We start from the raw sequence: 113,832 nt of genomic DNA on the forward strand, positions 1-113,832 counted from the left end.
GTGGATGATGGGCTTTCGCAGGAGGAAGCACGCCGCCGTATCTTTATGGTTGACCGCTTTGGCCTGCTGACGGATGAGATGCCCAATCTGCTCGATTTTCAGCGCGACCTCGTCACGCCGCGAGCCAGTATTGCCCACTGGGATACCGAGTCCGCCCAACTGTCGCTGATGGATGTCGTACGCAACGTCCACCCTACCGTACTGATTGGCGTGTCTGGCCAGCCGGGGTTATTTAGCGAAGAGATAGTGAAGGAGATGCATCGGCACTGCCCGCGTCCGATTATTATGCCGCTCTCTAACCCCACCTCCCGGGCCGAAGCCCAGCCGAAGGATTTGCTGGAGTGGACCCGGGGAAGCGCGCTGATCGCCACCGGCAGCCCGTTCGAACCCGTCTTCTACGACGGCAAAACCTACGATATCGCTCAGTGCAACAACGCCTATATTTTTCCCGGTCTGGGGCTGGGGATCCTCGCCAGTAAAGCGCAGCGCGTCACGGAAGCGATGCTGATCACCTGCAGTAAAACCCTGGCAGCCCACTCGCCTTTGGCGAGCCGTGAAACCGGTGCTTTACTGCCGCCGGTTGAAGAGATCGAAATGATTTCCCGGGCTATTGCCGCAGAGGTCGCTCGCGCCGCGCAGCGGGACGGCGTTGCGCCGCGGATTGACGAGGCACAGCTGGCGGCGAATATCGATAAAACCTTCTGGCGAGCGCGCTACACCGCCTATAAACGATCGTCATTCTGATCGTCATTGCTCCGCTCATCTTACGGGAGGCCGGCTGGCTTCCCGCCACACCGGGGAACCACGCATGTTCAATGTGCTGATCGTCGATGATGATCCCATGGTAGCCGACCTGAACCGGCTGTTTATCAGCCGGGTGGCTGATTTTCACTGCTGCGGGGTGGCGGCGACGATCGGCGACGCCAAAGCGATGCTAAGCCATCTGGCGCAGGTCGATCTACTGCTGCTGGATGTCTATATGCAACAGGAGAATGGCCTGGACCTGCTGCCGGCGCTTCGCGCAGATGGGCGGAATATTGACGTCATCATGATGACGTCTGCCGCCGATACGCTCACGCTACAAACGGCGCTGCACTATGGCGTGGTGGATTACCTGATTAAACCGTTTCAGTTTCCGCGCTTTGAGGAGGCCCTGCAGGCATGGCGCAAAAAGCGTGAGGTGACGCAGGCGAAATCCTGTTATGCCCAGGCGGATATCGACACCCTGCTGCGCCGCGGGATCCCGCAACAGGAAAGCGCCCGCCGCCTGCCGAAAGGACTGACGCCGCAAACCCTTCGCCTGGTGTGCCAGTGGATTGACGACCATCAGGCGCGCGATTTTTCGACCAACGAGCTGGCGGCGGCGCTGCAGATATCCAGGGTGTCATGCCGTAAATACCTGATTTGGCTGGAGCAGATAAACGTGCTCTTCACGACCAATCACTACGGTATCACTGGCCGCCCGGAGTATCGCTACCGGCTTGTCGTCGAGAACCTGATGTTACTGACGCAATATAGCCAGTGAGCCAGGAACGCCCACTGGCTCTCTTTTAGACTACTTCTTTGGGAACAGCTCTTTGCGTTTGTAGGGCTCGATTTCACCCGGCTTGCGCGTTTTCAGCAGCTTCAGGATCCAGGTGTACTGCTCGGTGTGCGGCTTAACAAACACTTCCACTTCTTCGTTCATCCGCCGGGCGATCGTCGTATCGTCTGCGTCCAGCAGGTCGTCCATCGGCGGGCGGACCAGCACCGTCAGGCGATGCGTTTGGCCATCATAGACCGGAAACAGCGGTACGACGCGGGCGCGGCATACCTTCATTAAACGGCCAATCGCGGGCAGCGTCGCCTTGTAGGTGGCAAAGAAATCCACAAATTCACTGTGCTCAGCGCCGTGATCCTGATCGGGCAGATAGTAACCCCAGTAGCCCTGGCGCACCGACTGAATAAACGGTTTGATCCCGTCGTTGCGCGCGTGCATACGCCCGCCAAAACGACGGCGCACGGTATTCCACACGTAATCAAAGACCGGGTTACCCTGGTTGTGGAACATCGCCGCCATCTTCTGCCCACCGGAGGCCATCAGCATCGCCGGGATATCCACGCCCCAGGCATGCGGAACGAGGAAAATCACTTTCTCGTTATTACGCTGCATCTCGTCGATGATCTCTTTCCCCTGCCAGTCGACGCGGGCAAGGATTTTCTGCGGATCGCGCAGGCCCAGCTCGGCCATCATCACCATCGCCTGCGGCGCCGAGGCATACATGGCGTCGATGATCGCTTCCCGTTCGTGCTCGCTTTTTTCCGGAAAACAGTAGAGCAAATTAATCTGCGCCCGGCGCCGCGAGCTTTTCGCCAAACGCCCTACGAAGCGGCCGAGTTTTCCGAGGATCGGATCGCGAAAGGAAGGCGGCGTCAGCGCGATGCCTGCGAAGGCAAAGACGCCCAGCCACGCGCCCCAGTAGCGCGGCAGTAAAAAGGATTTCTCAAACTTAGGGATAAACTCAATATTATTTTTTTTCGTTTCCATGCCCAATCCGCAGGTCGACTGCTTAATCAAGATAATGGGATAGTGTAGCGAGACGTTAGGTAACCTACAAAAGAAAAAGCCGGCGCCCTGGGGCACCGGCTTTCCACTGACCGGTGGTTAGTCAAACCGCAGCTGCGGGACGACCTCTTTGACCTGCGCCAGGTAATCGGTACGGTCGGAACCGCTCAGCCCTTCGGTACGCGGCAGCTTAGCCGTCAGCGGGTTGACCGCCTGCTGGTTGATCCACACTTCATAGTGCAGGTGCGGCCCGGTAGAACGGCCGGTATTCCCCGACAGCGCGATACGATCGCCGCGCTTCACTTTCTGCCCCGGTTTCACCAGCAGCTTACGCAGGTGCATATAGCGGGTGGTATAGGTGCGACCGTGGCGGATAGCAACATAATACCCGGCAGCGCCGCTGCGCTTGGCCACTACCACTTCGCCATCACCCACTGCCAGCACCGGCGTCCCCTGCGGCATCGCGAAATCGACGCCACGATGCGGCGCGACGCGCCCGGTGACCGGATTCAGACGACGCGGGTTAAAGTTAGAGGAAACGCGGAACTGACGCGCCGTCGGGAAGCGCATAAAGCCTTTCGCCAGCCCCGTCCCGTTACGATCGTAGAATTTGCCGTCTTCGGCACGGATAGCATAGTAATCCTTACCGTCGGAGCGCAAACGCACGCCCAGCAGCTGACTTTGCTCGCGCTTGCCGTCGAGCATTTCGCGCGACATCAATACCGAGAACTCGTCGCCTTTTTTCAGCTTACGGAAATCCATCTGCCACTGCATGGCCTTGATCACCGCGCTGATTTCGGTACTGGTCAGGCCGGCATCGCGCGCGCTGGAGACAAAGCTGGCGCCGACGGTGCCCTTCAGCACATTGTTGACCCAGTCGCCTTTCTGCAGCTCGCTGCTCATTTTAAAACCGTTGTCCACACGGGTATAAGTGCGGGTTTCGCGGCGGGACATCTCCCAGGTCAGGCTCTGCAGATCGCCGTCCGCGGTCAGGGTCCAGGAGAGCTGCTGGCCAATCTTCAGATTACGCAGCTCTTTATCGGCGGAGGAAAGCTGGGCGATATCGCCCATATCGATACCGTACTGGTTCAGGATGCTGCTGAGCGTATCGCCAGTCGACACCACATATTCATGACCGCCGGCATCGGTATCGGCCTTCTCGTCGAGTTCATCCTGAGGAATGGCTTCTTCTTCCTGCGGGGCCTGGTCGATCGGCTCGGAGGCTTCCGGCAGCAGGGAACGGATCTCGCTTTTTTCCAGTTCAATGGTTCTGACGATGGGGGCGGATTCCGGGTGGTAAATGTAGGGTCGCCAGACGGCGACCGCTAAGGTAAGAACGCTAAGCGACCCCAACATGACGCGATGAGGTCGTGGCAGATTGTTGAATGCCTGAGTGACAGCGCGGGCTATCTGTTGCACGTATTCACTTCCTCGTTAATCTCCTTTCAGGCAGCTCGAATACTGATTCGCCAGCTGGGTCAGGAATTGCGGGTAACTCGCTTTACCCAACGTAATTCCAGTACCCAGCGGATCCAGGGTTCCCATGCGCACAGACGTGCCCCGGGCAACAGCTTCGATAACCGCTGGCCTGAACTGTGGCTCAGCAAAAACGCACGTGGCCTTCTGCTCAACCAGTTGTGTTCTGATTTCGTGTAAACGCTGCGCACCAGGCTGTATTTCAGGGTTGACGGTAAAGTGCCCCAGCGAGGTCAAACCGTAGTGTTTTTCAAAGTAACCGTAGGCGTCATGAAAAACGAAATAGCCCTTCCCTTTCAGCGGTGCCAGCTCATTGCTAACCTGCTTGTCAGTCGCCGCCAGCGCGGCCTCGAACTGCTGCAGGTTGCTGTCGAGTTTGGCTCGACTCTGCGGCATAAGTTCTAATAATTTATCGTGGATTGCAACCGCCGAAAGCCGCGCTATCTCTGGGGATAACCACAGATGCATATTGTAAATACCGTGATGGTGATCGCCGTCACTTTTTTCTGCTGCGCCGTGGTCATGACCATCATGATCGTCATCGTCATCCGCCCCGGTCATCAGCAGCGGCTTCACCCCTTCCAGCTCCGCGATGGTCACCTTTTTATTCGCCGCAATGCTTTGCGTCGACCTATCCATAAAGGCTTCCATTTCCGGCCCAATCCATACCACTAAGTCTGCGTTCTGTAAGCGTTTTACATCAGAAGGCCGCAGTGAATAGTCATGCTCTGAGGCGCCGTCGGGCAATAGCACCTGAGTATCTGTCACCCCATCGGCGATGGCGGCTGCGATAAAGCCCAGCGGTTTCATGGAAGTCACTACGGCGGCGCTGGCCAGCGGAACCTGCGCGAACAAAAAAACAGCGCCAAGTCCAGCGCAAAGAAGCGTATTTTTATGTAACATAATGCGTCTAGTCATCGAAACGAGTGAATGTGATGTGATATTATAACATTCACTAGCTTGTGCAACCCTAAATTACTATGACAAACCTTGTTACGCTGGAAAATGTGTCGGTGGCCTTTGGCCAACGCCGCGTGCTGTCTGACATTTCGCTGGCACTCACGCCAGGCAAAATATTAACCCTGCTGGGCCCGAACGGCGCCGGTAAATCGACCCTTGTGCGAGTGGTTCTGGGGCTGGTAGCACCAACAGAGGGTGTCATCAAGCGGGAAGACCGCCTGCGGATTGGCTACGTGCCGCAGAAGCTGCATCTTGACGCCACGCTGCCGCTGACCGTCAGCCGCTTCCTGCGTTTGCGCCCAGGTACCCGCAAAGACGACATCCTGCCGGCACTGAAACGTGTGCAGGCCGGGCATCTGATCGACGCGCCGATGCAAAAACTCTCCGGCGGCGAAACCCAGCGCGTACTGCTGGCCCGCGCCCTGCTCAACCGCCCACAGCTGCTGGTGCTGGATGAACCGACCCAGGGTGTTGACGTCAATGGCCAGGTGGCGCTTTACGATCTTATCGACCAGCTGCGCCATGAACTGGACTGCGCAGTGCTGATGGTATCGCACGACCTGCATCTGGTGATGGCCAAAACCGACGAAGTCCTGTGCCTGAACCAGCATATCTGCTGCTCCGGCGCGCCGGAGGTGGTCTCCATGCATCCGGAGTTTATCTCCATGTTCGGCCCGCGCGGCGCGGAACAGCTGGGGATTTACCGCCACCACCATAATCACCGCCACGACCTTCAGGGGCGAATTGTACTGCGTCGGGGAAACAGCCGCTAATGATTGAACTTCTGTTACCTGGCTGGCTGGCCGGGATGATGCTGGCCTGCGCCGCCGGTCCGCTGGGCTCCTTTGTGGTCTGGCGCCGCATGTCCTATTTCGGCGACACGCTGGCGCATGCGTCGCTGCTCGGCGTCGCTTTTGGCTTATTACTTAACATCAATCCGTTTTATGCGGTGATCGCCGTGACTTTGCTGCTGGCCGGCGGGCTGGTGTGGCTGGAAAAACGCCCCCATCTGGCGATCGATACCCTGCTGGGCATCATGGCGCACAGCGCACTGTCGCTGGGGCTGGTGGTGGTCAGTCTGATGTCTAACGTCCGCGTCGATCTGATGGCGTACCTGTTCGGCGATCTGCTGGCAGTGACGCCGCAGGATTTGATTGCCATCGCCATTGGCGTAGTGATTGTGATTGGTATCCTGCTCTGGCAGTGGCGACCGCTGCTGGCGATGACCATCAGTCCGGATCTGGCGTTTGTCGATGGCGTGAAGCTGCAGCGCGTGAAGTTGCTGTTGATGCTGGTCACCGCTCTGACTATCGGCGTGGCGATGAAGTTCGTCGGCGCGCTGATCATCACTTCCCTGCTGATTATCCCGGCCGCCACCGCCCGCCGTTTTGCCCGCACGCCGGAGCAGATGGCCGCCGTGGCAGTGGGCGTGGGCATGCTGGCCGTTACCGGCGGGTTAACCTTCTCGGCCTTCTACGACACCCCGGCCGGGCCGTCGGTGGTGCTGTGCGCCGCCGTGCTGTTTATTCTCAGCATGACAAAAAAAGCCGCCAGCTGAAAATGAAAAAGCCCGGTCGCGCTGCTGACCGGGCCTCATAATGAACGACACATCCGTCGCGAACTAGGGCATTTCCGGCGGCGTGATCCCGAAATGATTCCAGGCGCGCACCGTCGCCATTCTTCCCCGTGGCGTACGCTGCAGAAAACCCTGCTGAATTAAGTAGGGCTCCAGCACATCTTCAATGGTTTCCCGCTCTTCGCCGATCGCGGCGGCGAGGTTATCCAGCCCCACCGGCCCACCAAAGAATTTATCTATCACCGCCAGCAGTAGTTTACGGTCCATATAGTCGAACCCTTCCGCATCGACATTCAGCATATCCAGCGCCTGGGCAGCAATGTCGGCAGAGATGCTGCCGTCGTGGCGCACTTCCGCGAAGTCGCGCACCCGGCGCAGCAGACGGTTGGCAATACGCGGCGTGCCGCGTGAACGACGGGCCACTTCCAGCGCGCCTTCGTCGCTCATCTCCAGCCCCATATGGCGGGCGCTGCGGCTGACGATATGCTGCAGATCGGGTATTTGATAGAACTCCAGACGCTGCACGATGCCAAAGCGGTCGCGCAGCGGAGAGGTCAATGAACCGGCCCGGGTGGTGGCGCCAATCAGGGTAAACGGCGGCAGATCGATTTTGATGGAGCGCGCCGCCGGACCTTCGCCAATCATAATATCCAGCTGATAGTCTTCCATCGCCGGGTAGAGCACCTCTTCCACCACCGGCGAGAGGCGATGGATCTCATCGATAAACAGCACGTCATGCGGTTCGAGGTTGGTGAGCATCGCGGCGAGATCGCCCGCTTTCTCCAGTACCGGGCCGGAGGTGGTGCGCAGATTCACCCCCATCTCATTGGCGACAATGTTCGCCAGGGTGGTTTTCCCCAACCCAGGCGGGCCAAAAATCAGCAGGTGATCGAGGGCGTCGCCGCGCAGTTTCGCCGCCTGGATAAAGATCTCCATCTGCGAGCGCACCTGCGGCTGGCCGACATACTCTGCCAGCAATTTTGGGCGGATGGCGCGGTCAACGGCCTCTTCTGCGCCGCTGCTGTCTGCCGATACCAGCCGGTCTGCTTCAATCATCCCTTACCTCACAACGCGGCGCGCAGCGCTTCGCGGATTAGCGTTTCACTGTTGGCGTCCGGACGGGCGATCTTGCTTACCATCCGGCTGGCCTCTTGCGGTTTATAGCCCAGCGCGACCAGCGCGGCAACCGCTTCCTGTTCGGCATCATCTGCCGTCGGGCCTGCCGGCGAGGTCAGCACCAGATCGGCCGCCGGAGTGAACAGGTCGCCGTGCAGCCCTTTGAAGCGGTCTTTCATCTCGACGATCAGGCGTTCTGCGGTTTTTTTGCCAATCCCCGGCAGCTTCACCAGCGAGGCGACTTCTTCCCGCTCAACGGCATTGACGAACTGCTGCGCCGACATGCCGGAGAGGATCGCCAGCGCCAGCTTTGGCCCCACGCCGTTGGTTTTAATCAGCTCTTTAAACAGCGTACGTTCCTGTTTGTTGTTAAAACCATACAGCAGCTGGGCATCTTCACGCACCACAAAGTGGGTAAAGACTATCGCCTCCTGACCGGCCTCCGGCAGCTCATAGAAGCAGGTCATTGGCATATGCACTTCATAGCCGACGCCCGCCGTTTCCAGCAACACCAGCGGGGGTTGTTTTTCGAGAATGATGCCTCTGAGTCTGCCTATCACATGGGGCTCCTGCGTTATGGTCTAAGTATCTGGCGGTATCATAAAAAAAGGCTGGATAGATATCCAGCCTGATTTGCGATTATCGTAAGCGCCCTCGCGCCAGATTGAGCCGGGTCTCGCTGACCTGAGCAACATTCTGGCTGATATGGCAATGGGTGATGGCAATCGCCAGCGCATCCGCCGCATCCGCTTGCGGATTGGCAGGCAGTTTGAGCAAGGTGCGCACCATGTGCTGAACCTGGCTCTTTTCGGCGCTGCCGATCCCGACAACGGTCTGCTTGACCTGACGGGCGGCGTATTCAAACACCGGCAGCGACTGATTGGTCGCTGCAACGATCGCCACTCCGCGCGCCTGCCCAAGCTTTAACGCCGAATCGGCGTTCTTCGCCATAAAGACCTGCTCAATGGCGAAATAGTCGGGCTGAAACTGGGTGATGATCTCCGTCACCCCGGCGTAGATCAGCTTCAGCCGCGACGGCAGATCGTCCACTTTGGTGCGGATGCATCCGCTGCCAAGGTAGCTCAACTGCCGTCCGACCTGGCGGATCACGCCATAACCGGTGACGCGCGACCCCGGGTCAATGCCGAGAATAATAGCCATCACGCGCCTCCGGTTAACCGTGGATGCGACTGCATCACAGGGTGGCCGCGACCTCGTCGGAGATCTCGCCGTTATGGTACACTTCCTGCACGTCGTCGCAGTCTTCCAGCATATCGATCAGACGCAGCAGCTTCGGCGCCGTCTCGGCATCCATATCCGCTTTGGTGGACGGGATCATCGAGACTTCGGCAGCGTCGGCTTTCAGGCCAGCGGCTTCCAGCGCGTCGCGCACGGCGCCCATCTCTTCCCACGCGGTGTAGACGTCGATGGCGCCGTCGTCATAGGTCACCACGTCTTCTGCGCCAGCTTCCAGCGCCGCTTCCATAATGGTGTCTTCATCGCCTTTCTCGAAGGAGATGACGCCTTTCTTGCTGAACAGGTAGGACACGGAGCCGTCGGTACCGAGGTTACCACCGGTTTTGGTGAAAGCGTGACGCACTTCCGCAACGGTACGGTTACGGTTGTCGGACAGACATTCCACCATTACCGCGGTACCGCCAGGGCCATAGCCTTCGTAAATGATGGTTTCCATGTTCGCGTCTTCATCACCGCCGACGCCGCGCGCGATGGCGCGGTTCAGGGTGTCGCGCGTCATGTTGTTTGACAGCGCTTTATCAACGGCCGCACGCAGGCGCGGGTTGGAAGCCGGATCGCCGCCGCCCAGACGCGCCGCAGTCACCAGCTCGCGAATGATTTTCGTAAAGATTTTACCGCGTTTAGCATCCTGTGCCGCTTTGCGGTGTTTGGTGTTGGCCCATTTACTATGACCTGCCATAAAAAACTCTCCAAAAAGCGCGCCCTTTCAGGCGGCGTTAATTACAAATTCTTCAATCGCCTGCCGGTTGCTCCACGACTTGGTCAGCGCAGCGGCTTCCGTCGCGCTGACCCAGCGGTAGGCCAGATGTTCGGTGAAGGTAATCTCCCGCTCATGAGGCAGCGCAAGACAGAACCAGAATTCTGTATTGCGCTCTACACCCGGCGCATAGCGATGACGCAAATGAGAAAATATCTCGAACTCCACCGTGCGCTGACAGTCAATTAAGGTCAGTTGCTCGCAGGCAACATCAATGGCGACCTCTTCCTTTACTTCACGCGCGGCGGCCTGCAGCGCGGTCTCTCCTGCTTCCAGGCTGCCGGTCACCGACTGCCAGAACGCGGGATCGTCGCGCCGCTGTAACATCAGCACCCGTTTCGTATCTTCGGCGTAAATCACCACCAGCACCGAAACGGGCAGCTTAAATGACATATTACTTGTTCTCCAGAGACGCTTTCGCCTCTTTCTCCACAACCTGAATACCCAGTTCACCGAGCGCAGCCGGATTGGCGAAGCTTGGCGCTTCGGTCATCAGACAGGCCGCGGCGGTGGTTTTCGGGAAGGCGATAACGTCGCGGATGTTATCGGTACCGGTCAGCAGCATGGTCAGACGGTCAAGACCGAACGCCAGACCCGCGTGCGGCGGCGTACCGTATTTCAGCGCATCCAGCAGGAAGCCGAATTTTTCACGCTGCTCTTGTTCATTAATGCCCAGAATACCAAATACGGTCTGCTGCATGTCGCCACGGTGAATACGTACAGAACCGCCGCCGACTTCATAACCGTTAATGACCATATCATAGGCGTTCGCTACGGCCTCTTCCGGCGCAGCTTTCAGCTCGTTCGCGGTCATATCTTTTGGCGAAGTGAACGGATGGTGCATCGCCGTCAGGCCGCCTTCGCCGTCGTCTTCGAACATCGGGAAGTCGATCACCCACAGCGGCGCCCATTTGCTCTCGTCAGTCAGGCTCAGGTCTTTACCGAGCTTCAGACGCAGCGCGCCCAGCGCGTCCGCCACCACTTTCTTGTTGTCGGCGCCGAAGAAGATCATATCGCCGTCCTGCGCGCCGGTGCGTTCGAGGATCGCTTCCACGATCTCAGCGGTGAGGAATTTCGCCACCGGGCTGTTGATCCCGTCCATGCCTTTCGCACGCTCGGTCACTTTAATATAGGCCAGCCCCTTCGCGCCGTAGATCTTCACAAAGTTGCCGTATTCGTCAATCAGCTTGCGGGTCAGAGAGGCACCGCCCGGGACGCGCAGGGCCGCCACGCGCCCTTTCGGATCGTTGGCCGGGCCGGCAAAGACCGCGAATTCGACGGACTTCAGCAGATCGGCAACGTCCACCAGCTCCATCGGGTTACGCAGATCCGGTTTATCGGAGCCATAGCGACGTTCGGCTTCGGCGAAGGTCATGATCGGGAAATCACCCAGGTCGACGCCTTTAATTTCCAGCCACAGCTGACGCACCATTGCTTCCATGATCTCACGCACCTGCGGCGCGGTCATAAAGGAGGTTTCCACGTCGATCTGGGTAAATTCAGGCTGACGGTCGGCACGCAGGTCTTCATCGCGGAAACATTTAACGATCTGATAATAGCGATCGAACCCGGACATCATCAGCAGCTGTTTGAACAGCTGCGGAGACTGCGGCAGCGCGTAGAATTTGCCTTTATGCACGCGGGAAGGCACGAGGTAATCGCGAGCGCCTTCCGGGGTGGCTTTGGTCAGCATCGGAGTTTCGATGTCGAGGAAGCCATGGTCGTCCATAAAGCGGCGCACAAAGCTGGTGATTTTCGCGCGGGTTTTCAGACGCTGCGCCATTTCCGGACGACGCAGGTCGAGGTAGCGGTATTTCAGACGCGCTTCTTCGGTGTTGACGTGATTGGAGTCCAGCGGCAGCGATTCTGAACGGTTAATAATCGTCAGATCGGAGGCCAGCACTTCGATGGCGCCGGTGGCCATGTCCGCGTTGATGTTTTTCTCTTCACGCGCGCGGACGGTGCCAGTGACCTGAATGCAGAACTCATTACGCAGTTCAGAGGCTAATTTCAACGCATCCGCACGATCCGGGTCGAAAAACACCTGAACGATGCCTTCGCGGTCGCGCATATCGATAAAAATGAGGCTACCGAGATCGCGACGGCGGTTGACCCAACCACACAGAGTCACCTGCTGCCCAACGTGGGACTGTCGAAGCTGTCCGCAATATTCTGTACGCATGAGATATCCCTTAACTTAGCCGTCGGCGGATTGTCGTCTGCCCTGCAGGCGACGAGGTCGCAGCTTTAGCTGATGTCACAACTGAATGAAAAAAGGCGGCTATTATACTGGAAATTCTGTCGTTCGATAAGTCCGACGCACGATGTACGCTGCTTTGCTGCGCGCTTAACGTCTACACTCACATAAATTAACAATATTTGTTACCCTTTTGCTGAAGCCGCGCAGGTATTGTAGCCGCCTGACAACAGAAGAAGATACGGGGATACCATGTTAGAACTCAATGCAAAAAAAACGGCGCTGGTGGTGATCGATCTGCAGGAAGGTATTCTGCCTTTCGCCGGCGGACCACATCGGGCTGACGAGGTGGTGGCGCGTGCCGCTCGCCTGGCAGACAAGTGTCGACAACAGGGTTCACCGGTCATCATGGTCCGCGTCGGCTGGTCGTCCGATTTCGCCGAAGCGCTGAAACAGCCTGTCGACGCTCAGGCCGGGGCGCATACGCTGCCTGAACACTGGTGGACCTACCCGGCCACGCTGGGTAAGCAGGAGAGCGATATCGAAGTGACCAAACGCCAGTGGGGCGCGTTCTATGGCACCGACCTTGAGCTTCAGCTGCGCCGCCGCGGTATCGACACCATTATTCTCTGCGGTATCTCCACCAACATCGGCGTCGAATCCACCGCCCGCAACGCCTGGGAGCTGGGTTTTAACCTGGTCATCGCCGAAGATGCCTGCAGCGCCGCCTCCGCCGAGCAGCATCAGGGCAGCATGACGCATATTTTCCCGCGCATCGGTCGGGTGCGCAGCACCGAGGAGATCCTCGCCGCGCTATGATTTATATTGGGCTTCCCCAGTGGTCGCACCCGAAATGGGTGCGCCTTGGCATCACCAGCCTTGAAGAGTACGCCCGCCACTTCAATTGCGTGGAGGGTAACACCACCCTGTATGCGCTACCGAAGCCGGAGATTGTCACCCGCTGGTATGAACAAACCCATGATGACTTCCGCTTCTGCTTTAAATTCCCGGCCACCATCTCGCACCAGGCCGCCCTGCGTCATTGCGACGATTTAAGCAGTGAATTTTTTGCCCGCCTGGCGCCGCTGGCCTCGCGCATCGGCCAGTACTGGCTGCAGCTGCCGGCGACCTTCGGTCCTCGCGATCTCCCCGCGCTATGGCATTTTCTCGACGGGCTGCCGAAGGATTTCACCTACGGCGTCGAGGTTCGTCACCCCGAATTCTTCGCCAAAGGCGAAGCGGAACAGCAGCTCAACCGCGGGCTGCACGAGCGCAACGTTAACCGCGTGATCCTCGATAGCCGCCCGGTCCACAGCGCTGCGGCCACCAGTCCGGCGATGATCGACGCGCAGAAAAAGAAACCCAAAGTGCCGGTACATGCGGTGATGACCGCCCGGCAGCCGATGGTACGCTTTATCGGCGGTGACGACATGGCCCACAACCGGGAACTGTTTCGCGTCTGGCTGCAGACCCTGCCGAAGTGGCATCAGTCTGGCACCCCGTGGCTGTTCCTGCATACCCCAGACATTGCTTACGCGCCGACGCTGGTCGATACGCTGTGGAGCGATCTGCGCACCGCCCTGCCGGCGGCAGGAAATGCGCCGTCGATTCCGCAGCAATCCTCCCTTTTCTGATATCCTGCTATCATAATCGGAGCCATCTGCCAGAGTTAAAGGGAGTTTTCGTATGGTCAGCGCGCTGTATGCCGTTTTAGGTGCGTTATTGTTAGTGAAGTTCTCGTTCGACGTGGTGCGGTTACGCACCCAATACCATGTAGGCTACGGTGACGGCGGCTTTAGCGAGCTACAGGTCGCCATCCGCGTTCACGGTAATGCCGTCGAATATGTGCCGATTGGCCTCATTTTGCTGTTATTTATGGAGATGAACGGCGCCCAGACCTGGATGGTGCACGTTTGCGGCATTTTATTGATTGTCGGGCGACTGATGCACTCCTGGGGTTTTCATCACCGCGTCTACCACTGGCGCCGCTCCGGCATGAGCGCCACCTGGTGCGCCTTGTTGCTGATGGTGCTGGCCAACCTCTGGTATATGCCCTGGGAGTTGGTTTTCTCCCTCCGTTAGCGCACAATACGCCGTTTTCGTTTTTTCGGGTTTAACGTTATGTCTCACCGCGATACGCTTTTTTCCGCGCCGATTGCCAGCCTCGGCGACTGGACCTTTGATGAACGGGTTGCTGAAGTCTTCCCGGATATGATCCAGCGCTCAGTGCCCGGCTATTCCAATATCATCTCGATGATCGGCATGCTGGCCGAGCGCTTCGTTCAGCCCAACACCCAGGTTTACGATCTTGGCTGTTCGCTGGGCGCCGCCACCCTCTCTGTGCGCCGCAATATTAGTCATCCGGGCTGTCGCATTATCGCCATCGACAACTCTCCCGCGATGGTAGAGCGCTGCCGTCGCCATATTGACGCCTATAAAGCGCCGACGCCGGTCGAGGTCATTGAAGGGGATATCCGCGATGTGGCCATTGAAAACGCCTCGCTGGTGATCCTGAACTTTACCATTCAGTTCCTTGAGCCGGGCGATCGCCAGGCGATCCTCAATAAAGTCTATCAGGGGCTTAATCCGGGCGGCGCGCTGGTGCTCTCGGAGAAATTCAGCTTCGAAGACGCCCACGTCGGCGAGCTGCTGTTCAATATGCATCATGATTTTAAACGCGCGAACGGCTACAGCGAGCTGGAGATCAGCCAGAAACGCAGCATGCTGGAAAATGTGATGCTGACGGACTCCGTGGAAACCCATAAAGCCCGCCTGCGTCAGGCTGGGTTTGAACATGCCGAACTGTGGTTCCAGTGCTTTAACTTTGGCTCGCTGGTGGCAGTAAAATCCGGGGAGCAGGCATGATCGACTTCAGTAATTTCTATCAGCTGATCGCCAAAAGCCCGCTATCTCACTGGCTGGAAACCTTGCCAGCTCAGGTAGCCGCCTGGCAGCGCGAGGCCCTGCACGGCAAGTTTCGCGAATGGGAGCGCGCCGTTGAGTTTCTTCCGGAATTAACGCCGTGGCGTCTGGATCTCCTGCACAGCGTCACCGCCGAGAGCGAAACTCCGCTCAGCGAAGGCCATCAGCTGCGGGTAGAAAACCTGCTTAAAAACCTGATGCCGTGGCGCAAAGGGCCTTATTCGCTGTACGGCATTAATATCGATACCGAATGGCGTTCCGACTGGAAATGGGAGCGCGTCCTGCCGCACCTGTCCGATCTTACCGGGCGGACTATCCTCGACGTGGGCTGCGGCAGCGGCTATCACATGTGGCGAATGATCGGCGCCGGCGCGCATCTGGCGGTCGGCATCGATCCCACCCAGCTGTTCCTGTGCCAGTTTGAAGCGGTGCGTAAGCTGCTCGGCAACGACCAGCGGGCGCATCTCCTGCCGCTGGGCATCGAGCAGCTGCCGGCGCTGGAGGCCTTCGACACAGTGTTCTCGATGGGCGTGCTCTACCACCGCCGCTCGCCGCTGGACCATCTGTGGCAGCTGAAAGATCAGCTGGCGCCGGGAGGCGAGCTGGTGCTGGAGACGCTGGTGGTCGAAGGGGATGAAAATACGGTGCTGGTTCCGGGCGACCGCTATGCGCAGATGCGCAACGTCTATTTTATTCCCTCGGCGGCGGCCCTGAAAATGTGGCTGGAGAAGTGCGGGTTTATCGATGTGCGCATCGTCGATGCCTGCGTCACCTCGACCGATGAGCAGCGGCGCACCGAATGGATGACCAGTGAATCGCTGGCCGATTTCCTCGACCCGCAGGATCAGCGCAAAACCGTGGAGGGGTATCCGGCTCCGCTGCGCGCGGTGATTATCGCCACCAAACCGGAAACGCAGCAGTCGCTGGCAAAAAAAGCGAGATAAAAAAAGGCCCCTGTTTAATGGGCAGGGGCCTGGTACGGGCAATCATCATATTGGGCGACATGATGTGCAGCAAAAAACCGTTTAACTTCTCCAGGCGGAGATAATCCCTTTCATCTCCGCCACCGCTTCGCCATTGACGGCGTAGCGCCTGTATTCGTCCGCATCGGGATCGGCTGACATCGAAACGCCTGGATGACGAAAGCGCATCTCCGATGGCAACCACTGGCCTGCAGAGCTATGAACCTCTTTCACCCCCGCCTGCAGCAACAGCGGCAAGTTCGCGGCGCGCACTCCCGCACCGGCCATAATGATTGGAGTATCCCCTGCGGCAATAAGTTCCGTAATTAATGAAATACCTTTCTCCGCCGAGGATTGCTGACCGGAAGTCAGGATACGTTTAACCCCCAGCTCACCCAGCGTCTTCCAGGCCTGACGCGGGTCGGCACACAGATCGAACGCGCGATGAAAGGTCACCGCCAGCGGCCCGGCCGCGGCCATTATTTTTTTCATCCGCGGGATATCGACCTGGCCATCGGCATTCAGTACGCCGGTCACCACCCCGGGAAAACCGAGCTCCCGCACCATGCGGATATCGCTAAGCATCGCGGCGAACTCCTGTTCGGTGTAGCAGAAATCGCCGCCGCGCGGGCGAACGATCGGATGCACCGGGAGGGTAATCGCCTCGCGGACCGAGACCAGCACCCCATAAGAGGGTGTTAATCCCCCTTCCTGCGGCGCGGCGCAGAGTTCAATACGATCGGCGCCGCAGCGCTCAGCCTCCCGAGCGCACGCCATGCTGTAGCAACACACTTCCAGTACCGCCATTCCTCTCTCCCTGATCCAGACAACCTTTGCAGCATGTCATGATTTCACGCGGCAGACGCCGCGCGGCTTCACACTGTTACGTATCAGCTTGCTCGCTGGCGACGATTTGTTCAATCGACCACGGATGAAATTTCACCGTCACGCTGCCGTCGGTCACCGCCAGGGTGGGATTCGGCAGACGCTCATGCTGCCCTTTCGGCGAGCTGGTTTTGACGACGATCCCCGGCTGGCTGAGTCCATCATCGGCCAGCAGCGCCAGCGCGCGGGCATTTAAGGTTGCCGGATCGCCAGGCAGGACAATTTCAATATGCTCCCAGCCTTCATGGGGATAACGCTTTTCACCCGGCCACGGCAGCTCAATGATATGGAAGCGCCAGTGCGCCACGCAGACCGGCTCCGCCAGCTTGAACAGGCAAATGGGCCGGCCGTTGATCATATTCTCCGACAGCAGGGTTCCGCACTGTTCCAGACCGCGGCGCCAGCGTTCCGCAGTGGTATTCTGATGACAGCGCAGGGAGATATGGTCGGCGTCGAGCCCGGCGATCTCCAGTCCCAGTCGCGCAGTGAAGCGCTGAAGCGCATCGGAAAATCGCGGGAGATCCGCCGTAATATCGGCCAGTTGTTCAATTTGCTGCCAGTTTGCCATGGGTTTGCTCGTCAATGATGCTCGTCAGTAATGAAAAGGTAATTTACCGTGTTTCGGTCTGCGGACCAACCGCCGCCCTGCTGATGGGCAACTGAACGGCGATGGATTGCGCACGCCGCCGCGCCGCGCGCAATGCTGACGGACGGGGACAAATGCAGTATACTCCCGCCCTAATTTGTCCACATTATGGCGCTGCCTCCCTCGGGGGCAGGCGCATTACACGTAAGGTATTCCGGTGAATATTCAGGCTCTTCTCTCAGAAAAAGTCAGCCAGGCCCTGATCGCGGCAGGCGCGCCTGCCGATTGCGAACCTCAGGTCCGCCAGTCAGCAAAAGTTCAGTTCGGTGACTATCAGGCCAACGGCGTGATGGCTGTCGCCAAAAAACTGGGCATGGCGCCGCGACAACTTGCAGAGCAGGTACTGTCTCATCTTGACCTCAACGGCATTGCCAACAAGGTTGAAATCGCCGGGCCGGGCTTTATCAATATTTTCCTCGATCCTGCTTTTCTGGCGGACAACGTCAACCGCGCGCTGCAGTCTGAGCGCCTGGGCGTCACGAAACCGCAGGCGCAGACTATCGTCGTCGACTACTCGGCACCCAACGTAGCGAAAGAGATGCACGTTGGCCATCTGCGTTCGACCATCATTGGCGATGCTTCAGTCCGTACCCTGGAGTTCCTGGGTCATAAGGTGATCCGCGCCAACCACGTCGGCGACTGGGGCACCCAGTTCGGTATGCTGATCGCGTATCTGGAAAAACAGCAGCAGGAAAACGCCGGTGAGATGGCCCTGGCCGACCTCGAAGGTTTCTATCGCGAAGCGAAAAAGCACTACGATGAAGACGAAGCCTTTGCCGAGCGCGCACGTAGCTACGTGGTTAAACTGCAGGGCGGCGATCAGTACTTCCTGCAGATGTGGCGTAAGCTGGTCGACATCACCATGTCGCAAAACCAGATCACCTACGATCGCCTGAATGTGACGCTGACCCGCGATGACGTAATGGGTGAGAGCCTGTACAACCCGATGCTGCCGGGGATCGTCGCCGATCTGAAAGCCAAAGGGCTGGCCGTCGAGAGCGAAGGCGCCACCGTGGTGTTCCTTGATGAGTACAAAAACAAGGAAGGCGAACCGATGGGCGTCATCATCCAGAAAAAGGATGGCGGCTACCTTTACACCACCACCGATATCGCCTGCGCAAAGTATCGCTATGAAACGCTGCACGCCGACCGCGTGCTCTATTACATCGACTCTCGTCAGCACCAGCACCTGATGCAGGCGTGGACCATCGTGCGTAAAGCAGGCTACGTGCCGGACTCTGTGCCGCTGGAGCACCATATGTTCGGTATGATGCTGGGGAAAGACGGCAAGCCGTTTAAAACCCGCGCCGGCGGTACCGTGAAGCTGGCCGATCTGCTGGACGAAGCGCTGGAGCGCGCCCGTCGCCTGGTAGCGGAGAAGAACCCGGACATGTCGGCTGACGAGCTGGAAAATCTGGCGAAAGTGGTCGGTATCGGCGCGGTGAAATATGCCGATCTGTCGAAAAACCGCACCACCGATTACGTTTTTGACTGGGATAATATGCTGGCGTTCGAAGGCAACACCGCGCCGTATATGCAGTATGCCTATACCCGCGTGCTCTCCGTCTTCCGCAAAGCCGGCATCGACGAAAACGCGATGAACGACGCGCCGGTGGTCATCGCCGAAGATCGCGAAGCCCAGCTGGCCGCGCGCCTGCTGCAGTTTGAAGAGACCCTCTCCGTGGTCGCTCGCGAAGGGACGCCGCACGTGATGTGCGCCTACCTGTACGATCTGGCGGGGCTATTCTCCGGCTTCTACGAGCATTGCCCGATCCTCAGCGCGGAAAGCGAAGAGACCCGCAACAGCCGCCTGAAGCTGGCGCTGCTGACGGCGAAAACCCTCAAGCTGGGTCTCGATACCCTGGGTATCGAAACCGTAGAGCGTATGTAACAAACAACCCGGCGAAAGCCGGGTTAGTTTTATTCGGCGCCCCGTCAGCGGGGCCCCTGCTCAGAAATACTTGCGCAGATACTCGGTCAGACAAAGGATCGCCATCGCCTGGCCATAGGGCATCGAGGTAAGCGGGATCTGGCGATAAAAATCAAGGTCTGCCCCCATTCCGGTGCCAAACGAGGTCTGCAGCAGCTCCCCCTGCGGCGAAATATTCTGCACAATCCCGCGAATCGCTTTTTCAGCCACCCCGGCATAGTGCTGCCCGACGTAACGCTTGCGCACCGCTTTGAGAATGCCGTAGGCAAAGCCGGCGGTCGCGGAGGCCTCAGGATAAGAGTGCGGATCGTCCAGCAGGGTATGCCACAGGCCGCTGTCGTCCTGGCATTTTGCTAAGGCGGCAATCTGTGCGTCGAGTACCGTCATCAGATAACGCCGTACCGCGTTCCCCTCGGGGAGATCCACCAGCTCCAGAAAGTCCGGGATCACCATGGTGAGCCAGCTGTTGCCCCGCGCCCAGCGCGCCCGGGCAAAGTTGTGCCGCCCCTCATAACTCCAGCCGTGAAACCACAGCCCGGTCTCCCGGTCCATCAGGTTCTGCACATGGAGCAGGAACTGATAGGTCGCCTCCTCCACATACTGCGGGCGATTAAGCAGCTTGCCAATTTTGGCTAACGGCAGCACGGTCATCATCAGCGTGTCATCCCACATTTGCTGATGGTTCTCCTCCGCCAGGGTCATGTGCTGCATGCCGCCCTGCTCGGTGCGCGGCATCTCATGCATCGCCCACTCCGCCCAGCTCTCCAGCCACGGCAGATACGCCATCCGGCCGGTCTCTTCAAAGCGGTATGCCAGGGTCAGGAACGGGGCCATCGTATTGACGTTTTTGGTCGTTGCCCCCTCGGCGAAGCGGTCGGCAAACCAGCGGTCGATGATATCGCGCATCTCGATATCGCCGGTTTGCTGATAATACTGATAGATGCCGTACAGCCCAACGCCGTGGGTCCACTCCCAGCCGGCCCAGCCTTTGGTATCGATCACGCGCCCGTCATCGAGGCGCAGTAAAAATTGCCCGCTCTCATCCTTAATGTTCACCAGGTTTTGCGTCACGTTGCGGATCAGTGCCTGCAGTTCGCTGCGGGCGATAAAACGCTCAGGCTGACACAGTAATGGGCTATGTTTGACTGGCCAAACTTTCATGTTGTTAACCTCGGGTGTATGTCGAATTTAAAGCGCCGCCTTGGGTGAGCCCCGGGGCAGCAGGTTTATGACGATTCAGATAGCCAATATTGTTATTGCCCCACAGGCAGTCGTAAGGCATCCCCGCCAGCATCTCGACCACCGCGCGGTGTTCTGCAATGGTCTGTTCCGGCTGGGCACTGCCGAGATCGCGCATTCTGAGGGTTTCACTGCGCAGGATGCTGTGGGTGTGCAGGTTGAGCTTGAAGCGTAGCGAGACGAGGAAGCCGCAGGCTAACACCACCAGAGTGCCGACGCTGAGGATCAGCAAAATGGTATGACTCACCCCTGGCGGTTGTATTTTTTGCCCGGAGACAAACCCCGACAGCTGCATGATGATACCCACCAGCATCACCGCCCCGCCTGCGAGGCTTTGCGGGTCAGCGTCATGATGCCGGCAAAAATTCCTTCGCGGCGCTGGCCGGTGATCGCCTCGTCGACGTCGGCAATATAGGTATAGGTATTCCACGGTACGTAGTTAATCCCGCCGCGTCCCAGTCCGGCGACAGCAGAGATGAGCAGCAGTAAGGAATAGACGTCGCTCAGTCCGGCGTAATAGAGCAGCGCATACGAGAGCGAGCTCAGGCCAAACAGGACCACCACCATGCGGTAGGACGGCGCGGGACCAAAGCGAATGCACAACGGGATCATGGCGATCACCGCAATAAACTGGAAGATGGCCATCGTCCCGAGCAGATTCGAGGCGACAGAGGCTTCCTGCATCAGGACAAAAACCACGTAATAGGTAAACACGGCATTGAAGACGTCCTGGGCGATATAGCCCCCCAGATACATGCCGAGGTGCTGGCGGAAAATTTTTATCCGCAGCGTGGAGCTTAGCTCAATCACCAGGCGATTGAGGCTCTGAGCGAGGGTTAAGTTTTGTTTTTCCGCTTCCGCCCGCAGCGCCGCCTCTGACCACGCCTCACGCGGCCGTTCCCACGTGAAGCACCAGACGAAGGTCAGCATCACCGCGCACAGGACCGAGAACACCAGACTGGCATAAAAGAATGAGCTGGCATTGTCTTTCCCGAGCCAGGTGAGGAGGATCCCCGGCAGAAAGGAGGCTAAAATCGCCGACATTTGCGCCATCGAGATGCGCGCGCCAGAAAATTTGGTTTTCTGTTTAAAGTCATCAGTCATCTCTGGCACCAGCGTTTCGTAGGGCACCAGAATCATGGTGTAAACCATATCAAACAGCAGATAGGTGACGAGGTAGTACCAGAAGCCCATCTCGCCGACCCACATCGCTGAATAGCTGAATACGCACGGAATACCGAGCAGAATAAAGAATTTTCTGCGACCGAAGCGCTTTCCGAGCCAGGTGGTGCCGAAGTTATCGGTGAGAAAGCCCATCAGCGGGCTCACCACCGCATCCAGCACGCGGGCAGCAGCAAAAATAAGCGTGGCCTCAATCGGGGTCAGTCCGCAGAAGGTCGTGTAAAAGTAGAGTAGCCATGCGGCAGTTAGCGCTGTCGTGCCGGCGCCGAGAAAATCGCCCGCGCCGTAGGCCAGGTAGTTAGCCAGTCCAATTTTTCGTGTTTTCATCGCCGTGATCCTGTGTCTTTTATTAAAAGAACGCCGACAATCGTTCCGGATTTGCCACCGGAAGGGAGTGGGTACCTGGCTACACTAAAAGCAGTGAAACGACGTTACCTTTGTGTTTTTGCCACGGAACAACCGCCGGTGGCAAAATGACAAAGAGACGATGTCTCTACTTCACTCATTTATAAAACAGCATTTCTTTTAAATAAAAAGGCAGGTTCATTTATGTGATCTTGTGAGGAAAACACGGACTGGCGAAGAGCGTCGCAAATCACGGGAGCAACCCTTGCGCCGCTGGGGAAACAGGAGTAAAGAAAGAAGGGTTATTCCGCGTATCTCAAGGAGGCCAGATGCCTTATTCACATCTGCTGGTTGCCGTCGCGCCAACGCCGGAGAGTCAGATATTAATTAAAAAAGCGGTGTCGATTGCCCGCCCCGTTAACGCGAAAGTGAGCTTTATCACCTTCGCCACGGATCCGGAGATGTATAACCAGTTCGCCGCACCGATGATGGAAAATCTGCGTGAGCTGATGCAGGAAGAAACGCGGGAGTTTCTCAATGAGCTGGCACGTCAGGCGGACTACCCGATAGAAAAAATGACCATCGCCTGCGGCGAACTGGGTCACCATGTCAAAGACTTTTGCCTGTCGCACAAGGTTGATCTGGTGATCTGCGGCAATCACAACCACTCGCTTTTCTCGCGCGCCACCTGCTCGGCGAAAAATATCGTCGGCAGTAGCGGCGTCGATGTTCTGCTGGTTTCCCTTGAAAAGGGCTAACGCCGGTTAGCCCTTTTCCTGAACTAGGCCAGTTTAGGGAAGGTGGCTATCTTCCCCCGCAGGCGGCTCTCCTCGCTGCGCGGCGAAATATGCTGCAGATCGTCGACAAAACGCGCCTGCCAGTTATGAATATCATTCTCTCTGATCACGTCCAGCATCGCGGAATGACGGGCGATACGTTCCGCCAGCGGCATGCTGAGAGCACGATCCAGCGCGGTGGCAACCTCATCGCGATCGTAAGGGTTGACGATCAGCGCGCTGGTCAGCTCCTGCGCCGCCCCGGCAAACTGCGACAGGACCAGAACCCCGGGGTTATCCGGATCCTGCGCCGCGACGTATTCTTTCGCCACCAGGTTCATGCCATCACGCAGCGGCGTCACCAGCCCGACGTCAGAGTAGCGGAAGACCTTCATCAGCAGCTTACGGTCAAAATGCTGGTTCAGGTAGTAGAGCGGGGTCCAGCCAAGCTGGCCAAACTGGCCATTGATGCGTCCGGCTGCCGTTTCCAGCTGGTGACGAATATCCTGATAGGCCTGTACATCGCCACGGGAAGTGGGCGCGATCTGAGTATAACGGATCTTGCCATGATGTTGAGGGTACTTCTCAAGCAGCGTCTCATAGGCGAGGAATCGCTCCGGCAACCCTTTCGAGTAGTCAAGCCGCTCCACGGAGAAGATATTCTTCACATTTTTCAGCTCATTCTTCAGCTGAGCCAGCTTCGGCGGCAGCGGGCCTTTGGCGTTGCGCGTAATTTCGTCCGGATCGATCCCAATCGGATAAACCTCGGTACTGAACGCCTTACCCCATGCCTGATAGCGTTTGTCCCCGAGATCGGAGAGTCGGGTCTGCATGGCAATGCTGTCAAGAAAGGCGGTTCTGTCGCTTTCGGTCTGGAAGCCCAGCAGATCGTAATCGCACAGTTGCTCCAGCAGCTCGGCATGCGGCGGTAGCGCGTTAAAAATCTCCGGCGTCGGGAATGGAATATGCAAAAAGAAGCCGATCCGGTTGTTCACTCCGCGCTTACGCAGTTCACTGGCGAAAGGCAGCAGATGGTAATCATGGATCCACAGCGTATCGTCTGGCTCGATCAGCGGCAGAAGCTTGTCCGCCAGCATCGCGTTGACCCGCAGATATCCCTCCCAGGCTTCGCGCTGGAAGCTGACCAGGTCAAGACGATAGTGGAAGGCCGGCCACAGCACGGCGTTGGAAAACTGGTTGTAATATTCATCATGGTCCCGTTCATTCAGGTTGAACGACGCCCAGGAGATATTTCCGCGGGAGACCTGCTTCAGCGGCTGCTGGTCATCGCCAATTTCGCCGCTCCAGCCAAACCACAGACCCCCCGCCGCTTTCAGTGCCCCCAGGATGCCGACGGCCAGACCGCCAGCGCTCGATTTTTTATCGTCCGGTAAGGCGATACGGTTAGAGACTACGACTAAACGACTCATGGTCATCCCTCCTTTCGGTTTGCGCGTCATACGCCAGATGTTGCAACCACGTCCTTACAGCGGCGGCATCCGCCAACCGCCAGTGCGCCTGAGTTTCCCCGGCGCCGACTTTTACCGACATTCCCTGCAGTTGATTAACCACGCTAAATCCCGCCTCATCGGTCAAATCATCGCCGACAAAAACCGGTTCGCGGCCGGCAAACGGCGCCTCCTGCATGAAGGCGCTGATCGCCTCCCCTTTGTTCACTCCGCGGGGTTTAATCTCCACCACGCATTTACCCAGCTGCAATGCCAGCAGCGGGTAGCGCTGAACGATGCGCTGAGCCAGCTCCAGTACTGCGCTCTGCTGCTGCGGAGCCTGGCGGTAGTGCAGCGCGAAGGCCATCTCTTTACTCTCCAGCTCGCAGCCGGGGAGCCCCTGCAGCGCCGAGGTCAGCTCAGTCGCGATTTCATCGCGCAGCGCCGACGGCAGAGAAACGATATAGGTTTTACCATTGATATCACGGCGTTCTGCCCCGTGAACGCCGGCCAGCGGTAGCCGCCAGGGATGGGTTAGCGCGTCAAGTTCAGCCATTGAGCGCCCTGAAATCAATGCCACCGCCCCACCCTGCTGCTGGGCCAGCGCGTTGAGCGCCTGCAGCGTGTTGTCGGGTATCACCACCTGATCGGGGTGCGGTTGGATATCGGCAAGAGTACCGTCGAGGTCAAAGAAAAAAGCGTAGTTTCCGGTTAGCGCAGGCGGTACAGATATCTGGTTATCCACCCTGTTTCCTCCTTATCATGGCCAGCCGAAGCTGGTTGTTAATTATATGTTAGCCATGTAAGTATAGACAGTGTGACCAACCTCGCCATTTTTGATAGTTACCGCCAGCGAAACGGGCGCTGGCGGTAATTACTCTGTAGACTTAAAAGTTATGCCTGAAATCAGGCCGCGCGTTTGGCTTTTTGTTTGTAGCGGTCAAAAATCACCGCCGCCAGCAGGATCACACCGCGCACGACGTATTGTGAGAAAGGCGAGATGTTCAGCAGGTTCATCGCGTTCTCCACGGTCCCGAGGATCAGGATCCCGGCGACCACGTAGGAGATCTTGCCGATCCCGCCCTTCAGCGATACCCCGCCCAGCACGCAGGCTGAAATAACAATCAGCTCATAGCCAATCGAGGTCATCGGCTGGCCGCTGGTCATCCGCGACGCCAGAATGATCCCCGCGGCGGCCGATACCAGACCGGAGAGCACAAAGATAATAATCTTGGTGCGCACCACCGGGACCCCGGCCAGACGCGCCGCCTCTTCATTGCCGCCAATAGCCAGCGTATTACGGCCAAAGGTGGTTTTGTTTAGTAATAATCCGAAAACCACCAGGCAGGCGACCGTCAGCCAGATTGGCGCCGGCAGACCAAACCAGTTGGCGTAGCCGAGAGTGAAGAAGCGCTCATCTTCGATCCCCACCGCTTTCCCGTCGGAGATAATGTAGGCCAGGCCCCGGACGATTTGCATCGTCGCGAGGGTGGTGATCAGCGCGTTAATCTTCAGGCGCGCAATAACAAAGCCGTTGACCAGACCACTGACCGCGCCCAGCAGCAGGCCGGCGGCAATCCCCAGCCACAGGCTTTCGCTCAGGTTAATCACCACTGCGGTAGTGACCCCGGCACAGGCGATAACCGACGCCACCGACAGGTCAAAATCGCCGGAGGCCAGGCAGAAGAGCATGCCGCAGGCCACCATTCCGGACATCGAGATCGCCAGCCCCAGCCCCTTCATATTGACGAATGAGGCAAAGTTGGGCACAAAAATTACGCAGCCGATAAACAGCACAGCAAACACCACCAGCATGCCAAACTGATCCCAAATGCGGGCAAAGCTAAAGGCAGAGCGGGTAGCGCCAGACGTAGTCACAGATGACATCATTTACTCCTTACTCAGGCGACAGCCTGACTCACTTTTGGCATCGCAAGGCTTAACGCCTGCTGTTCATTGGCTTCTTCATGCAGCAGTTCGCCGGCGATTTGCCCCTCGCGCATCACCACGATGCGGTCAGCGACGCCCAGCACTTCCGGCAGGTCGCTGGAGGCAAACACCACGGCAACACCTGAGGCGGCGAGGCCATATATCACGTTGTAAATTTCATGTTTGGCGCCGACGTCGATGCCGCGGGTGGGCTCATCGAGCAGGATCACCTTCATCTCTTCCGACAGCCAGCGGCCAAGGATCGCTTTCTGCTGGTTGCCGCCCGACAGGTTCATGATCAGCTGTTCCGGGCCAGGCGTTTTAATGTTCAGCGACTGGATATGCTGATCGGCATTGTCTGCCTCCCAGGCGTTGTTGATCAGGCAGCCAGCGTGAATATGCTTGCGCCGGGCGCTGATATTGATATTGTCGCGTACGGAGTGAACCGGAATAATCCCCTCTGCTTTGCGATCTTCCGGGCACAGCATCATCCCGGCCTGGATGGCCTGGGCCGGTTTACGAATGTCGACGGGCTGGCCATCGATATACACCTGACCGCCGGTGATCCGGGTGCCGCCAAATAAGCCTTTCATCAGTTCGCTGCGCCCGGCGCCCACCAGCCCGAACAGGCCGACGATTTCGCCACTGCGTACCGAGAGGCTGACCGGCGTACGCACGCCCGGTGCTTTGACCTCCTCCAGACGCAGCCGCTCTTCGCCATAGGGGCGAGGTTTCCAGCCGTATATATCGCCCAGATTGCGCCCCACCATCGCCTGAACCAGGGCGTCATGACTGACGCTCGGCATATCGTCAAAAGTGCAGACATAGCGGCCATCCTTAAAGACGGTGATGGCATCGCTGAGGGCAAAAATTTCTTCCATCCGGTGCGAAACATAGATGATGACTCGCCCCTCCTCCCGCAGTTCGCGGATAACGCGAAACAGATTGTCTATCTCGCGGGCGGAGAGCGAACTGGTCGGTTCATCGAAAGCGATGATCTTGGCATTGCGCGCCAGCGCTTTGGCAATCTCCACCATCTGCCACTGGCCTATAGAGAGATACTTCAGCGGCGTCTCCGGATCGATATCCAGCCCCAGATGTTCCAGCTGCAGGCGGGCCTCATAGTTGAGCAACGATCGGTTGACGATACCGCCTCTGTGCGGTAGCTGGCCAAGATAGATATTTTCGGCGACGGTCATCTCCGGGATCAGATGCAGCTCCTGGTAGATAATCGCCACGCCGGCGTTCAGCGCCTCCATGGTATTGCTGAACGCCATCTGCTGGCCGCCGATCTGCAGGTGGCCAGCGGTCGGAATATAGTTGCCGCTGAGAATTTTCAGCAGCGTCGATTTGCCTGCGCCATTTTCACCCATCAGCGCGTGGATCTGTCCGGGGTAGCAGTCAAAACTGATATCGGACAAAGCCTTTACGCCAGGGAACGTCATGGTGATGCCGCGAAATGAGAGATAAGGGGTAGACTGTTGCATAACGACTCCGCTCTTCAGCACTCAGCCCCCGCCGCGGCGGGGGCCAGTTCAACCAGGCTGTTACAGCCCTTTTTTCGCCAGCTCTTCTTTGAAGTTATCGCGGGTAATCAGCACCACATCGGTCACCGCCGTGAACTTCGGCGGCTCAACGCCCTTAGTGACCCAGTTGTAGAGCATTTCGCTGGTTTTATAGCCATGAATATCCGGGCTTGGCAGCAGGGAACCATAGAAGCCGGTCGGTTGCGCCTTCGACAGTTCGTTGACCGCATCCACACCGTTGATGCCGATGCCAATCACATCCGGTGCTTTAAAGCCCTGGCCTTCAGTGGCACGCACGCCGCCGAGCACGGTGTTGTCGTTCATCCCCACGATCAGCCAGTGTTTCACCTGCGGGTGCTGGACCAGCATGGAGTTACCGGCGTCAAACGCCCCCGGGATATCGTTAGATTTTGTCGGCACGCGGTAGATTTGCGCGTCCGGGAAGCCGGCTGCCTTCAGGGCATCGATGGAGCCGGTGGTGCGACGACGGGCGGTGTCCAGCTCATCGGCGGTGATAGCCATCACCGCGGTGTCTTTAACATCCCAGCCGCGTTTTTGCATCTCTTTATAGAGTTCCTGCCCCTGGCGGGCGCCGATTTCGCTGGCCGCCATCATCACCAGCGGTACGCTCTCCATCGGTTTGCCTTTCGCATTGACGAACTGGTCATCGACGGTAATGACCTTCATGTCATAGCCGCGCGCTTTGGCGACAATCGCCGACCCGAGCTTGGGATCGGGGGTACAGATGACAAAGCCCTTCGCGCCGCTGGCTGCCAGGCTGTCGATTGCGTTGAGGGTTTTCTCACCATCCGGAACCGCAATTTTAATGACGTCAAACCCTAAATCTTTTCCTGCTTTATCAGCAAATTTCCACTCAGTCTGGAACCATGGCTCTTCCGGCTGCTTCACCAGAAAACCCAGTTTCAAATTTTCCGCCATAGCTGATTGTGACATAACCGCAGCGAGACCAATGGCCGCCAGCGCTTTAGTAAATTTGTGCATGGTAAACTCCAGCTTTAATTCGCTTTCATGTAGGGAAAAATCGGAATTAACAATTTTATCGGCATCAAAACAAGGCATTAGAAAAATCGCATTCCCCACTGCCGTTGTTAGAGTAGTAATACCCGGAAATTATTTCTCCATACGAGAGCATTATCACATCGCGGAATTACAGTAATTGCGTGCATACATTTAGCAAAAAATGACATAAAAAATGACACAATTGTCATACAATTTTACCGGGCTATAGCAGGATCATCTATACCACCAGCAGACTTATCCTTGTGATGTCAGAGGATGTTTAACAGAGGGTTACAGCGCTGTTATCCCCGGCGATTGCCGGCCTCGTAAAGGGCGTTCGCCTCTGTGCCTCTTAAGTGACAACAGCCCCGTATCGCCGGGCGACCGGGACCGCTTAATATCGCGAAAAAACGGATCTTTTCCGTAATTAATACCGAATTGAAAAAATATTCCGCTTCAAATAAAAGCCTGCAACAAAAAATAAAAATAATGATCATTAGCCAGAAACATTACGCTTGAAATAACTTATTCCGCTCTGTTCTACGACAAATTTCTTAGTCAAATACCTATAACTTATCACTAACGCGATGCCAGCAAGCCCCGGCCAACGGCGCATGATTTCAGTCCAGATACCCTCTAAAAATAATGGTGTAACAAAACGTAAATTACCGCGATTGAGAGTTTTCTTAATTCCGTTGAGCGAGTATTCTTAAATCGTCGGCAAATGGAAAAAATACCCGGCTCATACGGAATGTGTAGAGTTTTATTATTCTGCAACAGTGCCGCGTGTCACTATTTTATCTTGTGGTTATCCGCAGGATCTGTCGACACGCATCAGTAACCCCTTCCCGGTTAATAAGGATATTTTTTTATGGCAGTTCCAGGAATGGCACAAAAGCTAAACACCCAGATGAATCTTGAGTTTCACGCCTCTAACGTTTACCTGAACTTAAGCGAGTGGTGTGCCCGGCATCGCTTCGACGGCGCCGCGACATTTTTGCGCACCCGCGCGCAAAGCAGCATCACCCTCACCATGCGCGTATTTGACTATCTGAAAAAAGCCGGCAGCTGGCCGATAGTGAATCCCGACCGCGCCTGTAATCCCCAATGCACCTCGCTGGAAGATCTGTTTACCCAAACCCTGAACGATTACCAACAGCGCAGCAGTATGCTGAGCGGTCTTGCCGAAGAAGCCAGGGCGCAAAGCGACGACAACACCTGGCGATTTCTGACGCTGCTGGCGGAAGAGCAGCAACAGGATGGTCTGCTGTTGCAAAGCGTGCTTGAGGAAATCCGCAATGCCGATAAAGCTGGTCTCGGAATGGAGCAGACCGATCGGCGTCTGATGGCATTGGTCGGAGAACCACGGAAGCCGCATTAGTCAGCCATTTTCGCTCTGTCAGGGGGAGCGTGCCCACGCTGCCCCGTCTCTCGCTTTAAATCAGTTATGTCAATTTTTCCACCTCATTTATTCCCCAATAGAATAAAAAAGTTTTAACGCGATCGCATTCCCTCGTCACCGTTACCCCTTCTCAGGGATTAGTGAGCGCGGTCACTTTTTATCAAGCCACAAAGAAATATAAAAACAGTGTTTCAAAAATATAAAACACGAGGTTTATTTTTTTATGGCTAGATACACGGCTTCAGCCCCTGAAGGGCTGCAGGGAAGACCGATCTTGTTACGCCATCAGTTAGCTTACGGCGGTGGTAATCTGTTGGGGAGTGGCGCGCTGGCGATAAGCGGCGCCTGGCTGCTCTATTTTTATACGACTTTTTGCGGCCTGACGCTGATCGAGGCCTCATTTATCTTCTCCGTCGCCAGCATCATCGATGCTATCAGCAACCCGCTGATGGGCTATCTCACCGATAACTTTGGCAAAACGCGCTTAGGCAAGCGCTTTGGCCGCCGGCGTTTCTTTCTGCTGATCGGCATCCCCTTGATGATGTTCTACCCGCTGCTGTGGGTGGAAGGCCTGAGTTTCTGGTACTACCTCTGCACCTATGTGGTGTTTGAGATCATCTACACCTCTATCATGGTGCCTTATGAAACGCTGGCGACAGAGATGACCGATGATTTCTCGCTGCGCTCAAAACTGACCGGCTATAAAGCCATTTTCGGCAAGCTAGCCAACTTCCTTGCGGCGTTTATTCCCGGACAGTTCATTCTGCTGTATGGCAAAGATTCTGCCACCCCTTTCTTCCTCACCGGTCTGACCTACGGCGTTATCCTCATCGTCGCGATTTCCTGCCTGTGGCTTTGCAGCTGGGAACGAAAGCGCGAGGAAGAGATAGAAACCAGCGCCAGGAAAGGGCTGCTGAGCACCCTGCTGTCGCTGGCAAAAGACATGCGTTCCACCTTTTATCTGCGCGTATTCCGCAAACATCTTGGTATGTACCTGTGCGGGTTTGGCGCTGAATGGCTGTTTGCCTCCATCTTTACCTATTTCGTGATATTCGTTCTTCAGCACGACCCGGCGATGGTCGCCGGACTGAATAGCCTGAACTCGATTCTGCAGCTGATCTCTACGGCGCTGTTTATCGGCCTGTGCGTGAAAAAGGGCTTCAGCAAACCCTATATCCTGGCGCTGGGGATCGTGATTTTCGCGGTCCTGCTGTATACCTCGCTGTGGTTCTTCCATCTGCCGTCAGGCCTGGCGACGGTGCTGATGTTCGGCATTACCGTGCTGTTCGGCCTGGGTACCGGCGGGGTTTACTACATTCCCTGGACCGTTTACACCTTCCTGGCCGATGTCGATGAGATCTACACCGGACGCCGTCGGGAAGGGATCTATGCCGGCGCCATGACCTTCTCAGGGAAAATTCTGCGCTCGATTGTGGTGTTCTCGATGGGGGCGATCCTGAGCTTCTACGGTTTCCAGTCAAAAGCGCACAGCCAACCGGAAAGCGCGGTGACCGCTATCGCGGTGGTATTCTGCGTCGGGGTGATCGCGTTAGCGTTGGCCGCCATCGTCTTCAGCAAGCAGATGAAGCTGGATCGTAAAGCTCATCTGGTGGTGCTGCAGGAAGTCGCGCGGATCAAAGCGGGCGGAAAAATCAGCGATATCGCGCCGGATGTACGAGTTATCGTGGAGGATCTGGTCGGTCATCGCTACGAAGAGTGTTGGGGCAACAGCAAGTTGTTCAAAGATGCTGCCCCTGCGCCTGCGCAGACCGTCGTTTCCCATTAAAGAAGAAGGCCCCGCCGGTAAACGGCGAGGCCTGTTATTAATGCGTCTCTTCCTGCGGGGTAAACTTCAGCTCAATCAATGCGATCGCTTTTTGCACCGCGCGAAGGGTCACCGGATCGGCAGAGGCCGGATGGCTGGCGAAGTCGATAGCTTTCAGCTGAGTAGTCATTTTTTCACGCACTTCCACGGGCGCAATGACGTCAATGACATCGAGGATCTGTTTGATAACCAGCTGGCAAGCAACCACATCGGAAACCAGCTCATCGTGTTCGGTAAGATGTTGAGACATTAATTACTCCTTTTTTCAGGAGCGTAATAGTACCCTAAATTTTCACAGATAAAAAAACCTGCCGTCGCAGGTTTTTTTATCTACCCTACTGGCGGCGGAACTTCTCCTGCCGCTTTGCTCAGGCTCACATTCTTGATGGCAGTGACAACATGAATACCGCGATCTCTTCCAGAGACGAACGTGCTTTTTCAGCGCCTGCGCTGCTGGTGGCCGGTGCTTTTTTTATGGAGTTTCTCGACGGGACGGTGATCGCCACCGCGCTGCCCGATATGGCGAAAGATTTTGGCGTCACCGCGGTCGAGCTGAATATCGGCATCAGCGCCTATCTGATCACCCTCGCGGTACTGATCCCGGCCAGCGGTTGGATCGCCGATCGCTTCGGCGCCCGCGCTATTTTTACCCTCGCCCTGGCGATCTTTACCCTTGCCTCGGTCTTCTGCGGCCTCTCCACCGAGGTGCATACTTTTGTCGCCATGCGTATCCTGCAGGGGATCGGAGGCGCGCTGATGGTCCCCGTCGGTCGCCTGGCGGTACTGCGAACCACGCCGAAACACCTGCTGATCAAAGCCATCGCTACCCTCACCTGGCCGGCGCTGGTGGCCCCCATTATCGGCCCGCCTTTGGGCGGCTTTATCACCCGCTACGCCAGCTGGCACTGGATCTTCTTTATCAATGTCCCGCTGGGCCTCGCAGCCATCATCCTTGCGCTGCGCATTATCCCTGATATTCGCGAAACGGAACGGCGCTCCTTCGATCTCACCGGCTTTATCACCACCGCAGTCGCGATGGTCAGTCTGGTCACCGCGATGGAACGGCTCGGCGATCGCCAGCCGCAGATTTGGCCGACGCTGGCTCTCGCCGTGCTTGGCTTCGGCTGTCTGACATATGCTATACGCCACTTCCGCCGGGCGACGGCGCCCATGGTTCGTCTCGACGCCCTGCAGGTGCCAACGTTCCGGGTGACAATGTATGGCGGCTCGCTGTTCCGCTCCTCCATCAGCGCGGTCCCCTTTCTGCTGCCGCTGCTGTTTCAGGTAGGGTTCGGCATGGATCCCTTCCACTCCGGCCTGCTGGTGCTGGCAGTGTTTGTCGGCAATTTGACCATCAAACCCGCCACCACGCCGCTGATCCGCTGGCTGGGCTTTCGCCGACTGCTGTTGATCAACGGTGCACTGAACGTCTGTTCACTGCTGGCCTGTGCGCTGCTCACGCCGCAGACGCCGGTCTGGGCCATCATGTTAATCCTTTATCTCGGCGGGGTATTTCGCTCGATCCAGTTTACGGGCGTAAGCACGCTGGCCTTTGCCGATGTCCCCGCCGCGCAGATGAGTGATGCCAATACGCTGTTCAGTACCGCGTCGCAGCTGGCGGTGGGGCTGGGGATCACGCTCGGGGCGATTGGCATTCGCCTGGGCGAGCAGGTCGGCGACTGGCTGCACCTTTCCACGCTGCCGGGGATCAGCTTTCGTCTGTCGTTTGTCTTTATCGCGGTGATCTGTCTGGTAGGGATGATCGACAGCCTGCATCTGGCCAAAACGGCCGGCAGCAGCGTGTCGGAGAAGAAGAAATAATGATGGAAGGGCCAGCGGCGCTGGCCCTGATGACGGTTAACCGACGATCTGGCGAACAAAGGCTTCGATGGCTTTATCCTGACAGTTTTCGAAGAAGCACTGCTGGAAGCGTGGGCCGGATACCGCGGTTTTCACCAGCTCCGGATCGATGGCGCGCAGGGTGTCGAGATAGTTGTCTTTTACCACTGCCGCTTTAACCTGGTTGAGGATCCCGGCATTTCGCACCTGCGGCTCTTTGCGCTCCGGCGGATAGCCTTCGCCGTTGCGGCCGGTAAACGCTTTTTCAAAGATAAAGCGTACATTCAGCTCCGCGCCCCAGCCGAAACCTTTGGCAAACGGCAGCGACAGCGCATTACCATTGTTGATCTGAGCAAACAGGAACGCGTCCGCCGGATCGATACAGTAGCCGCAGACCACGCCCGGGTGAATATTCAGCGACATCAGCGCCCCCTGACCGGTACCGCAGCCGGTGACCACGAAGTCGACCGCTTTCGAATTCAGCAGGATGCTGGCCATGATCCCGAGGTGAATGTAGGTCAGATGATGATCGTGCTCATCGCTCATGCCGACGTTGAACACCGGGAATCCTTTTTCGTCAGCAACGGCGTTAAGCTCCTTAAGGATGATGGCGTTTTTGTTCGCCTGGCTGTTCTCCATCATCAGTGCAATCTTCATGGTTTACTCTCCTGAATGCTGTGCGGGCCTGCCCGCAGAATGTCATTGGCGTTGACTGCACTCTACTACCTGGAAAACAAACTTTCAAATTTTATGAAAAGTTGTTTTAAAAATTACGCAGCGCTTCACACTTTCGCCCTCTCCGCCAGTCCAGTCGCCAGGTCCCCGCCCCCACGCATGCCCCCCCTCACCTCGCGCGCGCTACCTCGCAGCCCGTTGGCCGGTCATACCATTTTCCACCACAATTAATAATAAATTAAAACCATTCTCATTTATTATTAAATTGCCAATGCGTGTTATTCCCATTAGCATTTTAAATAAAACATTTTTAAATTTACTTTTTGCAAATAATTAAATAACAAATTATAGTGGCAGCCGATAACATCTATTTTTTAATTCCAGGAGCGCGACAATGCTGAAAACGGAAATGATCGACAAACTGAATGAACAGATGAATCTTGAACTTTATTCTTCTCTTCTTTATCAGCAGATGAGCGCCTGGTGCAGTTACCACAGTTTTGAAGGGGCTGCGGCCTTCCTGCGTCGCCATGCCCAGGAAGAGATGACCCATATGCAGCGCCTGTTCGACTACCTGACCGACACCGGTAGCCTGCCGCGCATCAACGCGATCGCCTCCCCGTTTGCCGAATATGCCTCACTGGACGAGCTGTTCCGCCAGACCTATGAGCACGAGCAGCTTATCACGCAAAAAATTAATGAACTGGCGCACGCCGCCATGACCAGTCAGGATTACCCGACCTTTAATTTCCTGCAGTGGTATGTCGCTGAACAGCACGAAGAAGAGAAATTATTTAAATCGGTGATTGATAAACTGACCCTCGTTGGAAAAAGTGGCGAAGGCCTGTACTTTATCGATAAAGAACTGGCGACCCTCGACACACAGAATTAATCTTCCGCGCCGCGACACCCCCGTGTCGCGGCCATTTTAATGCCGGCAAATCTTATTTTCTGCGGTAGTAAAACCTTCCTCTCTGGCAATAAATTTGCCTTTTTTCTCTAAAAACGCCACCAGCTCTGCGGCGCTTAGATTCTCTGCTGAACAGGTGTGAAACCGCGCCTCTTCGCCAAAGCGGCGGCGAATGGCGGCCTCCAGCGAGGCGACCGTCCAGGACTCACCCGAGGCGAGCATCATCTGTAAAACTTCATGACCATGAATAGAAGACATAACCCCTCCTGAAAACCACCAGCTTAGGCCAGCCATGCCATCGGCGCCTTGCGCCAGCGCAGGCTTTCGCCCCCTTAAATGCGTAAAGATAAAATTACAGCACTTGTAACCCTCATTTGACGAACGCTGTAATATCCCCTACTCTGCGCGGCATAATTTATTGTTATTAGCAGTAGGGATAGCGAAAAGCGTGAAAAACCGCACTCTGGGCAGTATTTTAATCGTAGCTGGCACCACTATCGGTGCAGGAATGTTGGCGATGCCCTTGGCCGCCGCCGGCGTCGGGTTTGCCGTCACGCTGGGTTTACTTTTCACCTTGTGGGCGTTGATGTGCTATACCGCCCTGTTGCTGCTGGAAGTCTACCAGCACGTGCCTGCTGACATGGGGCTTGGTTCCCTGGCCGCACGCTATCTGGGCCGTTACGGGCAGTGGGTAACCGGGTTCTGCATGCTGTTTCTGCTGTATGCCCTCACGGCGGCCTATATCAGTGGCGCCGGTGAATTGCTCGCCTCCAGCCTCAACCAGTGGCTGGACTGGCAGCTGCCGCCGGCGGCCGGCGTACTGTTATTTACGGCGCTGGGCGGGGCGGTGGTGTGCATCGGTACCTCGCTGGTCGACTTATTCAATCGCTTCCTGTTCAGCGCCAAAATCATCTTTCTGGTGATTATGCTGGCGCTACTGATGCCGCATATTCATCAGGTCAATCTGTTGACGCTGCCGGTTGAGCAAGGCCTGGCCCTGTCGGCTATTCCGGTGATCTTTACCTCCTTTGGTTTTCACGGCAGTGTGCCGAGCATCGTCAGCTATCTTGGCGGCGATATCCGTAAACTGCGCCGGGTATTTATTATCGGCAGCTTTATTCCGCTGGTGGCTTATATTTTCTGGCAGCTGGCGACGCTGGGGAGTATCAACCCTCCCGCTTTTACCGCGCTGCTGGCCAAAAACGCCGGTCTGAACGGTCTGCTGGAGGCGATCCGCGAAGTGGTGGCGTCGCCGCACGTGGAGCTGGCCGTGCACCTGTTTGCCGACCTCGCGCTGGCGACCTCATTCCTCGGCGTCTCGCTCGGCTTGTTTGATTACCTGGCCGATGTGTTTCAACGCAAAAACAGCGTCAGCGGACGTCTGCAGAGCGGCGCGATCACCTTCCTGCCGCCGGTGGCGTTCGCCCTGTTCTATCCCCGCGGTTTTGTTATGGCCCTGGGCTACGCCGGGGTGGCACTCGCCGTGCTGGCCCTGATGTTGCCTGCCCTGCTGGCAATGAAGAGCCGCCGACAACATCCGCAGGCTGCCTGGCGGGTGGTCGGCGGCGCGCCGGCGCTGTGGCTGGTTCTGCTGTGCGGGATCGGTATTGTGGCGATTCAGTTCAGTATCGTCGCCGGACTGCTGCCTGCGGTGGGATAAAAAAGGGGCCGGCTGGCCCCCAGGTTTTATTTTGCTAAGCAGCACTGCTTATACTTTTTTCCGCTCCCGCACGGGCAGGGATCGTTGCGTCCGACCTTCGCCTCATTTCTGACCGGCTGCGGAACCACCACCGGCTGGGGATTCGCCATCCAGTACTGGTAAAGCGCCAGCGCCGCCGGCGTGATACGCTCGATGCTGTCGATAAACTCATCCGCCGTCAGATTATCCAGTGCGGTAAACTGCGCTTCGCTGCCGTGGAGCGCGATAGCGTCCAGCGCCGGCTGAAGTTCAGCGGGCAGCGTCGACCAGTCGCTCAGCGCTACGCCGCGCAGGTAGCCAAAGCACCACTCTTCGACGATCGTCAGCTCCTGACCTTCCGCTTCGCGGGTGCCAAACAGCGGTTCGAACTGATCGGGATAGGACTCCAGGCGTTCAGCGATGTCGCTCATATGCTGCAGCGTCAGATCGACAAAGCGATCGCGCTCGCGGTCGTTGGCCCAGCGCGGCACATTATCCGCCCCGCCCCAGATCGCCACCAGCCACTGAGCTGGTTCGATATCGGTCGGCGCAGAGAGAATAGCCGTCAGCAGGCCATCCAGTTCAGACACATCCAGAATAGCGCCTTCGGTGGCGTATTTCGCCAGCGTCTCGTCCAGCCATTCCAGTTCGTTTTCGTTTAAAGGTCCGGTATTCATTCACAGGCTCGCATGGTAAAAATCGGGCCTACAGTAGCCGAATTGCCGACAGAAAGCCACCAGGCGCGGCAATCCGCCTGCCCATGCCCATCAGGCCAGGCCGTGCAGCGCCGCCGCCACGTCGCGAATGGCCTCCTCCCCTAACGGCAGCAAGGGGCGGGGAAGGCAGTCAGGGTCGCACAGCCCCAGAATGGCCGCCGCGCTGGCGATTACCCGCAGGCTGCCGCCATAACGGTCGAAGCATCGCCAGAGCGGGGCCAGCTGCGCATTCAGCGCCGCAACCCGTGCCGCGTCGCCAGAACGAATCGCCCTTACCAGCGCCCCTGAAAGCTGGGGAAAGAGCCCGCCGCAAACCGAGTACCAGACTTGGCAACCGGCCTGCAATCCCGCCGTCGCCAGGGCATCGCCGCTGGCGCCAAGCGTAACGCGGGCAGGAAGATGACGGCGTAGCGTTGCCACCCGCTCACTCGCCTGCGGCTCAGGCAAGCCGGGAATTTTAATCGAGGCGATGGCCGGCAAGGCGGCGATGCGACCCTGCAGCTCATCCGCCAGCGTGACGTGAGTGGTGCGGGGATTGTCATACAGGCAAACCGGAACCGAGACGTGCCGACAGACCTCTTCGTAGAAGGCAAAGATCTCCTCCGCAGAAAGCGGCTGATAGGACATCATCGGCAGTAATAACGCATCCGCCCCGGCCTGCTGGGCATCCTCCACCAGGCGCAGCACCTCGCTGGTAGCGATGGCGCCGACGCCAACCATCATCGGGATCGACCCAACATGCGCTTTCGCCACCTGCACCACCCGCTTGCGCTGCTCACGACTCAGATACGCGTAGCTGCCGGTCGAGCCTAAGATGCCCAGAGAGTCGACTCCGGTATCGGTAAGACGAGAGAGAATACGGATAAACGCCTTTTCATCAAGATGCTGCTGATGCAGCGGCGTCAGCGGAAATGCGCAAAGCCCTGTGAACATGATGCCTCCGGCAGGCTGGGATAAAAGTCCGGTTGATAGTAGCAAGGAGAGATCATTTTGTCCTGGGACAAATGAACGATCGCCGCTGAGCGTGATGGATTTATTCGCCTGCGTGCGATGCTCTCCTCCGGGGTATTTGCCCTGTCAGTTCAGGCATCAGGATCCATAGATTCTGGCGAGCGTCTTCAATAACCGCTTCCTCTGTAGCCGCCCGTATTTCCTCGATTGCCAATATCCTGTCTATTTGACATAATCCCACACTCTTTGTATGCCTACCTGTTTTAGCAGCAATAAAATAAAGAAAGACTACAGCTTCAATTGGATAAAAAATGAGATATGACGTTAAAGAAAAATACATAAAAATACATCTAATAAAAACAACCTATAAAACGCTACTCGGTCGACCGGCAGATAGCGATGGTCTGAAAAACTACCTCAACGCCATTGCTAATAAGTCACTTGCAGAATCAGCAGAACTTCTTAACTCATCGCTGATGCATAGCGACGAGTTTATTGCTTTAACGAAATCCAGAATGTCATCTGATAAATTCAGTTACACACCACAAGCGTTAACAAAGAGTGCTCCTGATGATTCAATGCACGTCAAACATATTGTCTCCCTGGGCAGCCATTGTTTAACTTCATGGACATTGAAAAAATTCAACCTGAAAAAGATATCACTGCCTTTTGACTGGCTATTTTCCTGTCCGGCGATGATTATCGACTGCCTGAGGGATGATTTTACCTCATTTTTAGATAAAAATGAGTACAGCTCATTACGTCGCCAGTCGCGAGAACCCGGAGCACACCACAATACATACAAAGAAAAATATCGTCTGAATGATATATTCACGCATCGCGACCCAAATACCCCGACTGATTATGAGTATTACGTCCGCGCGGTTAAAAGATTCAGAAACATATTAAAAAGCAAAGAAGGGAAGCTTTTTGTGATTTGCTGTAGAGAGGAAATAGATATAGCAAAGGAACTCCCTGAATTAGTCACTGAACTTTCTCACCACACGACTAATTTCTATCTGTTGGCTTTTGCCTTGCAGAAACCCGCCCATCTTCAACTGGAGCGTATTTCTTCGGGTGAAAATTATTCACTATATAGTTTGACACCTGAGTCTGAAGAAAGATTTACCGGAAAATTCTCCTCGCTTACGGATGAGATGGTAATTATATCGAAAGTCCTTTCGTTCAACCTCGAACTCTAGAGACGGTTTCAACTCCGGGCCTCTGGCACGCAGAGTATCGATTTGCCTCCCCCTGCCGGTTTGGGGGAGCGAAATCATCCCAACGACATTATTTCACGAGGCGCGACGGTTTAGCCGGGTGCGGTTATCCCGGGGGAAGAGCAATGTGGACAAGAAAACTAGTATGAAGTGATATTATGAAAAGGGTGGTTTTGAAACAAAAAAACCACCCGTAGGTGGTTTCACGACACTGCTTATTGCTTTGATTATTCTGCTTTTATCCCAATGGTACCCGGAGTGGGACTTGAACCCACACAGCGCGAACGCCGAGGGATTTTAAATCCCTTGTGTCTACCGATTCCACCATCCGGGCTCGGGATAGAAAGTGGAGGCGCGTTCCGGAGTCGAACCGGACTAGACGGATTTGCAATCCGCTACATAACCGCTTTGCTAACGCGCCTTTAATACTGAAGCACCCGCTACTGCCGATGCTGTTAATCTGGAGCGGGAAACGAGACTCGAACTCGCGACCCCGACCTTGGCAAGGTCGTGCTCTACCAACTGAGCTATTCCCGCATTATCAAGTTATTTGCTAATCACTTGATTTTGTTATCGTCTGGAAGACTGTGCCGCCGTTCGATGCGTTGCATTCTACTTATCTCTCGCGGTGAGTCAACGGTATTTTTCGCAACTTTGCATCGTTTGCTGAAAATAACGGCGAAACGATCACTGATCAAGCAAATCGCCGCGCGCCGCGTTCAGATACTGCAGCATCGACCACAGCGTCAGCACCGCCGCCACGAGGAAAAGCGCGATCCCGGCCCACTCTACCCATGGATAAGGACGCCACAGCATCCATACCAGGGCGGCCATCTGTGCGGTCGTTTTAACTTTGCCAATCCACGAGACCGCCACGCTGCTGCGTTTCCCGAGCTCAGCCATCCATTCGCGCAGTGCCGAAATAATAATTTCACGCGCGATCATGGTCGCCGCCGGCAGCGTGACCCACCAGGTGTGATAGTGCTCGGCAACCAGCACCATGGCGATAGCCACCATGACTTTATCCGCCACCGGGTCCAGGAAGGCGCCAAACCGGGTGCTCTGATTCCAGCGACGAGCCAGAAAACCATCAAACCAGTCGGTCACGGCGGCGACAAAGAAAATTAACGCGCAGGCAAACGGCGCCCAGCTAAAGGGGAGATAAAACGCCAGCACAAAGAACGGGATCAGGATGACGCGAAACAGAGTAAGCAACGTAGGGATATTAAATTGCATAGTGACGGGTAACTATCTGTTGTAAGTAAAAATTAGCCCTATGTTGCTACAGAGCCCCTAATGTTTCAACGAGTAGAAGATCTTTTCTGCCAGACCGTGAGAGATGCCCGGTACTTTAGCAATTTCCTCGACGCTGGCCTGCTGCAGCCCCTGCAGCCCACCCATATACTTCAGCAGCATCTGGCGACGCTTCGGCCCTACTCCCTCGATAGTCTCAAGCGAGCTGGTGCTCTTCACTTTCGCCCGTTTTTTACGATGTCCGGAAATCGCATGATCGTGCGATTCATCGCGGATGTGCTGGATTACGTGTAGAGCGGGCGAATCCGGCGGCAGGCTAAACCCCTCGCCTTCCGGTTCAAAGAATAACGTTTCCAGACCGGCTTTACGATCGCTGCCTTTCGCCACGCCCAGCAGCAGCGGATGATGTTTATCCCAGGGAACATCCAGTTCGGCAAACACCGCTTTCGCCTGCGCCAGCTGCCCCTTTCCGCCATCTATCAGGATCACATCCGGAATTTTATTTTCATCAATCGCTTTACCATAGCGACGGCGCAGGACCTGATTCATCGCCGCGTAGTCATCGCCAGGGGTGATGCCGGTGATATTATAGCGCCGGTACTCCGCACGCAGCGGACCATTGCTGTCAAACACCACGCAGGACGCCACGGTCTGCTCGCCCATGGTGTGGCTGATATCAAAGCACTCCATTCGCTTCACGGCCGGCAGTTCCAGCACGGTGGCCAGCGCCTGCAGGCGCTGATGAATGGTCGACTGCTGAGCCAACTTAGTGGTTAACGCCGTCGCGGCGTTGGTGCGCGCCAGCTTAAGGTAACGCGCTCTGTCGCCGCGCGGTTTAGTCTGTACATTGATTCGACGTCCCGCCAGCTCCGACAGCGACTCGGCCAGCAGCGTCTTATCACCAAGGCTGAAGTCGAGCAAAATCTCCCCCGGCAGGGTACGCATCTGGCTACCCTGCAGGTAGAACTGACCGACAAACGTCTCTACGACCTCTCCCAGCTCAGTGCCGCCCGGCACTTTCGGGAAGTAGCTCCGGCTGCCCAGCACTTTGCCCTGGCGGATAAACAGCACATGGACGCAGGCCATTCCGGCCTCAAAGGCGACGCCGATAACGTCAAGATCGTCGCCGGTATTAGAAACAAACTGTTTCTCCGTCACCCGGCGGACCGCCTGAATCTGGTCGCGAATGCGCGCGGCCTCTTCAAACTCCAGACTTTGGCTCGCTTTCTCCATTCTGGCGATGAGCTGGGTCAGGACCTGATCGTCCTTGCCGGCAAGGAACAGCCGTACATACTCAACCTGCTGAGCATACTCTTCTTCGCTGACCAGCCCCGCCACACACGGCCCCAGACAGCGGCCAATCTGATACTGCAGGCAGGGACGCGAGCGGTTGCGATAGACGCTATTTTCGCACTGGCGAACAGGAAAAATTTTCTGCAGCAGCGCCAGGGTCTCCCGCACGGCATAGCCGTTGGGGAAAGGACCAAAGTACTCGCCTTTCGCATGTTTGGCGCCGCGATGCATCGCCAGACGTGGATGAGTATCACCGCTGAGGAAAATAAAAGGATAAGACTTATCATCGCGCAACAGCACGTTGTAACGCGGCTGGTACAGCTTGATATAGTTGTGCTCCAGCAGCAGCGCTTCCGTCTCGGTGTGAGTGACGGTCACGTCAATCTGCGCAATCAGCGCCACCAGCGCTTCGGTTTTACGCGACGCGAGATTGCTGCGGAAATAGCTGCTGAGCCGCTTTTTCAGATCTTTGGCTTTGCCAACATAGATGACGGTCCCGCCAGCATCATACATCCGATACACACCGGGCTGGCTGGTCACCGTTTTCAGGAAAGCTTTTGCGTCAAAAACATCACTCACTGGCTTGCTAACGACTCCGCATTACACAGGCCATGGCGAATTGCCAGGTGGGTCAGCTCCACATCGCCATGAATGTTTAATTTGCTGAACATTCGGTAGCGATAGCTGTTAACCGTTTTGGGACTCAGATTGAGCTGCTCTGAGATCTCATTCACCTTCTGACCTTTGGTGATCATCAGCATAATCTGCAATTCGCGTTCAGACAAACTGGCAAACGGCGATTCCGTTTTTTCCGGTTCAATCTGACTTAGCGCCATTTGCTGAGCAATATCGGAGGCAATGTAACGTTGTCCGGACGCCACGCAGCGGATCGCATTCACCACTTCCTGCGGTGCAGCACCCTTGCTAAGATAGCCCGCCGCCCCCGCCTGCATGACCTTGGCAGGCAGAGGATTCTCGGTATGCACGGTGAGCATGATCACTTTCGTGCCCGCCACGGAGCGCGCGATTTTGCGCGTGGCTTCAAGACCACCGATCCCGGGCATGTTCATGTCCATCAGGACGACATCTGCGGAATTAGCCCGGCACCACTTCACGGCGTCCTCGCCGCAACAGGCTTCGCCAGCGACTTTAATCCCTTTTATATCTTCCAGAATGCGTCGTATCCCTGCGCGCACCAGTTCGTGGTCATCAACAAGAAGAACGTTGATCAAAGGAATAATCTCCAGAATGAGGGATAACGCTACTGATACTTTATCTCCCACATATTACCGGGTTTTATTGCTAATTTAAAAGGCAAAAAAATGCCCTCACCTCGATTTGCCGCTCATTTATGGCAATGTCTGTGCACACATAGTGGAAAGTCATTGAGAACAGTCAGTTGCCGTCGTCTTATTTTTTAACAATCCTCATACAGAAAGCACAAAAAACACAACAGATTACGTAGCGCATAAATACGCAGCAAAATATGTAACAAATATTAACGTGCTAAATAGATGGAATAAATTAATGGCGGCCTGGCGGCTATTACGTATTATCCGAAGCACTGAATCATTCACAGCTCAGATGAGAGAACAGAAATTAAGCACTCCTTTTTTTCCCGTCGCTTGTGGTATACTGCGCGGCCTTCACATTGGGTAAGGCGCATTAGCGCAGCGAGTAAACGAGGATATCGATGAGCACACCAGATTTTTCCACTGCAGAAAATAATCAAGAACTGGCGCAGGAAGTCTCCTGCCTGAAAGCGATGATAACGCTGATGCTGCAGGCGATGGGCCAGGCGGATGCGGGTCGCGTGATTATTAAAATGGAAAAGCAGATCGCGCAGATGGAAGATGAGGCTCAGGCTGCCGTATTCTCCAGCACCGTTAAACAAATTAAACAAGCTTACCGCCAGTAATCCTGTACCGGCTGAAAGTATCCCTGACAGCCGGTGTCACGTCTGGCACGCAGAACGACAGGCGATCTCAGATTAACCCTGTCGCCACCGCGTAACAGGCTATCTGCGTTTTGTTCGGCGCATTGAATTTCCGTTGCATATTCTTCTGGTGGAAATTCACCGTATTTTCCGAAATAGAAAGAATCATCGCCACCTCCGCCGAGGTCTTCCCTTCCGCGGTCCATTTCAGAATTTCCAGTTCACGGCGGCTGAACTTCATCTCCGGCGGCATGACCATCTCATCTTCCAGACGCAGGAGCGCCAACAAGCTTAGCTCCGTCAGCATGCGCAGGCGCATCTCCAGTTCATCATCAGGATAAGAACCCGGTAAACGGTTATTCGCGGAGACAGAGAGAAAACCCTGCGCATGGTTGGGCAACGTCAGGCACTGGGTCACCCCTTTTTTCAGACCATGATCGCGGGCGCCGTCCCATAATGCCGCCGCATCGCGAAACAGCCCATCCTCCCATGGCAGATGACCACGCATAAAATTCTCCGGGCGTAATACCGGATCTATCGCGAAATAATTCTCGGCCTGGTAGTGCGACATCCATGCGCGCGGATAGGTCGACTGGAAGGTGACGCGGGGGCGAGTGAAAGGCACCGGGTGGCGTACACAAAGCGTGTAGTAATCATATTCCAGCGCTTCGGTTTCTCGTTGCAGGAGATTATAAACCTCCTCACCAGCGGCCACGGACTGAAATTGATGCAGCATATCCCGCCGCCAGCTGAAAAAATCATTGTCCCTCATAGCTGTGCAAATAACTCCTGATTGATAATCATTATTATAAATACAGAAAACTAACACATAAATCTTATTTATATGTATAAAATATTGTCGGTGTCGCATTTATTAGTCTGAAGGCTTGCCTTTTTCCCGTTCTCAGCGCAGAACCTCGTGCTCACTTTCCCGTCATTTTCTACACCCTACAAGGGGGGATGGGAAGCGGTGTATACGGCCACAGGGAGAAATAGCACAAAGAGGTGACGAGGAGCGTGGCGCGCCGCAGGGAAGACAGGCTGTACGCGGAGGCCCTCCCCCGGGAAAGCCGCCACGTCAGCGCATGGTTTACTGCATCAGAAATTTTTCGAGGAACTGGCGAGTACGCGGCTGCTGCGGGGAGGCGAACAATGCTTTCGCTTCTCCCTGCTCGACAATGCGTCCTTGATCCATAAAGATGGCCCGATCGGCAACGTCGCGGGCGAAACTCATTTCATGGGTCACGATAACCATCGTGCGTTTCTCCTGCGCCAGCTGGCGGATGGTGTTGAGCACCTCCCCCACCAGCTCAGGATCGAGGGCCGAGGTTGGCTCATCAAACAGGATCACGTCCGGACGCATGGCCAGCGCGCGAGCAATAGCCACCCGCTGCTGCTGACCGCCGGAGAGGCGACGCGGATAGCTATTCTCTTTACCGCTGAGACCCACTTTCGCCAGCAGATCGCGCGCCCGCACAATCGACTCCTGCTTATCTTCACCTTTTACGATGACCGGCCCCTCAATAATGTTCTCCAGCACCGTACGGTGGGGAAACAGATTAAAGTTCTGGAAGACAAAGCCGACATGCTGGCGCAGCTGGCGAATGAGTCCTTTCTGCGGCCCCAGGCTGCGACCGGCGTCGATGGTCACATCGCCAACGCGGATGGTGCCGCTCTCCGGTTGCTCCAGCAGGTTGATGCTGCGCAGCAGAGTGGTTTTACCCGAGCCGCTGGGGCCGATGATCGCCACAACTTCCCCTTTCTGTACCTCCAGGTCGATACCGTGCAGCACCGTCTGGCCATGGAATTTCTTCACCAGGCTTTTCACTTCTATCGCACTCATTTCGGATCACGCTCCTGGCGGTTCAGCTGGTTTTCAAAATAGTTCTGCAGCGAGGAGAGGACGGTCGCCATCACCCAGTAGATCAACGAGGCCGCGAGATACATGGTGAAGACCTCAAGGGTTCGCGAGGTGATAAGCTGCGCCTGACGGAACAGCTCTGGCACCTGGATCGTCGCCGCCAGCGAGGTATCTTTGACCAGGCTGATAAAACTGTTGGACAGCGGCGGCAAAGCGACCCGTGCCGCCTGGGGTAAGATGGCCCGGCGCATCGTCTGCCACGGCGTCATGCCGATACTGGCCGCCGCTTCCCATTGCCCTTTGTCGATCGAGGCGATGGCCGCGCGCAGGGTTTCCGCCGCGTAGGCCGCCGTATTGAGCGACAGGCCGATCATCGCCGCCGGAATCGGGTCAAGCTCGATGCCAAACTGCGGCAAGCCGTAGTAGATCATAAACAGCTGGGCGATAAGCGGCGTGCCGCGAAAAATGGAAATATACATGCGCGCCAGCCATTTTACCGGCCAGAGGGGCGACATGCGCATCAGCGCCAGGATAAAGCCCAGCACCAGGCCGAAAAACATCCCGCCAATGCTCAGCTGCAGCGTAAAGACGGCCCCTTTGAGCAGAAAAGGAGCGGAATCGATGACCAGTTGGATACTTTCTTGCATGCTGTCGTTTCTGTATTAAAGGTGAGGATGATAGGCAAACAGCGCCGGCGCCCCGCCGGTATGGACGAACAAAATCGGTCCTTCATCCTTAAAACGCTTCTGCGTAATGCCGTCGATAAGCCCGGCCATCGCTTTGCCGGTATAGACCGGATCGAGCAAAATACCTTCCAGTTGCGCCAGTAGCTTCACGGCGGCCATGCCTTCCTCGTTCGGCGTACCGTAGCCCGGGGCAAAGTAATCATCCCACAGCATGATGTCGGCTTTCGCCTGCAGCTCGAGGCTGTTGGCCACGGCCTGCTGCAGCGCCACCACTTTTGGCAGCTGGTCAGCGACGGAGCGCGATACCGTCACGCCAATCAGTTCCGCCTGCGGCATCAGCTGTTCGAGTCCCACAGCCAGCCCGGCATGCGTACCGGCGCTACCGGAAGCCACCACCACCGATGAGATCTCCACCGCGCCTTCACACTGCTGGGCGATTTCCAGCGCGCTTTCCACATAGCCTAACGCCCCGAGCGCATTGGATCCGCCGACCGGGATGACGTAGGGGCGATAGCCCTGCGCCTCGATGCGGGTCGCCAGCTCGTCGAGCTGTTCGGCAGGATTGGTCAGGGCATCGCACATCTCAACCTGGGTATTAAACAGATCCAGCAGCAGGCGGTTGCCATTGCTCAGATAGTTCTCCGCCCCGGTGCCAATGGGGTTTTCCAGTAGCGCCACGCAGTGCAGCCCCAGCTTCGCGGCGACCGCCGCCGTCTGACGCACATGGTTGGACTGGATCGCGCCGGCGGTGATTAAGGTATCTGCCCCTTCCCGCAGCGCATCGGCGGCGAGAAACTCCAGCTTGCGCAGTTTATTGCCTCCCATCGCCAGCGGCGTTGTATCATCGCGTTTGATAAAAATCTCGCGCCCAAGGTGATCGGACAAACGCGGCAGATACTCCAGCGGCGTCGGCGCGCCAATCAATTCCAGACGCGGAAAGCGGGTTAAATTTTGCAGTGACATGGCCCCTCCTGACTCAGTTATGCTTCATTATGCACACAGTTACGCGCTAAATAAAAAAAGGCGCTTCCAGGAGCGCCTTTTTTCACCACTGACCGTTATTTCGTCACGTCAGCGCCAAACCATTTCTCTGACAGCGCCTTCAGGGTGCCATCTTTCTGCATATCCGCGATCGCGGCGTCAATCGCTTTCAGCAGATCGTCGTTGCCTTTGCGCAGCGCCACGCCGGCCTCCTGACGGGAGAATGCTTCACCGGTTACCGCCAGCGTATTGTTAGTTTTCTTCACCAGATCCAGCGCGGCCAGACGGTCAACCAGAATGGCGTCAATACGGCCTACACGCAGATCCTGGTATTTAGTCGGGTCATCATCATAGGTGCGAACATCAACGCCCTGGACGTTCTGACGCAGCCACTCTTCATAGTTAGTGCCCAGCCCGACGCCGACTTTCTTGCCTTTCAGATCCGCCGCGGTTTTAATCGCGCCTTCGTTACCTTTCTTCACCAGCGCCTGCACACCGGAGATAGTGTACGGGGTTGAGAAATCGTATTTCTTCTTACGCTCATCGGAGATAGTGACTTGGTTAATCACCACGTCAATGCGTTTGGAGTCCAGCGAGGCCAGCATACCGTCCCATTTGGTCGGTTTGAGATCGGCTTTCACGCCAAGATGTTTCGCCAGCTCGTTGGCAAACTCCACTTCAAATCCGGTCAGCTTGCCGTCATCGCCCTGGAAGCTGAAAGGAGGATAGGTGCCTTCGAGGCCCACGCGCAGGGTACCGCGCTCTTTAACCTGATTGAGCAGGTTTTCCGCTGCAAAAGTTTTCACGCTAACGCCAGCCATCAAAACAACGGCCATCGCGCCCATCAGCGCCTGACGACCCAGAAGTGCTAATTTCATAGATACCCCGAAGGTTAGGATTTTCCTGTAGTGTAAGGCGCTTAACGGCCCGGCACCAACATCGTTACGCTACATCTTATGCCAATTTATTATATATGATCCCGTTTAGGGTATAGCGAAAATCAGGGCTTTCCTCTCCCGTTTTGCGGGATATCTCCCATACTGCAAAGGTCAGCCTGTTGACGTCTGGAGCATGGAAGATGAAAAACCCCACTTTGTTGCAATGTTTTCACTGGTACTACCCCGCCGGCGGCGAGCTATGGCGTGAAGTCGAAGCGCTGGCCCCCAGCCTGAATGAAATCGGCATCAATATGGTCTGGTTGCCGCCCGCCTATAAAGGCGCCTCGGGCGGTTATTCCGTCGGCTATGACACCTATGATCTCTTCGACCTTGGTGAGTTTGATCAAAAGGGTTCAGTCGCCACCAAATATGGCGATAAAGCGCAGCTGCTGGCGGCGATGAAGGCTCTGAAAGAGCATGATATCGCCGTGCTGCTGGATGTGGTGGTGAACCACAAAATGGGCGCCGATGAAAAAGAAACTCTGCAGGTGCAGCGCGTCGATGAGCACGATCGCACCCAGATTGCCGAGGAGATCATTGAGTGTGAGGCATGGACTCGCTATACCTTTCCGGTGCGGGCCGGGCAGTATTCGCAATTTGTCTGGGACTACAAATGCTTTAGCGGTATCGACCACATTGAGAATCCGACGGAAGACGGTGTGTTTAAAATCGTCAACGATTACACCGGTGAAGGCTGGAACGAGCAGGTCGACGATGAGCTTGGTAACTTCGACTACCTGATGGGCGCCAACATTGATTTTCGTAATCACGCCGTTACCGAGGAGATCAAATACTGGGCGCGCTGGGTCATGGAGCAGACCGGCTGCGATGGTTTTCGTCTTGACGCCGTGAAGCATATCCCCGCCTGGTTTTACAAAGCGTGGATCGAGCACGTCCAGGAGGTGGCACCGCAGCCGCTGTTTATTGTCGCGGAGTATTGGTCCCATGAGGTGGAAAAGCTCCAGCAGTATATCGACCTGGTCGAGGGCAAGACGATGCTGTTCGATGCCCCGCTGCAGATGAAATTTCATGAAGCCTCACGCCAGGGGCGCGATTATGACATGAGCCAGATATTCAGCGGCACGCTGGTGGAAGCAGACCCTTTTCACGCCGTGACGCTGGTGACAAACCACGATACGCAGCCGCTGCAGGCCCTCGAGGCGCCGGTTGAACCCTGGTTCAAGCCGCTGGCCTATGCGCTGATCCTGCTGCGTGAAAATGGTGTGCCGTCGGTCTTTTATGCCGATCTTTTCGGCGCATCCTATGAAGATACCGGCGGCGATGGACAAACCTACGCCATTGAGATGCCCGTTATCGAACAACTGCATGAACTGATCGACGCCCGTCAGCGCTTTGCCCATGGCGTGCAAACGCTGTGGTTCGATCACCCCAACTGTATTGCCTTCAGCCGTAGCGGCACCGACGAGGATCCCGGCTGCGTGGTGGTGATGTCCAATGGCGATGAGGGAGAAAAAACCCTGACGCTGGGCGAGAACTATGGCAATAAACGCTGGCGGGATTTTCTCGGCAACCGGGAAGAGATTGTCGAAACCGACGCTGAGGGTAGCGCGATCTTTACCTGCAACGGGGGTAGCGTGAGCGTGTGGGTGATGGAAGCCGTGCTGTAGTTAGCTGGCGATGTACCTGGCGGGCCGGAACGGGCCCGCCGGAACCTCAGCGCACGGAAGCCCGCGCGCTGACGGCCCCTGTCGTACGCGCTTTGGCCCACGCCTTTTCGCACTCAGGGGTGAGGCGTTCAACGCGAGCCAACGTCATACGATCGTAGGAGAGGGTATTGCCCTCACGCTCGATTGGATAGATATCCAGGGAAGCGGTAACGTTGTAGATCTGGTTATCGCGGTTCATCAGTTTACCCGGCTGGGCGATCACGCGCTGCCACTGGCGGCAGTCGAAGGTATCCCCTTCTTTAGTGACGATCAGGCTGGCGATCGCGTCAGGGCTCATCATTTCACTCTGCGGCCCTTTCGATTGCCAGTAGCCCTCAAGGCCAGCCGGCGCCGGTGCTTTAACGACGTCATCGTAATGATCAACCTGCACACATCCGGCCAGCGCCACCACCATGCCCGCAAAAACTAACTGTTTCATCATTCATCCCACAAGCCGATAAAAAAGTATTGTGGCATTAAAGCGTTAAGCCTTCCACCCCCGCTCCCGGCGGAAAAACCGGGCAAAACAGGAACGGGCAGCACTGCCTTCATTTGAAATAAGGAAATTCCGAAAATAAAATAATGTTTGGGGCGTAACCATAGCATCTATGGGCACTTTTTGTTTTTAATCCGCTCACACTACCGGTTCTCGACTTTACTTTAAGAGTTTTCCTGGCAAATTATATGCATAGATGCGGAATAGTTTAACGGAACTAATAGGTTCTTTCGTAAACCTACTATTACTGCTCGCAAGGACTGCTTCGCACAATGCGTGTGAAGAGAATATCGTTACGTGTTGATTGAGGATGGGTCATGTCAACGATGATTATGGATTTGTGCAGTTATACCCGGTTAGGCTTAACGGGTTATCTGACCAGTCGGGGAATAAAAAAACAGGAAATCGTTGAGGTCCATTGCGCGACAGATTTGCAAAAACATTGCGCGTCGTGTTGTCCGGCAGTGGTGTTTCTTAATGAAGACTGCTTCGTGCATGATGATGAAAGTAATGGCATTATTCGCCAGATCATTACGCAAAACCCGGCGACGCTGTTTGTTATCTTTATGTCGCTGGCAAACATTCATTTTGACCGCTATTTGCGGGTACGGAAAAACCTGCTGATCAGTTCGAAATCGATAACGCCAAAAGACCTTGATGTTATTCTGGTTAATTATCTAAAATACAAAAACAGTAGCCTGGGGCAATTAAATTTACCGACGTTGTCGCTGAGTAAAACAGAATCAAATATGCTGCAAATGTGGATGGCCGGGCACGGCACGTCACAAATTTCAACGCAAATGAACATCAAAGCGAAGACGGTATCATCGCATAAAGGCAATATTAAAAAGAAAATACAAACGCACAATAAGCAGGTGATTTACCATATCGTTCGGCTGACCGAAAACGTAACTTCAGGTATTCAGGTGAATCTGCGTTGAAACAGACTGGCGGTGGTACCGCCAGTCCCGTTTTATGAGGCTTCTTTTTCGACGAAGATCCCATCCGGATGCCCTATTTCGTTGAAAAACCAGATCCCTAAAGGATAGTCTTCCAGCGAAACCAGATACATCGTCCCTTCACTAAACGACTCAATTGCCAGCACTACCCCCGATCGACGTGGGCCACCGTCGGTCTTCACCGTGACACGATCGTTCACCTGCATATTCACTCTCCTCTATTTTTCAGCCAGTGTAGAACAAAACCACGCAACTCGCAGCGTCGCGGCCCATGACTGGTGTTTTTTTAGACCGACTATACTTAAAGAGGCTTGAGCGACGCTCAGCGAGGGGGTAATGATGAAGAATCGATTGACTGGCCAGGCCGGAAATGACGTTGATGTCAATGTGGATGCGCTACTGGCAGCGATTAATGAGATTAGCGAAAGTGAAATCCATCGCACTCTGGACGACCCACAGCGCGCCAGCATTGATGGCCGCGGGTCACATACCTGGCGCGAACTGGCGGAGGCATTTGAGCTCGACATTCACGATTTCAGCGCCAGTGAAGTTAACCGCTAACGGCAGGCGAAAAAAATCCCGACTCGCAGGAGTCGGGATCAAACTTGCTAATGCAAGAAGCACTTGAAAATTCGTTACACCGGGAAATCCGATGCGTTAAAACATTATCCTCAATTATTTTGCATGACAAGCGATATTCATGACGCAAATTATTGAGAATGTTAGCGCTTTGCTTTGAGCAGGGCTGCAGGGCTGATGCGAGAAGGCTTCGCCGCAAACCGGTTTCATTCGATAGCGCGATCCCCGTCGAACACTTTAAGAAAAATCTCATTTTGCCTGATTCGGGCGAAACGTTTTGCTCACGCTTCGCTGCGAAAACAGACCTGATTGCGGCCGTTCTGCTTTGCCAGATAGAGACGACGATCGGCCACCGACTGTAAGGCTTCAAACTGATACTCCCCCTGCTCTTCGCTGGTACTGACCCCCAGCGAGGCACTGACCCGCAGCGTCACATTGTTATGTAAAAAGACCTCCCGGCCCTGAATTCGCAGGCGTAGCCGCTCTGCTACCGCCACCGCGTCCTGTAGTGTGGTATTCGGCAGCACGACACAAAACTCCTCCCCGCCCACGCGGCCCAGCAAGTCACCCTCACGAACGGTGCTGGCAAGGGTACTGGCCACCGTCGACAGCACTCTGTCACCCGCCTGATGGCCATAGCGATCGTTGATGCGCTTGAAGTGATCCAGATCGAGCTGGATCACCGCCAGCGGCCGTCCACTGCGCTGGCAGGCGCTGGCTACCGCCATCGCCTGTTCAAACAGCGCCCCGCGATTGAGCAGACGGGTTAAGGCATCATGCCATGCCTGCCATTCAAGGGAGGTTTGCAGGACGCTCATATTGCGGACCATGCGGCGGATCACCAGCCAGGAGAGCAACAGCATCAAGGTGAAGAGGACCCACATCAGGGTCAGGGCGATGGTGATGGTGCCAAAATTGCCCCGCACGCCTTCCCGCAGGGTGTGGATCCGCAGCAACACGCCGTCAAAATTGCGCAGTTTGGCCCAGCTGATATAGCGCGTCAGCAAGCGCAGCCCCCCCTGGTTATCATGGACAAACGCGCGGCTGAGCAGTTCCTGTTCCCTGGGGGACAATAGCGTCAGGACATTCCCCGGCGCGGAAGAGGCCAGCAGGTTCAAATGGCTATCATAAAGCTGGTACTCCCCCTCCTGCCCGCCCTGCATGGCGCTGACCAAAAACGCTTTTATTTCACTGACCGAGAAATCCATCGCCAGCACCCCGCGCCAGTAACCGGCGAAATCCAGCGGTATCGAAGCGGTGACCACCTGCTCTTCCAGCTGCGGGTCATCGTCAGGAAAGGTTTGCCAGATAACGCCCCGCCCCGGATTATTCCGCTGGCTCTGTCGGCTAAACCAGAGGGCGCCGATGGCTTGCGAATAGTGGGTCATCACCTGCGACTCGTCCCGCAGCGGCAGGGTCGAGGTGAAAAAGCCGCTGCGAGAGATATACTGCATCCGCTCGGCGAAATCGCGGTCATGTTGCGTCAGATTCAACAGATACCCCAGCTCCAGCGTCGCCATCAACTCATCAGCCGCGAGCGGATCGTCCTTCAGCAGTATAGGGTTGTTACCGACGACGCTCCCCGAGACGCCAAACACCGGCAGCGTACGACGATTCGGCAGCGCTACTCGCCAGGCCTCCTGGTGACGCTGGCTCAGATAGCGCTGACTGGCACTACGCAATACGTCGATATCGAGCGGCTGCTCAAGGGCAGACTGCATGCCGTGGCGAAAAAACATCATCCGGTCAATATTGAACTGCAGCAACCCATCCATTTCATGGGCGACATTAGCCAGATTATTGCGCTGGTTGGCCACATAGGCCTCTTCCAGAACGTTGATTTCACGCCAGATCAGTAACGTGGAGAAAAAAAGCACCACAATAAAACAAACGTTAACCACATGCGCCGGGCGAGTCAGGTGGCGGAGCTTGTTTATCTTCAACCGAAGTGGCTTATCCATCATTATCTCGCAGTACGTTGCGCAAACCTGACGACATCAGCGCCCCGGCTGGTGTCGACGCCGGGCGCGCTTTTAGCGTAGACGACGCAGCGCCGTCACACTGCGTGCAGCCACTCTACTTCACTGACCGGCGCAGACTGCTCACCACTTTCACGCCCGCCAGCACCACTGCGCCAATGATAAAACCCAGCACCAGGTTGGCAATGACCGGCAGCAGGGAAGCCAATATCCCGCCCAGCCCCGCGCTCCAGTGCTCAATGGCATGATGCAGTGGCGCAATGCCGTGAACCACAATTCCGCCGCCGACAAGGAACATCGCCAGCGTCCCAACGATGGAGAGCACTTTCATCAGCCAGGGGGCTACCACTAACAATCCTTTGCCCAGCCATTGCGCCAGCGCAGCGCGTTTCTCTGCCAGCCAGTAGCCCATGTCGTCCAGCTTAACGATCACCCCCACCAGGCCATAGACCCCGATGGTGACCAGAATCGCGATCCCTGAGAGGATCAGGATCTGATTGAGCAGCGGCGCTTCCGCCACAATGCCGAGGGTGATGGCGACAATTTCCGCGGACAAAATAAAATCGGTGCGAATCGCCCCTTTCACTTTGTCACGCTCAAAGGCCAGCGGGTCACGTTCCGCCAGCGCCTGAAGACGCTGCTGCCGTTGCGCAGGGTCCTCCTTGTGCTTACGCGCCTCCAGGCTGTGAAGGACCTTCTCCACCCCTTCAAAACAGAGGAATGCGCCTCCCAGCATCAGCAACGGCGTAATCGCCCAGGGGATAAAAGCACTGATCAATAGCGCCAGCGGCACGAGGATCACTTTATTAATGAACGAACCTTTCGCCACGCCCCAGACGACCGGCAGTTCACGATTCGCTCGCACGCCGGTCACCTGCTGAGCATTGAGCGACAGATCGTCGCCCAATACCCCGGCTGTTTTTTTCGCCGCCAGCTTGCCCATCACGGAAATATCGTCCAGCAGCGTGGCGATATCATCGAGTAACGTTAAAAGACTACTTCCTGCCAAAATAATTTCCTTCTCTTTTCATCAATGTCTCCTTCGAGTATGCGTTAAAAAACGGCCGGTGCCCAAGGTACAATTAGTCAATATAAATTTAACAAACTCGCGCAAATTAAGCGCTCGCCAGCGCGATAGTTTTCACGTTTACTATATGTCCCCTTTCTATCTCTGCACCGTCGTGAGGAAGTATGTCTACCCGTCAGCTGTTACCGCTAATCGGGGCGCTGTTTGCGCTGTATATCATTTGGGGCTCTACCTATTTTGCCATCGCCGTCGGCGTCGCCAGCTGGCCGCCGCTGATGATGGCCGGTATTCGCTTTCTCTCAGCCGGCGTGCTACTGCTGGGCTGGCTGCTGGCCACCGGCCATAAGCTGCCAGCCCGCCGGCCGCTGCTTAACGCCGCGCTGATTGGGGTCTTGCTGCTTGCCGTCGGCAACGGCTTCGTCACTCTCGCCGAACATCAGCACGTTCCGTCAGGGATCGCGGCGGTGATGGTCGCCACCGTGCCGCTGTTCACGCTATGTTTCAGCCGCTTTTTCGGCATCGCCACCCGTAAACTGGAGTGGCTGGGCATTGCCATTGGCCTGGCAGGTATCGTCATGCTCAACAGCGGTGGCAACCTGAACGGCAACCCCTGGGGCGCGCTGCTGATCCTGATTGGTTCGCTAAGCTGGGCGTTCGGCTCGGTTTACGGGTCGCGGATTGAGCTGCCGACCGGCATGATGGCGGGGGCTATCGAGATGCTCGCCGCCGGGATCGTCCTGCTGGTCTCGTCATGGCTGACCGGTGAGACGTTAACCCATGTCCCCTCGTGGTCCGGGATCGCCGCCCTGGCCTACCTGGCTATCTTTGGCTCGCTAATCGCCATCAACGCCTACATGTTTTTGATCCGCAACGTCACCCCGGCGGTAGCCACCAGCTATGCCTATGTTAACCCGGTGGTGGCCGTCTTGCTCGGCACCGGGTTTGGCGGTGAAAGCCTGTCGCTCATTGAATGGCTGGCGCTGGCAGTGATTATTTTCGCCGTAGTGCTGGTGACGCTGGGAAAATATCTCTTCCCCGCCCGCAGCGAGGCTACTCCTTGTAAGGCGGCGAAGTAAACGCCAGCTCGCGGATCCCCTGCGTATCGATCTGCGCGTCGTGCCCGGCGCCGCAGATCCACTCTTCCAGACGCTCGGTGAGCGCCTCATCATTTAGTTTAAACCGGCCGCGCAGGGCGCATTCCCAGATGATAAGCACCCGCCAGCCCTGCTCAGCCAGCTGTTGCCGGTCGCGGGCGTCACGCGCCACGTTGCCGGCGATTTTATCCAGCCAGAAAGCCGTCCGGGTGGCCGGCACCTTAAACAGATAACAGTCATGGTGATGCCAGAAACAGCCATGAGTAAAGATAACGCAGCGGTAGTCGGGTAAGGCGAAATCGGGGCGTCCCGGCAGCGCGCGATCCTGGGCGACAAAGGTGAATCCCGCCCCGGTCAGCAGCGCCGCTATCCGCTTTTCAATCGCCGTATCGCGCGTGGCGATAGCCCGCATATTTTTACTGCGCGTGGCTTTATCGTGAACATCCGCCATCGTTATCATCCGCTTCGCGACGCGCCACCGCCTGGGCGATACGCGGCGCCAGGAGCTTCGCCACCGCGGCGAAGACCGGAACCACCACCGAGTTGCCGAACTGACGATAGGCCTGGGTATCCGACACTGGAATGCGGAACCGTGAACCCTGGGGCGATTCAAAGCCCATCAGCCGGGCGCATTCGCGCGGCGTCAACCGGCGAGGCCGCCGCTGTTGGTTCTGTGGATCGTCAAAATGCTGCTCGCCCAACGGCCGGTCCCAGCCGCGGTCGACGAGAATTTCGGCACCGTCTTTATAGTAGCGGGCAGAGAGTGTTCGAGCCACGCTGTGGGGATTACCGGGGTCTACCAGGCCATAACCAAAGCCATTACCCCGCGCCTGATGCTTGCGGGCATAACGATAGAGATATTTCCACAACACCGGCGTAAGGATAAATTTGGCATCCACCGTCGGCTCCAGCAGCTCGCCAAACGTCGGCCGCACCGCCGGATAGAGCGCAGCGATATCGCGCAGCGTAAATCCTTCATGCAGCTGCAGGTCGCGGCGGAAACCCACCAGCACGATGCGCTCCCGGTGCTGTGGTAAGAAATGGCGCCCGTCGATGACCTTAGGGTCATCCGGCCCGGTATGCCCGGCATCGGCCACCTCATACCCTAGCTCATCCAGCGTCTGCATGATGATGCGGAAGGTGCGTCCCTGATCGTGGCTTTTGAGGTTTTTGACATTCTCCAGCACAAAAATCGCCGGCTGACGCGCGGCGATAATTCTCACGACATCAAAAAATAGCGTCCCCTGGGTTTCGCAGGCAAAGCCGTGCGCGCGCCCCATGGCATTTTTTTTGGAGACGCCAGCGAGTGAGAAAGGCTGGCAGGGAAAGCCGGCCAGTAAGACATCATGCTGAGGAATCGTCTCGCGGATATGCTGCGCCGCTTCTTCATCGCTGACATCGGGGCGGTGGCTGAGCGTGACATCGCGGATATCTTCATTAAAACGATGCTGTTGCGGATCACAGTACCAGTTGGCCTTGTAGGTACGCACCGCGTGCTTGTTCCACTCGCTGGTAAAGACGCACTGCCCGCCGATGGCTTCAAAACCGTTGCGGATCCCGCCGATACCGGCAAACAAATCGACAAAGCGGAACGCATAATGCGGGTGATGAGCTGGCGGCGCCGGCAGCAGCGTCGCCAGATGGGCGATCTCCTGCGGACGCAAACGCCCCGCCGCGCGGGAGAGCGCCGCCACGCGCTTGAGGATCGCCGCGCTCCAGTGCTGTTCGCCGACGCTTACCAGTTCGGCGACCAGCGTTTTCACATCATAGATCGTCATCAGCTGACGCAGCAGCGCCTGAGCCTCTTCCCCGGCCTGCTCAGCCAGCGGCAACGACCTGTTTTCCTTAATTAACTTTTGCGGCATATCCTCAACCAGCGCGGACGATTTTTGCAGAGAGTACCATAAATCACCGGTCGGTTGACGCCTGCGGTGCAAAGCGGCGTAAAACCGCTTCATCCAGCGCCAGCGGCTCCCCCTGCAGCTCCGCGCTAAGCTTGGCCATAAATTCGACGAGGAAGCGGGCATTGTGCTGCGCCATCTCTTTTCCTCTGGCCGTCTGCATGGTCTCCGGCAGGCGCAGGAGTTTGCACTGGAAATGGTCAAGGGCATATCTGCGGTCATCCAGCGCCCGCCGGTCAGCAAACGGATCTTCAGCATCAAACAAGATGGTATTCAGGGCGCCGGCGACGGCGAAGACCCGCGCCAGGCCAATCGCCCCCAGCGACTCAAGACGGTCGGCATCCTGGACGATTTTCGCCTCCAGCGTGCGCGGCGGGATCGCCGCGCTGAAGCTGTGCGCCTCAATGGCATGGCTGACCGCCGCGTAACGCTCCGCGGGAAAATCGGCAAATGACGACTGTAGAATAGCGAGGGTTTTCTCAGCGGCCATCATCGAGGAACGGCTTCGCTCCGGATGATTCTTCGGCAAGCTGACGATGTCATGAAAATAGCAGGCCGTGAGGAGTACCAGTCGGTCGACCTCCTCCCCGGCGGCCAGCTGGGTAGCCGTGGCCCAGACGCGACGAAAATGGGACAGATCGTGTGCGGCATCATCCTGCGCGTGGTGCGTCAGTATCCAGTGCTCATATCGTTGCTGCCAGTCAACCAGGTTCATAGGCTTTCCTTTATGTGAAGGTCAGCCTCGAGCATAGCAACTTTACCGCTGATGATCCCGCTCGCCGCGAGACGGCCGGGTATACCAGACAACCGCCCCGAGGATCGCGCCAATGCCCGCAAGGACTAACATCCCCAACAGCGCGCCAAGCCATTTTCCCGCCGTGGTTCCCAAATCGCCCTCCACGCTGGTGCCGGGAACGCTGTGAATTTTTCCGACCACCCACCAGTAACGCACGATGACCCAGACACAATATCCGCAAAAAGCATACAACGCCCATAACGCGAGCTTCCCTCCGGGGCTACGTTTTGCCTGCTCTTCCATCTCATTCCTCTCCGTGACACAACACACTACCGCCACTCAAAACGTGACAAGCATCACATTATACCGCCAACCTGCGCAGCAGGCAGCAGTTTCATCCCCATCTTCTGCGTCAACCTGCGACTTATGCTGCCGGTGAGCGGGCGCTGAAGTGCTTTATTTATTCTTCTCCCCATGCAAAAAGTTTATTCCGGCGCGGGAGGTCGCTTAATGTATTGATAATGTATTGATTATTTTTCCCAGCCTAAAAGCAATTTTCGTGATGAATGATGCCTTGATGTTAATTCATACAACCCATTTCATTGAGTTAACAAAATCTATCAAATGACACCATATCCTATTGCTATATAACAAAATAATACCTCACTCAAAATCATCCATAAAAAATATAAAGAACCAAATGGAAATAAATTGAAATATTTTACATTATTTATTTACATATTTTATTTTAAATAAAAATGAACTTAGTCGTTAGTATCTGATAGTCATTCCGGAGGGATTGTCATAATTCATAGAAATTATTATTAAAAGGGAATATATAATGAAAAGAAAAGTACTGGCACTCATGGTACCGGCATTATTAATGGCCAATGCCGTTAATGCCGCGGAAATCTATAACAACAACGGCAACAAACTGGACCTTTACGGAAAAGTCGACGGCCTGCACTACTTCTCTGACGACACTTCAGAGGATGGCGATCAGACCTATGCTCGCTTTGGTATAAAAGGCGAAACGCAGATCGCTTCCGAGTTAACCGGCTACGGTCAGTGGGAATACAACATTCAGGCAAATACCACTGAAAAAGAAGGCGCAAACTCCTGGACCCGTCTGGCCTTCGCTGGTCTGAAGTTTGCCGACTACGGCTCACTGGATTACGGTCGTAACTACGGCGTGGTGTACGACATCGAATCCTGGACCGATATGCTGCCGGAATTCGGCGGCGATACCTACACCCAGACCGACGTCTACATGACCGGCCGTACCAACGGCGTGGCAACCTACCGTAACAGCGACTTCTTCGGCCTCGTCGATGGTCTGCATTTCGCCCTGCAGTATCAGGGTAATAATGAAAACGCCGGTTCTGGCGAAGGCACTAATAACGGCGGCAAACGTAAACTGGCGCGGGAAAATGGCGACGGTTTCGGTATCTCCAGCTACTACGATCTTGATATGGGGATCAGCGTAGGGGCAGCGTATTCGTCTTCTGACCGTACCCATAACCAGCTGGCAGAGGCTCGTAGCAGCCAGCGCTACGCCAATGGCGATAAAGCTGACGCCTGGACCGTCGGCGCGAAATATGACGCCAACAACATCTATCTGGCCGCCATGTATGCTGAAACCCGCAACATGACCTTCTACGGCAACGATAGTTTTGGTGGGATTGCCAACAAAACGCAGAACTTCGAAGTGGTCGCGCAGTATCAGTTTGACGACTTTAATTTACCGCTGCGTCCGTCTGTCGCCTATCTGCAGTCGAAGGGTAAAGATCTCTACACCTATTCTCGCTACGGCGACAAGGATCTGGTCAAGTATGTCGACGTGGGCATGACCTACTACTTCAACAAAAATATGTCCACCTATGTGGATTACAAAATCAACCTGCTGGATGAAGACGACCGCTTCTACAAAAACAGCGGTATCGCGACCGATGACATCGTCGCCCTCGGCCTGGTCTATCAGTTCTGATCCCCGTCAAAGCCCGCGTTCAGCGGGCTTTTTTATGTTCCCGCTCCGTTGAGATCACTCTTTTCGACATTGCCGCTTTCCAGGCGTACCTTCCCTCTTTATGATGCGTTTAAGCTCGTTCGGGCAAAAAGCGGCGATAAGGTCCTAAAAGGATAAAGCGCGCTACCGCGTCTCTACGCTGAAACCAGGACGATGATGATGGCGATACCCCAGCGCAGGCGTTATACCTGAAGCTAACGGTGTGATTGAAGGGGAATGGTCATTAAGAGAAAAGTGGCGGAGAGAGGGGGATTTGAACCCCCGGTAGAGTTGCCCCTACTCCGGTTTTCGAGACCGGTCCGTTCAGCCGCTCCGGCATCTCTCCGCTGTTGTGGTTGCTATAATGCCAGGATCTTTGGCATTTTAATAGCTCCCGTTTCGGTAATCGTGTTCAAGTGACGACTTTGCGAGCAATATGATGTTTAAATGGCCCTGGAAAGCAGATGATGAGTCCGGCAACGCAGAGATGCCCTGGGAGCAAGCGCTTGCCATTCCGGTTTTAGCCCATCTTTCTCCCACTGAGCAGCGCAAGCTTACTCAGTTGGCAGCCCGTTTCTTACAGCAAAAACGTCTGGTGGCACTGCAGGGGCTGGAGCTCACCCCGCTGCATCAGGCACGCATTGCCCTGCTCTTTTGTCTGCCAGTGCTTGAGCTGGGAATAGAGTGGCTGGACGGTTTCCATGAAGTGCTGATCTACCCAGCCCCGTTCGTCGTGGATGATGAATGGGAAGATGATATTGGTCTGGTCCATAACCAGCGGGTGGTGCAATCGGGACAAAGCTGGCAGCAGGGGCCTGTAGTGTTGAACTGGCTGGATATTCAGGACTCCTTTGATGCGTCAGGCTTTAACCTCGTGGTGCACGAGGTGGCGCATAAGCTGGATGCGAGGAATGGCGATCGGGCCAGCGGCGTGCCGCTTATCCCGCTACGCGAGGTCGCCGGCTGGGAGCACGATCTCCACGCGGCAATGAACAATATTCAGGATGAGATAGACCTGGTGGGGGAAAGCGCCGCCAGCATTGACGCCTATGCCGCCACCGACCCCGCGGAGTGCTTTGCCGTCCTCTCGGAATATTTTTTCAGCGCGCCCGAGTTGTTCGCGCCCCGCTTCCCCGCCCTGTGGCAGCGTTTTTGCCACTTCTACCAGCAGGATCCGCTGCAGCGGATACGTGAGAATGGCCTGCAGGATGAAGACAATCGGCGCATTGTTCACTAAAACAACGCCTTGGGCTAAATTTAGCCAGTTGAATCAGCAAGTTAATTTTAGTGTTGACACAAAAATGCGAGGCCAGTAGTATGCGCCTCGTTCACACGATTCCTCTGTAGTTCAGTCGGTAGAACGGCGGACTGTTAATCCGTATGTCACTGGTTCGAGTCCAGTCAGAGGAGCCAAATTTAAAAAAGCCTGCTTTCGAGCAGGCTTTTTGCTTTTCAATTTCCATGCCTCTTCATGAATCTTTATACGATGTAGATTCAACAAGTTAGCGTGAAAAATTTTCCTGATGCATTTTCATTCCTTCCTCCGCATCAGGCAATATTCTGGGTCATTTCAGTTCGATTTTACGGTGATCTATGTCTTTTGCGACACCAAACTCCGCAGTTTCAAGCCTACCGAAAAACCTTTTAAGTTTACTCAGCGGGACTGAGTTTCGCGCAGGCCGATGCAATGCGCCGCCCGGCTTCAGCTACCGTGGCGTTGTCTGTGGCAATCGATAATCGAAAATAGGGCGACAAGCCGTATGCGCTGCCGCCAACACCGGACACACCGTTTTCCAGCAGATAATCCAGCACGTCAGCTTCGTTTTCGATTTTCGCCCCGCCTGGCCGGTAACGTCCGATTAATCCGGCGCAGCGGCAAAAGACAAAGAAACCGCCCTGCGGCACTCGCAACTCCAGCCCGTCAATATTCGCCAGAATGTCGGTTATCACATCGCGCCGTTGCTGATAAGCCGCAACCTGTGGCGCAATAAAATCCAGCCCGCCGTTAAAGGCTGCCAGCGCAGCCGCCTGACTCACCGAACTGGCACCGGAACTGATTTGCGATTGCACCACGGTCATGGCGGCGATAAGCGCTTGTGGCCCGGCACCGAAACCAATCCGCCAGCCGGTCATCGCATAAGTTTTGGATACACCGCCCACCAGCAGACTGCGCCCCCGTAAATCAGGGGCTACGTTGAGCAGATTCTGGTGTTCACAGCCATCAAACAGAATGTGCTCATATAAGTCATCAAGCATGACCAGCACCTGCGGATGTCCGCGCAGGACGGCGGCCAGCGCCTGCAATTCCGCGGCGGAATATACCGCGCCACTCGGATTACCTGGATGATTGAGCACCAGCCAGCGGGTGCGCGGCGTAATACTGGCGGCCAGCTGTTCCGGCGTCAGTTTGTAACCCTGTTCCAGATGACATTCAACCAAAACCGGTGTGCCGCCGTTAAAACGCACGCTGTCCGGAAACGTCGGCCAGTACGGAACCGGTACAATCACTTCGTCGCCATCATTGAGCGTAGCGGCAAAGGCATTGAAAATGACCTGTTTGGCACCGTTGGCAATCATAATGTCGGCAACAGCAAATGGCAGCCCGTTTTCCCGCTGTAATTTCTGCTGCACCGCCTCACGCAGCGCTGGAATGCCCGGCGTCGGCGTGTATTTGGTTTCACCACCCGCAATCGCCTCGTATGCCGCCTGTTTAATGTGAGCGGGCGTATCAAAATCCGGCTCGCCGGTGGTGAGATCCAAAATATCCACCCCAGCTTTTTTCAGGTCATTGGTACGCTGCTTCGCCGCTGCATTGGCGGAAAGTGACACGCACTGAACGCGGTCTGACAAAGAAATCGTCATCGTAATGTTCCAACGCTAAAGTTAAGACTGGCGGTTAAAGTCAGGCTCAGGCAGACCAAGGTTTTCACGCAGCGTGCTGAATTCATATTCTTCACGGAATAACCCGCGACGGCGCAATTCGGGGATCACCAGCTCAACAAACAGCGAAAGCTGTTCCGGCATCACCGCCGGCATGATGTTGAAACCGTCTGCCCCGCCTTCTTCAAGCCAGTGCTGGAAATCATCGGCGATAACGTCCGCCGTACCGACCAGTACGCGGTGCCCACGCGAACCGGCAGCAATCGCGGCCAGTTCACGCAGGGTCAGATTTTCGCGATACGCCAGATCGGTCAGCAGTTTCACTCGACTCTGATTACCTTCACCGGCAGGCACATCCGGCACCGGTCCATCGAGCGGAAACGCACTCAGATCCATATTAAAACGGGTGGAAAGCTGGCGGATGCCGTTATCAATATCCACCAGCGAATTCAGTTCACGCCAGGTTTCATGGGCTTCTTCCAGCGTGCGGCCCACGATGGGCATTACGCCTGGCAAAATCAGCACGTGATCTGGATTACGTCCAGCCTCTATCACCTGCTGTTTCTGCGCACGGTAAAACGTTTGCGCTTCTTCCAGCGTGGCGGCCGCAGTAAACACGACTTCAGCCGTGGCCGCCGCCAGTTTCTGGCCGTCAGCAGAAGAACCGGCTTCAATAATGACCGGACGCCCCTGCGGCGAACGAGTGATATTCAGCGGACCCTGTACCTGAAAATACTTGCCCTGATGATTCACCGGCTGGATTTTCTCGTTCACGAAATACTGGCCGCTGGCCTTGTCCGGCTGCACCGCCCCCTCCTGCCAGCCTTCCCACAGTTTGAATGTCGCCTCGAGAAACTCATGCGCCACGGCATAACGTTCGGCATGCGTGGGCATATCGTCGCGGCTGAAATTGCGCGCCACGTCAGTGGAAAACGACGTCACTACGTTCCACGCCGCGCGGCCGTGGCTGATGTGATCAAGAGAAGAAAAGCTGCGTGCCAGATTAAACGGATCGCTGAATGTCGTTGAAGCCGTGGCGGCCAGCCCGATATAGCGTGTTTGCACTGCCAGCGCCGACAGCAAGGTCAGCGGCTCAAGCCGCGCCATGGTGGACGGCAACCGGTAGACGCTGGTCGCCAGAGCATCGCCGACGAAGAACATATCGAACTTGCCCTCTTCGGCTTTTTTGGCGATCCCCGTCAGCCAGTCGATGTCGGTCGGCGAACCAAGGTTTTCAGTTAAGCGCCAGCCACTGACGTGATGCCCGAGCGGCTGTACAAACAGACCAAGACGCAATTGACGTGTGTTTTTTGCAGAAGATGAATCAGAGGTCATGGCGTTATCCCTGTGAATAATAGTCAGTTTCGGTTTTCCGCAGGGCTTTTTCGATATTTTCCGCTGCTATTGGAAACGGTAAACGGGCGGCATTTTCGGCGGAGAATTTTACTTCGCGGGCAATGGCCGCGATGATCGCCTCCCGGTCACCATTCAGTGGCGGCAATGACAGTGGCGCGTCATATTCACGTAACAACGACAGCAACTGCACCTCGGGCTGGCCGTCATCGCTTTCCAACAGGGACTGCACCAGCAACCCGAAACCCACTTTCTCGCCGTGCAGCCAGTCATGCAATTCCGGCTGATGGGTGAAACGGTTATGGATCGCGTGCGCCACGCCCGGCGCAGGGGTTTCATCGCGCATGCTGTTAGCCATACCTGCCACCGCGATATTGGCGTCGATAACTTTCATCAGCGCCGGTGTGACTTCATGGCGGGCGTTGTCCTGCACCGCCTGAGCGCCGTATTGTTCAAAGACGTCCACCGCCAGTTTTGCTGCCTGAACTTTCAGGTTCAGCGCCAGACTGTCGTCGCTTTTCTGTTTATACGGGCGGAATTCGTACCATTTCGCCAGCGCATCCACGATGCCTGCTTTGAGATAACGCACATCGTTTTGCGCAATCACATTCGTGTCGACCAGCAGCATCAGCGGCATACGCGACAACGGCTGGCTGCGCACATGCCCGCCGAGCTCATTATAAATAATGCTGATCGGCGACCAGGCGGCACAGGTCGCGGCAACGGTCGGTATGGTCACCAGCCCGACGTGGGACAGCAGATTCGCCACCGCTTTGGCACAATCAAGCACCCGCCCACCGCCAATGCCCAGTACCAGCGTGGCGTTTTGTTCCCGCACGCTGTTCAGATGGGTTTCGATAGCCGCATCGGTACATTCCGTGGTGAGAAAATTGACCTGCCAGCGAATACCGGCTGCCTCCAGGCTGGTTTCCAGTTGCGGATTCACCGCCCGCCACGCTTTCGGGCTGGTGATGATCGCGACATCGGAGGAATGAACGGCAAGTAGCTCACCGGTGCGTGAAAGCAGGCCGGGCTGATGATGATAGGTCTGCGGTGATTTTATGGCGAACACATCGATGCCCTGTATTTGTCGTCTGGTTAAAGAGAAACTCCCCGTAATTAAACAGGAATTTGATATGGGATATATTCAAGTGTTATTAAAAGCATCCTACGAGAATTGAAAAAATTAACAAAGTGCTAAGTGGGGATCCTTATTAACTTATTCTCAATAGCATAGATTGATTTTTGCTATAGCCTATAAACCCCTTGCATGCTGTGCTGGATCAAAGAAATGATAGTGTCAGACAGGGCTAATTTAACGCAATGAAAACAGACGCATCTGGCATCATCCCATACCTGATACGCCATTTCGATATCGTGTTTTTAATGACGATCTTAAAACAACGTTAATTATCCCTTATATAAGACGAGAGTATTATGTCCTCACATCCGATAGATTTTCTTTTACTTGGCAACAATTTTGGCACACCCGAAATGCGGGAAATCTGGTCAGAGCAAAATCGCCTGACACAGCAAATCAATGTCGAAGTTGCGCTGGCATTGGCCGAAGGTGAGCTGGGTGTGATTCCGCAACAGGCTGCGCTGAGCATTGCGGAGCTGGCCAATGCCAGCCAGCTGAATATTAAGGACATCGCCGCCTCCGGCGCGCAGATGAAACATTCTCTGATGCCGGTGCTCACCGCATTGCAACAGCAATGCGGTGACGCAGGGGAATACATTCATTACGGCGCAACCACGCAGGATATCATCGATACCGCCACCGTTTTACAGCTGGCACAAACTCTGCAAGTGATCGTCCGTGACAGCACCGCCGTGGCGAATGAGCTGAAAGCGCTGGCGCGTGAGCATCAGTACACGCTGATGACAGGCCGCACCCACGGTATGCAGGCGTTGCCCACCACGTTTGGCTTTAAAGTCGCCGTCTGGCTGGATGAGTTTATCCGTCATCTCGACCGTCTTGCCGCCATCACGCCGCGTCTGCTGACCGGTAATATCAGCGGCGCGATCAGTACCTACGCTGCGCTTGGCGAAGTGGGTCCGGAGGTAGAACGCCGCACACTGGCGCGCCTGAACCTCAGTACGCCGAATATCGGCTGGCAGGCTGCGCGTGACCGCTTTTCAGAATACGCCTCGGTGGCGGTGCTGATCAGCGGCACTCTGGGCAAAATAGGCAACGAACTTTACAACCTGATGCGCACCGAAATTAATGAAGTCGAGGAACCGTTCAGCAGCGGGAAAATCGGCTCCACTACCATGCCGCACAAACGCAATCCCGCAGCCCTCGAAGGTCTTGCCAGCCTGACACAGCCGCTGTTGCACAGCGCATCACTGATTTATCAGTCGATGCACGTAGAGCATGAACGTGATGCGATGAGCTGGCGCGCCGAGTGGATCGCCCTGCCGGAAATCTCGATTTATCTCTCTGCACAGCTGCAAAATGCTCAGTCGATTCTCTCCGGCCTGACGGTCAATAAAGCACGCATGCTTGCGAATTTGCAAATGCAGGACGGCCTGCTGCTGTCCGAAAAAGTGATGTTTGAGGTCGGTAAAAAACTCGGTAAACAAACCGCGCATCATCTGATTTATGAATGCGCCATGCAGGCGTTTGAAAAACGACACGCTTTTAAAACCGTTCTGCTTGCGCATCCGGTGTTGGCGGCCTGTATTACTGAACGGGATCTTGACCACTGGTTAGATCCGGCTCATTACACCGGCTGCGCCGCGCAAAAAGTCGATGACGTCATCCGCTTTGCCGAGCAGTCCGGTCATCTGACTTCTCCTGAGGGATCTGGGTTATGACACAACATTTCAGGCGGCTGACGCTGGATGATAAACACGATTATCTGACACTGATGCTGGCCGCCTACGCGCCAATCAAAGCGCTCGGGATTCAGTTTGATGCTGCCACCGCCGATCTGGTACGCGTGACACAACACCTCGACGATCATGCGGTGTTTGCGCTCTTTGATGACCAGCGGATGGCGGCTTCGGTTACCCTGCGCTTCCCGTGGGGCGCAATGCCGGGCCCTTTGGGCCTGCCGCATATTGGCTGGTTTGGCACGCATCCAGATTACGCCGGTCAGAGCCTCGGCAAAAAACTGTTGGGCTGGCTGGAAGACAACATTCTGATCCGCGAACTGAAAGCCCCGGCTTACTCACTCGGTACCGCCACCAGCCATCCGTGGCTGCGCGATATGTACCTAAAACTGGGTTTTCAGCCGGTCTTTGAAAGAGACCTCGGCAAAGGACATATCACGCTGTACCTGAAAAAAATTCTCGATGAAAAAAGCCACGCCCGCTGGCTGGAACGTCAGCCACCTACAGGAGTTTAAATGTTAGATATCACGCAGGAACATCAGCCACTGGCGGCGTTTATTCAGGATTTTCGCCACCACCTGCACCGCCATCCGGAGCTGTCCAACGACGAATTTAACACCACCGCCAGTATCCGGGCGGTACTGGAGAAGTATCAAATCCGCGTGATAGATTTGTCGCTCAAAACTGGTCTGGTGGCAGAAATTGGCGGCATCAATCCCGGCGAACTGGTGGTGCTACGTTCTGATATCGATGCCCTGCCGATTGAAGAAAAATCCGCTGTGGATTACACCTCGCAAAATCCCGGAGTGATGCACGCCTGCGGCCACGATTTCCACACCTCGGCGGCGCTTGGCGCGGCGATTTTGCTGAAAGCGCAGGAAGATTCGCTTTCCGGCACGGTGCGCATTCTGTTTCAGGCGGCGGAAGAAACCGGTCACGGTGCGCCGGCGCTGATTAGCACCGGCGCGCTCGATAACGCTGCCGTCATTTTCGGCATTCATAACGATCCCTCTTTGCCGGTTGGCGTTATCGGCAGCAAAGACGGCGCATTAACCGCCGGCGTGGATCGCTTTGCGATCGCTATCTCCGGTACCGGCAGCCACGCGGCGCGTCCACACGAAGGCAACGACCCGATTATTATCGCCGGACAGGTGATTTCCGCGCTGCAAACCCTGATCGCCCGCAACGTGCCGTCCGCACACAACGCAGTGGTTTCTATCACACAGGTTCACAGCGGGAGTACGTGGAACGTGATCCCGGATTCCGCCTGGCTGGAAGGCACCGTCCGCACCTTTAATCAGGACACACGGGAACTGATCGAACGCCGTTTGCGGCAGGTTCTTACGGGTATCGCTGCGGCATTTGATACCGACATCAGCCTCGACTGGCAGCCAGGCCCGCCGTCAGTGGTCAATACGGCTAAATGGGTGGATTTCGCGCTGGCGCACGGTGAAGGCTCCGGCTTTGAAGCCCGTCGCGTTGAAGCCAGCCCGATAGGGGAGGACTTCGCGTTCTATCAGCAAAAATTGCCCGGCGCATTCATCATGATCGGCTCCGGAGGCCCTTACGCGCTGCACCATCCACAATTTCGCGTTGACGATCGCGCCCTGTTTCCGACTGCACATTACCTGTCGCAACTGGCGGTACAAGCGCTGCGCACTCTCAGTGCGGAAATAAACAGCAAGGATAAAAGCGCATGAATCGACAAGCAGGCACCGACTTGCCAGGCATTGATTCTCATCGTTGACCCTTGACGAGCACTCGATTTCAGACGCCCTGCTGGTGCAACTGCATGCGCTCTGCGAGCGTGAACCTTTCGTTAATTTATTATCTTCGGTCGCTCAGGCCTGAAACGGGGAATACACCGATGACATTAACGCCATCGCTGGCGAAACTTATCGTCAGCTCGTCCCCTTCCCCCGCGGCTCATGAAGCAGCACGGGAAGGGTTACTGGATTTTTTGGCGGTTACCCTGCCGGTTTTACGCGGTGACTTCCCCGATGCAGGACTGAACAGTTTGCATCAGGTTTACCGCGCTGACGATCCGCCGACCCGCGCGTTGCTGCTCGGGTATGTCGGGCACGCGCTGGATTTTGACGATTTCCATCCCGATTTTCGCGGTCACCCCAGCGTGGTGATTTTGCCCGCGCTTCTGGCGCTGGTCTCACAAAGACCCGATTTCAATGGCGCACATTTTCTCGATGCGTACGTGACCGGAGTGGAAATGTCCGGACGCCTCGGGCTGGCCGTCGGTTCTCAGCATTACACCCTCGGTTTTCACAATACCGCTACGCTCGGCACGATTGCCGCCGCCGCTGCCTGCGCGCGGCTGGTGCATGCCACGGAACGGCAAACGGCAGTGATTCTGGGTATCGCGGCGACGCAGTCTGCGGGTTTACGTGCGCAGTTCGGCAGTGATGTCAAACCGTTGCACGCGGGCCTGGCGGCGCAGACCGCCGTCATTGCCACACAGCTCACGCTGGCAGGCTTTCACGGCCAGCCGGACAACGTGCTGGACAGCTTTTTATCGACTTATTGCGCCGGTCAGCAGCAGCCGGAAAAACTTATCTCAGGCTGGGGCGCGCCGTGGCGGATTATCTCGCCCGGTCTGGAATTCAAACCCTATCCGACCTGCGGAGGCACGCATAGCGCTGCCGATGCCGCACGAGCTCTCCGCCAGGAGTGGCTGCAAACGGGCAATAGCACGGATGTACTGATCGCAGCCATCGAACGCATTGAAGTGTCTTTTCCGCCGGGCGGTGATATTGCGGCGTCGGTGCGAAAACCCAACACCGGCGTTGAAGCCAGGTTCAGTCTGGAATACGTGATTGCGGCATGTTTGCTGCGCGGAGAACTACGCTTAGAGGATTTCTCATCGGCGCCGGTGGCGACAGATATTGCCGCGCTGGCAGAAAGTGTGGCGCGTTGCCCGGATTTCTCCGCACCGCCGGACGAGCTGAACCCGGCCGCGCGTTTTCATCAGGTGACGGTGTTTTTGCGTGACGGCTGCGTGCTGCAACAGCGCTTCACGCGGCAGCAAAGCCTGGCAATCCCGTTTGATTTACCGGCAAAACTGCGTGCCTGTTTGCCCGACTTCACAGACGCAAAGCGGATGGAGCTGGTGGCACTGAGCAGGCTGGAAAACCGCGACAGTCTGCCGCGGCTGGTTGATATGTTATTTGCGAAACAAATTAACGCAGCGTCATTATAAAACCGTCGACAGGAAATTACGGACACGGACGTTCTCCGTTTCATCGAGTACACTTTTCGTTGGCCCCGACGCCACAATCTTGCCACCCTCCATAAAGATGACGTTATCTGCCACTTCTCGTGCAAAGCCGATTTCGTGGGTGACAATCACCATCGTTATCCCGGAGTGCGCCAGCTTTTTGATCACCTGCAACACTTCGCCCACCAGTTCAGGATCCAGCGCGGAAGTGGGTTCATCGAACAACATCACTTCAGGATCCATCGCCAGCGCACGGGCAATGGCTACACGCTGCTGCTGCCCGCCGGAAAGCTGCTGCGGCCAGTCATCTTCACGACTGGCTAACCCAACCTGCCGGAGCAACGCGCGGGCTTTACTAAGTACCTGCTCACGGTTTTGCATCTTCACCCGCAAAGGCGCATCGGTAATATTTTGCAAAACGGTGCGGTGCGGAAACAGGTTAAATTGCTGAAATACCATGCCGGTACGGCTGCGCTGCGCGGCGATTCTGCGGCTGCTCAGTTCATACAATGCCTGCCCTTTCTGCTGATAACCCACCAGTTCGCCACCGATACGGATCGTGCCGCCATCCAGTTTTTCAAGATGATTAATACAACGCAGCAAGGTGGATTTCCCTGAACCGGAAGGCCCGAGGATCACCGTGACCGAACCGGCCGGAATATCGAGGCTGATTTCATCCAGAATGGTATTACCGGAGAAACGCTTAGTGACTTTGCGAAATTCAATGGCTTCACCCATGGCTGGTTTCTCCTGCGCTGATACTGGGGGTACTGACCGCGCCGGATGCCGACGCTTTCCCGGCTTTGCGTTTTACCTTGCGGTGACTACTGCGGCTGAAATGTCGTTCAACGTAATACTGAATCACTGAAAGCAATGATGTCAGCAGCAGGTACCACAACGTGGCGACCAGCAGTAGCGGGATCACTTCATAGGTGCGCTGATAAATAATCTGCGCGGAGAACAGCACATCCTGTAGTGAAATCACCGAGACAACCGCTGTGGTTTTCAACTGACCGATCACTTCATTCCCGGCCGGAGGCAGAATGGCGCGCATCGCCTGCGGCAAAATGGTGTGGAGGAATATTTGTGCCGGGCGATAACCCAGAGCACGTGCAGCCTCGACTTGCCCGGTGCCGACGCTCTGGATCCCGGCGCGGATAATCTCTGCGGCATAGGCAGACTGATGCATGACTAATGCAATCACGGCAGCACTGAACGGGCTAATCAGTGAGTTCGCAGAAGCGCTCCAGATTTCACCAACCCACGGCAGCGAAATCGAAATAGTCGGGTAAAGCGCGGCAATGTTGTACCAGAGAAATAACTGAACCAGCATCGGCACCCCGCGGAAAAACCAGGTATACCCCCAGCTGACAGCGACCAGCACCGGATTGGATGACAGGCGCATCAGCGCCAGGATCGTGCCGCCTGCAAAGCCAAAAATCACGGAAATTGCGGTCAGTTGCAATGTCATCAGTACGCCCTGAATGATCGACGGACCGGTAAAGTTTTCGGCAATCACCGACCATTCAAAACGCGGATTGCTGAGCATGGAGTTCCCCATAGCCAGCAATATCAGCAATACGATCAGGGCGCTTATCCAGCGCCCGATATATTTTTTACCGATGATCCGCAGTTCTTCCGGCTGCTGATCGTGTGTTTCACTGCTCATCCGAAAATCTCTTCATTACGTTTTGACTCTTTGACTGCGCCAAAACCGATGGACCATTTATCGAGGATTTTCTGGTAAGTCCCGTCCTTGATCAGCGAGTTCAGGGATGCCTGCACCGCCTCTTCCAGCCCCGACTGTTTAGGGAACGCCACGGAGACAGGCGCATCATCAACATGAATAGTGCCGGTCAGCGTCAGCGGTTTGACCTGGCTAACCTGATAGGTCAGACCTTCATACGGGCCGAAGAACATCGGTACGCGACCGCTGACCACGGCCTGTACGCCTGAAGGGCGATCCGGGAATACGGCAATCTTGATCGGCGGCTTACCCGCATCAGTACAAATTTTGCTTGCAGCTTCAAGACGCCCAATCTGCGTAGTGCCCGCGCCGGCGCCCACTTCCTGCCCGCACACAGCCTCAAAAGAGGTAAATGGCGCAATATTGGCGTCTTTACGCGAGATGACCCCCAGGCGCGACGCATCGTAGTAACTGACGAAATCGACCTGCTCGAGACGTTTTTTGGTGGCGTTGATATTGGATAGTGCGACGTCATAGCGACCCGATTTCAACCCCGGAATAATATTGTCGAAACCGCCGGTATCCTGCCAGCGCACTTCCACACCGAGCCTTGCCGCCACGGCATTCATCACATCAATCTCACGCCCGGCGAGCGTTTTATTGTCTTCCTGGAAAAAAGTGGTTGGGGGCGTATTCGGATTGGTGCCTGCAACGATATATCCGCGTTTGGCGATATCCGGCGGAAGCTTACTTTTCAGCGCCTCATCAGCGGTGACATGAAAGGTGGTAGAGGACGGAACAACCTGCCCGGCAGCCCACGCAGAAGAGAGATTCCCGGCAATCAGCAAAGGAAGCAGTAATTTAGATAACGTCATAAAGAAGCCTTTTCCTGGTTAAAATCTGTAAAAACCACAAAAGAGGTGTGGTAAAAGAGGCAAGGCCATCAGAGGGGTTTTATCATTGATAGTGCAACACCCGCCCTGCCTTAGACATGATTCTGCGGGCATATGCCTTTTACTGACAAATGAGAAAAAGAGATAAAGATTTCGAAAAAATGGGAAAGTCAGGGGCGGGCTAAAGAACACTTTTCATTCAAACTCAAGGTCAGCGCCGTGGGCTCGCAGCACTCGCTGGCTCAAAAGAATGTTAAACCACTCCTTTTGATATTCTGCGGTTTTAACCGTGCGCTCACGCCTGCTATGCGTCAGGTAAATCGCCTTGATACCAGATGCAAGTCATTAGCCTGGCGCACGCGTACTGGTCAAACGCACCTCATGGCTTCATCACGACGCGGCCAAGCGGTTTCGCTGTCTCAGCGAATTCGTGGGCCGCGGCAGCGTTAGCCAGGGGGAAGATACGGTCAATGACCACCTTGATACGCCCTGCTGCTACAGCCTGCAACAGGTCGTCCACACTGGCCCGCACGCCAGGCCTTGCAAAAAGGGGGCCCATGAAGACTCCCATGAGTGTCTGGTTAGACTGCATTGGCGACCACAAGTCGACAGTCAGACTCCCCCCGCCCGCATTACCGACGAAGACGAGACGTCCTTCCGGGGCAAGTGCAGAAAGCGAAGCAGGCAGCGTCGTCCCCACCGGATCGATGACGAGGTCAACACCGGTACCCTGGGTGTACTGTCGGACACGGTCTACGATGTTGTGCTCGGCACGATCCACGACATGATCGGCACCCAGTTCAAGCAACCGACTCCTGCGCTGTGTTCCGCTTGCCACGGCGATGACCGTTGCGCCTGCTTGTGAGGCAAGCTGAACGGCCGCGAGCCCCACGCCACCCGCCGCGGCCTGAATAAGGACGGTTTCTCCGTGTCGGAGCATGCCTCGGGTGAAAAGACAATGATGCGCGGTTGCAAAAGAAATCGGTACCACCGCCGCTTCAGGCATCTCCACGCCATCGGGGATAAGCCAGGTGTGTTCCGCGGGTACCGCCCAACGTTCCGCATGTGATCCCTGCAGGTGAAAAGCAGCGACTCTGTCCCCAACCTTACGGCTACGGACATTCGATCCGACGGCAACCACTGTGCCCGCGGCCGCGTAGCCCACGACCCATGAAGGAAGCGGCGGCGGAGTTGAACGGCGGTTGATCAGATCGCCTCCTTCAATGGAGATTGCCTCGACAGCAATCAGGATATCGTCAGGCCCGGTGATCGGATCGGGGATATCGACATATTTCAGGACGCCGGGAGCGCCTGCCACGTCATAAACCGCTGCTTTCATAAATTGTCCTCTGTCCCCTCCGTTAATCCGCACCCGTCTGGCTAACTCTCCCGATCCAGCATAGACCTCCACAGGCAGCGCAGGTTGCCCTATTGAATTTTCGACTGGCGGAAAGACTCATAACGCTTAGGGCAGCTTGGCAATGACCTTTATCTCAAACGTGAATCCGTAAAGCCAGGTCACGCCGATCCCGGTCAACGTAGGGTAAGGCGCCTCCCCCCAATATTCTGGCAGAATACTCCAGATAGCGTCGAGATTTGACTCGGGATCGACGACAAAGAGGGTAACGTCTACCACGTCACCAAACGTGCAGCCCGCCGCCGCGAGCACAGCATTAAGATTATTGAACGCCAGCCTGACCTGAGCTTGCAGATCGTGCTCAGGCGAGCCGTCCTCGCGGCTACCAACCTGCCCCGAAACGAACAAAAAACCATTGGATTTGATGGCCGGTGAATAGCGATTGCGCTCATAGAGCGTCTGCCGACCGAAGGGAAAAACGGCTTCGCGTGCTGTCATGTTTTGTACCTTTATCGTGGGGCGAAATAAGCCCGGTGAATATAAAGACACTTTACAGCGGCGAGATCGGGCGGATAAACAAGCGACTTTGTCCCTCATTGTTTGTAATATCCAAACAATCGGTGAAAAGAGAGGATAAGGAATGGATCGTTTCGATGCGATGCGCGCCTTTGCTCGCGTGGTAGAGGCAGGTAGCTTCACGAAGGCTGCCCAAACGCTTCATATGAGCAAAACCACGGTGACGCAACTCATTCAGCAGCTGGAAGCGCGCCTGCGCGTCAAATTGCTCCATCGCACTACCCGCAAACTCGGTGTGACTCCTGATGGCGCGGTCTACTACGAACGCGTCATCCGTCTGCTGGCGGACATGGAGGATGCTGAAAACAGCCTGTCCAGTGCGGCGATGACGCCCAGGGGACGGCTACGGGTGGATGTACCCAGTCCGCTGGCCCGCCTTATTCTGGTGCCGGCGCTACCGGCTTTCCACGCCCGCTACCCTGATATCCAGTTCGACATGGGTGTGAGCGACCGGGTGGTGGATCTGATCGGCGACAACGTGGATTGCGTTCTGCGCGGTGGTGAAATCACCGACCAGTCCCTAATCGCACGCCATGTCGGCGATTTGCAAATCGGCGTCTACGTCGCCCCCCATTATGTGGAACGCCTTGGCGCCCCTGCGCACCCGCGAGAACTGCAAAACACCGACCATCGCATAGTAGGATTCGTGTCCTCACGCAGCCGTAAGATTGATCCTCTGGTTCTGCGCAGTGAGAGTGAACAGATTGAAATTACCGGCAATTATGTGCTTGCCGTAGATGACGGCAATGCTTACCTCGAAGCTGGATTAGCCGGGTTAGGCGTGATTGCGCTGCCAATCTATATGGCGGCAGCACATCAGGCTGTTGGCGCTTTGATTCCGTTATTTACACAATGGCGTATCAGCCCAATGCCCCTGCACCTGGCGTTTCCGCCGAACCGCCATGTCAACGGCAAACTGCGCGTTTTTATTGACTGGATCGTTGAATTGATGCAACAGCATGTCCCCATTACCAACAATAAGTAACGACATCCCAGCTCCCTGATTCGCTTCTCAACGACGATGGGGGTCATTCCCGTTGTTTTGAACGAAAGTGAATAATAGAAATCGTTTTCCCAATTTAAATATTTATAACGAATCCAAGAACTATAATGCGGGATTGCCGTCCTGTTCGGGACTCGCTGGAAATATTTCCCCTAACACTAGTCTGTTTGCCTAACTACAGTATTCATGGGATTCCCGATGAGGTACACTTTATCTTTAATATCGTCATTCCCGCACCATTCATAGTAATTATAGAAAATTGCATTTAATAAAATAAGGATATTAATTTATGAAAAAAGGTATAAAAATTATCATCACGGTAGTTTTCGTGATTCTGGCATTGCTGAGCGGCATGATGAGCTTCATGATCGTCGGGATGGGGGTCAGCGGTAGTGGCTGTGGTCAGGAGTGTTTTGATAATATGGATTCTGCAAAACTCATTAGTATTATATTCTGGATATTGGCTATCATAAGCGGTATCTTCGCTTTCATGGACAATGGCAGCCAAAAAAAAGATCCTCAGTAACAATATTAAGTCCATAGATATATTTGCAGATTTTATCATCTCCTCCTGAGCATCTCCTGGCACCCTCATTAAAACGCCATCACCGCCACTGCTGATAAGTTAAGGATCGGTTTCCCGATCCTTATCCCCAACAACGTTGAATGCATCGACAGCAAAAGAGCCTTCTTACAATAACCGTTAATCAGGCTAAACGCCCCGCTACAAACTCCCCTGCACCGCTGCAGCGCTGATATTCACCGGCATGCCGGAGCGGCGCTGCAGGGTTTGCTCGGCCTGCGAAGGACTCACTCCCGGCCCCTGAGTAAACTCGCGCAGCGCCGAGGTCATCGGTAGCGGGACCTTTCGGTCGGATTCAAATTCCGCCCGATTGCGCGACAGCGGCTCGTGCACCTCCAGCCAATGGCTGCCGTCCGGCTCCACGGTGTACTTCACCGGCTGATCGATTAGCTGGACGCGCGTCCCCACCGGTACGTTATCAAACAGGAATTTAATATCATCATTGCGCAGGCGAATGCATCCCTGGCTGACGCGCAGCCCAATGCCAAAGTTAGCGTTGGTGCCGTGGATGGCGTACAGCCTGCCGATGTAGATCGCATACAGCCCCATCGGATTATCAGGCCCGGGCGGCACCAGCGCCGGCAGGGTTTTGCCCTCTTTCGCATACTCGCGCCGGGTATTGGCGGTCGGAACCCAGGTCGGTCCCTCCTGCTTGCGCTCTACCGCCGTCACCCAGTTACGCGGGGTTTCGCGTCCGGCCTGGCCAATGCCGATTGGCAGCACTTCCACACTATTGCCCAGCGGCGGGTAATAATAGAGACGCATTTCGGCGACGTTGATGACGATCCCTTCGCGCACGGTGTCAGGCAGGATCAACTGTTGCGGAATAATCAGCGTCGAACCGGAGTGCGGCAAATAAACATCAACGCCGGGGTTGGCCTCCAGCATATTGCTCAACCCCTGGCCGTACTGGGCAGCAAAACTTTCCAGCGGTTGGGTGTTGTTCTCCGGCACGGCGATGGTAAATGCGCTGCCCACCAGACGACTTCCCTCCGGCGGCAGCGGATAACTGACGGCCAGCGCGCCGTGGCTGGCGAGCAGCATCAGCGCAGAACAAAGTAATTTCACACGCCGCATCGTCATTTTCCCTTCCTCAGTCGCGACTCTCGTGTGTGAATTATAGCGTTATTTCCTCGCCTCGATCCGCTGACCGCGATGGCTTAAATCTGATAGTCGATAGCGGCCTCTTCCGGCTCCATCGCCTGACGCTTAATTTCATCCAGCGACAGTCCGGCATTGCACAGTTCGATAAAGCGCCAGACGTAGTTACGCTGCAGCTGGCCCCGCTTCAACCCCAGCCACACGGTATTGGCATCGAACAGATGACGAGTATCGAGACGCGTAAAGGTGTCCGCTTCCCTGGCATCTCCGGACTGCTCGGCAACCAGCCCGACGCCCAGCCCCAGCTCGACATAGGTCTTGATGACATCGGAATCCTGCGCGCTCAGCACGATATCCGGCATCAACCCCTTGCGGTTGAAGGCCTCATCGATTCGCGAACGGCCAGTGATCCCCTGGCGGTAGGTGATTAACGGCCAGCGGGCGATCGCCTCCAGCGTCAGAGGAGACACCTGCGTCAAAGGATGATCCTTCGGCACCAGCAGGCTGTGATGCCAGCGGAACCAGGGGAAAGCCGCCAGCGTCGGGTCGTTGCTCAGGCGCTCGCTGGCGATACCGATATCCGCCCCGCCGTTATGCAGCAGCGCTTCGATTTCCTGCGGGGTGCCCTGCACCAGCTCGACGCGAACATCTGAGAACAGCTCGCGGAAGGCTTTAATCACCGGCGGCAGGCTGTAGCGCGCCTGGGTGTGGGTGGTGGCGATGGTTAAGACGCCGGAGGCATCATTGGTAAAGAGATCCGCCAGCCGCCGGACGTTGCTGGCTTCATTGAGGATGCGCTCGGCAATGGATAACAGCGCTTTACCCGGCTCGGTCATGCCTAACAGGCGCTTACCGCGACGGATAAAGATCTCAATCCCCAGCTCCTCTTCCAGTTCCCGGATATGGCGGCTGACGCCTGACTGCGAGGTATAGAGCATATTCGCGACTTCCGTCAGGTTGTAATCCTGACGGGCCGCCTCACGGATAATTTTCAGTTGCTGGAAGTTCACCCTTTCCTCCGGGCCAATGGACTTAACGTATCTGCTATTGTTAAAGTCTGTTGTCCCAGGTAACAAATAATAAAAACCAGCAACTTATTCCTTAAGAGAATATAGCCTAACTAACCAGCTGCAGTTCACGGTTCTCCAGCGACGGGCGGCTCACCAGAGACAGCAGGATCTCTTTCACCGCCTGCGCCTGCGGCGACAGACTGCCGCGTGCCGACATATTCAGCGACAGCGACAGGCTCATCGACGGCGTGCTAATCCGCGCCATCCAGCCGTTTGCCGCGCCGCACAGGGAGCGGGCAGCGGATTCCGGCAGGACCGTCGCCCCCATGCCGCTGGCGATAGCCGCAGTCAGGGTGGTAATGGATTCGATCTCGCCGATAATTTTCGCCGACAGACGACGCAGGGTGAACGCCTCGGTGACCCGCGCCCGTACCGCGCTGTAATCCCGCGGCAGGAACAGGTTCATCTCCGCCACCGCCGTGAGATCCACGCTCTGTCCCGGGCAGTCGCGGGTACCCACCAGATAGAGGTCCTCTTTCAGCAGCGGCTGGCTGACGATACCGGCCACTGGCGAACGCTCATACAGCACCGCCATATCCAGCTGACCCGCCAGCAGCTTGTCATTCAGCGCAGTGCCGCTGCTCTCCTGCAGATAGACCATCACCTCGGGCAACTCATTACGCACCGTCTGCAGCAACGGCATAGTAATGGCAGAAGCCGCCGTGCCCGGCGCCAGGCCAATCGAGACCTGACCACGCAGCGTCTGGCCGACGTTATTGACCGCCAGTTGCGCCTGCTCACACTGGCGCAGGATGGTTCGCGCATGGGTGTAGAGAATTTTACCGGCTTCTGTTGGCGTGACCCCTCGCTTGGTGCGTATCAGCAACTGCTGGTCCATTTCACCTTCCAGGGTCGCGACCTGCTGGCTCAGGGCCGGTTGTGCGATGTGCAAGACTTCAGCGGCCTGGGTCAGACTGCCGATATCGACGATTTTCACAAAATATTTCAGTCGTCTTAAGTTCATTTTGCCTCCTGTAAGGAACGCCAGCGTCAACGCTGGAAGTATGATGCAACTGGTTCTGCAATTTGCTTGCCAGCTTTTCAATTGCGCTGCCGCTGCCCGCCAGAGGCCGTGTTATAAGGGATAGTGATAACAATCCAGCTTTTATTTGCCCGGTAAGCAGATTGTGGTATGCCCCATTAGGGGTATTTTTGCACCGCAACGGTGCGTAATGGTGAAAAAAGCGGCGCCCAGCCAGGGGTTGTTGAAATTGTCAGCAGTTGAACGCAATTCTTTGAATCAGGCTTTGACAAGGCCGGATGGCATCGTTAATATGCGCCCCGTTCACACGATTCCTCTGTAGTTCAGTCGGTAGAACGGCGGACTGTTAATCCGTATGTCACTGGTTCGAGTCCAGTCAGAGGAGCCAAATTTAAAAAAGCCTGCTTTCGAGCAGGCTTTTTGCTTTTCGGTTTTCATGCGGCCTAACGCGGTTTACGGCGTCATTGCCGCGCGGCAAATCGGGCAACCTGTTCGGCGAGAAAATCAATTTCCTGCGGCGTGTTATAAAAAGCCAGCGAAGGCCGGACGGTACTCTCATAGCCCAAACGACGCAGGATCGGTTGCGCACAGTGATGCCCGGACCGCACAGCGATGCCAACCTGACTGAGATAGCGCCCCACGGCTTCATTTTCATGCCCCGCCAGCACAAAAGACAAGACGCTGGTTTTGTTCGCCGCGGTGCCGACCAGCGTCAGGCCCGGAATAGCCGACAGCTTCGCTATCCCATACTCCAGTAAGGCATGCTCATACTGCGCAATATTTTCGATCCCCAGTGAGGTCACATAGTCGATGGCCGCCCCCAGCCCGACGGCATCGGCAATATTGCCCGTTCCCGCCTCAAACTTATTCGGCGAAGGCTGATAGCGCGTCAGCTCAAAGGTCACGTCGGCAATCATGTTCCCGCCGCCCTGATACGGGCGCGCCGCTTCCAGTACCTCCTGCTTGCCATAGACGACGCCGATCCCGGTAGGTCCAAAAATTTTATGCCCGGAGAAGACAAAGAAATCGGCATCCAGCGCCGTGACGTTGGTCGGGATATGTGAGATAGACTGCGCGCCGTCGATGGCGATACGCACGCCAAAACGATGGGCGATCTGCACCAGTTCCTGAACCGGCGTCACGGTCCCCAGGGCGTTGGAAACGTGAGTAGCGGACACAAAACGGGTTTTATCGTTGAATAACCGAATATACTCCTCGACGATCAGCTGTCCGTGCTCATCAACCGGCGCAACGCGGATCGTCGCGCCCGTCTCCTGCGCAATAAGTTGCCACGGCACAATGTTGGCGTGATGCTCAAGCTGCGTGAGGATAATTTCATCCCCAGGGCGTAGCAGCGGCTTCACGTAGCTGTGAGCGATAAGATTGAGTCCCTCCGTGGTGCCGCGCACAAAGATAATATTCTCCGGGCCGCGGGCGCCAATAAAACGCGATACTTTCTCTCGCGCGGCTTCATAAGCATCGGTGGAACGAGCGGCAAGCGTATGCGCCGCCCGATGAACGTTCGAGTTTTCGTGCAAATAATAATGGCTGATGCGATCGATAACCTGCTTCGGGCGCTGGGTCGTCGCGGCATTATCCAGCCACACCAGCGGATGCCCCTCCACCTGTTCGGCAAGGATCGGAAAATCTGCACGGATCCGCTCAACCGGGATCTGCCCAACCCGCGCCGCTGGCGCAGGCCGGGAGCCGAAAGCAGGCAATGTTGCAAACCCGCGAGGGGTGATATCCGCCCTGCCCTCCTGGCCCAGTGGCACCACCCGCGGCGCGTAGGCCGTCTCCACTCCGCGCGGACGGGCGGGCGTATCGCTCAGCAACCCTTGCAGATCCCGCGCGTCGGGCAGACCATAATCGCGTGCAGAGGGGGCGTCATCCGCCTCGCCGGGCCATCCGCCCGGCGCAAAGGGAAGCGTGAATAAATTACTCGTAGTCATAATATTCACCCACTTCAACATCTTCCAGCACAGCAATGGCATCATCGGCCAGGATCGCGGCGGAGCAATAAAGTGAGAGTAAATAAGAGGCCACGCCGTTATCATCGATCCCGCGGAAGCGCACCGACAGCCCGCGAGACTGCTCGTTTGGCAGCCCTTCCTGATAAAGCCCCAGCACGCCGCGTTTACTTTCCCCGGAGCGAATCAGCAGAATATTGGTTTTCCCGCCCTGGCTTTTTGGGTTCTTCAGTCCGTCGACAAAAAGTTTATCGGAAGGGATCAGCGGAATACCGCGCCACAGAATAAAAGTCCCGCCATGCAGGTTCACCGTGACCGGCGGCACACCGCGTCGCGTGGCTTCACGCTGAAAGGCGGCAATGGCCCGCGGATGGGCGAGGAAGAAGGAAGGCTCTTTCCACACTTTTGACAACAACTCATCCAGATCATCCGGCGTCGGGCGGCCGTTGCGGGTCTGAATGCGCTGCGAGTCATCAATATTTTTCAGCAGTCCATATTCATCATTATTAATAAGCTGGCTTTCCTGGCGTTCACGCAGGCTTTCGATCGCCAGCGCAATTTGCTCTGACGCCTGGTCATAGGGCGAACTGTAGAGATCGGCAATTTTGGTATCAACGTTAATAATGGTCGAGATCGAATCCAGCTGATATTCGCGCGGTGTGGTCTGATACTCAATATAGCCCTGTGGTATCTCTACGCGTGAAGGGTCCTGGCTGCATAATACGTCCAGCGGCGTCTCCCCCTCCACGACCTTGTTGACGCGATAAATGCCCGACTCCAGCCCTTTATAATCGAGAAAACGACTGACCCAGCGCGGAGTAATTGCCGCAAATTGCGGCGCCGTTTTGGTCACATTCGCTAACTGATACGCGGCTTCACGCCCCAGTGCATTAATGCTTTTTTGTTCTGCCATGATAAGTCCTTAGTGTTTGAAAGAGTGGAGCTGAAGGTTAGTACTGCGGTAAACGGGTATCGACATCCCGCGCCCAGGCGTTTAGGCCATCTTTTAAATTCATCACGCGCCCCTGATAACCTGCGCGCTGGAGTGCCCGAATGGCGAAAATACTGCGCTGCCCTATCTTGCACAGAAACACCGCATCGACCGTCGGATCGAATTCATCGATACGTCTGACTATCTGGCCCAGCGGCATCACTTTGGCCTGCGGAAATTTTGCGATCGCTCTTTCGTGGGGCTCACGAATGTCGATCAGTTGCAGGGGTTTTCCCTCCTCTATCCACGCATGAAGCTCAAGCGCCGTGACGCTTTCAATGGGTGCTTCTGACTCATCAGGTTTCAGCCCGCAAAACTCCTCATAGTCGATGAGCGCATGGATCGACGGATGCTCACCGCAGACCGGGCAGCCGGGGTCCCTCTCCAGCCGCAGTTCACGTTGCTTCATCTGCCACACATCGAAGAGCAGCAGACGGCCGATCAGGCTCTCGCTGCCGCCGACGATAAGCTTGATGGCTTCCGCGGCCTGAATCGTACCAATAATGCCCGGCAACACACCGACCACGCCGCCTTCCGCGCAGGAGGGCACCAGCCCCGGCGGCGGTGGCTCGGGATAAAGGCAGCGGTAGCAGGGCCCTTGTCCGGCATAAAAAACGCTGGCCTGCCCTTCAAACTGGAAGATGGAGCCGTAGACCAGCGGCTTACCCAGTAACACGCAGGCATCGTTGATCAGATACCGGGTGGGATAATTGTCCGTGCCGTCGACCACCAGGTCGTATTCGCGGATGATCTCGAGCGCGTTTTTACTACTCAGGGTGGTGTTATAGGTTTCCACCTGAATCTCGGGGTTAATTGCTTTAATCTTGTCTTTCGCCGAAGCGACTTTGGGGCGGTTAATATCTTTGGTGCTGTGAATAATCTGCCTTTGCAGGTTGGAGATATCGACAAAATCAAAGTCGACAATCCCCAGCTTACCAACCCCCGCCGCGGCCAGATAAAGCGCCACTGGCGCCCCCAACCCGCCGGTGCCAATAAGTAACACGCGGGCGGCCTTCAGACGCTTTTGCCCCTCAAGCCCGACTTCCGGCAGCAGCAAGTGGCGGCTGTAGCGGGCAATCTCAGCATGCGTCAGCTCCGACAGACGGTCGTCCGGGATAATGCTCGGTCTGCTCATATCGCCTTCCCGACGCCACCGGCAATGGCGGGAACCAGCAACACTTCCGCCCCATCGCTAACCGGCGTCTCCAGCCCACCGGTAGTTTTAATATTGTGCTCACCCACATACAGATTGATAAAGCTGCGCAACGCGCCTGCGTCGTCATACAGATGCGGCTGAATGTCCGGATATCGCGCCGCCAGCGCCGCGACCAGTTGCCCAACGGTGTGACCTTCGAGGGTCACCTTCCCCTGACCGTCGGTGAAAGCGCGTAGCGCAGTGGGGATCAGTAATGTCGATGCCATAGTGATAATCTCTCCGTGTTTTGCTCTGGTTTCCGGCAACGTTGTGCCTGTTATTCACGTCATGAAACGATGTGCACTTCCTCCTGCAAAAAGCGCAGGCGGTCCTGCGTGAGCCGCCAGCTGGTCAGCGCCCCCGCCTGCCGCTGCGCGACCGCCACGATGATGTAGGCGTAAAACGGCAGGGCATGTTCACGGTCAAATTCCGATGGAATGGCCGGATGATCGGGGTGCGAATGGTAATAGCCGATGACATCCACACCTTCCGCCAGCGCAGCACGCTCCGCCCGCAAGGCGTCGTCGGCGGTGATAACAAAGCGGTGGTACTGCTCTTCCGATTCCCGCGCGTTGACGATGGGGAAAATCGCCGTCACGCGGCCATCGCCCTGCGCAGATAAATGACCAAAAAGCGCACCACAGCATTCATTGGGATAGGTCTTTTCCCCTTCAGCGCCAATCTGTCTGGCGATTTCACGAGTCAATTCAATCATGGGTTTCATTCCAGAAAGGGTCGGTCAAATAGCGGGAGCCCACATCGCACAGCAGCGTGACCACCACCGAACCAGCCGGCAGCGTGCGGGCCAGCCGTGCGGCGGCGGCAACATTGGCGCCAGATGAAATACCGACAAAAATGCCGTCCCGCCGGGCGAGGCGTCGCGCACTCGCATAGGCCTCCTCGGTGGTGACGGAAATCACATCATCAAACAGGGTTTCGTCGAGAATGCCGGGTTTAATACTGCTGCCCATATGCTTAGTCCCTTCAATGCCATGGAATGGCGAAGCGGGCTGAACGGCGAGGGTTTTCACCCGCGGATCCTCAAACTTCAGCCGCCGGGCGGTGCCGACAAAACTGCCTGACGTGCCCATCCCGGCGACAAAATGGGTGACTTGCTTTCCGCTTTGCTCCCAGATCTCTTTCCCGGTGGTCGCGAAATGCGTTTGCGGATTAACGGGGTTGTTATACTGGTCGGGATAAAAATAGCGCTCCGGGTGTGCGGCGACCTGGGCCTGGACTTCAAGATAAGCGCCATCGGAACCTTCAAGCGGATCAGTCTCCACAATCGTGGCGCCATACTGACGAATTATTTTTTTACGCTCCGGGCTGGTATTCTGCGGGAGATACAGCCGAACGTGATACCCCAGCGCGGCGCCGATCATCGCGTAAGCAATTCCGGTATTACCGCTGGTCGCATCAATAATAGTTTTATCCGGCGTCAATAACCCCCGCGCAATTCCGTCCAGTACCATCGCTTTTGCCGCGCGGTCTTTCACCGAGCCGCTGGGATTCATAAATTCAGCTTTTGCCAGCAGCGTGACACCCGATAATTCTGCAGAAAAAGAGGGCAAGGCTATTAAAGGCGTCTCGCCAATCGTTTCAAGTAAATTCATAATAATGATCACGCTGCTATTTTAATGGTACGGGAACGATAGGTTTATTTATTCTTGTAATGATTAAATGCCGTCGCCGTCGCTGAAATGTCTCTGCTGTATTCGCGCCTGTTGAACATTACTGTCCGGTGGCACATCACGGGTTAGCCAGATATTTCCTCCGATGCTGGAGCGCGCCCCAATGGTAATTCTCCCGAGGATTGTCGCGCCGGCATAAATCACAACGTCATCTTCAATAATAGGGTGGCGAGGATAATTTTTTTGCAATTGTCCGTCCTCACCGACGAGGAAACGTTTGGCCCCCAGGGTGACGGCTTGATAAATACGTACTCGTTTACCGACGATGGCGGTTTCACCAATGACCACGCCGGTTCCGTGATCGATAAAGAATCCGTCATCAATCTGCGCACCGGGATGAATATCGATTCCGGTCTGGCTATGCGCCTTTTCCGTGATGATGCGCGCCAGCAGCGGAAGGTCGAGCTGATGCAGCTCATGGGCCAGCCGATAGTGCATCACCGCATGAATTCCCGGGTAGCAGAGCAGCACATCATCCATGCTGCGCGCGGAGGGGTCACCCTGATAAGCGGCGAGGATATCACCGTCAAGACGCTGACGAATCACCGGTAAACGGTTGGCAAACTGCTGAACGCGTCTGACCGCCTCCTGCAACAGGACCTCATTTTCCGCCTGCTCATCCGACTGATAATAGAGTTCCAGAAGTGCTTCTTCGGTGAGCCTGTCCAGCGCTGTGCCCAGCAAATGGCCGACGTAATAATCTTCCCCCTCTTTGCGTAAGTCCACGTCGCCTAAGCGCATCGGATAAAGCACTTTTATCAATGTATCCGCGACGGAATTAACGCTTTCCCGGGAAGGTAAACTCCGTTTATTACGATAATTATTCTTCGCGTGCTCATCGCGCCACGCCTGGCGAACGCGACGCAATTCATTGACGACATTATTTAAATGCCAGTTATTTTCTCTTTTCGGCAAGAGATACAATTCACCCGCTTCCGGCATAATAATATCCTTCATAAAAGCACATCGATAAAATTCTTTTTGGCGTTACCTCACTTTTATGCATTACCCACATTAAAAACAAATAACCTTATTGACTTTAAATAGCTGAAAAGAATAAATAGTTAAAAATCAAGGTATTCTTCCCCCCTCACCTCACTCAGTCGCGACATTGCGTCCCGCCTGGTCAAGCATTGCAGGCGTCAAACCCCAGTGAGATGGGGAAAAGCAGGTTCCTTGCAATAAGTAGAGCCAGAGGTTTGCTTTCAGAGCAACTCGCCCCATCTGCCACTGTTCGCCAGTCCAGGCCGCCAACATAAAAAAAGCCTGCTTTTCCAGCAGGCTTTGTTTTATACAGCGGCAGAACACCTCTTCCGGAAGGCGAACCAGCCCCTTTCAGCGCTTACGCCCCGGCCTTCCGGCCATGTTTGTTAGCGCAAGCTTTCTTCCTTGAGGTCTATCTCCCGCAGCACTTCATAAAAGGTCGTATCACTGATGTTATGGGCGCGCCGCAGCCGGAACAGCTCCTGGCGCTGAGCGATAATGACCTCCCTTTGCATATACTTCTCCAGCCTGGCGCGCTTCGCCAGCTCCTGCCCGACGTCCTGCTCCTCGTCACTGTCGTTATAGTGCAGCCGCCGCTGGTACGTTTCCAGCAGCATATTGCCCGCATCGACCCGCAAAGCCTGCTCATTCGGATCGTCCACCGACTCGTCCAGCAGCGCATTCAGGCGGTTAATCGCCACTTCGGTCATCACCGCACCGATATTGTCTTTCCCGGTGTCATGGGGTAAATCATCGGCCAGATACTGGGTCATGTACGGCAGGCCGACGGCCGCCACGATGAGCGACATCAGGATCACCGCCATTGAGAGAAAGATCAGCAGTTCCCGCCCCGGAAACGGCGAGCCATCCGCCAGCAATACCGGTAGTGTCAGGATACCGGCAAGGGTGACGGAACCTTTTACCCCCGCCAGCGCCATGACGGCCATGATGCTGAATCGCGGACGAATAGTGATAGCCTTGCCCCGGCGCTTGCGGCGGAAAATCGTCAGGGTCATCGACAGCCATACCCAGGCAAAGCGCATCAGGCCAAGCGCCAGGGTGATGGCCACCGCGTACAGCAGCAGATACCAGGGAGACGAGACGCCGGCCTGACTGGCCACCGCAGGAAGCGTATTCAGCATGCGCGGCAGCTGCTCGCCCAGCATGAGAAAAATCATGCCGTTGAGGGTGGTCTGCAGCATGGTCCACACCGCGCTGCTTTTCATACGCGTCGCCGGCAGTCGGGGACCCGACAGCTGCTCATAGTGCATCGCAATGCCGGCGGCCACCGCAGCAAGAATGCCTGAGACATGGAACGCCTCGGCCAGCAAATAGGCAGCGAAGGGGATAAGCAGGCTTATCAGGATCTGAATTGCCGGCTCCTCGCGGGTGCGCCGCACGAGAAAGTTGTTGCATTTGCCGGTGACCCACACCACCACGAGGCCACTGAGGATCCCCCCAAACGCCATCAGGAAAAACTTCACCACTGCGTCTCCCGGAGAGAAGCTGCCGGTCAGCACCGCGGCGATGGCGAAGTTAAAGGCGACAAGGCCTGAAGCATCGTTTAACAGCGACTCCCCTTCGAGAATATGCGCCATCCTTGAGGGAAGCGGTGAGCTGGCGGTCATTGCCGATACCGCCACCGGATCGGTGGGTGACAGAATAGCCGCGAGGGCGAACCCCGCGGCCACGGTGATAGCCGGGATCAGCCAGTGTATAAACAGACCAATGCCGAGGATCGTCACCATCACCAGGCCTATCGCCAGCGACAGAATCGGCTTCATATCCCTGAAAAAGGCGTCTTTGGGGATCCGCCAGCCATCGAGGAAAAGCAGCGGCGGAATAAACAGCAGCAAAAAGATATGCGGATCGAAATCGACCTGAAATCCGCCGGCGGCCAGCGCAGCGCCTGCGGCGATCTGGATCAGCGGCAGCGGCACCTTAACGGGCAGAAGATGAGACACGAACACGGTCACGACGATGGCCATCATAAAGACCAACACAATAGTAATTAGCGACATTCGCCCCCTCCTCTGACGGCAATACTCATTCTGTACATCACGCTTTTATTCCTTTCCTTGCAGGTGTTGTTTCATCGCCGGTTTATTGCTTCAGACGCCGATAATAGAGGTCAGCAATCTCTGTATGATGGCGATGTTATTTAAACTACGGTGCGCCTCATGCCGAACCAGGGGTGACAATGTGTTTTATCGTACCGCCTTTGTCAATCCGCCATCGTCTGCAAATAATTGACAATCCGCGTCTGCGACAGCGCAATGCAGGTATCTCTGGCGCTCGTCTATCCCACCTGATGGTCATCACGGATCAATATATTTTTATATTATTAGTTCTTCTTATCGTATTTCGAATACGGATATTACCAGGCAACCTAATAGAATTCGCAGAGTAATATTTCTCTGCCGAAAACAACGTTTATCGCCGTACAGTACCAGAACATGCTCATGCCTGGCCGCCTTCCTGACCCTGGTTTTCGACATCCCTCTCCTCCGCCACGCTGCGCTTGCCCCATCCCGGGTTTGGGCGTACCCTGACCAACAATTAAACCACACGGTCTAAATGATGAATCCCGATACCTCCGCCGTCCTGAAGCCCCGCCGCGGTCGTCCACCCAAGGTCGATCGCCAGTTTGACGATACGCGCCAGGCGCTGATTCGCTCAGGCCTTGAAGTGCTGACCGAAACGGGCTATCTCGCGGCGGGTATCGAGGCCGTTATCAGGAATATCGATGTGCCCAAGGGATCGTTTTATCACTGCTTTAAAAGCAAGGAGGCCTTTGGCCTGGCCGTGCTTAGCGCCTATGGCGACTTTTTTGCGCATAAATTAGATAAATTCCTGCTGGACGACGCCGTGCCGCCGCTGGAACGGATGGCGGCTTTTGTGCGTCATGCCGGTCAGGGTATGGAGAAATACCAGTTTCGCCGCGGTTGCCTGGTGGGCAACCTCCTGCAGGAAGCCCCGCTGTTACCCGGCACCTTTCCCGGGCGATTAAAAGCGATCCTGACGGCATGGGAGTCGCGCGTGGCCCGCTGCCTGCACGAGGCGCAGGCTGCCGGAGCGATCGCCCGCGACGCCTCACCGGACGCGCTGGCCCAGGTCTTCTGGATCGGCTGGGAAGGCGCGGTGATGCGCGCCAGGCTGTGCCAGTCCGCCGCACCGCTTCACCAGTACTGGGAATTTTTTGCGCACAGTATGACAACAAAAACACCTGCACAGGACGGCGTTAGCGCCGATAACCCCCTTCCGACGAGGAATACTCTGTCATGAAAGCATTAGTTCTGGACCAGATCGACAACCGCACCGTCGCCGCCATCAAAGCGATCGACCTGCCCGCCCTTGCCGAAGGCGACGTTCGGGTCGCTATCGACTGGTCGAGTCTCAACTATAAAGATGCCCTGGCGATCACCGGCAAAGGCAAAATCATCCGTCAGTTCCCGATGGTGCCTGGTATCGATTTTTCGGGCCGGGTGAGCGAAAGCCGCGATCCGCGCTTTGTTCCCGGCCAGGCCGTGATCCTCACCGGCTGGGGCGTGGGCGAAAACCACTGGGGTGGCCTGGCCACCGAAGCCTGCGTCAAAGGTGACTGGCTGGTTGCCCTGCCGGCGGCGCTCAGCGCGCGCCAGGCGATGATCATCGGCACCGCCGGCTTTACCGCGATGCTGTGCGTTGATGCCCTCGTCAATGCGGGCGTCACTCCGGAAAGCGGGGAAATCCTGGTTACCGGCGCCAGCGGCGGGGTCGGCAGCACCGCCGTGGTGTTGCTGAAAGCGCTGGGCTACCGGGTGACGGCGGTATCGGGCCGGGAATCGACGCACGATTATCTTCGCCAGCTAGGCGCCGATGCGATCCTGCCGCGCAGCGACTTCGCGGAGACCCGTCCGCTGGAGAAACAGCTGTGGGCGGGCGCGGTGGATACCGTAGGCGGCACGATGCTGGCCAAAGTGCTGGCGCAGACGCAATACCGCGGCTGCGTCGCCGCCTGCGGTCTGGCCGGGGGCTTCGATCTACCGACCACCGTGATGCCGTTTATTCTGCGCAACGTGCGCCTGCAGGGGGTGGACTCGGTGATGGTGCCGACCGCTGAACGCGACGCCGTCTGGCAGCGTCTGGCCCAGCTCCTGCCGGAAAGCTACTACCAGCAGGCGGCCACCGAAATCACGCTGGAGCAGGCGCCAGCGTATGCCGCAGATTTCCTCAGCAACACGATTCACGGCCGGACGCTGGTCAATATCGGCCAGTAATCCTCTTCTCCCGGCGCCCGTGGGGCGCCGGACTTCGAGAGGATCAAGGCATATCATTTCCTTCCCCACGGGATTATGATGACGCGAACCGATGCCTTTGCGAGTGGTAAAAAGTAAATGGATGTCATAAGCATCATTATGGCGGCGGGTAAATCATCCGTTGACGTTGCACTGTATACGCTGTTGCCGATTATGGTGATCATGCTGATCATCATGAAATATCTGGAGGTCCGCGGCATCCTCGATGTGATTGTTCGCTGGGTTGCCCCGCTGCTGAAGCCCTTCGGCTTAACCGGGATGAGCGCCTTCGCCCTGATCCAGATTAACTTTGTCAGCTTCGCCGCCCCGCTTGCGACGCTGTCGATTATGGACAAACGCGGCGTCTCGGACCGGCAAATGACCGCCACGCTGGCCATGGTGTTCGCCATGGGGCAAGGCAACGTCTTTTATCCCCTCACCCCTTTTGGTCTGCACTGGCTGGCCTCGATCATTATCTCGGTGATCGGCGGGCTGTGCGCGGCCGCCGTCGCCTGGCACGTCACCGGACGGCGCTTATCGGTCGCCGAGAATCCCCGCGCGGAAGCGTTACCTAACGCCGAGCAAAACAGCCAGGGCATACTGGCGGTGATCAACAGCGCCGGCTCCGACGCCATCCGCCTGGCGCTCGGCGCAGTCCCGATGCTGATCCTGTCGTTAACCATTGTCGGACTGCTGCAGGGCGCCGGGGCTATTGACCTGCTACAGCAGGCGCTGAAGCCGGTACTTGGCTGGCTGCATATCCCGCAGAACTTTGTTCTACCGGCGCTGGTGAAGTGCGTCGCCGGGGGCACCGCCTACTTTGGCGTCATTTCTGAGCTGATCCAGCAGGGCAAAGTCACCGTCAGCCAGGTCAACGCCTCGGCCGGCCTGCTGATCCAGACCTTTGACCTCCCCGGTATCGGTATTTTTCTCGGCATCAGCTCACGGTTTGTCCGCCTGTTTCGCTTTGTCGTTCCCGCGGCGATCGTCGGCATCCTGCTGCGTACCGTTCTGCACCTGCTCCTGTTTTAACGCCTCTGCTCTGGCCTGCGCTTTCAGGCAGGCCGCCACCGCCGCCTGTTCGCCGCAGGTGATGTGCTCATCGACGCGCGCCAGCATCCACGGAAAGAAAGGATTGGAGGTGACGCGCATTAACGTCTCCAGCCCCACGCTCAGCGTTCCGGTTTCCCCTCGCAGTGAAATAGTGCCCAGGCTGATGCCGTAGCGGTTCTTCTCGTCCGGCTCGCGACCATACAGCGAGTCGCTCAGGGGAAACGGCACCGCCACATGCGACAGAGAGTACATATCCGCCGGCCAGGCGAGATGCAACGGATAACGATGCTCATCCCGCTCCTGCGCCAGCGTGGTACGGGCGATGGTCTGCAGCGTGTGCGCCGTCGCGTTGGTCACCACCGTGGTGGTATAGGCCCGCGGCGCCGGGGGCAGCAGCGTATTGACTGCCGCATAGAGCGCGGGACGGAACAGGACCCGGAGATCCGCCGCCTGGTTAATATCGAACACCACCAGCTCGCTGCCGTTATCCGGCAGGTAGCGATACAGGGACTCCACCACCGCGCGGGTGCTGACCGTGGAATCCATCACCGACTGAAAGGTCAGGACCGGCGGCAGCGCTTTCAGCTCGCCCTGACGGGACGCGCGGATAATCTGCTGCTGCAGCGCCTGGCTCAATAACCAGGACTGTCTTGCCGCCTTGACCGGAAAGGAGTTGTACTTGAAGGGATTAAACTCAGGCGCCACGTTCAGCCAGGCCGCGCGGGCGAACGCCGGGAAGATGGACGGCAGCCCGGCGAGGCCAGCGAAACGGGCAAACGCGGTCACACCGATCATCGGCGACAGCAGGATAATCTGCTGCGGCTGGCGCAAGTGATTGTCTTCCAGGCTATCAAGAGCATACTTGAGCGCCAGCGCGCCGCCGTTAGAGTAACCGACCAGATGCAGCGGCACGTCCGCCCCGGCCAGGCGCGTCGCTTCGCGCACTGCCAGACGCGTCGCCGCCAGCCAGGTCTCCCAGTCCACCGCCGTTAACGCCCCCGGCGCGGTGCCGTGTCCCGGCAAACGCGGCACCACCGCCACATAACCCCGCTGCTGCCAGAGTTGCGCCAGATAGCGCACGCTGTAGGGCGAATCAGTCAGGCCATGGAGCAGCACCACGCTGCCGCGCGGCTTGCCCTGCGGCAACAGCACAAAAGAACGATTCCAGTCCTGCTTAAACTGCCCCGGCCAGACCCGGCTGTGACGATAAAAGCGGTTGACCGGGGTTTTATCTTCCTCCGGCAAAGCCTCTGTCACCTCGCGCTGGAGATCGGCGAAAATCGTCTTCTCCCGCGCCAGATACTGGGCAAAGGTCGCCTGGTCGATCTCTTCGGCCGACATCTCGTTGGCGCTCCAGGTATGCCAGCGATGCAGGGCCGGGCCTCGCTGGGACTCATAGATCCGCCCGGCGAGAAAGACCACCAGCAGCACCAGTACCGCAATGATCCCTTTTTTTAGCAGTGAGCCAATCACGGCGCCCGACGTTCGCCAGTGGCGTAAAACATGCTTCATGACGCTCCCTCTTATATTTTTCGCGTAGCCGAACTCATCTGCCCTATTCCTGACAGGCTATTTTCACTGTCTGCTTCTCAGCATAGTCATCGGTTCCGGCAAATTAAACCCGGCAGATCATTCATGTTCGGTGAAAAAAAGCCTACCGATGAGATCAACGTTCGGTCGCGTATTTTTAAACACTGTATAAACCAAGGGGATAATCTTATTGTCAGACCTTGAGGAAACATGAATTATCGGCAGGGACGCAATCAGGACAGGAAGATATAGATGGAGTGGTGGGTAAAAAAAGTACGAAAAAATTCAATGACCAGCTCCTGCTGCGTCGTGCTGCAGAGCGGTGCGCTGGAGATGATTGCGGAAATTGAAGCTTGTCGCCTCCACCTGCAGGAAGGCGATAAACTCACTCCGCTGGCCAATGCTCGTTATTGTCTGAATAATAACCCGGCGCAGACGTTGAAGATCCTCAAAGCCACTCATTATAGCAGTGAGCGCTGGGCCAAACTCGGCGGATAAAGAGCACGTCCGGCCCTTAGCCAGTTATAGTCTCAGTATCTTCGCATCCAATATATAAATTCCCCTTCGTCCTTTTCACGCTGTGACATACTATCGGGAATGTCAGCAGACCTGAAACAAGGAGCGAATAATGAATCACAAGGCCGCCAGTCTGACCCCGGAACAAGCGCTTGCCGAGCTGGAAGCGCGCTATGAAGCCTCGGTCACGGCGTTACGCAAGGCCATCGGCGACTATATCGACCATAATACGCTCCCTGATACCGAAGCCCGTGCGGAAGGCCTTTTTGTCTACCCGCAGCTGTCGGTCTCCTGGGACGGCGCCGATCATAAAGCCCTCAAAACGCGCGCCTGGGGACGTTTCACCCATGCCGGTTGCTATACCACCACCATTACGAATCCGAAACTGTTCCGCCACTATTTGCTGGAACAGCTGACCCTGCTGTATCAGGACTATGGCGCGCATATCAGCGTCGAGCTGTCGCAGCATGAGATCCCCTATCCTTATGTGATAGATGGCTCCACCCTGACCCTCGACCGCTCGATGAGCGCTGGTCTGACGCGCTATTTTCCCACCACCGAGCTGTCACAGATTGGCGATGAGACCGCGGATGGCCTGTTCCACCCTACCGAGTTCTATCCGCTGTCGCACTTTGACGCCCGCCGCGTCGATTTTTCGCTGGCGCGTCTGCGTCACTACACCGGCACGCCGGCGGAACACTTCCAGCCCTACGTGCTGTTCACCAACTATACCCGCTATGTGGATGAGTTCGTCAGCTGGGGCTGCAGCCAGATCCTCGATCCCGACAGCCCCTATATCGCCCTCTCCTGCGCCGGCGGGATCTGGATCACCGCGGAAACGGAAGCGCCGGAACAGGCCATTTCCGATCTGGCGTGGAAGAAGCACCAGATGCCAGCCTGGCATCTGATCACCCACGACGGCAAAGGGATCACCCTGATTAACATTGGCGTCGGCCCGGCTAACGCCAAAACCATTTGTGACCATCTGGCGGTACTGCGCCCCGATGTCTGGCTGATGATTGGCCACTGCGGCGGCCTGCGTGAAAGCCAGGCTATCGGCGACTATGTGCTGGCCCACGCCTATCTGCGCGACGACCATGTGCTGGATGCGGTACTGCCGCCAGATATTCCGATCCCCAGCATTGCCGAAGTGCAGCGTGCGCTGTACGACGCCACCAAGCAGGTGAGCGGGATGCCCGGCGAGGAGGTGAAGCAGCGGCTGCGTACCGGAACGGTGGTCACCACCGACGACCGTAACTGGGAGCTGCGCTATTCTGCTTCGGCGCTGCGCTTTAATCTCAGCCGCGCGGTGGCTATCGATATGGAGAGCGCGACCATCGCCGCCCAGGGCTATCGCTTCCGCGTGCCTTACGGCACGCTGCTCTGCGTCTCGGACAAACCGCTGCACGGTGAAATTAAGCTTCCCGGCCAGGCCAACCGTTTCTACGAGGGCGCTATCTCCGAGCATCTGCAGATAGGCATCCGGGCGATCGACCTGCTGCGCGCCGAGGGGGATCACATGCACTCGCGTAAGCTACGCACCTTCAACGAACCGCCGTTCCGTTAACCGGTGACGCAGGGATAGAAAGGAAACACGCTGGCGTTCCCCGCAGGGGATCGTCAGTGCCGGGATGAGCGAAACTAACGGCCCGGCGAGAACTTTGGATGTGCGTCCACAGGGAAGCGTGGCGCGCAGAAAAGCAAAAAGCCTGCTCGAAAGCAGGCTTCTTAAATTTGGCTCCTCTGACTGGACTCGAACCAGTGACATACGGATTAACAGTCCGCCGTTCTACCGACTGAACTACAGAGGAATCGTGTGGACGGGGCGCATATTATCGATGACGCCCGGCGCTGTCAAAGCCTGTTTTCAATAAAATGAATCGTTTGCCGAATTATTCTTCACTTTGCGCAAAAAATGGCGTTCATCCCCGCAAACGGCTCAGGTTTCCTCCGACGTGGCCTTCACGCGCGGGTACTTCCACAGCCAGCGCCCGCTCACCATGCGGAAGTAAAACAGCACGCCGCGCACCGCCCAGTCGAGCACCATCCCCAACCACACGCCTATCACGCCCATCCCCAGCACGATACCCAGCGTATAGCCCGCCACCACCCGGCAGCCCCACATGCCCAGCATTGACACCCACATGGTATAGCGTACGTCGCGGGCCCCCTTAAACGCGCAGGGTAAGGTCCACGACAGCGACCAGATTGGCATAAACAGGGCGTTGAGCCACAGGAGCTGCTTCACCACCTCTTTCACATCGTCTTCATGGGTATAGAACGAGGCAATGAAGCCGGCGAAGGGGGCGCTGCCCCAGGCGATCAGCGTCAGAATGATCGTCGACAACCAGAACACATGCCAGGCCTGGAATTCAGCCTGACCAATCTGCCCTTTTCCCAGTCGCTTACCGGTGATGATCGTCGAGGCGGAGCCGAGGGCGTTGCCCGGCAGGTTAATCAGCGAGGCCACTGAAAAAGCGATAAAGTTGCCGGCGATAACGTTGGTACCCATCCCGGCGACAAACATTTGAGTCAGCAGCTTGCCGCCATTGAACAGGACCGATTCGATACTGGCCGGGATGCCGATCCCCATCACCTCCCAGATAATGGCGAAGTTAAAGGGTTTGAAGTAGCCCTTCAGCGACAAGCGCAGCGCCGGATTGAGACCCACCATCAGCACCCAGATAGTGGCTATCGCGCCAATATAGCGAGCAATGGTCAGCCCAAGACCGGCGCCGACAAACCCCAGCCCCGGCCAGGAGAAGATGCCGTAGATGAGCACGCTGCTGATTAAAATGTTGAGGATGTTCATCCCGCCGTTGATCAGCAGCGGGATTTTGGTGGTTCCGGCGCCGCGCAGTGCACCGCTACCGATCAGCGCAATCGCCGCCGCTGGATAGCTCAGCGCCGTCAGCTCCAGGTAGGTCAGGGCCAGGGCCTTAACCTGCGCAGTGGCGTCACCGGCGACAAAATCAATAATCTGCTGACCAAAGGCATGGATCACCCCCGCCAGCAAAATGGAAAACAGCGTCATAATGGCCAGCGACTGACGCGCGGCCGCTCTCGCCCGCCGCCGATCGCGCTTGCCAAGGCTAAAAGCCACCACCACCGTGGTGCCAAGATCGATGGCGGCAAAGAACGACATGATCACCATGTTAAAGCTATCGGCCAGCCCCACCCCGGCCATGGCCTCTTTTCCCAGCCAGCTGACAAGGAAGGTGCTCAACACCCCCATCAACAGCACACAGGCATTTTCCAGCAGAATGGGGACAGCGAGAGGGCTGATTTCGCGCCAGTACAGCACACGATAACGCTGACGTTTTTTAAACCAGGATGTCCGTTCGACGGCCTGGCGTACGGCGGAGGTGACGTTCAAGAGAGACCTTAGTGAGAGATGTTGAAACAACATTTCAAATGATGATTGAGAAATGGATATCCTGCAAAGTATTTTTCCTGAATAATTGTCGGAAATGACAACAAATTGTCGATGGAAGCGGCAGTTGCGCCTGAACAGGCGAATTGATGTTTGACAAAAGATTTTTCGCCGCTAAGATACGACTCCACACGATTCCTCTGTAGTTCAGTCGGTAGAACGGCGGACTGTTAATCCGTATGTCACTGGTTCGAGTCCAGTCAGAGGAGCCAATTTAAGGGAAGCAGACGTTCACTGACGTCTGCTTTCTGCATTTTTGTCAGTTGGTTATCCCTTCTTTCACGTTCATCCTCGTTCACTAAAAACCACTCGAAGCCATACCCATTTGCTGGTAAAAATGTTGGTAATGGTAGTTCGATTGCGTTTTTACCAACAAGCGAGGGATGCCGTTATGCCACTTACTGATACCAAAGTAAAAAACGCCAAGCCCCTTGATAAGGAATACAAGCTAACCGATGGCTTTGGTATGTTCCTTCGCGTTACCCCCAAGGGTTCTAAATATTGGCAAATGGCCTATCGTTTCGAAGGGAAGCAAAAACTTTTCTCTATCGGTGTTTACCCTGCTGTTTCACTTGCTGATGCAAGACAGCGCCGTGATGAAGCTAAAAGGCTTCTTGCTCAGGGTATTGACCCTAATGCAAAGAAACAGGCAGAGGTTAAAGAGCTGAAAGCCAAACGCGACAACACACGCTCTTTCAAGGCTGTGGCCAAAGCTTGGTTTTCTACCAAAAAGAAATGGTCAGAAGATTATCGTCATACCGTATTGAATCGCCTTGAAACCTATATCTTCCCGGATATTGGCAACCGAGACGTTACCGAGCTTGCCACTGGCGATCTGTTAGCCCCCATAAAAAAAGTAGAAGCCCTTGGCTATCTCGAAGTTGCTACACGAGTTAAGCAATACGTGACGTCCATTTTACGCTATGCCGTCCAACAGCAGCTTATCCGCTATAACCCGGCTTACGATCTGGAAGGTTCTATTCAGAAATCAGAAACTGAACACCGCCCTGCGCTGGAGCTTGAAGAGATCCCATTGCTACTTGAACGTATTGATGGCTACAAAGGCCGCAGACTGACCACACTGACGATTCAACTTAACCTGCTGGTGTTTGTTCGTTCCAGCGAGCTGCGTTTCGCCAGATGGTCAGAGATCGATTTCAAAAGCAAACTGTGGGTTATCCCCGAACAGCGGGAAGTCATCGATGGCGTGAAATATTCAGGTCGTGGCACCAAGATGAAGCGTAAGCATTTCATCCCTCTCTGCCGTCAGGCAATCGTGTTGCTGAAAGAAATTAAACAGCTCACCTATGAAGATGGCAATGATGAAGGATTTATCTTTACTGGCAGCTACGACAGCTTCAAGCCAATGAGTGAAAACACCATAAACAAGGCGCTACGTAAGATGGGTTACGATACCAAACACGACATTTGTGGTCATGGCTTCCGCACGCTGGCCTGTAGTGCTCTAATTGAGTCAGGTTTGTGGTCAGAAGACGCTGTAGAGCTTCAGATGAGTCATAAGGAAAGCAATAGCGTCCGTGCGGCTTATACCCACAAGGCCAAGCATCTTGACCAGCGCCGCTTAATGCTTCAGTGGTGGGCTGATTATCTCGATGCCAATCGAAATGATATGGTCAGACCGTTTGAGTTTGCACAGCGAATTTAACTTCGTTTATGCTAAGGGTGGCATTTGATTAGATCGCACATCAGCTTTGTGAGGACATATACCCGATACACAAAATATTATTATTGCATTGATATCATTTTTAGTTATAAGGAAATATTATGAGATTTTTGTCAATAGTCACCCCAACCCCCGAACAGCGTGCATTAGCGGGACAGAATCGACCGGGAGTAGAAGTCATTTATGGTTCAGCAGGGAGCGGTAAAACTACTACCGCCCTATTGAGATTAAAATCTTTATGCTACATGATCCAGACAAAGCATCGTCGAGAAAATAATATAGAACCAATCAATATCTTAGTATTAACGTTTAACCGAACTTTATCTGGATATATTAAAAACTTAGTTTATAGTCAACTTGACCCCAGCATAAAAATAAATATTGAAATAAGTACATTTAGTCGGTGGGCGATCAACAAGTTACATAGCCGCCCCAATATATTCGATAAAATTGATGAAACCATTTATACATTAGCTAGAAACACAAATATATTATCCCCAGAATACGTAATAAAAGAGGTGGAATACTTACTAGGTAGATATCCACCTGAAAGCATTAATGATTATATACATACAGAAAGAACAGGCCGAGGAAATACGCCAAGAGTCGATAGAGAATTAAGGCAGCGAATTTTAAATGAGATAGTTAATCCCTATAAAAAAACACTATCGAATTATAGGAGTATTGATTGGAATGACCTTGCAGTGATGATGGGTAGAAATATCCCATCATTAGGTTATGAAATTATCATTGTTGATGAAACACAGGATTTTTCTGCAAATCAGCTTCGTGCAATCAAGCACCATCTCGCAGATTACCACACGATTACTTTTGTTACAGATACAATCCAACGTATATATGCAAGAGGATTTACATGGTCTGAGGCTGGTTTTGACGTCCGCCCAGAAAGAACACACAGACTAAAAATTAATTATAGAAATACCAAACAAATAGCAAAATTCGCAGCATCCTTTTTACGAGGAATAAATGTTGAAGACGATGGCTCAATTCCAAACTTACATGAAGCCATTACTGATGGTATTTTACCAGAAGTCATTTGTGGTATATATAGAAATCAAATTAGCTACGCGATAGATTTTATAAAAAGAAATATTGATTTAAATGTCGAAACTATTGCATTCTTACATCCGCTAGGAGGCGGCTTTTTTTCATTTTTAAGGACTAAACTTCATTCTAACAACTTAAGTTTTAGAGATATAACACGAGACTCAGATTGGTGCGATATGGATGCTAGTATAGCCTTATCAACATTTCACTCAGTTAAAGGATTAGAATTTGATTACGTATTCATTTTAGGGCTTAGTGATCAGACGACTACTTACTCTGAAGAAAACATTGATGACCAATTTTTGGTTTTAAGAAAATTATTAGCTATGGCAATAGCTAGGTCCCGGAAAGGTGTTTTTTTAGGCTATAAAAAAGGAGAAGAGTCTGACCTCTTGCAATTCCTTGAGGAAGGGACATACAAAGAGGTAAACCTATAATGATTAATTACAAGGGAAGAGGAATATCAGAAATATTACATTTCACAACTAATAGAGGATTATTAGGAACCTTAGTTAGCAAAAAGCTCCTATCAAGATATCGGCTTACAGATGATAAGTTATTACAGCATATACTATATCCAAATGCAGCCATTCGCCCTGAAATTTCAGAATATTTTGATAAAAAAGAAAACTGGATAGACTATGTAAACTTATCAATTTCTGAGATCAATAGAAGGTATTTTGATGTATCCAAGAGATGGCATAAAGATCAAAACATATGGTGGTCAATATTATCTTTTGACCCAATCATTATTACTCATGAAAATGTTTATTTCGCCACTACAAATAACTCCTATGCCCCATGCATACGGCAGTCAGGGAGTACTGGGTTCGATTCTCTTTTTGAACCAATCATAGAGAGAAAAACGGGATGGAAAGCTTTTCGTCGGAATCGGCCACTATGCTTGCCAACTTGCGAACAAGCTGAAGTCCTTTACCCTCAAGAACTTTCTACCAATTGGCTAAAACGCATCTATGTGATTGATGACGAAACACATGATATAGTTGGAGGATGGCTAGATGAATTTGAGTTTGATGGAATTGAGATCGTGATTTCTCCAGAAAAATTTGCGGGGATGCCAAATTGAAAACAATGAAAAATCAAATAGTTAAAGAGATTTCAACTCTCGAAAAAAGCATTATTAATTCATCATTATGGGCTGCTGCTGGCGACGCTCTAGGTTGGATAACAGAACTATCCCATGGGGAGAATGGCGTTAAACGTCGGATTGGTTCGGCCAGAGCAATCCAGACTCAACCTTGGGAACGAGTTATAGGCGGCAAAGGCGGCGTCAAAGCTAAATTACCTGCTGGTGCATATTCTGATGATACTCAGTTGAGACTTGCAGTTTCACGTTCAATACGTGAAGGTGGTTTTTTCGATGTGGAAAGTTTCGCGAAAATAGAACTTACTATATGGCCCAGTTATGCTTTAGGTGGTGGTCTAGGAACTAAAACTGCGGCCCAAAACTTATCGAAAAGAACAGTCTCTTGGTTTTCTAACTTTTTTGAAAACGGGAAACAAAATTATTTTACAAGCGGAGGAAATGGTGCAGCAATGCGCATTCAGCCTCATGTTTGGAGTTCGTTCAATAAAGATTATCAAGATAACTATTTATTAAATACACTAAGAGATTCTTTAGTTACTCATGGTCACCCCCATGGGTTTTGCGGTGCATTTTTTCATGCATTAGCTCTTTATGATACAATTGCGAATAAAAAAATACCGTCACCAAAAGATTGGCTTTCCTATGTAGAAAAATTATCTGACATTCCATATATTATTACCAATGACTCTCAGCTTAATACATTCTGGTTATCAGCATGGGAGGAAAATAATAAAACCTCATTATCTAACTCTATTGAAAAGATAAAAATTGAACTACTGAATGACATTGATAAGATATCAAAGTTGGTCGTAACTTCAAGTAATGAGTGCTACCATGAAATTCTAGATAGGTTAGGTTGCCTGACAAGTAAATTCCGTGGCTCTGGTATTAAAACTGCACTTGCTGCTTCAGCATTGGCCTATATGTATAAAGATATAGGTATCAAAGAAGCATTAATTTGTTCAGCAAATGAGCTAGATAGTGATACAGATACCATAGCAACAATGTGTGGTGCAATGCTGGGGGCAATATGCGATACCCACCCTGATTGGGCTATACAAGATAAAGACTATATAATCACCGAAGCATTGCGCTTAATGAATATGGGAAATGGTAATGCTCAATATCAGGCATTTAATTATCCTGACATTGGCAACTGGACTCCCCCTGTTAACCAAATTGATGTCGTAGGTTTGCATAAAAATAATATAGCAATGATGGGTCTTGGTGAGTTAATACCAGTTAACAATGAAGAATTTCATGCCAATAATGCTGTATGGCAATGGTTTTCATTACCTTTTGGTCAGACTATTCTGGTCAAACGAAGAAATATAATTAAATTAGAGTTAAATCCTGAGCAACTTCCTAAAGAAATAACAAATCAGTTTAGTGATTTTGAAAAAAGGTCACAAAAGCCAACTATTTCGTCTGAAGTAAAAAACTCTAAATCACAATATACATTACCTTTAAACAATTGTGACACACATATCAGAGATAATAGAATTGATACAAGTAACGAGAAGGACCCTCTCGACCAAGCAACTGATGATGTTATTAATTCTAATTTTGATGATTTGACTTTAGGTCGATTGTTAAATTCTTGCATAGATTCAACTCAATCTATACAAATGGCTGTAAGCTTCACAGCAATTATTGCCAAAGCTAAAATTGTTCGCCAACGTAGAAAGAATTGATTTTATGTAAGTTTTCAATCTTGCAACATCTGACGGATATATAACAAAGGGCCTTTCGGCCCTTTCTTATTTCCCGCTAAGGGAACTCTCCATTGGAGAGAATACATATCCCCATACTTGGGGCAACTAAATCAGCTCATTGGGCTGTAAACCACTCCCCATATATGGGGCAATCAGACACTTCATTGAAGTGAATGTTCTCAAGGAACACTTATTAAATATAATATTAAATATTGATTGTCAAATATATTTATCTATTTAAATTAAATATTATCACAAACGCTCACCCTGCATAAATTTAATTCTCCACAACAAACAGTCCGGAGGATCAAACCAAGTTCCTGACGCCTTATCTTTGTTATACCGTATGTTATATTTCTGAATATCAGGACAAGGTATATGACAACCAGAGAGTATTTTAAAAGGCTGCTATTAGCTGACCTCCTTTCCCCGTCGCTGTTTCCTATAAAAGAGCCAGAGATAGATAATAGCATTTTTATTTCTATCCTATTCACTCTGGATCGCTCGGCTCACAGCTTATTGGGGCGCTCGGAACATCAGCATAGGATAAAACACCTACCATTTAAATAAATCACAAGGTTATATATGTCAAGATAAAGCATCAAATTATATAGAAGTTTCTCACGGCTATAGACACTTCACTTCTGCCTCCCAACCATATCCTCAAGAAACCTTTTCCCTCGTAATTTTAATTTTGCTTTATCTTCAATGCTAATATTCGATAATTGCAATATCAGTCCTAATATTAACTCTTTATCCACCTCTTCTACTTTACAGCCAACAGCTTTAGCTACTTCTGCCCCTAAAATAATCTTCAGACGTGTCTCAGCACTCTTTGATAAGGATTTTTCTTTACTTTTAAGTCTATTCAAACGCATCTGTGCTGAAGCTATTTTTTGGTTAATTGTTTTTTCTGTTCGTGGTTTTCTGCTGTTATCATCCGTATTCATAATACTTTTCCTTTTAGTTGTTAAAAACATCAAATACAATTAAAAAAGGAAAAGGTCAAACCATAGGCAGAAGGTTAAATGCTCTCCATTTCGAATTCAACTACGCAGCTATTTAGTCTATTCAATAAATCAGGTTCATCAGATCCACCTGTTATTGATTTGTCATTATGATAAAACCCCAATAAAAATACTTTCGCCCATAATGGCACCTATTTTAATTTCCAAATATGGTCATTTACCTCCGTAATGCTTGCTTTTAGTACCTGTAAACAAATTTTGGCTGTATGTTCTCTCGGATTAAATTTATGCGATAGCTGTTGGTATGGATGTATATAGTTTCTAAAATCTCTGAGAGTATGACTGAATCGATATGTATCATACTCAATCAATCCTAACTCTCTGACTGTTTCAATAAAGGAAGACAATGACCATTCATGAAATTGTTTTATTTTTCCACTATTATCTTTAGGCGATGATTTTGTTGTATTGAACGATTTTGGATATTTCGAAGCAACACCCAGCAAAAAACCTTCCAATGTGCTTCCAGCAAGAAATATCACTGACAGATACGCGCCTGCCGGATAACAATTCTCAATTTCTTTGATTCTTCCCTTCAATACATCCGCCACAAATGGATCAATCAAATCAGAAGTAAATTCAACATTATTGAACTCTCGTCTCAAAAAATCATCTTCAGAATCCTTCCGTTGATTCTCAGTATCTACAACGATCTTATCCTTTTTCTCAAAAACAATCTCAGCATTTACCCGTTTAACCGTCCATTTATCAAATGCCATATATTTATTAAATTCAGTGATCAAGGAGTCTAATCGAGGTATATCGCCAACAAAATTAATTGGAGCAAACAATTTCTTGATACAACGATCTAACTGCGGACTACCATTTATCACGTTCAACTTTTCATCGGTATACATCCACCTTGACGGAAATCCCTGTCCATATATATCTTGAAAACCAAGATCATTAAAGAACTGAACAAGCTTTGGACCGGAACGATACTCCGTATCCTCATTGATCAAAACCCTCAGTTTTTCAAGCGTTTTCTCAGATAGAATCATGTTGGCATCCTTTCTACTCTAATAACATTAATAAATACCAGTTTACATAGAAAATCAACATCATTTGTAAAGCTGAACTGCTTGAAATGGTCCGTGGCGTTGAAAGAGGCGCAGTACTTCGTGATTGTTCAAAACAATCACATTGCTAGAACAGGGTTCATCCCTGTTAATGATAGGATTCATCCCGAAAAAATGGTGTTTTGGTTTGAAAAATGAGATATCAGTAAGCTCAAAATGAAATTTTGCAACACAAACGTGTGCAATTACTAACTTAAAATACCTGATACTCTCCGCGTTACTTATTTTATCAAAACAATGAAAACAATTTTACCTGTTGTTTTTAGACACTGATTTCTGGTCTTAACCTGTGAATTGTGCAACACATAAGAGTATCTGTTATTTTCACTGTTTTATCTAAATCCTACTTTCCCGCCTTACGGCGGGAGACTAATTTAACTACTTTTGCCCTTACGGGCGCTATCTAAAACCCCAATATTCAATATTATTATTCTACCTCAACCGTTTATCCGATTCTAGCCCTGTTAATTTCACAGGCATTGAAACTAGCGTTATTATTAATAATATAGAAAAACTTAAAACATTGTCGTTATTTTTTAGCTCCTTTAGGAGATATAAAAATAAAGCAATGCCCACCTATACACTCACTTCGTGAGCGTGTGGGGTCTACCGACGGTTGCCTGCCGCAGGCTAACACCGTTTCCTTCGGAAACAAGGTCAACGTCAACACCAGAGTTTTTCTTGCGAAAAACTAAAACCAGCATAGTCGCATTGGAGATTTATATTTTGGTTTGATATTTAAATTTATATTGAGGTTCTTTTTATTGTATGGCTATTTTTCATCTTGATTTTAAAATTGTGAAACGAAGTGAGGGCAAATCTTCCGTTGCGAAAGCTGCCTATCATGCTCGTTGCAGAATCACAGATGAAAGAACAGGTGATACCTATGATTATAGTCGCCGTACTGATTTGTATGGGCATTTCATATTAGCACCTGTTAATGCTCCAGAACATATTGTTAAAGATTCTACAGCATTGTGGAATGAAGTTGAACGGGTCGAGCGTCAGCAAAATGGTCAAACAGCTCGTTATTTCGATGTTGCTATTCCTGCCGAGTTAAACAATGACGACAAGAAAAAACTTGTCCTTGAGTATTGTCAGAAAAATTTCGTTGATAAAGGCATGATTGCTGATATCGCTTTCCATGATCTCGATAGCGACAACCCACATGCTCACGTTATGTTGACGTTAAAAACCATTGGCCCGGAAGGGTTTGGTAAAAAAGAAAGAAGCTGGAATGACAGAAAAATGTCTGTGTTGTGGCGCGAATCATGGGCATCTATGGCGAACAGCTACCTTGCTGCTGCTGGTTCGTCAGAACGTATTGATCATCGTTCCCTTCAGGCCCAGCACGAAGAGGCATTAGAAAAAGCGGCGGCTACTCTGGACAATGAAGAACAAGCGCTATGGCTTGCTAAGGCCGCTGAAACAAACCGTCCTCCAATGAAACGTATCCACAGTGCTAAATGGCGTAATAAAGCAGCTCAGGAGCAAAGAGCCGCAGAACAGGCTGTTCGTGATGCTGCCAAGCAAGAGGCAGTTGAAGTCTACAAAACATTCAGGGAACTTGATCTTGAAATCGTCGTTGATGTCAGAAGCTTTACGATTACACATCTTGCTGAACCAGAAGAGATTGTATTACCAGAAACGCGCTCCGGCTCTTCTTCTCATGAAGCACAAAGTCCTGTATTGGTAGCGCCTATTCCTCATACTCATGTGCGTGGAGTTAAATCTTACCGCGATAAAGAAAAAGTGAGTAAAGTTGTCATTAATAATATATCAGAACCAAATGTTGCTGATGCTGACATAAACACTCTTTGGAAAACATCTCCATCTAAAACCAAAAATATGGCATCCAAAAGTACCGCTGAAAGTGTTAAAAGGAAACAGGCTAATCCGCGTCAGGATAATATCTTTAAACGCTTTACAACGCTTTTGATCGGTTTCTTCAAAGAGAAATTTATATGGGCTAAGAAGAAACCTGATCCTACCGAGATTGAACATGACAGGCATGTAGCAGAAAATTACGTCTTTGATGAAGTGCTGGGTGTCTATGTATCACGCGCTGACCATGAACAACGAGCCAGATTCAACGGTGATGATAAAGAGTTCTCTGGTTACAAGCCAACACCTGATGAGATTAAGCGTTTTCCAAGCCGTCTAGCTAATACAGCACAAACTGATAGAGAGCTCGACTACATGCCTTCGCTCGTGGCTGATAAGAAATCGTTAGCACCTAAATTGAAACCAAATGCTCCCTATAAAAATAGATTATAAATGATAATATAATTCCCAAAAATATATCTTTCCCCTAAAGATTGACCATATCATATACTAAATAACATCATGACTATATTCCTAAGTACTCAAAACCTTGAATTCTATCAACTAAAATGGTATATTATTTTGATTTTCAATTGCATTGTGATAAGATATTTCATACATTGATTGAGAATATTAAAGAAACGATAATGTATCTTACTTTCATCAATTAGTCGAGGTTATCATGTCAACTCCTGAGGATGCTTTCAAAAAAAAATTACTAGCTGCTCAACAAGAAAAAGATGAACTTGTTAGGAAAAATCAAATTGATGCAGAGCGTAAAAAACAAATCATTGCTGAAAAAATTAGTTTTTATCAAAAACACCAAAATGATTTCATACAACAAGTTATTGAATGGGCCAGTAGTGCAGATTTAAATATCTCATCACTTAACATTAGTTATTACGATTATGGTCATTTATTTCAAACAACAGGCATAAGCATTGAATATGATGGTAAAAAAGTACAGTTTATTCCGCAAGGAGTAGAACGTGGAACTTTTCTAGGTATCATAAAATTAGATTTTACTAACGCAAATTCATTCATTCAATACTATTTCGGTTTGTCTGCCAATAAAAATGAAGCCGAACCATATTGGACTTTTGTTCAATATGATACTCAAAACCCTAGTGCTTGGCAGGAAAACTCAAAGCGCATGTCAAAAGAGCTATTCTTTGAAATAATTGAAAGTATATTACTTCCACCAAAATCATGAATATTGAATATTAGAAAAGCACTCAAGCAGTGCTTTTCTAAATACCATACTCATTTCATTATAAATGAACCTCGATTTTAATAATTTATACCCTGCCCCCATAATCTTTAATTGCCATATTTATTAATACTGAGATTTAAGCTGTGAGATATATATTTAATATAAAACCACGATCGTGTGATAAGACGTTTTCTATATTTACTGGAAATATTAAAATCAAACTCTCCGCTTAAACATAACATTATCATTTATGCCTTGCTATTGGTAAGTATTAATTTTTTATCTATACAAGAATCTATTATTCAGATAAAGATTCATCTTATTCCGCCCTGTCATAAAAATAAAATGACCAAGCATCACAGAACCATTTAATATTTTTATCATCAGATGGATATTCATATCCTTTAAGATTCTCTTTGAGAAAAGATATTTGTGATGGCATCAGCATCCCAACAAGTATCTTTATTAGATCTTCTGAAGGATATTTATCAAACTCATCTCTGTTAATACCTGTTTTTTCTTCAATGATCACTGAAGCTTTAACTATCTCACATAAAACATCATCTTTTTTATTTCTCATTATTATCTCCTTTATTGTTTTATATTTAATACCATATAAACAATAAATGTCAAAAATATTTAAAGACAATTTAAGAACAATCAACCCTGAATGTATTTGATATGTTGTTCAATACAATAAGCCCTGTATCAAACAGGGCTATATGAATTAAAGGTTACAGATTAAAAAAACTTACCAGCTATCATTATTTCGCTTTTCAATTGCATCACGATAACGCTGTTGTTCCACAACATCCAGATTTGGATCAAATAACACACTTGATCCTTTCACAGCAATATCGGCATCAATCTCTGATTGGGGAGCATAGGCCTTATAACCATTAGGCTGTGAAGTGGCTGTGCGGATATATGTCCCATAGTGTTTCCCATTCATAGAACAACCGATGTAAGCCAACAGGCAGGCAAACAGGAAAAAGAATGTCCATACTGTATTATAGCCGTTAATCGTATATCCACTTCCATTCACATCTGAAAACACGCCATTAAACCTGACCGCATAGACAATCAGGAACGATGAAAGGATAACGGTTCTGCTTTTACCAACAGTTAAATGTTTACGCACAAATTTCACTGTTGGTAGTAGAGTGACCATAAAAAGAGCGATAGCAACACATACCAGCCATATAGGAAACAGTCCATATTTTTGTGTAATGTTCTGCGATACCGTCACCAAGGACAGCACCAAGAAGGCGTTGAGCAGAAAAAGTCTGACCGCCATCCATACCTTCACGTTCTTTTGCGTCTTACGGAGAAACAGCATCGGAGTCAGTGATGGTATGTTCATCAGCAGACCGATGATAAGCACCCAATAGATAGAGTTCATAGCGTTCTTCCTGTAATTACCGGGCTTGCCAACCGTTATTGGTTTTCACCAGAACAATTTTGGCTTCTTCTGGTTCAGACATCCCTTTCACGCCAGAGAAGGCATTTTTATCAACCCAGCCCGGCACGCCATCCAGTTTCCACGTATAGGTCACTTGCGTCATTTTAACGCCATTACCCTCACTCGGTTCAGTCCAGCTTTTAACCTCAGCTACGGCACGGTGACCAACACAGGCACCATCTTTACGATCCCAAAACTCAACCTCTTGGCCTTTGTCTGTTACTTCCAGAACATCTACGCTGCTAAAGCCGTTAGGTTGCTGCGAAACATCAAGCAGTCCCTGATTAGCCAGACCTTTCAAGATTTCATCACTGGCACTGTATCCAGCAGAACGATAGCCATGGTTGACCTTAACCGGAAAACCTTTATTGAACGTAAAGTCATTGTCCTGAAGGGAGTAGCAGACCTTAGATTTTGATATATGCTCGTTTATCGCTTTCTCAAAGTCGCCTTTTTCACCGCAGCCTGATAACAACACGGCAAGTCCTGCAATGACTAAAAATTTACTCATGGTTCTTATTCCTTTTAATGATTGATAGTGCCGTTTCTCAGAACAACCAGACGAACTGGCATATCGGCATTGTTTACTGTGGCGAAGCCACGAACTTCGAAGTTGTTGACTGTTCCAGTGACACTGACTTTCTGGCCTTTCTTGTAAGTAAGAACCGCATCATCAATACCAGAGTAGTAATCCAGCCAGACCATCCCGCCGCAGTAGCTTGTATCGGCTGTTTTAAAGAGCAGATAATAATTAGGGGCTGATTTGGGCATTCCCGTCATCATATCGCTGGCACTTCTGCCCTTCGTAACCTCAAGAACAGTGGCATTGGTGATAGAGATCCTTTTGCCAGTCCATTTCTTTTCTGCCGCCATCGCATTTTCTTCATAGTCTTTGCAGACAGCACCAAGGCCAGTAATGGACGTTGCTGGACCACTAACCTGACCGGAAGCTGCCCCCCCCAGCGCTTTATCAACGGTGCTGTTCAATGATGCCAGTGAAGAGTTAATTGCCCCATTAACGCTATTCACGCCTTCGTTGAGTTGCTGGCAGCCAGAAAGAAACACCAGAGAGATCGCCAGTGGTAAGAAGTTATGTCCTTTCATTTATTCCTCAAGGATTTAGTCAGATTCGTATACCCCAATCCCGGCGCACTGACCTATAGATCAGGAGTTATCGTCTAATCAATTGATAGAATTGAATTATTTTTAGTGTTCGTCACATCGTTTAAATCGATCGATATAAAACAAATGATAGTCTCAGACTATCATAAATAACATATCGATCGATAATATCAATTAAAAAACCGATCGATAAATCACTTTCAATCGTTAATGTCTATCAATATGAATTTATCGATCGATTTTACAGATCATTTTGCTTGAGTATGTTGGCACTGGCAGCTATGCTGGGCTGAGATAAAGCAGTAAAACAGAGAGGGATGAGCATGGAAAACAACAACGAGCGAAGCTCTATGGAAATCTTCGAAAAAGATCAAAAAATCGCTTTTGTTGACTCGTTCAGCGATGCTGCTTTGTCTTACGAATACGAACAGGCGGGCTTCACCATTAATTTAATGCAACGCTCGGTTCTTCTCTTTAACCATAATATAAAGAAAAACGTAACTGCCAAGCAGTTGCGTAAAAATAATATAAAGAATAACGTAATGTCTTCGACATTGCGTAAAAATATGAACAGCACATTTATATATTCATATAACAACATCAGGGAAATCAACTACTCGCTGCCTGATTGCAGATCCGATGATGCCGAGAACTGTATTATGATTGATGATGTATTAAATCCAGTCTGGACGTTCAGGGTTCCATCTCACGCACATTATATTTGCGAGCAATGGGTGGAAGTATTTAATAACCATATTTTCTTTGACCCATAAACAAAGTATTAAGCAAAAGGAAAATAAATATCTGACTAATGATATTAATTAATAGAATTATTTGCTTTTTAGCAAATTAATGTTTAATTATATACACATAGAATAATTGATATCGAGGTATATTTATGTCTGGGAAAAATCCTTTTTGGAATTATGATTATAATGCGGCGCAACGTAATAGAGAAATTGTAGACTCTTACCAACAGGCAAATGAGGCAAGGCTGGATTCTCAACAGGCGCAGTTTGAAGCGTCTATGGCTAATGACAGGGTTAGCAGAATACAGATGCAGTTGAATAACACAATCAATAGCCATAAGAAGGTTGTGGCTGATTATGAGCAACGTCTTGAAGAATATAAACAAAATTTCTTTCGTGTAGCTTTACATAAAAACATTCTCTTCAGAACGGTTCGCAGACTTCAGGAGGAATGGCCGGATAAAAATGAATTCATCCTTGATGAAATGCAAAGACAAAGAATTTTGTGTAATCAGCAGGACTATAGAGAAAGATGGTGGAATGCCATAAAAGATAATAATCTTGCTGACGATTATCTTGAGTTTCCATTTCCTAATAGAGAGATAAAAAACAAACCATAATAAGTAATTAACTATTCGTTCATAACATTATATTTATTTTAATAAGACACTAACCTGCTGTGTCTCCTAAAAACACGCCTATACATCAACCATCCATTTTATGGAATACTCATCATGACAACTACTTTGCATCCAAATTACGTTGTTGTATCAAAGCTAATATCTAAGTTTGACATTACACATGATAGTAGAGATGAGAATATTAATATCTTGATTTCTGTCATTTATGACTTGGATAACGGCAATACAATCGAATACTACATTAATAATCAGGAAGAGGCCGAGAAAAAATGCATTGAGAAAAACAGATTTTCAAGGAAATTTAAAAACCGCATTGATAATATATCACCTGAAGAAATCCGCTCGGCTAAAGATAATCACAAACCCAAATAATAAATTTGAACTCAGGATGGAACTAATGTCTATACCGTATAATGTATTGATTTTGTGCACAGGAACGATTAAAACTATGATGTTATTGCTTGTATTCTTTACCACAAACATTAGGGAAATCGCATGTCTGATGCTTTAAAGATCATCAACAATATTCGTACTCTCCGTGCTCAGGCTCGTGAACTGACACTCGAAACCTTGGAAGAGATGTTAGAAAAACTCACTATCGTTGTAGAAGAACGTCGTGAAGAAGAGGCCTCATTTCTAAAACAG

Annotated in this window: 110 protein-coding genes, 8 tRNA genes and 4 pseudogenes (2 of these 122 cut by a window edge); 49 read left to right on the forward strand and 73 right to left on the reverse strand. The window is 53.7% G+C overall.

Annotated features, from left to right (window positions below):
• Both HMPREF3142_RS17995 and dcuR read left to right on the forward strand, forming a co-directional pair.
• Nucleotides 1-744, forward strand: the 3' end of a protein-coding gene (locus HMPREF3142_RS17995; protein ID WP_008804255.1) for an NAD-dependent malic enzyme. The gene continues 942 nt to the left of window position 1, outside the view; only the last 744 of its 1,686 coding nucleotides appear in the window; its start codon lies off the left edge, out of view; it ends in the stop codon at nt 742-744.
• 64 nt (nt 745-808) lie between these two features.
• Nucleotides 809-1,525, forward strand: coding sequence for a two-component system response regulator DcuR (dcuR, locus tag HMPREF3142_RS18000; RefSeq protein ID WP_008804254.1), 717 nt, complete (start codon nt 809-811; stop codon nt 1,523-1,525).
• 30 nt (nt 1,526-1,555) lie between these two features.
• On the opposite strand, the gene lpxM is transcribed toward dcuR, so the two are convergent.
• From lpxM to znuA, 3 genes are all read right to left on the reverse strand, one after another.
• The gene (gene lpxM, locus HMPREF3142_RS18005; RefSeq protein WP_008804253.1) at nt 1,556-2,527 is read right to left on the reverse strand and encodes a lauroyl-Kdo(2)-lipid IV(A) myristoyltransferase; all 972 of its coding nucleotides are present in this window, start codon (nt 2,525-2,527) and stop codon (nt 1,556-1,558) included.
• Between the two features lie 117 nt (nt 2,528-2,644).
• The gene (mepM, locus tag HMPREF3142_RS18010; protein ID WP_012541251.1) at nt 2,645-3,964 is read right to left on the reverse strand and encodes a murein DD-endopeptidase MepM; all 1,320 of its coding nucleotides are present in this window, start codon (nt 3,962-3,964) and stop codon (nt 2,645-2,647) included.
• A gap of 15 nt (nt 3,965-3,979) precedes the next feature.
• Nucleotides 3,980-4,924: a zinc ABC transporter substrate-binding protein ZnuA gene (gene znuA, locus HMPREF3142_RS18015; RefSeq protein ID WP_008804251.1), complete on the reverse strand. Its 945-nt coding sequence runs from the start codon at nt 4,922-4,924 to the stop codon at nt 3,980-3,982.
• Nucleotides 4,925-5,034: 110 nt separating this feature from the next.
• Here znuA and znuC point away from each other — a divergent pair, with 110 nt between their 5' ends.
• On the forward strand, nt 5,035-5,754 hold the full coding sequence (gene znuC / locus HMPREF3142_RS18020) for a zinc ABC transporter ATP-binding protein ZnuC (RefSeq protein ID WP_229531798.1): 720 nt from the start codon (nt 5,035-5,037) through the stop codon (nt 5,752-5,754).
• A complete protein-coding gene (gene znuB / locus HMPREF3142_RS18025) occupies nt 5,754-6,539 on the forward strand; it encodes a zinc ABC transporter permease subunit ZnuB (protein WP_008804249.1) in 786 nt (261 codons plus the stop codon). Before znuC ends, znuB begins: the two co-directional genes overlap by 1 nt.
• 63 nt (nt 6,540-6,602) lie before the next feature.
• Here the strand turns inward: znuB and ruvB are convergent, their stop codons facing one another.
• The 6 genes from ruvB to aspS all read right to left on the reverse strand — a co-directional run bounded on the left by ruvB (nt 6,603) and on the right by aspS (nt 11,869).
• Nucleotides 6,603-7,613, reverse strand: a complete 1,011-nt coding sequence (gene ruvB / locus HMPREF3142_RS18030; RefSeq protein ID WP_012541250.1) for a Holliday junction branch migration DNA helicase RuvB — start codon at nt 7,611-7,613, stop codon at nt 6,603-6,605.
• A gap of 8 nt (nt 7,614-7,621) precedes the next feature.
• Entirely contained in the window at nt 7,622-8,233 is a 612-nt protein-coding gene (gene ruvA / locus HMPREF3142_RS18035) for a Holliday junction branch migration protein RuvA (protein ID WP_002911454.1), read from the reverse strand.
• Between the two features lie 79 nt (nt 8,234-8,312).
• Nucleotides 8,313-8,834 (reverse strand): crossover junction endodeoxyribonuclease RuvC, encoded by a 522-nt coding sequence (gene ruvC, locus HMPREF3142_RS18040; protein ID WP_008804247.1) that lies wholly within the window; start codon nt 8,832-8,834, stop codon nt 8,313-8,315.
• 34 nt (nt 8,835-8,868) lie between these two features.
• Nucleotides 8,869-9,609 carry a YebC/PmpR family DNA-binding transcriptional regulator gene (locus tag HMPREF3142_RS18045; protein WP_002911459.1) on the reverse strand — a complete coding sequence of 247 codons (741 nt, stop codon included), beginning with the start codon at nt 9,607-9,609 and terminating at the stop codon, nt 8,869-8,871.
• Nucleotides 9,610-9,636: 27 nt separating this feature from the next.
• Nucleotides 9,637-10,080, reverse strand: a complete 444-nt coding sequence (gene nudB / locus HMPREF3142_RS18050) for a dihydroneopterin triphosphate diphosphatase (protein WP_002911477.1) — start codon at nt 10,078-10,080, stop codon at nt 9,637-9,639.
• 1 nt (nt 10,081) lies between these two features.
• On the reverse strand, nt 10,082-11,869 hold the full coding sequence (gene aspS / locus HMPREF3142_RS18055; RefSeq protein WP_008804246.1) for an aspartate--tRNA ligase: 1,788 nt from the start codon (nt 11,867-11,869) through the stop codon (nt 10,082-10,084).
• 267 nt (nt 11,870-12,136) lie between these two features.
• Here aspS and HMPREF3142_RS18060 point away from each other — a divergent pair, with 267 nt between their 5' ends.
• From HMPREF3142_RS18060 to cmoB, 5 genes are read left to right on the forward strand one after another with little or no spacing between them, the layout of a single operon-like run.
• On the forward strand, nt 12,137-12,703 hold the full coding sequence (locus tag HMPREF3142_RS18060; RefSeq protein WP_070612272.1) for a hydrolase: 567 nt from the start codon (nt 12,137-12,139) through the stop codon (nt 12,701-12,703).
• Nucleotides 12,700-13,518: a DUF72 domain-containing protein gene (locus tag HMPREF3142_RS18065; protein ID WP_012967677.1), complete on the forward strand. Its 819-nt coding sequence runs from the start codon at nt 12,700-12,702 to the stop codon at nt 13,516-13,518. The genes HMPREF3142_RS18060 and HMPREF3142_RS18065 overlap by 4 nt, the downstream gene beginning before the upstream one ends.
• A 52-nt stretch (nt 13,519-13,570) precedes the next feature.
• Nucleotides 13,571-13,966: an MAPEG family protein gene (locus tag HMPREF3142_RS18070; protein WP_008804243.1), complete on the forward strand. Its 396-nt coding sequence runs from the start codon at nt 13,571-13,573 to the stop codon at nt 13,964-13,966.
• 39 nt (nt 13,967-14,005) lie between these two features.
• Nucleotides 14,006-14,749, forward strand: coding sequence for a carboxy-S-adenosyl-L-methionine synthase CmoA (gene cmoA / locus HMPREF3142_RS18075; protein WP_008804242.1), 744 nt, complete (start codon nt 14,006-14,008; stop codon nt 14,747-14,749).
• Nucleotides 14,746-15,750 carry a tRNA 5-methoxyuridine(34)/uridine 5-oxyacetic acid(34) synthase CmoB gene (cmoB, locus tag HMPREF3142_RS18080; protein WP_008804241.1) on the forward strand — a complete coding sequence of 335 codons (1,005 nt, stop codon included), beginning with the start codon at nt 14,746-14,748 and terminating at the stop codon, nt 15,748-15,750. The genes cmoA and cmoB overlap by 4 nt, the downstream gene beginning before the upstream one ends.
• Nucleotides 15,751-15,831: 81 nt before the next feature.
• Here the strand turns inward: cmoB and cutC are convergent, their stop codons facing one another.
• Both cutC and HMPREF3142_RS18090 read right to left on the reverse strand, forming a co-directional pair.
• Nucleotides 15,832-16,575: a copper homeostasis protein CutC gene (gene cutC, locus HMPREF3142_RS18085; RefSeq protein WP_070612273.1), complete on the reverse strand. Its 744-nt coding sequence runs from the start codon at nt 16,573-16,575 to the stop codon at nt 15,832-15,834.
• 76 nt (nt 16,576-16,651) lie between these two features.
• On the reverse strand, nt 16,652-17,221 hold the full coding sequence (locus HMPREF3142_RS18090; RefSeq protein ID WP_008804239.1) for a VOC family protein: 570 nt from the start codon (nt 17,219-17,221) through the stop codon (nt 16,652-16,654).
• 235 nt (nt 17,222-17,456) lie between these two features.
• Here HMPREF3142_RS18090 and argS point away from each other — a divergent pair, with 235 nt between their 5' ends.
• Nucleotides 17,457-19,190: an arginine--tRNA ligase gene (gene argS, locus HMPREF3142_RS18095; protein ID WP_012541245.1), complete on the forward strand. Its 1,734-nt coding sequence runs from the start codon at nt 17,457-17,459 to the stop codon at nt 19,188-19,190.
• A 60-nt stretch (nt 19,191-19,250) separates the two neighbouring features.
• On the opposite strand, the gene HMPREF3142_RS18100 is transcribed toward argS, so the two are convergent.
• Together HMPREF3142_RS18100 and HMPREF3142_RS18105 are read right to left on the reverse strand one after the other, a co-directional pair.
• On the reverse strand, nt 19,251-20,390 hold the full coding sequence (locus HMPREF3142_RS18100; protein ID WP_023322900.1) for a beta-galactosidase BglB: 1,140 nt from the start codon (nt 20,388-20,390) through the stop codon (nt 19,251-19,253).
• Nucleotides 20,391-20,394: 4 nt separating this feature from the next.
• Nucleotides 20,395-21,977 (reverse strand): annotated as a pseudogene (locus HMPREF3142_RS18105) (MFS transporter).
• A 347-nt stretch (nt 21,978-22,324) separates the two neighbouring features.
• Between HMPREF3142_RS18105 and uspC the strand changes: the two are divergent.
• Nucleotides 22,325-22,753 carry a universal stress protein UspC gene (gene uspC / locus HMPREF3142_RS18110; RefSeq protein ID WP_012541242.1) on the forward strand — a complete coding sequence of 143 codons (429 nt, stop codon included), beginning with the start codon at nt 22,325-22,327 and terminating at the stop codon, nt 22,751-22,753.
• A 23-nt stretch (nt 22,754-22,776) separates the two neighbouring features.
• Here the strand turns inward: uspC and otsA are convergent, their stop codons facing one another.
• The 5 genes from otsA to HMPREF3142_RS18135 form a co-directional block, all read right to left on the reverse strand.
• Complete coding sequence (gene otsA, locus HMPREF3142_RS18115) at nt 22,777-24,201, reverse strand: alpha,alpha-trehalose-phosphate synthase (protein WP_008804234.1); 1,425 nt, start codon at nt 24,199-24,201, stop codon at nt 22,777-22,779.
• Nucleotides 24,176-24,964: a trehalose-phosphatase gene (gene otsB, locus HMPREF3142_RS18120; RefSeq protein WP_008804233.1), complete on the reverse strand. Its 789-nt coding sequence runs from the start codon at nt 24,962-24,964 to the stop codon at nt 24,176-24,178. Before otsB ends, otsA begins: the two co-directional genes overlap by 26 nt.
• A gap of 161 nt (nt 24,965-25,125) precedes the next feature.
• Nucleotides 25,126-26,106, reverse strand: coding sequence for an L-arabinose ABC transporter permease AraH (gene araH, locus HMPREF3142_RS18125; protein ID WP_004203438.1), 981 nt, complete (start codon nt 26,104-26,106; stop codon nt 25,126-25,128).
• A 14-nt stretch (nt 26,107-26,120) separates the two neighbouring features.
• Nucleotides 26,121-27,635, reverse strand: coding sequence for an L-arabinose ABC transporter ATP-binding protein AraG (araG, locus tag HMPREF3142_RS18130; RefSeq protein WP_012967672.1), 1,515 nt, complete (start codon nt 27,633-27,635; stop codon nt 26,121-26,123).
• A gap of 60 nt (nt 27,636-27,695) precedes the next feature.
• A complete protein-coding gene (locus HMPREF3142_RS18135; RefSeq protein ID WP_002911518.1) occupies nt 27,696-28,676 on the reverse strand; it encodes an arabinose ABC transporter substrate-binding protein in 981 nt (326 codons plus the stop codon).
• Between the two features lie 889 nt (nt 28,677-29,565).
• On the opposite strand from HMPREF3142_RS18135, the gene HMPREF3142_RS18140 reads away from it, so the two are divergent.
• A complete protein-coding gene (locus tag HMPREF3142_RS18140) occupies nt 29,566-30,075 on the forward strand; it encodes a non-heme ferritin-like protein (RefSeq protein ID WP_039103995.1) in 510 nt (169 codons plus the stop codon).
• Nucleotides 30,076-30,139: 64 nt separating this feature from the next.
• Here the strand turns inward: HMPREF3142_RS18140 and HMPREF3142_RS30230 are convergent.
• Nucleotides 30,140-30,304, reverse strand: a pseudogene (locus HMPREF3142_RS30230) (succinate dehydrogenase).
• Nucleotides 30,305-30,370: 66 nt separating this feature from the next.
• Between HMPREF3142_RS30230 and HMPREF3142_RS18145 the strand changes: the two are divergent.
• Nucleotides 30,371-31,882 carry an MFS transporter gene (locus HMPREF3142_RS18145; protein WP_012541237.1) on the forward strand — a complete coding sequence of 504 codons (1,512 nt, stop codon included), beginning with the start codon at nt 30,371-30,373 and terminating at the stop codon, nt 31,880-31,882.
• Between the two features lie 37 nt (nt 31,883-31,919).
• On the opposite strand, the gene HMPREF3142_RS18150 is transcribed toward HMPREF3142_RS18145, so the two are convergent.
• Complete coding sequence (locus HMPREF3142_RS18150; protein WP_002911524.1) at nt 31,920-32,171, reverse strand: DUF2766 family protein; 252 nt, start codon at nt 32,169-32,171, stop codon at nt 31,920-31,922.
• A 149-nt stretch (nt 32,172-32,320) separates the two neighbouring features.
• Between HMPREF3142_RS18150 and HMPREF3142_RS18155 the strand changes: the two genes are divergently transcribed.
• Nucleotides 32,321-33,742: an MFS transporter gene (locus HMPREF3142_RS18155; protein WP_012541236.1), complete on the forward strand. Its 1,422-nt coding sequence runs from the start codon at nt 32,321-32,323 to the stop codon at nt 33,740-33,742.
• Nucleotides 33,743-33,778: 36 nt separating this feature from the next.
• On the opposite strand, the gene HMPREF3142_RS18160 is transcribed toward HMPREF3142_RS18155, so the two are convergent.
• A complete protein-coding gene (locus tag HMPREF3142_RS18160) occupies nt 33,779-34,417 on the reverse strand; it encodes an RpiB/LacA/LacB family sugar-phosphate isomerase (RefSeq protein ID WP_039103997.1) in 639 nt (212 codons plus the stop codon).
• A 244-nt stretch (nt 34,418-34,661) separates the two neighbouring features.
• Here HMPREF3142_RS18160 and HMPREF3142_RS29930 point away from each other — a divergent pair.
• Nucleotides 34,662-34,772 (forward strand): annotated as a pseudogene (locus HMPREF3142_RS29930) (hypothetical protein); the annotation flags it as partial.
• 57 nt (nt 34,773-34,829) lie between these two features.
• Nucleotides 34,830-35,327 (forward strand): non-heme ferritin, encoded by a 498-nt coding sequence (gene ftnA, locus HMPREF3142_RS18165; RefSeq protein WP_008804225.1) that lies wholly within the window; start codon nt 34,830-34,832, stop codon nt 35,325-35,327.
• Between the two features lie 36 nt (nt 35,328-35,363).
• On the opposite strand, the gene HMPREF3142_RS18170 is transcribed toward ftnA, so the two are convergent.
• Nucleotides 35,364-35,603: a YecH family metal-binding protein gene (locus HMPREF3142_RS18170; RefSeq protein WP_004200338.1), complete on the reverse strand. Its 240-nt coding sequence runs from the start codon at nt 35,601-35,603 to the stop codon at nt 35,364-35,366.
• 190 nt (nt 35,604-35,793) lie between these two features.
• Between HMPREF3142_RS18170 and tyrP the strand changes: the two genes are divergently transcribed.
• On the forward strand, nt 35,794-37,005 hold the full coding sequence (tyrP, locus tag HMPREF3142_RS18175) for a tyrosine transporter TyrP (protein ID WP_012541234.1): 1,212 nt from the start codon (nt 35,794-35,796) through the stop codon (nt 37,003-37,005).
• A 26-nt stretch (nt 37,006-37,031) separates the two neighbouring features.
• Here tyrP and HMPREF3142_RS18180 read toward each other — a convergent pair whose 3' ends face one another.
• Both HMPREF3142_RS18180 and HMPREF3142_RS18185 read right to left on the reverse strand, forming a co-directional pair.
• The gene (locus tag HMPREF3142_RS18180) at nt 37,032-37,700 is read right to left on the reverse strand and encodes a YecA/YgfB family protein (protein WP_048964227.1); all 669 of its coding nucleotides are present in this window, start codon (nt 37,698-37,700) and stop codon (nt 37,032-37,034) included.
• Between the two features lie 90 nt (nt 37,701-37,790).
• Nucleotides 37,791-38,672 (reverse strand): dihydrodipicolinate synthase family protein, encoded by an 882-nt coding sequence (locus HMPREF3142_RS18185; RefSeq protein ID WP_012967667.1) that lies wholly within the window; start codon nt 38,670-38,672, stop codon nt 37,791-37,793.
• Between the two features lie 329 nt (nt 38,673-39,001).
• On the opposite strand from HMPREF3142_RS18185, the gene HMPREF3142_RS18190 reads away from it, so the two are divergent.
• Complete coding sequence (locus HMPREF3142_RS18190) at nt 39,002-39,892, forward strand: DUF1796 family putative cysteine peptidase (RefSeq protein WP_070612274.1); 891 nt, start codon at nt 39,002-39,004, stop codon at nt 39,890-39,892.
• Nucleotides 39,893-40,157: 265 nt separating this feature from the next.
• Here the strand turns inward: HMPREF3142_RS18190 and HMPREF3142_RS18195 are convergent.
• The 6 genes from HMPREF3142_RS18195 to uvrY form a co-directional block, all read right to left on the reverse strand.
• Nucleotides 40,158-40,244, reverse strand: a tRNA-Leu gene (locus HMPREF3142_RS18195).
• Nucleotides 40,245-40,257: 13 nt separating this feature from the next.
• Nucleotides 40,258-40,331: transfer RNA gene (locus HMPREF3142_RS18200), tRNA-Cys, on the reverse strand.
• 40 nt (nt 40,332-40,371) lie between these two features.
• A tRNA-Gly gene (locus HMPREF3142_RS18205) sits at nt 40,372-40,447 on the reverse strand.
• A gap of 150 nt (nt 40,448-40,597) precedes the next feature.
• Nucleotides 40,598-41,146, reverse strand: coding sequence for a CDP-diacylglycerol--glycerol-3-phosphate 3-phosphatidyltransferase (pgsA, locus tag HMPREF3142_RS18210; RefSeq protein WP_008804219.1), 549 nt, complete (start codon nt 41,144-41,146; stop codon nt 40,598-40,600).
• A gap of 57 nt (nt 41,147-41,203) precedes the next feature.
• Nucleotides 41,204-43,036, reverse strand: a complete 1,833-nt coding sequence (uvrC, locus tag HMPREF3142_RS18215; protein ID WP_008804218.1) for an excinuclease ABC subunit UvrC — start codon at nt 43,034-43,036, stop codon at nt 41,204-41,206.
• A complete protein-coding gene (gene uvrY / locus HMPREF3142_RS18220) occupies nt 43,033-43,689 on the reverse strand; it encodes a UvrY/SirA/GacA family response regulator transcription factor (protein ID WP_002911539.1) in 657 nt (218 codons plus the stop codon). Before uvrY ends, uvrC begins: the two co-directional genes overlap by 4 nt.
• A 461-nt stretch (nt 43,690-44,150) precedes the next feature.
• On the opposite strand from uvrY, the gene HMPREF3142_RS18225 reads away from it, so the two are divergent.
• Nucleotides 44,151-44,375 (forward strand): DUF2594 family protein, encoded by a 225-nt coding sequence (locus tag HMPREF3142_RS18225; protein WP_004122104.1) that lies wholly within the window; start codon nt 44,151-44,153, stop codon nt 44,373-44,375.
• Between the two features lie 67 nt (nt 44,376-44,442).
• On the opposite strand, the gene sdiA is transcribed toward HMPREF3142_RS18225, so the two are convergent.
• From sdiA to tcyJ, 5 genes are all read right to left on the reverse strand, one after another.
• Nucleotides 44,443-45,165 (reverse strand): transcriptional regulator SdiA, encoded by a 723-nt coding sequence (gene sdiA / locus HMPREF3142_RS18230; RefSeq protein WP_008804217.1) that lies wholly within the window; start codon nt 45,163-45,165, stop codon nt 44,443-44,445.
• A 318-nt stretch (nt 45,166-45,483) separates the two neighbouring features.
• A complete protein-coding gene (gene tcyN / locus HMPREF3142_RS18235; protein ID WP_008804216.1) occupies nt 45,484-46,236 on the reverse strand; it encodes an L-cystine ABC transporter ATP-binding protein TcyN in 753 nt (250 codons plus the stop codon).
• Entirely contained in the window at nt 46,233-46,901 is a 669-nt protein-coding gene (tcyL, locus tag HMPREF3142_RS18240) for a cystine ABC transporter permease (RefSeq protein ID WP_008804215.1), read from the reverse strand. The genes tcyN and tcyL overlap by 4 nt, the downstream gene beginning before the upstream one ends.
• A gap of 15 nt (nt 46,902-46,916) precedes the next feature.
• The gene (gene dcyD / locus HMPREF3142_RS18245) at nt 46,917-47,903 is read right to left on the reverse strand and encodes a D-cysteine desulfhydrase (RefSeq protein WP_008804214.1); all 987 of its coding nucleotides are present in this window, start codon (nt 47,901-47,903) and stop codon (nt 46,917-46,919) included.
• Between the two features lie 95 nt (nt 47,904-47,998).
• Nucleotides 47,999-48,799 carry a cystine ABC transporter substrate-binding protein gene (tcyJ, locus tag HMPREF3142_RS18250; protein ID WP_008804213.1) on the reverse strand — a complete coding sequence of 267 codons (801 nt, stop codon included), beginning with the start codon at nt 48,797-48,799 and terminating at the stop codon, nt 47,999-48,001.
• A 200-nt stretch (nt 48,800-48,999) separates the two neighbouring features.
• On the opposite strand from tcyJ, the gene amyA reads away from it, so the two are divergent.
• Nucleotides 49,000-50,487, forward strand: a complete 1,488-nt coding sequence (gene amyA, locus HMPREF3142_RS18255) for an alpha-amylase (RefSeq protein ID WP_008804212.1) — start codon at nt 49,000-49,002, stop codon at nt 50,485-50,487.
• A gap of 46 nt (nt 50,488-50,533) precedes the next feature.
• On the opposite strand, the gene yedD is transcribed toward amyA, so the two are convergent.
• Nucleotides 50,534-50,968: a lipoprotein YedD gene (yedD, locus tag HMPREF3142_RS18260; protein WP_168770021.1), complete on the reverse strand. Its 435-nt coding sequence runs from the start codon at nt 50,966-50,968 to the stop codon at nt 50,534-50,536.
• 371 nt (nt 50,969-51,339) lie between these two features.
• Here yedD and rcsA point away from each other — a divergent pair, with 371 nt between their 5' ends.
• Nucleotides 51,340-51,963: a transcriptional regulator RcsA gene (rcsA, locus tag HMPREF3142_RS18265; RefSeq protein WP_008804210.1), complete on the forward strand. Its 624-nt coding sequence runs from the start codon at nt 51,340-51,342 to the stop codon at nt 51,961-51,963.
• Between the two features lie 32 nt (nt 51,964-51,995).
• Here rcsA and dsrB read toward each other — a convergent pair whose 3' ends face one another.
• Complete coding sequence (gene dsrB / locus HMPREF3142_RS18270; RefSeq protein ID WP_012541227.1) at nt 51,996-52,187, reverse strand: protein DsrB; 192 nt, start codon at nt 52,185-52,187, stop codon at nt 51,996-51,998.
• 133 nt (nt 52,188-52,320) lie between these two features.
• Between dsrB and HMPREF3142_RS18275 the strand changes: the two genes are divergently transcribed.
• Complete coding sequence (locus tag HMPREF3142_RS18275; protein WP_032691215.1) at nt 52,321-52,542, forward strand: YodD family protein; 222 nt, start codon at nt 52,321-52,323, stop codon at nt 52,540-52,542.
• A gap of 299 nt (nt 52,543-52,841) precedes the next feature.
• Here the strand turns inward: HMPREF3142_RS18275 and dgcQ are convergent, their stop codons facing one another.
• Together dgcQ and HMPREF3142_RS18285 are read right to left on the reverse strand one after the other, a co-directional pair.
• Nucleotides 52,842-54,521, reverse strand: a complete 1,680-nt coding sequence (dgcQ, locus tag HMPREF3142_RS18280) for a cellulose biosynthesis regulator diguanylate cyclase DgcQ (protein WP_070612309.1) — start codon at nt 54,519-54,521, stop codon at nt 52,842-52,844.
• Nucleotides 54,522-54,636: 115 nt separating this feature from the next.
• A complete protein-coding gene (locus HMPREF3142_RS18285) occupies nt 54,637-55,548 on the reverse strand; it encodes a DUF808 domain-containing protein (protein ID WP_008804206.1) in 912 nt (303 codons plus the stop codon).
• 182 nt (nt 55,549-55,730) lie between these two features.
• On the opposite strand from HMPREF3142_RS18285, the gene yedA reads away from it, so the two are divergent.
• Complete coding sequence (gene yedA / locus HMPREF3142_RS18290; RefSeq protein ID WP_008804205.1) at nt 55,731-56,642, forward strand: drug/metabolite exporter YedA; 912 nt, start codon at nt 55,731-55,733, stop codon at nt 56,640-56,642.
• On the opposite strand, the gene HMPREF3142_RS18295 is transcribed toward yedA, so the two are convergent.
• From HMPREF3142_RS18295 to drpB, 4 genes are all read right to left on the reverse strand, one after another.
• A complete protein-coding gene (locus HMPREF3142_RS18295) occupies nt 56,617-57,111 on the reverse strand; it encodes a very short patch repair endonuclease (protein WP_070612276.1) in 495 nt (164 codons plus the stop codon). The genes yedA and HMPREF3142_RS18295 overlap by 26 nt on opposite strands.
• Nucleotides 57,092-58,492 carry a DNA cytosine methyltransferase gene (locus HMPREF3142_RS18300; RefSeq protein WP_012967658.1) on the reverse strand — a complete coding sequence of 467 codons (1,401 nt, stop codon included), beginning with the start codon at nt 58,490-58,492 and terminating at the stop codon, nt 57,092-57,094. Before HMPREF3142_RS18300 ends, HMPREF3142_RS18295 begins: the two co-directional genes overlap by 20 nt.
• A 76-nt stretch (nt 58,493-58,568) precedes the next feature.
• Nucleotides 58,569-59,276 carry a phosphohydrolase gene (locus HMPREF3142_RS18305; RefSeq protein WP_070612277.1) on the reverse strand — a complete coding sequence of 236 codons (708 nt, stop codon included), beginning with the start codon at nt 59,274-59,276 and terminating at the stop codon, nt 58,569-58,571.
• A gap of 42 nt (nt 59,277-59,318) precedes the next feature.
• The gene (drpB, locus tag HMPREF3142_RS18310) at nt 59,319-59,600 is read right to left on the reverse strand and encodes a cell division protein DrpB (RefSeq protein WP_012541220.1); all 282 of its coding nucleotides are present in this window, start codon (nt 59,598-59,600) and stop codon (nt 59,319-59,321) included.
• A 538-nt stretch (nt 59,601-60,138) separates the two neighbouring features.
• On the opposite strand from drpB, the gene ompC reads away from it, so the two are divergent.
• Nucleotides 60,139-61,284 (forward strand): porin OmpC, encoded by a 1,146-nt coding sequence (ompC, locus tag HMPREF3142_RS18315; RefSeq protein WP_008804200.1) that lies wholly within the window; start codon nt 60,139-60,141, stop codon nt 61,282-61,284.
• A 274-nt stretch (nt 61,285-61,558) separates the two neighbouring features.
• On the opposite strand, the gene HMPREF3142_RS18320 is transcribed toward ompC, so the two are convergent.
• Nucleotides 61,559-61,648: transfer RNA gene (locus HMPREF3142_RS18320), tRNA-Ser, on the reverse strand.
• A 90-nt stretch (nt 61,649-61,738) separates the two neighbouring features.
• Here HMPREF3142_RS18320 and mtfA point away from each other — a divergent pair.
• Nucleotides 61,739-62,539, forward strand: coding sequence for a DgsA anti-repressor MtfA (gene mtfA, locus HMPREF3142_RS18325; RefSeq protein ID WP_008804199.1), 801 nt, complete (start codon nt 61,739-61,741; stop codon nt 62,537-62,539).
• A gap of 100 nt (nt 62,540-62,639) precedes the next feature.
• A tRNA-Asn gene (locus HMPREF3142_RS18330) sits at nt 62,640-62,715 on the forward strand.
• A gap of 237 nt (nt 62,716-62,952) precedes the next feature.
• Here the strand turns inward: HMPREF3142_RS18330 and HMPREF3142_RS18335 are convergent.
• The 3 genes from HMPREF3142_RS18335 to HMPREF3142_RS18345 are packed head-to-tail and all read right to left on the reverse strand — an operon-like array spanning nt 62,953 to nt 66,607.
• A complete protein-coding gene (locus HMPREF3142_RS18335) occupies nt 62,953-64,164 on the reverse strand; it encodes an aminotransferase class I/II-fold pyridoxal phosphate-dependent enzyme (RefSeq protein ID WP_070612278.1) in 1,212 nt (403 codons plus the stop codon).
• Nucleotides 64,165-64,185: 21 nt separating this feature from the next.
• On the reverse strand, nt 64,186-65,517 hold the full coding sequence (locus HMPREF3142_RS18340; protein ID WP_070612279.1) for an LLM class flavin-dependent oxidoreductase: 1,332 nt from the start codon (nt 65,515-65,517) through the stop codon (nt 64,186-64,188).
• Nucleotides 65,518-65,521: 4 nt separating this feature from the next.
• Nucleotides 65,522-66,607 (reverse strand): iron-containing alcohol dehydrogenase family protein, encoded by a 1,086-nt coding sequence (locus HMPREF3142_RS18345; RefSeq protein ID WP_070612280.1) that lies wholly within the window; start codon nt 66,605-66,607, stop codon nt 65,522-65,524.
• 365 nt (nt 66,608-66,972) lie between these two features.
• On the opposite strand from HMPREF3142_RS18345, the gene purB reads away from it, so the two are divergent.
• The 4 genes from purB to HMPREF3142_RS18365 all read left to right on the forward strand — a co-directional run bounded on the left by purB (nt 66,973) and on the right by HMPREF3142_RS18365 (nt 71,584).
• Nucleotides 66,973-68,355, forward strand: a complete 1,383-nt coding sequence (gene purB, locus HMPREF3142_RS18350) for an adenylosuccinate lyase (protein WP_070612281.1) — start codon at nt 66,973-66,975, stop codon at nt 68,353-68,355.
• On the forward strand, nt 68,352-68,888 hold the full coding sequence (locus tag HMPREF3142_RS18355; protein ID WP_008804194.1) for a GNAT family N-acetyltransferase: 537 nt from the start codon (nt 68,352-68,354) through the stop codon (nt 68,886-68,888). Before purB ends, HMPREF3142_RS18355 begins: the two co-directional genes overlap by 4 nt.
• Nucleotides 68,889-70,073 carry an amidohydrolase gene (locus HMPREF3142_RS18360; protein ID WP_039104075.1) on the forward strand — a complete coding sequence of 395 codons (1,185 nt, stop codon included), beginning with the start codon at nt 68,889-68,891 and terminating at the stop codon, nt 70,071-70,073.
• Between the two features lie 167 nt (nt 70,074-70,240).
• Entirely contained in the window at nt 70,241-71,584 is a 1,344-nt protein-coding gene (locus HMPREF3142_RS18365; protein ID WP_060619946.1) for an MmgE/PrpD family protein, read from the forward strand.
• On the opposite strand, the gene HMPREF3142_RS18370 is transcribed toward HMPREF3142_RS18365, so the two are convergent.
• The 5 genes from HMPREF3142_RS18370 to HMPREF3142_RS18390 all read right to left on the reverse strand — a co-directional run bounded on the left by HMPREF3142_RS18370 (nt 71,579) and on the right by HMPREF3142_RS18390 (nt 76,037).
• Nucleotides 71,579-72,340, reverse strand: a complete 762-nt coding sequence (locus HMPREF3142_RS18370; protein ID WP_070612282.1) for an amino acid ABC transporter ATP-binding protein — start codon at nt 72,338-72,340, stop codon at nt 71,579-71,581. The two genes, HMPREF3142_RS18365 and HMPREF3142_RS18370, sit on opposite strands and share 6 nt — an antisense overlap.
• Nucleotides 72,333-73,271 (reverse strand): amino acid ABC transporter permease, encoded by a 939-nt coding sequence (locus HMPREF3142_RS18375; protein WP_008804190.1) that lies wholly within the window; start codon nt 73,269-73,271, stop codon nt 72,333-72,335. The genes HMPREF3142_RS18370 and HMPREF3142_RS18375 overlap by 8 nt, the downstream gene beginning before the upstream one ends.
• A complete protein-coding gene (locus HMPREF3142_RS18380; RefSeq protein ID WP_008804189.1) occupies nt 73,268-74,164 on the reverse strand; it encodes an ABC transporter substrate-binding protein in 897 nt (298 codons plus the stop codon). Before HMPREF3142_RS18380 ends, HMPREF3142_RS18375 begins: the two co-directional genes overlap by 4 nt.
• A gap of 397 nt (nt 74,165-74,561) precedes the next feature.
• The gene (locus HMPREF3142_RS18385) at nt 74,562-75,521 is read right to left on the reverse strand and encodes a quinone oxidoreductase family protein (RefSeq protein WP_008804188.1); all 960 of its coding nucleotides are present in this window, start codon (nt 75,519-75,521) and stop codon (nt 74,562-74,564) included.
• A 126-nt stretch (nt 75,522-75,647) separates the two neighbouring features.
• Nucleotides 75,648-76,037 (reverse strand): RidA family protein, encoded by a 390-nt coding sequence (locus HMPREF3142_RS18390; protein ID WP_012541196.1) that lies wholly within the window; start codon nt 76,035-76,037, stop codon nt 75,648-75,650.
• 142 nt (nt 76,038-76,179) lie between these two features.
• Between HMPREF3142_RS18390 and HMPREF3142_RS18395 the strand changes: the two genes are divergently transcribed.
• Nucleotides 76,180-77,100 carry a LysR family transcriptional regulator gene (locus HMPREF3142_RS18395; protein ID WP_012541195.1) on the forward strand — a complete coding sequence of 307 codons (921 nt, stop codon included), beginning with the start codon at nt 76,180-76,182 and terminating at the stop codon, nt 77,098-77,100.
• Between the two features lie 307 nt (nt 77,101-77,407).
• Nucleotides 77,408-77,644: a hypothetical protein gene (locus tag HMPREF3142_RS18400; RefSeq protein ID WP_008804185.1), complete on the forward strand. Its 237-nt coding sequence runs from the start codon at nt 77,408-77,410 to the stop codon at nt 77,642-77,644.
• Nucleotides 77,645-77,842: 198 nt separating this feature from the next.
• On the opposite strand, the gene ldtA is transcribed toward HMPREF3142_RS18400, so the two are convergent.
• The 3 genes from ldtA to nac form a co-directional block, all read right to left on the reverse strand.
• Nucleotides 77,843-78,784, reverse strand: a complete 942-nt coding sequence (gene ldtA, locus HMPREF3142_RS18405) for a L,D-transpeptidase (protein WP_012967646.1) — start codon at nt 78,782-78,784, stop codon at nt 77,843-77,845.
• A gap of 77 nt (nt 78,785-78,861) precedes the next feature.
• A complete protein-coding gene (gene cbl, locus HMPREF3142_RS18410) occupies nt 78,862-79,812 on the reverse strand; it encodes an HTH-type transcriptional regulator Cbl (RefSeq protein ID WP_004180456.1) in 951 nt (316 codons plus the stop codon).
• Between the two features lie 106 nt (nt 79,813-79,918).
• Entirely contained in the window at nt 79,919-80,836 is a 918-nt protein-coding gene (gene nac / locus HMPREF3142_RS18415) for a nitrogen assimilation transcriptional regulator NAC (protein ID WP_002911729.1), read from the reverse strand.
• Nucleotides 80,837-81,166: 330 nt separating this feature from the next.
• On the opposite strand from nac, the gene HMPREF3142_RS18420 reads away from it, so the two are divergent.
• A tRNA-Asn gene (locus HMPREF3142_RS18420) sits at nt 81,167-81,242 on the forward strand.
• A 73-nt stretch (nt 81,243-81,315) separates the two neighbouring features.
• On the opposite strand, the gene HMPREF3142_RS18425 is transcribed toward HMPREF3142_RS18420, so the two are convergent.
• The 8 genes from HMPREF3142_RS18425 to HMPREF3142_RS18460 form a co-directional block, all read right to left on the reverse strand.
• The gene (locus HMPREF3142_RS18425) at nt 81,316-82,806 is read right to left on the reverse strand and encodes a cysteine desulfurase (protein ID WP_043875050.1); all 1,491 of its coding nucleotides are present in this window, start codon (nt 82,804-82,806) and stop codon (nt 81,316-81,318) included.
• Entirely contained in the window at nt 82,793-83,737 is a 945-nt protein-coding gene (locus HMPREF3142_RS18430) for a family 2A encapsulin nanocompartment shell protein (RefSeq protein ID WP_008804182.1), read from the reverse strand. Before HMPREF3142_RS18430 ends, HMPREF3142_RS18425 begins: the two co-directional genes overlap by 14 nt.
• Nucleotides 83,738-83,774: 37 nt before the next feature.
• Nucleotides 83,775-84,950, reverse strand: a complete 1,176-nt coding sequence (gene moeB / locus HMPREF3142_RS18435) for a molybdopterin-synthase adenylyltransferase MoeB (RefSeq protein WP_022065165.1) — start codon at nt 84,948-84,950, stop codon at nt 83,775-83,777.
• Entirely contained in the window at nt 84,947-85,237 is a 291-nt protein-coding gene (locus HMPREF3142_RS18440; protein WP_008804180.1) for a MoaD/ThiS family protein, read from the reverse strand. Before HMPREF3142_RS18440 ends, moeB begins: the two co-directional genes overlap by 4 nt.
• A gap of 59 nt (nt 85,238-85,296) precedes the next feature.
• Entirely contained in the window at nt 85,297-85,725 is a 429-nt protein-coding gene (locus HMPREF3142_RS18445) for a M67 family metallopeptidase (protein ID WP_012541140.1), read from the reverse strand.
• Entirely contained in the window at nt 85,718-86,623 is a 906-nt protein-coding gene (locus tag HMPREF3142_RS18450) for a PLP-dependent cysteine synthase family protein (protein ID WP_012967642.1), read from the reverse strand. Before HMPREF3142_RS18450 ends, HMPREF3142_RS18445 begins: the two co-directional genes overlap by 8 nt.
• Nucleotides 86,624-86,686: 63 nt before the next feature.
• Nucleotides 86,687-87,616, reverse strand: coding sequence for a serine O-acetyltransferase EpsC (gene epsC, locus HMPREF3142_RS18455; protein ID WP_008804177.1), 930 nt, complete (start codon nt 87,614-87,616; stop codon nt 86,687-86,689).
• A 455-nt stretch (nt 87,617-88,071) separates the two neighbouring features.
• Complete coding sequence (locus HMPREF3142_RS18460) at nt 88,072-89,706, reverse strand: Na+/H+ antiporter (protein ID WP_070612283.1); 1,635 nt, start codon at nt 89,704-89,706, stop codon at nt 88,072-88,074.
• A 559-nt stretch (nt 89,707-90,265) separates the two neighbouring features.
• Between HMPREF3142_RS18460 and HMPREF3142_RS18465 the strand changes: the two are divergent.
• The 3 genes and pseudogenes from HMPREF3142_RS18465 to HMPREF3142_RS18475 all read left to right on the forward strand — a co-directional run bounded on the left by HMPREF3142_RS18465 (nt 90,266) and on the right by HMPREF3142_RS18475 (nt 92,994).
• A pseudogene (locus HMPREF3142_RS18465) lies at nt 90,266-91,091 on the forward strand (TetR family transcriptional regulator C-terminal domain-containing protein).
• Nucleotides 91,024-91,944, forward strand: coding sequence for an MDR family oxidoreductase (locus HMPREF3142_RS18470; protein ID WP_235290188.1), 921 nt, complete (start codon nt 91,024-91,026; stop codon nt 91,942-91,944). The pseudogene HMPREF3142_RS18465 and the gene HMPREF3142_RS18470 overlap by 68 nt, the downstream one beginning before the upstream one ends.
• A gap of 117 nt (nt 91,945-92,061) precedes the next feature.
• Entirely contained in the window at nt 92,062-92,994 is a 933-nt protein-coding gene (locus tag HMPREF3142_RS18475) for a nucleoside recognition domain-containing protein (protein WP_070612285.1), read from the forward strand.
• On the opposite strand, the gene HMPREF3142_RS18480 is transcribed toward HMPREF3142_RS18475, so the two are convergent.
• The gene (locus HMPREF3142_RS18480) at nt 92,905-94,527 is read right to left on the reverse strand and encodes an alpha/beta hydrolase (protein ID WP_070612286.1); all 1,623 of its coding nucleotides are present in this window, start codon (nt 94,525-94,527) and stop codon (nt 92,905-92,907) included. The two genes, HMPREF3142_RS18475 and HMPREF3142_RS18480, sit on opposite strands and share 90 nt — an antisense overlap.
• A gap of 270 nt (nt 94,528-94,797) precedes the next feature.
• Between HMPREF3142_RS18480 and pmrD the strand changes: the two genes are divergently transcribed.
• Nucleotides 94,798-95,043, forward strand: a complete 246-nt coding sequence (pmrD, locus tag HMPREF3142_RS18485) for a signal transduction protein PmrD (RefSeq protein ID WP_008804171.1) — start codon at nt 94,798-94,800, stop codon at nt 95,041-95,043.
• 130 nt (nt 95,044-95,173) lie between these two features.
• Nucleotides 95,174-96,628, forward strand: coding sequence for an AMP nucleosidase (locus HMPREF3142_RS18490; protein ID WP_008804170.1), 1,455 nt, complete (start codon nt 95,174-95,176; stop codon nt 96,626-96,628).
• Nucleotides 96,629-96,796: 168 nt separating this feature from the next.
• Here HMPREF3142_RS18490 and HMPREF3142_RS18495 read toward each other — a convergent pair.
• From HMPREF3142_RS18495 to HMPREF3142_RS30235, 3 genes are all read right to left on the reverse strand, one after another.
• Nucleotides 96,797-96,872: transfer RNA gene (locus HMPREF3142_RS18495), tRNA-Asn, on the reverse strand.
• 128 nt (nt 96,873-97,000) lie between these two features.
• Nucleotides 97,001-98,437 (reverse strand): EmmdR/YeeO family multidrug/toxin efflux MATE transporter, encoded by a 1,437-nt coding sequence (locus HMPREF3142_RS18500; RefSeq protein WP_042948427.1) that lies wholly within the window; start codon nt 98,435-98,437, stop codon nt 97,001-97,003.
• An 8-nt stretch (nt 98,438-98,445) separates the two neighbouring features.
• Nucleotides 98,446-98,625: a DUF5951 family protein gene (locus HMPREF3142_RS30235; protein WP_220095895.1), complete on the reverse strand. Its 180-nt coding sequence runs from the start codon at nt 98,623-98,625 to the stop codon at nt 98,446-98,448.
• A 5-nt stretch (nt 98,626-98,630) separates the two neighbouring features.
• Between HMPREF3142_RS30235 and HMPREF3142_RS18505 the strand changes: the two genes are divergently transcribed.
• From HMPREF3142_RS18505 to HMPREF3142_RS28235, 5 genes are all read left to right on the forward strand, one after another.
• Nucleotides 98,631-98,706 (forward strand) — tRNA-Asn (locus HMPREF3142_RS18505).
• 179 nt (nt 98,707-98,885) lie between these two features.
• A complete protein-coding gene (locus HMPREF3142_RS18510) occupies nt 98,886-100,160 on the forward strand; it encodes a tyrosine-type recombinase/integrase (protein WP_070612287.1) in 1,275 nt (424 codons plus the stop codon).
• A gap of 119 nt (nt 100,161-100,279) precedes the next feature.
• Entirely contained in the window at nt 100,280-101,683 is a 1,404-nt protein-coding gene (locus HMPREF3142_RS18515; protein WP_070612288.1) for a UvrD-helicase domain-containing protein, read from the forward strand.
• Nucleotides 101,683-102,333 (forward strand): DarT ssDNA thymidine ADP-ribosyltransferase family protein, encoded by a 651-nt coding sequence (locus tag HMPREF3142_RS28230; protein ID WP_077270048.1) that lies wholly within the window; start codon nt 101,683-101,685, stop codon nt 102,331-102,333. Before HMPREF3142_RS18515 ends, HMPREF3142_RS28230 begins: the two co-directional genes overlap by 1 nt.
• A 5-nt stretch (nt 102,334-102,338) precedes the next feature.
• Nucleotides 102,339-104,048, forward strand: coding sequence for an ADP-ribosylglycohydrolase family protein (locus tag HMPREF3142_RS28235; protein ID WP_077270049.1), 1,710 nt, complete (start codon nt 102,339-102,341; stop codon nt 104,046-104,048).
• A gap of 659 nt (nt 104,049-104,707) precedes the next feature.
• On the opposite strand, the gene HMPREF3142_RS18520 is transcribed toward HMPREF3142_RS28235, so the two are convergent.
• Both HMPREF3142_RS18520 and HMPREF3142_RS18525 read right to left on the reverse strand, forming a co-directional pair.
• On the reverse strand, nt 104,708-105,019 hold the full coding sequence (locus HMPREF3142_RS18520; protein WP_048264286.1) for a conjugal transfer protein TraD: 312 nt from the start codon (nt 105,017-105,019) through the stop codon (nt 104,708-104,710).
• Between the two features lie 209 nt (nt 105,020-105,228).
• Nucleotides 105,229-106,098 (reverse strand): hypothetical protein, encoded by an 870-nt coding sequence (locus tag HMPREF3142_RS18525; RefSeq protein WP_070612289.1) that lies wholly within the window; start codon nt 106,096-106,098, stop codon nt 105,229-105,231.
• A gap of 846 nt (nt 106,099-106,944) precedes the next feature.
• Here HMPREF3142_RS18525 and mobQ point away from each other — a divergent pair.
• Together mobQ and HMPREF3142_RS29095 are read left to right on the forward strand one after the other, a co-directional pair.
• Nucleotides 106,945-108,453 carry a MobQ family relaxase gene (mobQ, locus tag HMPREF3142_RS18530; RefSeq protein WP_070612290.1) on the forward strand — a complete coding sequence of 503 codons (1,509 nt, stop codon included), beginning with the start codon at nt 106,945-106,947 and terminating at the stop codon, nt 108,451-108,453.
• A gap of 229 nt (nt 108,454-108,682) precedes the next feature.
• Nucleotides 108,683-109,213: a hypothetical protein gene (locus HMPREF3142_RS29095; protein WP_000106676.1), complete on the forward strand. Its 531-nt coding sequence runs from the start codon at nt 108,683-108,685 to the stop codon at nt 109,211-109,213.
• Between the two features lie 319 nt (nt 109,214-109,532).
• Here HMPREF3142_RS29095 and HMPREF3142_RS18535 read toward each other — a convergent pair whose 3' ends face one another.
• The 4 genes from HMPREF3142_RS18535 to HMPREF3142_RS18550 all read right to left on the reverse strand — a co-directional run bounded on the left by HMPREF3142_RS18535 (nt 109,533) and on the right by HMPREF3142_RS18550 (nt 111,779).
• Nucleotides 109,533-109,793, reverse strand: coding sequence for a hypothetical protein (locus HMPREF3142_RS18535; protein WP_001244671.1), 261 nt, complete (start codon nt 109,791-109,793; stop codon nt 109,533-109,535).
• 171 nt (nt 109,794-109,964) lie between these two features.
• Nucleotides 109,965-110,615: a hypothetical protein gene (locus tag HMPREF3142_RS18540; protein ID WP_001084938.1), complete on the reverse strand. Its 651-nt coding sequence runs from the start codon at nt 110,613-110,615 to the stop codon at nt 109,965-109,967.
• A gap of 16 nt (nt 110,616-110,631) precedes the next feature.
• Nucleotides 110,632-111,186 (reverse strand): hypothetical protein, encoded by a 555-nt coding sequence (locus tag HMPREF3142_RS18545; RefSeq protein WP_000033071.1) that lies wholly within the window; start codon nt 111,184-111,186, stop codon nt 110,632-110,634.
• Nucleotides 111,187-111,200: 14 nt separating this feature from the next.
• The gene (locus tag HMPREF3142_RS18550; RefSeq protein ID WP_070612291.1) at nt 111,201-111,779 is read right to left on the reverse strand and encodes a hypothetical protein; all 579 of its coding nucleotides are present in this window, start codon (nt 111,777-111,779) and stop codon (nt 111,201-111,203) included.
• A 341-nt stretch (nt 111,780-112,120) separates the two neighbouring features.
• Between HMPREF3142_RS18550 and HMPREF3142_RS18555 the strand changes: the two genes are divergently transcribed.
• The 4 genes from HMPREF3142_RS18555 to HMPREF3142_RS18570 all read left to right on the forward strand — a co-directional run.
• A complete protein-coding gene (locus tag HMPREF3142_RS18555) occupies nt 112,121-112,570 on the forward strand; it encodes a hypothetical protein (RefSeq protein WP_000429935.1) in 450 nt (149 codons plus the stop codon).
• A gap of 125 nt (nt 112,571-112,695) precedes the next feature.
• Entirely contained in the window at nt 112,696-113,166 is a 471-nt protein-coding gene (locus tag HMPREF3142_RS18560; RefSeq protein ID WP_000014600.1) for a hypothetical protein, read from the forward strand.
• A gap of 114 nt (nt 113,167-113,280) precedes the next feature.
• Nucleotides 113,281-113,559 carry a hypothetical protein gene (locus HMPREF3142_RS29935; RefSeq protein ID WP_000214010.1) on the forward strand — a complete coding sequence of 93 codons (279 nt, stop codon included), beginning with the start codon at nt 113,281-113,283 and terminating at the stop codon, nt 113,557-113,559.
• 123 nt (nt 113,560-113,682) lie between these two features.
• On the forward strand, nt 113,683-113,832 hold the start of the coding sequence (locus HMPREF3142_RS18570) for an H-NS family histone-like protein (protein ID WP_001278198.1). It continues 258 nt past the right edge of the window; the window shows 150 of its 408 coding nt (coding positions 1-150); the start codon lies at nt 113,683-113,685; the stop codon falls past the right edge of the window.

It is taken from the genome of Klebsiella sp. HMSC16C06 (assembly GCF_001808325.1).
In the GTDB taxonomy this organism is placed as follows: Bacteria; Pseudomonadota; Gammaproteobacteria; order Enterobacterales; family Enterobacteriaceae; genus Klebsiella; species Klebsiella variicola.

Coding starts and splice junctions, on each gene's coding strand:
- dcuR (WP_008804254.1), top strand. CDS start 809: ATGTTCAATGTGCTGATCGTCGATGATGATCCCATGGTAGCCGACCTG.
- lpxM (WP_008804253.1), bottom strand. CDS start 2,527: ATGGAAACGAAAAAAAATAATATTGAGTTTATCCCTAAGTTTGAGAAA.
- znuA (WP_008804251.1), bottom strand. CDS start 4,924: ATGTTACATAAAAATACGCTTCTTTGCGCTGGACTTGGCGCTGTTTTT.
- znuB (WP_008804249.1), top strand. CDS start 5,754: ATGATTGAACTTCTGTTACCTGGCTGGCTGGCCGGGATGATGCTGGCC.
- ruvB (WP_012541250.1), bottom strand. CDS start 7,613: ATGATTGAAGCAGACCGGCTGGTATCGGCAGACAGCAGCGGCGCAGAA.
- ruvC (WP_008804247.1), bottom strand. CDS start 8,834: ATGGCTATTATTCTCGGCATTGACCCGGGGTCGCGCGTCACCGGTTAT.
- HMPREF3142_RS18045 (WP_002911459.1), bottom strand. CDS start 9,609: ATGGCAGGTCATAGTAAATGGGCCAACACCAAACACCGCAAAGCGGCA.
- nudB (WP_002911477.1), bottom strand. CDS start 10,080: ATGTCATTTAAGCTGCCCGTTTCGGTGCTGGTGGTGATTTACGCCGAA.
- aspS (WP_008804246.1), bottom strand. CDS start 11,869: ATGCGTACAGAATATTGCGGACAGCTTCGACAGTCCCACGTTGGGCAG.
- HMPREF3142_RS18060 (WP_070612272.1), top strand. CDS start 12,137: ATGTTAGAACTCAATGCAAAAAAAACGGCGCTGGTGGTGATCGATCTG.
- HMPREF3142_RS18065 (WP_012967677.1), top strand. CDS start 12,700: ATGATTTATATTGGGCTTCCCCAGTGGTCGCACCCGAAATGGGTGCGC.
- HMPREF3142_RS18070 (WP_008804243.1), top strand. CDS start 13,571: ATGGTCAGCGCGCTGTATGCCGTTTTAGGTGCGTTATTGTTAGTGAAG.
- cmoA (WP_008804242.1), top strand. CDS start 14,006: ATGTCTCACCGCGATACGCTTTTTTCCGCGCCGATTGCCAGCCTCGGC.
- cmoB (WP_008804241.1), top strand. CDS start 14,746: ATGATCGACTTCAGTAATTTCTATCAGCTGATCGCCAAAAGCCCGCTA.
- cutC (WP_070612273.1), bottom strand. CDS start 16,575: ATGGCGGTACTGGAAGTGTGTTGCTACAGCATGGCGTGCGCTCGGGAG.
- HMPREF3142_RS18090 (WP_008804239.1), bottom strand. CDS start 17,221: ATGGCAAACTGGCAGCAAATTGAACAACTGGCCGATATTACGGCGGAT.
- HMPREF3142_RS18100 (WP_023322900.1), bottom strand. CDS start 20,390: ATGAAAGTTTGGCCAGTCAAACATAGCCCATTACTGTGTCAGCCTGAG.
- uspC (WP_012541242.1), top strand. CDS start 22,325: ATGCCTTATTCACATCTGCTGGTTGCCGTCGCGCCAACGCCGGAGAGT.
- otsA (WP_008804234.1), bottom strand. CDS start 24,201: ATGAGTCGTTTAGTCGTAGTCTCTAACCGTATCGCCTTACCGGACGAT.
- araH (WP_004203438.1), bottom strand. CDS start 26,106: ATGTCATCTGTGACTACGTCTGGCGCTACCCGCTCTGCCTTTAGCTTT.
- araG (WP_012967672.1), bottom strand. CDS start 27,635: ATGCAACAGTCTACCCCTTATCTCTCATTTCGCGGCATCACCATGACG.
- HMPREF3142_RS18135 (WP_002911518.1), bottom strand. CDS start 28,676: ATGCACAAATTTACTAAAGCGCTGGCGGCCATTGGTCTCGCTGCGGTT.
- HMPREF3142_RS18140 (WP_039103995.1), top strand. CDS start 29,566: ATGGCAGTTCCAGGAATGGCACAAAAGCTAAACACCCAGATGAATCTT.
- HMPREF3142_RS18150 (WP_002911524.1), bottom strand. CDS start 32,171: ATGTCTCAACATCTTACCGAACACGATGAGCTGGTTTCCGATGTGGTT.
- HMPREF3142_RS18155 (WP_012541236.1), top strand. CDS start 32,321: ATGAATACCGCGATCTCTTCCAGAGACGAACGTGCTTTTTCAGCGCCT.
- HMPREF3142_RS18160 (WP_039103997.1), bottom strand. CDS start 34,417: ATGAAGATTGCACTGATGATGGAGAACAGCCAGGCGAACAAAAACGCC.
- ftnA (WP_008804225.1), top strand. CDS start 34,830: ATGCTGAAAACGGAAATGATCGACAAACTGAATGAACAGATGAATCTT.
- HMPREF3142_RS18170 (WP_004200338.1), bottom strand. CDS start 35,603: ATGTCTTCTATTCATGGTCATGAAGTTTTACAGATGATGCTCGCCTCG.
- HMPREF3142_RS18180 (WP_048964227.1), bottom strand. CDS start 37,700: ATGAATACCGGACCTTTAAACGAAAACGAACTGGAATGGCTGGACGAG.
- HMPREF3142_RS18185 (WP_012967667.1), bottom strand. CDS start 38,672: ATGTTCACAGGGCTTTGCGCATTTCCGCTGACGCCGCTGCATCAGCAG.
- HMPREF3142_RS18190 (WP_070612274.1), top strand. CDS start 39,002: ATGAGATATGACGTTAAAGAAAAATACATAAAAATACATCTAATAAAA.
- pgsA (WP_008804219.1), bottom strand. CDS start 41,146: ATGCAATTTAATATCCCTACGTTGCTTACTCTGTTTCGCGTCATCCTG.
- HMPREF3142_RS18225 (WP_004122104.1), top strand. CDS start 44,151: ATGAGCACACCAGATTTTTCCACTGCAGAAAATAATCAAGAACTGGCG.
- sdiA (WP_008804217.1), bottom strand. CDS start 45,165: ATGAGGGACAATGATTTTTTCAGCTGGCGGCGGGATATGCTGCATCAA.
- tcyN (WP_008804216.1), bottom strand. CDS start 46,236: ATGAGTGCGATAGAAGTGAAAAGCCTGGTGAAGAAATTCCATGGCCAG.
- tcyL (WP_008804215.1), bottom strand. CDS start 46,901: ATGCAAGAAAGTATCCAACTGGTCATCGATTCCGCTCCTTTTCTGCTC.
- dcyD (WP_008804214.1), bottom strand. CDS start 47,903: ATGTCACTGCAAAATTTAACCCGCTTTCCGCGTCTGGAATTGATTGGC.
- tcyJ (WP_008804213.1), bottom strand. CDS start 48,799: ATGAAATTAGCACTTCTGGGTCGTCAGGCGCTGATGGGCGCGATGGCC.
- amyA (WP_008804212.1), top strand. CDS start 49,000: ATGAAAAACCCCACTTTGTTGCAATGTTTTCACTGGTACTACCCCGCC.
- yedD (WP_168770021.1), bottom strand. CDS start 50,968: ATGATGAAACAGTTAGTTTTTGCGGGCATGGTGGTGGCGCTGGCCGGA.
- rcsA (WP_008804210.1), top strand. CDS start 51,340: ATGTCAACGATGATTATGGATTTGTGCAGTTATACCCGGTTAGGCTTA.
- dsrB (WP_012541227.1), bottom strand. CDS start 52,187: ATGCAGGTGAACGATCGTGTCACGGTGAAGACCGACGGTGGCCCACGT.
- HMPREF3142_RS18275 (WP_032691215.1), top strand. CDS start 52,321: ATGAAGAATCGATTGACTGGCCAGGCCGGAAATGACGTTGATGTCAAT.
- dgcQ (WP_070612309.1), bottom strand. CDS start 54,521: ATGGATAAGCCACTTCGGTTGAAGATAAACAAGCTCCGCCACCTGACT.
- yedA (WP_008804205.1), top strand. CDS start 55,731: ATGTCTACCCGTCAGCTGTTACCGCTAATCGGGGCGCTGTTTGCGCTG.
- HMPREF3142_RS18295 (WP_070612276.1), bottom strand. CDS start 57,111: ATGGCGGATGTTCACGATAAAGCCACGCGCAGTAAAAATATGCGGGCT.
- HMPREF3142_RS18305 (WP_070612277.1), bottom strand. CDS start 59,276: ATGAACCTGGTTGACTGGCAGCAACGATATGAGCACTGGATACTGACG.
- drpB (WP_012541220.1), bottom strand. CDS start 59,600: ATGGAAGAGCAGGCAAAACGTAGCCCCGGAGGGAAGCTCGCGTTATGG.
- ompC (WP_008804200.1), top strand. CDS start 60,139: ATGAAAAGAAAAGTACTGGCACTCATGGTACCGGCATTATTAATGGCC.
- mtfA (WP_008804199.1), top strand. CDS start 61,739: ATGATGTTTAAATGGCCCTGGAAAGCAGATGATGAGTCCGGCAACGCA.
- HMPREF3142_RS18335 (WP_070612278.1), bottom strand. CDS start 64,164: ATGACGATTTCTTTGTCAGACCGCGTTCAGTGCGTGTCACTTTCCGCC.
- HMPREF3142_RS18340 (WP_070612279.1), bottom strand. CDS start 65,517: ATGACCTCTGATTCATCTTCTGCAAAAAACACACGTCAATTGCGTCTT.
- purB (WP_070612281.1), top strand. CDS start 66,973: ATGTCCTCACATCCGATAGATTTTCTTTTACTTGGCAACAATTTTGGC.
- HMPREF3142_RS18355 (WP_008804194.1), top strand. CDS start 68,352: ATGACACAACATTTCAGGCGGCTGACGCTGGATGATAAACACGATTAT.
- HMPREF3142_RS18360 (WP_039104075.1), top strand. CDS start 68,889: ATGTTAGATATCACGCAGGAACATCAGCCACTGGCGGCGTTTATTCAG.
- HMPREF3142_RS18365 (WP_060619946.1), top strand. CDS start 70,241: ATGACATTAACGCCATCGCTGGCGAAACTTATCGTCAGCTCGTCCCCT.
- HMPREF3142_RS18370 (WP_070612282.1), bottom strand. CDS start 72,340: ATGGGTGAAGCCATTGAATTTCGCAAAGTCACTAAGCGTTTCTCCGGT.
- HMPREF3142_RS18375 (WP_008804190.1), bottom strand. CDS start 73,271: ATGAGCAGTGAAACACACGATCAGCAGCCGGAAGAACTGCGGATCATC.
- HMPREF3142_RS18380 (WP_008804189.1), bottom strand. CDS start 74,164: ATGACGTTATCTAAATTACTGCTTCCTTTGCTGATTGCCGGGAATCTC.
- HMPREF3142_RS18385 (WP_008804188.1), bottom strand. CDS start 75,521: ATGAAAGCAGCGGTTTATGACGTGGCAGGCGCTCCCGGCGTCCTGAAA.
- HMPREF3142_RS18390 (WP_012541196.1), bottom strand. CDS start 76,037: ATGACAGCACGCGAAGCCGTTTTTCCCTTCGGTCGGCAGACGCTCTAT.
- HMPREF3142_RS18395 (WP_012541195.1), top strand. CDS start 76,180: ATGGATCGTTTCGATGCGATGCGCGCCTTTGCTCGCGTGGTAGAGGCA.
- HMPREF3142_RS18400 (WP_008804185.1), top strand. CDS start 77,408: ATGAAAAAAGGTATAAAAATTATCATCACGGTAGTTTTCGTGATTCTG.
- ldtA (WP_012967646.1), bottom strand. CDS start 78,784: ATGACGATGCGGCGTGTGAAATTACTTTGTTCTGCGCTGATGCTGCTC.
- nac (WP_002911729.1), bottom strand. CDS start 80,836: ATGAACTTAAGACGACTGAAATATTTTGTGAAAATCGTCGATATCGGC.
- HMPREF3142_RS18425 (WP_043875050.1), bottom strand. CDS start 82,806: ATGACTACGAGTAATTTATTCACGCTTCCCTTTGCGCCGGGCGGATGG.
- HMPREF3142_RS18430 (WP_008804182.1), bottom strand. CDS start 83,737: ATGGCAGAACAAAAAAGCATTAATGCACTGGGGCGTGAAGCCGCGTAT.
- moeB (WP_022065165.1), bottom strand. CDS start 84,950: ATGAGCAGACCGAGCATTATCCCGGACGACCGTCTGTCGGAGCTGACG.
- HMPREF3142_RS18440 (WP_008804180.1), bottom strand. CDS start 85,237: ATGGCATCGACATTACTGATCCCCACTGCGCTACGCGCTTTCACCGAC.
- HMPREF3142_RS18445 (WP_012541140.1), bottom strand. CDS start 85,725: ATGATTGAATTGACTCGTGAAATCGCCAGACAGATTGGCGCTGAAGGG.
- HMPREF3142_RS18450 (WP_012967642.1), bottom strand. CDS start 86,623: ATGAATTTACTTGAAACGATTGGCGAGACGCCTTTAATAGCCTTGCCC.
- HMPREF3142_RS18460 (WP_070612283.1), bottom strand. CDS start 89,706: ATGTCGCTAATTACTATTGTGTTGGTCTTTATGATGGCCATCGTCGTG.
- HMPREF3142_RS18475 (WP_070612285.1), top strand. CDS start 92,062: ATGGATGTCATAAGCATCATTATGGCGGCGGGTAAATCATCCGTTGAC.
- HMPREF3142_RS18480 (WP_070612286.1), bottom strand. CDS start 94,527: ATGAAGCATGTTTTACGCCACTGGCGAACGTCGGGCGCCGTGATTGGC.
- pmrD (WP_008804171.1), top strand. CDS start 94,798: ATGGAGTGGTGGGTAAAAAAAGTACGAAAAAATTCAATGACCAGCTCC.
- HMPREF3142_RS18490 (WP_008804170.1), top strand. CDS start 95,174: ATGAATCACAAGGCCGCCAGTCTGACCCCGGAACAAGCGCTTGCCGAG.
- HMPREF3142_RS18510 (WP_070612287.1), top strand. CDS start 98,886: ATGCCACTTACTGATACCAAAGTAAAAAACGCCAAGCCCCTTGATAAG.
- HMPREF3142_RS18515 (WP_070612288.1), top strand. CDS start 100,280: ATGAGATTTTTGTCAATAGTCACCCCAACCCCCGAACAGCGTGCATTA.
- HMPREF3142_RS28230 (WP_077270048.1), top strand. CDS start 101,683: ATGATTAATTACAAGGGAAGAGGAATATCAGAAATATTACATTTCACA.
- HMPREF3142_RS28235 (WP_077270049.1), top strand. CDS start 102,339: ATGAAAAATCAAATAGTTAAAGAGATTTCAACTCTCGAAAAAAGCATT.
- HMPREF3142_RS18520 (WP_048264286.1), bottom strand. CDS start 105,019: ATGAATACGGATGATAACAGCAGAAAACCACGAACAGAAAAAACAATT.
- HMPREF3142_RS18525 (WP_070612289.1), bottom strand. CDS start 106,098: ATGATTCTATCTGAGAAAACGCTTGAAAAACTGAGGGTTTTGATCAAT.
- mobQ (WP_070612290.1), top strand. CDS start 106,945: ATGGCTATTTTTCATCTTGATTTTAAAATTGTGAAACGAAGTGAGGGC.
- HMPREF3142_RS29095 (WP_000106676.1), top strand. CDS start 108,683: ATGTCAACTCCTGAGGATGCTTTCAAAAAAAAATTACTAGCTGCTCAA.
- HMPREF3142_RS18535 (WP_001244671.1), bottom strand. CDS start 109,793: ATGAGAAATAAAAAAGATGATGTTTTATGTGAGATAGTTAAAGCTTCA.
- HMPREF3142_RS18540 (WP_001084938.1), bottom strand. CDS start 110,615: ATGAACTCTATCTATTGGGTGCTTATCATCGGTCTGCTGATGAACATA.
- HMPREF3142_RS18545 (WP_000033071.1), bottom strand. CDS start 111,186: ATGAGTAAATTTTTAGTCATTGCAGGACTTGCCGTGTTGTTATCAGGC.
- HMPREF3142_RS18550 (WP_070612291.1), bottom strand. CDS start 111,779: ATGAAAGGACATAACTTCTTACCACTGGCGATCTCTCTGGTGTTTCTT.
- HMPREF3142_RS18555 (WP_000429935.1), top strand. CDS start 112,121: ATGGAAAACAACAACGAGCGAAGCTCTATGGAAATCTTCGAAAAAGAT.
- HMPREF3142_RS18560 (WP_000014600.1), top strand. CDS start 112,696: ATGTCTGGGAAAAATCCTTTTTGGAATTATGATTATAATGCGGCGCAA.
- HMPREF3142_RS29935 (WP_000214010.1), top strand. CDS start 113,281: ATGACAACTACTTTGCATCCAAATTACGTTGTTGTATCAAAGCTAATA.